The 111,842-nt window shown below is 66.6% G+C and carries 115 protein-coding genes, 5 tRNA genes and 1 pseudogene (2 of these 121 cut by a window edge); 40 read left to right on the top strand and 81 right to left on the bottom strand.

All coding sequences use genetic code 11. The features are described from left to right. On the top strand, positions 1-307 hold the end of the coding sequence (kbl, locus tag FHY09_RS02120) for a glycine C-acetyltransferase (protein WP_166923676.1). 899 nt of this gene lie to the left of the window's left edge; 307 of the gene's 1,206 nt are visible here — the last part of the coding sequence; its start codon lies beyond the left edge, outside the window; the stop codon is at positions 305-307. A 48-nt stretch (positions 308-355) separates the two neighbouring features. On the opposite strand, the gene FHY09_RS02115 is transcribed toward kbl, so the two are convergent. The 4 genes from FHY09_RS02115 to FHY09_RS02100 form a co-directional block, all read right to left on the bottom strand. Further along, positions 356-631: a hypothetical protein gene (locus FHY09_RS02115; RefSeq protein ID WP_456362679.1), complete on the bottom strand. Its 276-nt coding sequence runs from the start codon at positions 629-631 to the stop codon at positions 356-358. A gap of 80 nt (positions 632-711) precedes the next feature. Continuing rightward, positions 712-1,524 carry a pseudouridine synthase gene (locus FHY09_RS02110; protein WP_166923672.1) on the bottom strand — a complete coding sequence of 271 codons (813 nt, stop codon included), beginning with the start codon at positions 1,522-1,524 and terminating at the stop codon, positions 712-714. Between the two features lie 10 nt (positions 1,525-1,534). Then, positions 1,535-2,044, bottom strand: coding sequence for a hypothetical protein (locus tag FHY09_RS02105; protein WP_166923670.1), 510 nt, complete (start codon positions 2,042-2,044; stop codon positions 1,535-1,537). Between the two features lie 243 nt (positions 2,045-2,287). Continuing rightward, positions 2,288-3,379 carry an OmpA family protein gene (locus FHY09_RS02100; protein ID WP_166923667.1) on the bottom strand — a complete coding sequence of 364 codons (1,092 nt, stop codon included), beginning with the start codon at positions 3,377-3,379 and terminating at the stop codon, positions 2,288-2,290. Positions 3,380-3,874: 495 nt separating this feature from the next. On the opposite strand from FHY09_RS02100, the gene yczE reads away from it, so the two are divergent. The 4 genes from yczE to FHY09_RS02080 all read left to right on the top strand — a co-directional run bounded on the left by yczE (position 3,875) and on the right by FHY09_RS02080 (position 8,094). Next, entirely contained in the window at positions 3,875-4,498 is a 624-nt protein-coding gene (gene yczE / locus FHY09_RS02095) for a membrane protein YczE (protein WP_166923665.1), read from the top strand. A 119-nt stretch (positions 4,499-4,617) separates the two neighbouring features. Beyond that, positions 4,618-6,645 (top strand): NADPH-dependent 2,4-dienoyl-CoA reductase, encoded by a 2,028-nt coding sequence (locus FHY09_RS02090; protein WP_166923663.1) that lies wholly within the window; start codon positions 4,618-4,620, stop codon positions 6,643-6,645. A gap of 290 nt (positions 6,646-6,935) precedes the next feature. Continuing rightward, positions 6,936-7,394: a cell wall hydrolase gene (locus tag FHY09_RS02085; RefSeq protein WP_166923661.1), complete on the top strand. Its 459-nt coding sequence runs from the start codon at positions 6,936-6,938 to the stop codon at positions 7,392-7,394. Positions 7,395-7,482: 88 nt separating this feature from the next. Then, the gene (locus FHY09_RS02080; protein ID WP_166923659.1) at positions 7,483-8,094 is read left to right on the top strand and encodes a glutathione S-transferase N-terminal domain-containing protein; all 612 of its coding nucleotides are present in this window, start codon (positions 7,483-7,485) and stop codon (positions 8,092-8,094) included. Between the two features lie 79 nt (positions 8,095-8,173). Here the strand turns inward: FHY09_RS02080 and prpE are convergent, their stop codons facing one another. From prpE to FHY09_RS02065, 3 genes are all read right to left on the bottom strand, one after another. After that, positions 8,174-10,054 carry a propionate--CoA ligase gene (gene prpE / locus FHY09_RS02075; protein WP_166923657.1) on the bottom strand — a complete coding sequence of 627 codons (1,881 nt, stop codon included), beginning with the start codon at positions 10,052-10,054 and terminating at the stop codon, positions 8,174-8,176. Between the two features lie 138 nt (positions 10,055-10,192). Continuing rightward, the gene (locus tag FHY09_RS02070) at positions 10,193-11,179 is read right to left on the bottom strand and encodes a malate dehydrogenase (protein ID WP_166923655.1); all 987 of its coding nucleotides are present in this window, start codon (positions 11,177-11,179) and stop codon (positions 10,193-10,195) included. Between the two features lie 114 nt (positions 11,180-11,293). After that, positions 11,294-11,791: a peptidylprolyl isomerase gene (locus FHY09_RS02065; RefSeq protein ID WP_166923653.1), complete on the bottom strand. Its 498-nt coding sequence runs from the start codon at positions 11,789-11,791 to the stop codon at positions 11,294-11,296. Between the two features lie 246 nt (positions 11,792-12,037). Here FHY09_RS02065 and typA point away from each other — a divergent pair, with 246 nt between their 5' ends. The 3 genes from typA (at position 12,038) to FHY09_RS02050 (ending at position 16,027) form a co-directional block, all read left to right on the top strand. Beyond that, a complete protein-coding gene (gene typA / locus FHY09_RS02060; RefSeq protein ID WP_166923651.1) occupies positions 12,038-13,885 on the top strand; it encodes a translational GTPase TypA in 1,848 nt (615 codons plus the stop codon). 8 nt (positions 13,886-13,893) lie between these two features. Further along, positions 13,894-14,361: a DUF2127 domain-containing protein gene (locus FHY09_RS02055; protein ID WP_166923649.1), complete on the top strand. Its 468-nt coding sequence runs from the start codon at positions 13,894-13,896 to the stop codon at positions 14,359-14,361. Positions 14,362-14,434: 73 nt separating this feature from the next. Further along, on the top strand, positions 14,435-16,027 hold the full coding sequence (locus FHY09_RS02050) for an amidase (RefSeq protein WP_456362700.1): 1,593 nt from the start codon (positions 14,435-14,437) through the stop codon (positions 16,025-16,027). Between the two features lie 40 nt (positions 16,028-16,067). On the opposite strand, the gene FHY09_RS02045 is transcribed toward FHY09_RS02050, so the two are convergent. The 56 genes from FHY09_RS02045 to FHY09_RS01770 all read right to left on the bottom strand — a co-directional run bounded on the left by FHY09_RS02045 (position 16,068) and on the right by FHY09_RS01770 (position 61,578). Continuing rightward, a complete protein-coding gene (locus tag FHY09_RS02045) occupies positions 16,068-17,201 on the bottom strand; it encodes a mechanosensitive ion channel family protein (protein WP_166923647.1) in 1,134 nt (377 codons plus the stop codon). A 93-nt stretch (positions 17,202-17,294) separates the two neighbouring features. Continuing rightward, positions 17,295-18,674, bottom strand: a complete 1,380-nt coding sequence (locus FHY09_RS02040) for a class II 3-deoxy-7-phosphoheptulonate synthase (protein WP_166923645.1) — start codon at positions 18,672-18,674, stop codon at positions 17,295-17,297. Between the two features lie 63 nt (positions 18,675-18,737). Continuing rightward, the gene (locus tag FHY09_RS02035) at positions 18,738-19,241 is read right to left on the bottom strand and encodes a disulfide bond formation protein B (RefSeq protein WP_166923643.1); all 504 of its coding nucleotides are present in this window, start codon (positions 19,239-19,241) and stop codon (positions 18,738-18,740) included. 189 nt (positions 19,242-19,430) lie between these two features. Then, entirely contained in the window at positions 19,431-19,817 is a 387-nt protein-coding gene (gene rplQ, locus FHY09_RS02030) for a 50S ribosomal protein L17 (RefSeq protein ID WP_166923641.1), read from the bottom strand. A gap of 215 nt (positions 19,818-20,032) precedes the next feature. Then, the gene (locus FHY09_RS02025; RefSeq protein ID WP_166923639.1) at positions 20,033-21,031 is read right to left on the bottom strand and encodes a DNA-directed RNA polymerase subunit alpha; all 999 of its coding nucleotides are present in this window, start codon (positions 21,029-21,031) and stop codon (positions 20,033-20,035) included. Positions 21,032-21,086: 55 nt separating this feature from the next. Continuing rightward, a complete protein-coding gene (gene rpsD / locus FHY09_RS02020) occupies positions 21,087-21,716 on the bottom strand; it encodes a 30S ribosomal protein S4 (protein WP_166923636.1) in 630 nt (209 codons plus the stop codon). Positions 21,717-21,731: 15 nt separating this feature from the next. Beyond that, the gene (gene rpsK, locus FHY09_RS02015) at positions 21,732-22,121 is read right to left on the bottom strand and encodes a 30S ribosomal protein S11 (protein WP_042614211.1); all 390 of its coding nucleotides are present in this window, start codon (positions 22,119-22,121) and stop codon (positions 21,732-21,734) included. An 11-nt stretch (positions 22,122-22,132) separates the two neighbouring features. After that, entirely contained in the window at positions 22,133-22,489 is a 357-nt protein-coding gene (gene rpsM, locus FHY09_RS02010) for a 30S ribosomal protein S13 (protein WP_057649279.1), read from the bottom strand. Positions 22,490-22,831: 342 nt separating this feature from the next. Then, on the bottom strand, positions 22,832-24,199 hold the full coding sequence (gene secY / locus FHY09_RS02005) for a preprotein translocase subunit SecY (protein ID WP_166923634.1): 1,368 nt from the start codon (positions 24,197-24,199) through the stop codon (positions 22,832-22,834). A gap of 7 nt (positions 24,200-24,206) precedes the next feature. After that, positions 24,207-24,650, bottom strand: coding sequence for a 50S ribosomal protein L15 (gene rplO, locus FHY09_RS02000; RefSeq protein ID WP_166923632.1), 444 nt, complete (start codon positions 24,648-24,650; stop codon positions 24,207-24,209). A gap of 4 nt (positions 24,651-24,654) precedes the next feature. Further along, on the bottom strand, positions 24,655-24,846 hold the full coding sequence (gene rpmD / locus FHY09_RS01995; protein ID WP_166923630.1) for a 50S ribosomal protein L30: 192 nt from the start codon (positions 24,844-24,846) through the stop codon (positions 24,655-24,657). Next, on the bottom strand, positions 24,839-25,381 hold the full coding sequence (gene rpsE, locus FHY09_RS01990) for a 30S ribosomal protein S5 (protein WP_166923628.1): 543 nt from the start codon (positions 25,379-25,381) through the stop codon (positions 24,839-24,841). The genes rpmD and rpsE overlap by 8 nt, the downstream gene beginning before the upstream one ends. 161 nt (positions 25,382-25,542) lie before the next feature. After that, on the bottom strand, positions 25,543-25,902 hold the full coding sequence (rplR, locus tag FHY09_RS01985; RefSeq protein WP_456362699.1) for a 50S ribosomal protein L18: 360 nt from the start codon (positions 25,900-25,902) through the stop codon (positions 25,543-25,545). Positions 25,903-25,982: 80 nt separating this feature from the next. Further along, the gene (rplF, locus tag FHY09_RS01980) at positions 25,983-26,507 is read right to left on the bottom strand and encodes a 50S ribosomal protein L6 (protein WP_166923624.1); all 525 of its coding nucleotides are present in this window, start codon (positions 26,505-26,507) and stop codon (positions 25,983-25,985) included. Positions 26,508-26,524: 17 nt separating this feature from the next. Continuing rightward, positions 26,525-26,923 (bottom strand): 30S ribosomal protein S8, encoded by a 399-nt coding sequence (gene rpsH / locus FHY09_RS01975; RefSeq protein ID WP_004145387.1) that lies wholly within the window; start codon positions 26,921-26,923, stop codon positions 26,525-26,527. A 258-nt stretch (positions 26,924-27,181) separates the two neighbouring features. Continuing rightward, a complete protein-coding gene (gene rpsN / locus FHY09_RS01970) occupies positions 27,182-27,487 on the bottom strand; it encodes a 30S ribosomal protein S14 (protein WP_166923622.1) in 306 nt (101 codons plus the stop codon). 20 nt (positions 27,488-27,507) lie between these two features. Next, on the bottom strand, positions 27,508-28,050 hold the full coding sequence (gene rplE / locus FHY09_RS01965; protein ID WP_166923620.1) for a 50S ribosomal protein L5: 543 nt from the start codon (positions 28,048-28,050) through the stop codon (positions 27,508-27,510). Positions 28,051-28,060: 10 nt separating this feature from the next. Then, a complete protein-coding gene (gene rplX / locus FHY09_RS01960; RefSeq protein ID WP_166923618.1) occupies positions 28,061-28,378 on the bottom strand; it encodes a 50S ribosomal protein L24 in 318 nt (105 codons plus the stop codon). A 16-nt stretch (positions 28,379-28,394) separates the two neighbouring features. Further along, positions 28,395-28,763: a 50S ribosomal protein L14 gene (gene rplN, locus FHY09_RS01955; protein WP_042614221.1), complete on the bottom strand. Its 369-nt coding sequence runs from the start codon at positions 28,761-28,763 to the stop codon at positions 28,395-28,397. A gap of 13 nt (positions 28,764-28,776) precedes the next feature. After that, positions 28,777-29,046: a 30S ribosomal protein S17 gene (rpsQ, locus tag FHY09_RS01950; protein WP_166923616.1), complete on the bottom strand. Its 270-nt coding sequence runs from the start codon at positions 29,044-29,046 to the stop codon at positions 28,777-28,779. Between the two features lie 11 nt (positions 29,047-29,057). Further along, on the bottom strand, positions 29,058-29,243 hold the full coding sequence (gene rpmC / locus FHY09_RS01945; RefSeq protein WP_042614223.1) for a 50S ribosomal protein L29: 186 nt from the start codon (positions 29,241-29,243) through the stop codon (positions 29,058-29,060). Beyond that, positions 29,243-29,656, bottom strand: a complete 414-nt coding sequence (gene rplP / locus FHY09_RS01940; protein ID WP_042614224.1) for a 50S ribosomal protein L16 — start codon at positions 29,654-29,656, stop codon at positions 29,243-29,245. Before rplP ends, rpmC begins: the two co-directional genes overlap by 1 nt. A 5-nt stretch (positions 29,657-29,661) precedes the next feature. Next, entirely contained in the window at positions 29,662-30,393 is a 732-nt protein-coding gene (gene rpsC, locus FHY09_RS01935) for a 30S ribosomal protein S3 (protein ID WP_017355411.1), read from the bottom strand. 18 nt (positions 30,394-30,411) lie between these two features. Continuing rightward, entirely contained in the window at positions 30,412-30,747 is a 336-nt protein-coding gene (gene rplV, locus FHY09_RS01930) for a 50S ribosomal protein L22 (protein WP_080375339.1), read from the bottom strand. A 12-nt stretch (positions 30,748-30,759) separates the two neighbouring features. After that, positions 30,760-31,029 (bottom strand): 30S ribosomal protein S19, encoded by a 270-nt coding sequence (gene rpsS / locus FHY09_RS01925; protein WP_166923614.1) that lies wholly within the window; start codon positions 31,027-31,029, stop codon positions 30,760-30,762. Between the two features lie 6 nt (positions 31,030-31,035). Continuing rightward, complete coding sequence (gene rplB, locus FHY09_RS01920) at positions 31,036-31,863, bottom strand: 50S ribosomal protein L2 (protein ID WP_042614227.1); 828 nt, start codon at positions 31,861-31,863, stop codon at positions 31,036-31,038. A gap of 10 nt (positions 31,864-31,873) precedes the next feature. Further along, positions 31,874-32,173, bottom strand: coding sequence for a 50S ribosomal protein L23 (rplW, locus tag FHY09_RS01915; RefSeq protein WP_166923612.1), 300 nt, complete (start codon positions 32,171-32,173; stop codon positions 31,874-31,876). Continuing rightward, complete coding sequence (gene rplD / locus FHY09_RS01910) at positions 32,170-32,775, bottom strand: 50S ribosomal protein L4 (RefSeq protein WP_166923610.1); 606 nt, start codon at positions 32,773-32,775, stop codon at positions 32,170-32,172. The genes rplW and rplD overlap by 4 nt, the downstream gene beginning before the upstream one ends. A gap of 12 nt (positions 32,776-32,787) precedes the next feature. Beyond that, the gene (gene rplC / locus FHY09_RS01905) at positions 32,788-33,438 is read right to left on the bottom strand and encodes a 50S ribosomal protein L3 (RefSeq protein ID WP_166923607.1); all 651 of its coding nucleotides are present in this window, start codon (positions 33,436-33,438) and stop codon (positions 32,788-32,790) included. An 11-nt stretch (positions 33,439-33,449) separates the two neighbouring features. After that, a complete protein-coding gene (gene rpsJ / locus FHY09_RS01900) occupies positions 33,450-33,761 on the bottom strand; it encodes a 30S ribosomal protein S10 (RefSeq protein WP_166923605.1) in 312 nt (103 codons plus the stop codon). Positions 33,762-34,090: 329 nt separating this feature from the next. Next, on the bottom strand, positions 34,091-35,281 hold the full coding sequence (gene tuf, locus FHY09_RS01895) for an elongation factor Tu (RefSeq protein ID WP_166923580.1): 1,191 nt from the start codon (positions 35,279-35,281) through the stop codon (positions 34,091-34,093). 49 nt (positions 35,282-35,330) lie between these two features. Continuing rightward, entirely contained in the window at positions 35,331-37,472 is a 2,142-nt protein-coding gene (fusA, locus tag FHY09_RS01890; RefSeq protein WP_166923603.1) for an elongation factor G, read from the bottom strand. Between the two features lie 136 nt (positions 37,473-37,608). After that, a complete protein-coding gene (gene rpsG, locus FHY09_RS01885; protein ID WP_166923601.1) occupies positions 37,609-38,076 on the bottom strand; it encodes a 30S ribosomal protein S7 in 468 nt (155 codons plus the stop codon). Positions 38,077-38,087: 11 nt separating this feature from the next. Then, positions 38,088-38,462, bottom strand: a complete 375-nt coding sequence (gene rpsL / locus FHY09_RS01880; RefSeq protein WP_166923599.1) for a 30S ribosomal protein S12 — start codon at positions 38,460-38,462, stop codon at positions 38,088-38,090. A 262-nt stretch (positions 38,463-38,724) separates the two neighbouring features. Next, positions 38,725-42,969: a DNA-directed RNA polymerase subunit beta' gene (rpoC, locus tag FHY09_RS01875; protein ID WP_166923597.1), complete on the bottom strand. Its 4,245-nt coding sequence runs from the start codon at positions 42,967-42,969 to the stop codon at positions 38,725-38,727. A gap of 89 nt (positions 42,970-43,058) precedes the next feature. Continuing rightward, entirely contained in the window at positions 43,059-47,213 is a 4,155-nt protein-coding gene (gene rpoB / locus FHY09_RS01870; protein WP_166923595.1) for a DNA-directed RNA polymerase subunit beta, read from the bottom strand. 331 nt (positions 47,214-47,544) lie between these two features. Further along, positions 47,545-47,913 carry a 50S ribosomal protein L7/L12 gene (gene rplL / locus FHY09_RS01865; protein WP_166923592.1) on the bottom strand — a complete coding sequence of 123 codons (369 nt, stop codon included), beginning with the start codon at positions 47,911-47,913 and terminating at the stop codon, positions 47,545-47,547. A 63-nt stretch (positions 47,914-47,976) separates the two neighbouring features. Next, entirely contained in the window at positions 47,977-48,516 is a 540-nt protein-coding gene (gene rplJ / locus FHY09_RS01860) for a 50S ribosomal protein L10 (protein WP_166923590.1), read from the bottom strand. A 386-nt stretch (positions 48,517-48,902) separates the two neighbouring features. Next, the gene (gene rplA / locus FHY09_RS01855; RefSeq protein ID WP_166923588.1) at positions 48,903-49,601 is read right to left on the bottom strand and encodes a 50S ribosomal protein L1; all 699 of its coding nucleotides are present in this window, start codon (positions 49,599-49,601) and stop codon (positions 48,903-48,905) included. Between the two features lie 4 nt (positions 49,602-49,605). Beyond that, entirely contained in the window at positions 49,606-50,034 is a 429-nt protein-coding gene (rplK, locus tag FHY09_RS01850) for a 50S ribosomal protein L11 (RefSeq protein ID WP_166923586.1), read from the bottom strand. 218 nt (positions 50,035-50,252) lie between these two features. Further along, a complete protein-coding gene (gene nusG / locus FHY09_RS01845) occupies positions 50,253-50,816 on the bottom strand; it encodes a transcription termination/antitermination protein NusG (protein ID WP_166923584.1) in 564 nt (187 codons plus the stop codon). A 10-nt stretch (positions 50,817-50,826) separates the two neighbouring features. Beyond that, positions 50,827-51,240: a preprotein translocase subunit SecE gene (secE, locus tag FHY09_RS01840; RefSeq protein ID WP_166923582.1), complete on the bottom strand. Its 414-nt coding sequence runs from the start codon at positions 51,238-51,240 to the stop codon at positions 50,827-50,829. 48 nt (positions 51,241-51,288) lie between these two features. Then, positions 51,289-51,364: transfer RNA gene (locus FHY09_RS01835), tRNA-Trp, on the bottom strand. A 106-nt stretch (positions 51,365-51,470) separates the two neighbouring features. Beyond that, positions 51,471-52,661 (bottom strand): elongation factor Tu, encoded by a 1,191-nt coding sequence (gene tuf / locus FHY09_RS01830; protein WP_166923580.1) that lies wholly within the window; start codon positions 52,659-52,661, stop codon positions 51,471-51,473. 39 nt (positions 52,662-52,700) lie between these two features. Continuing rightward, positions 52,701-52,776, bottom strand: a tRNA-Thr gene (locus FHY09_RS01825). A 54-nt stretch (positions 52,777-52,830) separates the two neighbouring features. Then, positions 52,831-52,904: transfer RNA gene (locus FHY09_RS01820), tRNA-Gly, on the bottom strand. Between the two features lie 35 nt (positions 52,905-52,939). Next, positions 52,940-53,025 (bottom strand) — tRNA-Tyr (locus tag FHY09_RS01815). 136 nt (positions 53,026-53,161) lie between these two features. Beyond that, positions 53,162-54,202 carry an isoaspartyl peptidase/L-asparaginase gene (locus FHY09_RS01810; protein ID WP_166923578.1) on the bottom strand — a complete coding sequence of 347 codons (1,041 nt, stop codon included), beginning with the start codon at positions 54,200-54,202 and terminating at the stop codon, positions 53,162-53,164. Between the two features lie 370 nt (positions 54,203-54,572). Then, positions 54,573-55,664, bottom strand: coding sequence for a redox-regulated ATPase YchF (ychF, locus tag FHY09_RS01805; RefSeq protein ID WP_166923576.1), 1,092 nt, complete (start codon positions 55,662-55,664; stop codon positions 54,573-54,575). 106 nt (positions 55,665-55,770) lie between these two features. Then, complete coding sequence (gene pth, locus FHY09_RS01800; protein ID WP_166923574.1) at positions 55,771-56,349, bottom strand: aminoacyl-tRNA hydrolase; 579 nt, start codon at positions 56,347-56,349, stop codon at positions 55,771-55,773. 80 nt (positions 56,350-56,429) lie between these two features. After that, positions 56,430-57,053, bottom strand: a complete 624-nt coding sequence (locus FHY09_RS01795; RefSeq protein ID WP_166923571.1) for a 50S ribosomal protein L25/general stress protein Ctc — start codon at positions 57,051-57,053, stop codon at positions 56,430-56,432. 117 nt (positions 57,054-57,170) lie between these two features. After that, positions 57,171-58,130 (bottom strand): ribose-phosphate diphosphokinase, encoded by a 960-nt coding sequence (locus FHY09_RS01790; RefSeq protein ID WP_042614861.1) that lies wholly within the window; start codon positions 58,128-58,130, stop codon positions 57,171-57,173. 140 nt (positions 58,131-58,270) lie between these two features. Next, positions 58,271-58,347 (bottom strand) — tRNA-Gln (locus FHY09_RS01785). An 11-nt stretch (positions 58,348-58,358) separates the two neighbouring features. Continuing rightward, positions 58,359-59,228 carry a 4-(cytidine 5'-diphospho)-2-C-methyl-D-erythritol kinase gene (gene ispE / locus FHY09_RS01780; protein ID WP_166923569.1) on the bottom strand — a complete coding sequence of 290 codons (870 nt, stop codon included), beginning with the start codon at positions 59,226-59,228 and terminating at the stop codon, positions 58,359-58,361. Continuing rightward, positions 59,225-59,881, bottom strand: coding sequence for a lipoprotein insertase outer membrane protein LolB (gene lolB / locus FHY09_RS01775; protein ID WP_166924348.1), 657 nt, complete (start codon positions 59,879-59,881; stop codon positions 59,225-59,227). Before lolB ends, ispE begins: the two co-directional genes overlap by 4 nt. Then, positions 59,881-61,578, bottom strand: a complete 1,698-nt coding sequence (locus FHY09_RS01770; protein WP_208407449.1) for a tetratricopeptide repeat protein — start codon at positions 61,576-61,578, stop codon at positions 59,881-59,883. Before FHY09_RS01770 ends, lolB begins: the two co-directional genes overlap by 1 nt. A 63-nt stretch (positions 61,579-61,641) precedes the next feature. Between FHY09_RS01770 and hemA the strand changes: the two genes are divergently transcribed. The 4 genes from hemA to ppk2 are packed head-to-tail and all read left to right on the top strand — an operon-like array spanning position 61,642 to position 66,589. Further along, positions 61,642-62,994, top strand: coding sequence for a glutamyl-tRNA reductase (gene hemA, locus FHY09_RS01765; protein WP_166923563.1), 1,353 nt, complete (start codon positions 61,642-61,644; stop codon positions 62,992-62,994). Further along, entirely contained in the window at positions 62,966-64,051 is a 1,086-nt protein-coding gene (gene prfA / locus FHY09_RS01760) for a peptide chain release factor 1 (protein ID WP_166923561.1), read from the top strand. The genes hemA and prfA overlap by 29 nt, the downstream gene beginning before the upstream one ends. A gap of 3 nt (positions 64,052-64,054) precedes the next feature. Next, entirely contained in the window at positions 64,055-65,761 is a 1,707-nt protein-coding gene (locus FHY09_RS01755) for an O-linked N-acetylglucosamine transferase family protein (protein ID WP_166923558.1), read from the top strand. A gap of 48 nt (positions 65,762-65,809) precedes the next feature. Next, positions 65,810-66,589, top strand: a complete 780-nt coding sequence (gene ppk2 / locus FHY09_RS01750) for a polyphosphate kinase 2 (RefSeq protein WP_166923555.1) — start codon at positions 65,810-65,812, stop codon at positions 66,587-66,589. Positions 66,590-66,600: 11 nt separating this feature from the next. On the opposite strand, the gene FHY09_RS01745 is transcribed toward ppk2, so the two are convergent. Beyond that, entirely contained in the window at positions 66,601-67,182 is a 582-nt protein-coding gene (locus FHY09_RS01745; RefSeq protein ID WP_166923552.1) for a TlpA disulfide reductase family protein, read from the bottom strand. Further along, entirely contained in the window at positions 67,182-68,450 is a 1,269-nt protein-coding gene (locus tag FHY09_RS01740; protein ID WP_166923549.1) for a YihY family inner membrane protein, read from the bottom strand. Before FHY09_RS01740 ends, FHY09_RS01745 begins: the two co-directional genes overlap by 1 nt. Before the next feature lie 77 nt (positions 68,451-68,527). On the opposite strand from FHY09_RS01740, the gene wrbA reads away from it, so the two are divergent. From wrbA to FHY09_RS01725, 3 genes are all read left to right on the top strand, one after another. Continuing rightward, positions 68,528-69,121 (top strand): NAD(P)H:quinone oxidoreductase, encoded by a 594-nt coding sequence (gene wrbA / locus FHY09_RS01735; protein ID WP_166924346.1) that lies wholly within the window; start codon positions 68,528-68,530, stop codon positions 69,119-69,121. After that, positions 69,118-69,462, top strand: a complete 345-nt coding sequence (locus FHY09_RS01730) for a DUF2069 domain-containing protein (protein ID WP_456362678.1) — start codon at positions 69,118-69,120, stop codon at positions 69,460-69,462. The genes wrbA and FHY09_RS01730 overlap by 4 nt, the downstream gene beginning before the upstream one ends. 70 nt (positions 69,463-69,532) lie before the next feature. Further along, positions 69,533-70,018 carry an asparaginase domain-containing protein gene (locus tag FHY09_RS01725; protein ID WP_166924342.1) on the top strand — a complete coding sequence of 162 codons (486 nt, stop codon included), beginning with the start codon at positions 69,533-69,535 and terminating at the stop codon, positions 70,016-70,018. A 72-nt stretch (positions 70,019-70,090) separates the two neighbouring features. Here the strand turns inward: FHY09_RS01725 and FHY09_RS01720 are convergent, their stop codons facing one another. The 4 genes from FHY09_RS01720 to sufT form a co-directional block, all read right to left on the bottom strand. Further along, positions 70,091-71,791: a S8 family peptidase gene (locus FHY09_RS01720; RefSeq protein WP_166923545.1), complete on the bottom strand. Its 1,701-nt coding sequence runs from the start codon at positions 71,789-71,791 to the stop codon at positions 70,091-70,093. Between the two features lie 228 nt (positions 71,792-72,019). Continuing rightward, on the bottom strand, positions 72,020-73,771 hold the full coding sequence (locus FHY09_RS01715; protein ID WP_166923543.1) for a S8 family peptidase: 1,752 nt from the start codon (positions 73,769-73,771) through the stop codon (positions 72,020-72,022). 346 nt (positions 73,772-74,117) lie between these two features. Continuing rightward, a complete protein-coding gene (locus FHY09_RS01710) occupies positions 74,118-75,212 on the bottom strand; it encodes a branched-chain amino acid aminotransferase (RefSeq protein WP_166923541.1) in 1,095 nt (364 codons plus the stop codon). A 75-nt stretch (positions 75,213-75,287) separates the two neighbouring features. Continuing rightward, positions 75,288-75,839, bottom strand: coding sequence for a putative Fe-S cluster assembly protein SufT (gene sufT / locus FHY09_RS01705; protein ID WP_166923539.1), 552 nt, complete (start codon positions 75,837-75,839; stop codon positions 75,288-75,290). 120 nt (positions 75,840-75,959) lie between these two features. On the opposite strand from sufT, the gene FHY09_RS01700 reads away from it, so the two are divergent. After that, on the top strand, positions 75,960-76,391 hold the full coding sequence (locus tag FHY09_RS01700; RefSeq protein WP_166923538.1) for a hypothetical protein: 432 nt from the start codon (positions 75,960-75,962) through the stop codon (positions 76,389-76,391). Positions 76,392-76,442: 51 nt separating this feature from the next. On the opposite strand, the pseudogene FHY09_RS01695 reads toward FHY09_RS01700, so the two are convergent. Both FHY09_RS01695 and FHY09_RS01690 read right to left on the bottom strand, forming a co-directional pair. After that, positions 76,443-77,901, bottom strand: a pseudogene (locus FHY09_RS01695) (NAD(P)(+) transhydrogenase (Re/Si-specific) subunit beta). After that, a complete protein-coding gene (locus tag FHY09_RS01690; RefSeq protein WP_166923536.1) occupies positions 77,898-78,206 on the bottom strand; it encodes an NAD(P) transhydrogenase subunit alpha in 309 nt (102 codons plus the stop codon). Before FHY09_RS01690 ends, FHY09_RS01695 begins: the two are co-directional and overlap by 4 nt. Positions 78,207-78,331: 125 nt before the next feature. Between FHY09_RS01690 and FHY09_RS01685 the strand changes: the two genes are divergently transcribed. Genes FHY09_RS01685 through FHY09_RS01675 form a run of 3 tightly spaced genes read left to right on the top strand, consistent with a single transcriptional unit; the run spans position 78,332 to position 79,636 of the window. Further along, complete coding sequence (locus FHY09_RS01685) at positions 78,332-78,877, top strand: RNA polymerase sigma factor (RefSeq protein ID WP_166923534.1); 546 nt, start codon at positions 78,332-78,334, stop codon at positions 78,875-78,877. A gap of 5 nt (positions 78,878-78,882) precedes the next feature. After that, on the top strand, positions 78,883-79,203 hold the full coding sequence (locus FHY09_RS01680; protein ID WP_208407507.1) for a hypothetical protein: 321 nt from the start codon (positions 78,883-78,885) through the stop codon (positions 79,201-79,203). A 46-nt stretch (positions 79,204-79,249) separates the two neighbouring features. Further along, on the top strand, positions 79,250-79,636 hold the full coding sequence (locus FHY09_RS01675; RefSeq protein ID WP_456362698.1) for a DUF3106 domain-containing protein: 387 nt from the start codon (positions 79,250-79,252) through the stop codon (positions 79,634-79,636). Positions 79,637-79,669: 33 nt separating this feature from the next. On the opposite strand, the gene FHY09_RS01670 is transcribed toward FHY09_RS01675, so the two are convergent. Next, complete coding sequence (locus FHY09_RS01670; RefSeq protein WP_166923528.1) at positions 79,670-80,755, bottom strand: NAD(P) transhydrogenase subunit alpha; 1,086 nt, start codon at positions 80,753-80,755, stop codon at positions 79,670-79,672. Positions 80,756-80,836: 81 nt separating this feature from the next. After that, the gene (locus tag FHY09_RS01665; RefSeq protein ID WP_166923526.1) at positions 80,837-83,176 is read right to left on the bottom strand and encodes a DUF1631 domain-containing protein; all 2,340 of its coding nucleotides are present in this window, start codon (positions 83,174-83,176) and stop codon (positions 80,837-80,839) included. A 410-nt stretch (positions 83,177-83,586) separates the two neighbouring features. Here FHY09_RS01665 and FHY09_RS01660 point away from each other — a divergent pair, with 410 nt between their 5' ends. From FHY09_RS01660 to FHY09_RS01645, 4 genes are read left to right on the top strand one after another with little or no spacing between them, the layout of a single operon-like run. Further along, a complete protein-coding gene (locus tag FHY09_RS01660) occupies positions 83,587-84,165 on the top strand; it encodes a nitroreductase family protein (RefSeq protein ID WP_166923524.1) in 579 nt (192 codons plus the stop codon). 41 nt (positions 84,166-84,206) lie between these two features. Then, entirely contained in the window at positions 84,207-85,184 is a 978-nt protein-coding gene (locus tag FHY09_RS01655; protein ID WP_166924340.1) for a 5'-3' exonuclease H3TH domain-containing protein, read from the top strand. Continuing rightward, positions 85,181-85,735 (top strand): NUDIX hydrolase, encoded by a 555-nt coding sequence (locus FHY09_RS01650; RefSeq protein ID WP_166923522.1) that lies wholly within the window; start codon positions 85,181-85,183, stop codon positions 85,733-85,735. Before FHY09_RS01655 ends, FHY09_RS01650 begins: the two co-directional genes overlap by 4 nt. Further along, on the top strand, positions 85,728-86,528 hold the full coding sequence (locus tag FHY09_RS01645; protein WP_456362677.1) for an N-formylglutamate amidohydrolase: 801 nt from the start codon (positions 85,728-85,730) through the stop codon (positions 86,526-86,528). Before FHY09_RS01650 ends, FHY09_RS01645 begins: the two co-directional genes overlap by 8 nt. Positions 86,529-86,554: 26 nt before the next feature. Here FHY09_RS01645 and pip read toward each other — a convergent pair whose 3' ends face one another. Both pip and prmC read right to left on the bottom strand, forming a co-directional pair. Further along, entirely contained in the window at positions 86,555-87,496 is a 942-nt protein-coding gene (gene pip / locus FHY09_RS01640; RefSeq protein ID WP_166923520.1) for a prolyl aminopeptidase, read from the bottom strand. Positions 87,497-87,544: 48 nt separating this feature from the next. Beyond that, a complete protein-coding gene (gene prmC, locus FHY09_RS01635) occupies positions 87,545-88,402 on the bottom strand; it encodes a peptide chain release factor N(5)-glutamine methyltransferase (protein WP_166923518.1) in 858 nt (285 codons plus the stop codon). A 312-nt stretch (positions 88,403-88,714) separates the two neighbouring features. Between prmC and ahpC the strand changes: the two genes are divergently transcribed. The 5 genes from ahpC (at position 88,715) to FHY09_RS01610 (ending at position 93,660) form a co-directional block, all read left to right on the top strand. Next, the gene (gene ahpC / locus FHY09_RS01630; protein WP_166923516.1) at positions 88,715-89,275 is read left to right on the top strand and encodes an alkyl hydroperoxide reductase subunit C; all 561 of its coding nucleotides are present in this window, start codon (positions 88,715-88,717) and stop codon (positions 89,273-89,275) included. A gap of 192 nt (positions 89,276-89,467) precedes the next feature. Continuing rightward, complete coding sequence (ahpF, locus tag FHY09_RS01625; RefSeq protein WP_166923514.1) at positions 89,468-91,060, top strand: alkyl hydroperoxide reductase subunit F; 1,593 nt, start codon at positions 89,468-89,470, stop codon at positions 91,058-91,060. Between the two features lie 84 nt (positions 91,061-91,144). After that, on the top strand, positions 91,145-92,110 hold the full coding sequence (locus tag FHY09_RS01620; protein WP_166923512.1) for a LysR substrate-binding domain-containing protein: 966 nt from the start codon (positions 91,145-91,147) through the stop codon (positions 92,108-92,110). A gap of 129 nt (positions 92,111-92,239) precedes the next feature. Beyond that, positions 92,240-92,647 carry a nucleoside diphosphate kinase regulator gene (rnk, locus tag FHY09_RS01615; protein WP_166923510.1) on the top strand — a complete coding sequence of 136 codons (408 nt, stop codon included), beginning with the start codon at positions 92,240-92,242 and terminating at the stop codon, positions 92,645-92,647. Between the two features lie 53 nt (positions 92,648-92,700). After that, a complete protein-coding gene (locus FHY09_RS01610; protein ID WP_166923508.1) occupies positions 92,701-93,660 on the top strand; it encodes a transaldolase in 960 nt (319 codons plus the stop codon). 76 nt (positions 93,661-93,736) lie between these two features. Here FHY09_RS01610 and msrA read toward each other — a convergent pair whose 3' ends face one another. Next, entirely contained in the window at positions 93,737-94,411 is a 675-nt protein-coding gene (gene msrA / locus FHY09_RS01605; RefSeq protein ID WP_166923506.1) for a peptide-methionine (S)-S-oxide reductase MsrA, read from the bottom strand. Positions 94,412-94,420: 9 nt separating this feature from the next. Further along, on the bottom strand, positions 94,421-94,684 hold the full coding sequence (locus FHY09_RS01600) for a putative signal transducing protein (RefSeq protein WP_166923504.1): 264 nt from the start codon (positions 94,682-94,684) through the stop codon (positions 94,421-94,423). A 192-nt stretch (positions 94,685-94,876) separates the two neighbouring features. Between FHY09_RS01600 and FHY09_RS01595 the strand changes: the two genes are divergently transcribed. The 4 genes from FHY09_RS01595 to rlmM all read left to right on the top strand — a co-directional run bounded on the left by FHY09_RS01595 (position 94,877) and on the right by rlmM (position 99,084). Further along, positions 94,877-96,625, top strand: coding sequence for a glutamine--tRNA ligase/YqeY domain fusion protein (locus FHY09_RS01595; protein ID WP_166923502.1), 1,749 nt, complete (start codon positions 94,877-94,879; stop codon positions 96,623-96,625). 43 nt (positions 96,626-96,668) lie between these two features. After that, complete coding sequence (locus FHY09_RS01590) at positions 96,669-97,316, top strand: hypothetical protein (protein ID WP_166923500.1); 648 nt, start codon at positions 96,669-96,671, stop codon at positions 97,314-97,316. Positions 97,317-97,457: 141 nt separating this feature from the next. After that, positions 97,458-98,018, top strand: coding sequence for a nucleoside deaminase (locus FHY09_RS01585; protein WP_166923498.1), 561 nt, complete (start codon positions 97,458-97,460; stop codon positions 98,016-98,018). Continuing rightward, positions 98,002-99,084, top strand: coding sequence for a 23S rRNA (cytidine(2498)-2'-O)-methyltransferase RlmM (gene rlmM / locus FHY09_RS01580; RefSeq protein WP_166923496.1), 1,083 nt, complete (start codon positions 98,002-98,004; stop codon positions 99,082-99,084). The genes FHY09_RS01585 and rlmM overlap by 17 nt, the downstream gene beginning before the upstream one ends. 28 nt (positions 99,085-99,112) lie before the next feature. Here rlmM and FHY09_RS01575 read toward each other — a convergent pair whose 3' ends face one another. Both FHY09_RS01575 and FHY09_RS01570 read right to left on the bottom strand, forming a co-directional pair. Further along, a complete protein-coding gene (locus FHY09_RS01575; protein WP_166923494.1) occupies positions 99,113-99,646 on the bottom strand; it encodes a hypothetical protein in 534 nt (177 codons plus the stop codon). Between the two features lie 5 nt (positions 99,647-99,651). Continuing rightward, positions 99,652-101,154, bottom strand: coding sequence for a hypothetical protein (locus tag FHY09_RS01570; RefSeq protein ID WP_166923492.1), 1,503 nt, complete (start codon positions 101,152-101,154; stop codon positions 99,652-99,654). A 223-nt stretch (positions 101,155-101,377) separates the two neighbouring features. Here FHY09_RS01570 and FHY09_RS01565 point away from each other — a divergent pair, with 223 nt between their 5' ends. Beyond that, the gene (locus tag FHY09_RS01565; protein ID WP_456362676.1) at positions 101,378-101,776 is read left to right on the top strand and encodes an EF-hand domain-containing protein; all 399 of its coding nucleotides are present in this window, start codon (positions 101,378-101,380) and stop codon (positions 101,774-101,776) included. Between the two features lie 17 nt (positions 101,777-101,793). Here the strand turns inward: FHY09_RS01565 and FHY09_RS01560 are convergent, their stop codons facing one another. Further along, complete coding sequence (locus FHY09_RS01560) at positions 101,794-102,975, bottom strand: UbiH/UbiF family hydroxylase (RefSeq protein WP_166923490.1); 1,182 nt, start codon at positions 102,973-102,975, stop codon at positions 101,794-101,796. Further along, positions 102,972-104,177 carry a 2-octaprenyl-6-methoxyphenyl hydroxylase gene (gene ubiH / locus FHY09_RS01555; RefSeq protein ID WP_166923488.1) on the bottom strand — a complete coding sequence of 402 codons (1,206 nt, stop codon included), beginning with the start codon at positions 104,175-104,177 and terminating at the stop codon, positions 102,972-102,974. The genes FHY09_RS01560 and ubiH overlap by 4 nt, the downstream gene beginning before the upstream one ends. A gap of 115 nt (positions 104,178-104,292) precedes the next feature. On the opposite strand from ubiH, the gene FHY09_RS01550 reads away from it, so the two are divergent. From FHY09_RS01550 to rsmA, 7 genes are all read left to right on the top strand, one after another. Then, positions 104,293-104,877: a hypothetical protein gene (locus FHY09_RS01550; protein WP_166923486.1), complete on the top strand. Its 585-nt coding sequence runs from the start codon at positions 104,293-104,295 to the stop codon at positions 104,875-104,877. Between the two features lie 9 nt (positions 104,878-104,886). Continuing rightward, positions 104,887-105,441 carry a cob(I)yrinic acid a,c-diamide adenosyltransferase gene (locus FHY09_RS01545; RefSeq protein WP_166923484.1) on the top strand — a complete coding sequence of 185 codons (555 nt, stop codon included), beginning with the start codon at positions 104,887-104,889 and terminating at the stop codon, positions 105,439-105,441. A gap of 27 nt (positions 105,442-105,468) precedes the next feature. Further along, on the top strand, positions 105,469-106,404 hold the full coding sequence (locus FHY09_RS01540) for a histone deacetylase family protein (protein ID WP_166923482.1): 936 nt from the start codon (positions 105,469-105,471) through the stop codon (positions 106,402-106,404). A gap of 89 nt (positions 106,405-106,493) precedes the next feature. Next, the gene (lptD, locus tag FHY09_RS01535; RefSeq protein ID WP_166923480.1) at positions 106,494-108,938 is read left to right on the top strand and encodes an LPS-assembly protein LptD; all 2,445 of its coding nucleotides are present in this window, start codon (positions 106,494-106,496) and stop codon (positions 108,936-108,938) included. Then, complete coding sequence (locus FHY09_RS01530; RefSeq protein ID WP_166923478.1) at positions 108,935-110,281, top strand: peptidylprolyl isomerase; 1,347 nt, start codon at positions 108,935-108,937, stop codon at positions 110,279-110,281. The genes lptD and FHY09_RS01530 overlap by 4 nt, the downstream gene beginning before the upstream one ends. A gap of 3 nt (positions 110,282-110,284) precedes the next feature. After that, positions 110,285-111,304 (top strand): 4-hydroxythreonine-4-phosphate dehydrogenase PdxA, encoded by a 1,020-nt coding sequence (gene pdxA / locus FHY09_RS01525; RefSeq protein ID WP_166923476.1) that lies wholly within the window; start codon positions 110,285-110,287, stop codon positions 111,302-111,304. A gap of 9 nt (positions 111,305-111,313) precedes the next feature. Further along, positions 111,314-111,842 carry the 5' portion of a 16S rRNA (adenine(1518)-N(6)/adenine(1519)-N(6))-dimethyltransferase RsmA gene (gene rsmA, locus FHY09_RS01520; RefSeq protein WP_166923474.1) on the top strand. Its footprint extends 272 nt past the window's final position, so the window shows 529 of its 801 coding nt (coding positions 1-529); the start codon lies at positions 111,314-111,316; its stop codon lies beyond the right edge, outside the window.

Below are 111,842 nucleotides of genomic sequence, written 5' to 3'. Positions count from 1 at the left end.
CCTGCGCCAGACCCTGGTGGGCAACACCACCTACTTCCGCGAAAAAATGGTCGCGGCCGGTTTCGACGTGAAGCCGGGCGTGCATCCGATCAGCCCGGTGATGCTCTACGACGCCCCGCTGGCGCAGAGGTTCGCAGAGCGGCTGCTCGAAGAAGGCATCTACGCGATCGGCTTCTTCTTCCCCGTGGTGCCCAAGGGCCAGGCGCGGATCCGCACGCAGATCAGCGCCGCGCATACCCGCGAACACCTGGATAGGGCGATTGATGCCTTCACCCGCATCGGTCGCGAGCTCGGCGTGATCGCCTGATCCCCTCCGGGGACCAGGCACGGTCCTGGTCCCCGCTGCAGGCAGACCTCAGCGCCGGCCCATCTTGTCCTTGCCGGTGGAAATACGGATGCCGTTGGCCTTCATCCAGGCATCGAATTCGTCGGCCGTCAGGCGCCGGTCGCCGTCACTCATCTCGAAGCGGTAACTGCCGCGGGCATCCAGGTCCGGCACGATGATCTGCACGATCTCTTCCGGCGGCGGCGGCGCGGCCTTGGCGACGTCCTTGCGGCCGCCACAGGCAGCAAGCAGCGCCACGGTCAGCAGCAGGATCACGGTGCGCAGCGCGCGGTGGGTGGTGGTCATCATGGTTCCTCTTGCAGGGGTGCAAAGCCGGACGCCCCCCACGCCCGGAACGGGACCGGCGCACAGGCCGGCCACGGGACTCAGCCCGGGGTTGGGACGGCCTCCAGTTGCCGCCTGTCCTGGTCCTCGAGCAGCCGCCACTGACCCTTGCCCAGCTCGCCGAGCGCGAGCCCGCCGATGGCCACGCGGATCAGCCGCCGCACGTCGAGGTCGAACGCCGCCAGCAGGCGACGGATATGCCGGTTGCGTCCTTCATCCAGCACGATCTCCAGCCACGCGGTACGTTCGCCATGGCGCAGCACGCGCACGGCGTGCGCGGACAGGAACTCGCCTTCATCGGTGATGCCGGCGCGCACCGCGTCGAGCACGGCGGCTTCGGGGACCCGATCAACCTGCACGTGGTAGGTCTTGCGCGGACCGGTGCGTGGATCGGTCAGCCCGGCGGCCCACTGCGGATCGTTTGAAAACAGCAGCAGGCCTTCACTGGCCTTGTCCAGCCGCCCGACAGGCGCCAGCCAGGGCAGACCGCCCGCATCGAGGCAGCGATAGACCGTGTCGCGCCCGCGCTCGTCCTGCGCCGTCGTCACCAGGCCGCGCGGCTTGTTGAGCATGAGATAGACACGTGGTGCCGCATCGAGCGCGTGACCATCGACCTTGACGTGATGGCGCCCGGCGAGGATGGGAAACTCCGGATCGCGCACGGTGCGGCCATCGACCGTGACACGGCCGGCGTCGATCCAGCGCGCAGCCTCCGTACGCGAACACACGCCGGCCTTGGAGAGCACGCGCGCCAGGCCGTGGCGCACGCCTGCAGGTGCGGGACTGACGCTGCCCGCGCGGGGCGCGCGGACGGGCCGGGATGCCGACGGGCGAGGTGGCCGCATGCCGCGCATCCCGCCTTGATTACTTCTTGTCGGCCGGGACGGTCTCGGCGGACGCTTCCACCGGTGCCGCCGGCACGGCGGCCGGTGCCGGGCGCGCCTTGACCACGCGCACGCCGCGCGACTTCATCCACGCATCGAACTCTTCGGCGGTCATGCGCTTGCCGTTCTGGCTCATGTCGAAACGCCACGGCGTGTTGTCGAACGCGGTCTGCGGCTTGTAAGCGGCCGGATCATTGGGCTGCACGGCCGGTGCGCCGGGGATGACCTTGGCGATGTTCTGGCAGCCCTCGATGCGCAGGCGCTGCAGGACGCTGTCAACCGACTGGCCCTGCTCGATGTTGCTGGTCAGCACGCCCGCCGGCATGCCGAGCTGCACGCTGCGGATGGCCAGTTCGCTGGCCACGGGCGCGATGGCGGTGGCCGGCAGCGGCAACGGAGCCGAGACGGGGTTGGCCGAGCAGTCCACGGCAGCATGGGCGGCGGGGACCAGGGCGAGCGCCAGGACGGCGGCCGATGCAATGCGCAGCATGAGGGGGCTTCCAGAGTGAGGTGGTTTGGCGGGAGTTTAACAGCGACACAACGGCTTACAAGATCCTACTTTCAATGAATACGGCAACTTATTGGTTTTTTTGCGAATTTTCTGTTGCAACCGATCGTGCTGGCGCGGGCCGCCGCAAAGCAGGCGGCAGGCCGCAACCACTGGGATGACGCGCATAAAAAAGGACCCGGCGTGAGCCGGGTCCTTTTTGTCTTACCTGTGAAGCGTCAGAACTCAGTTCTGGACGTTCAGCTCGGTACGACGGTTCTTGGCGCGACCTTCCGGGTTGTCCGAACCATCCGAATTGGTGTTCGGAGCAATCGGACGGCTCTCGCCGTAGCCGATCGGACCCTGCAGACGCGAAGCAGCCACGCCGTTCTGGGTCAGGTAGTTGTACACCGCGGTGGCGCGACGCTCGGACAGCTTCTGGTTGTACGCGTCGGTACCCTTCGAGTCGGTGTGGCCAGCCACTTCGACGCGCAGGTCCGGGTAACGCTTCAGGATCTCGGCGGCTTCGCCCAGGATCGCAACCGCGTCAGGACGCAGGTTGGCCTTGTCGAAGTCGAAGTTAACACCCTTCAGGTCGATCGAGACCGGCACCGGGCAACCGTCCGGACCGATGGTCTGGCCAGGCTGCGAATCCGGGCACTTGTCGTCGCAGTTGTTGACGCCGTCACCGTCGTCATCCAGGTCGGCGCAGCTCGGGGCAACCGGAGCCGGAGCCGGAGCAGCCGCCATCGGGGCCGGTCCCAGCGGGATCACGACGCCGACCGAGGCCAGCACGTCGCCGAACCAGTCTTCCGACGGAGCAGCAACGCTCTTGTCGTCGAAGTCACCGCGGTAGGCCACTTCGGCACGCACGGCAACGCGCTTGTCGAAGGTGGTCTGCAGGCCGACGCCCAGCTTGGCGGCGAAGTTGCCGTCCTTGCGCTCACGCGGACCATTGGCATCAATGGCGGCGAACTCTTCTTCCGACTTCTGGTAGCCCAGACCCATCAGCACGTACGGGTTCCAGCCACGGCCTTCGGAGATGAAGTGGCGACGCAGGTCGATCGAGGCGCCGTACTGCGACCAGTTCAGATCCTGGTTCGCGTCGAAGTTCGGGTTCTGGTAGTTCAGCTCACCGTCCAGCGACCAGTTCGGGCTGATGAACTTGCCCAGGCCCAGGGTGACGAACGGAGCATCATTGGTGGTGCGGTCGCTGTCCTGGAAGTTGAAACCGGCCGAACCGGTCAGGTACCAGCGGTCATCGAACTCCTGCGCGGAAGCCGCCTGGGCAAAAGCCAGACCACCCAGCAGCGCGGCAGTAAGGATCTTCTTGTTCATTGAGTACAGCTCCTATTTCGGGGGTATGAAACCGGTAGAGGCATGGGCCAGCATGAGGTCGATGTTCCGATAGCCGATTCAGCACGCCACCGCCGCGAACATTATGCTCAGTAGGGTGAAGGCCATGTTAACGGTCACGTAACATGTGAAACCGGCCGCCGGACCTCTACCGTTCCGGCCGTTGCACCCTATACAGGATCATGAAAAACCGCAAGATGTCGCAATGGCAAGGGTTTCACCCGGCTTCATCGCGGGATGCCCCGAATCTGAAACGCGTCGCGCACACGTCTTCAGGTGCCCCACAGCGACATGAGGAACTTCATGATGACGCTGGAATTGAACGCAGATGACAGTTGCTGCCAACGATCCGTTCGCGTCAATCTGTCCTGGCATCGCTGCGCCGCAGGTCCCCTTGGCGTGTACTTCATGACGCCACGCTTCGGTCTCATCCCGAACAGCGCTAGGGTGTGCGCTCCCCTTCGTTGATAAGCCGCCATGCATCGCTCCTTCGCTGTCCGCGCCACACAGCTCGTCGTGGGGTTGTTCCTCTACGGCCTTGGCATCGCGCTGATGGTGCGGGCGTCGATCGGCGTGGCACCGTGGGATGTGCTGTCGCAGGGAATCGCCGCCCACAGCCCGCTCTCCTTCGGACTGGCCACCAATGTGGTCGGCGCGGTCGTGCTCCTGCTGTGGTGGCCGCTGCGGCAGAAGCCTGGTCTGGGCACGCTCATGAATGTCGCGCTGATCGGCCCTTCCGCGCAGTTCGGGCTGTGGCTGCTGCCTGCGGTGGAGCCGCTGGGCCTGCGCATCGCACTGTTCGCTGTCGGCCTGGTGCTGGTCGCGCTGGCCACCGGCTTCTACATCGGCGCGCGCCTCGGGCCCGGGCCCCGTGATGGGCTGATGACCGGCCTGCATGCCCGCACGGGCTGGCCGATCTGGCAGGTGCGCAGCCTGATCGAGGGCAGCGCGCTGCTGGTGGGGTGGTTGCTGGGCGGCGACGTGGGCATCGGCACGCTGGCCTTCGCACTGCTGATCGGGCCGCTGTGCGGGCTCACCCTGCCCTGGTTCGGCATCGCACCCCGGCGCGATGCGCCCCCCCTCCAGACACCGCCGGCCTGATCGAGCCCCTACGTTATCGGCGCCCTCGGCAGGAGGCCGCAGGATGCGGCGACGCATCTTGCTCCGGCGGCCGATTCGCGGCACCCTGCCCGCTTCCGTACGCAAGCGTATCGACCCTGATGCCCGCCAACGACACCGCTTATCCGCACCTGTTCACCCCGCTCGACCTGGGCTTCACGCAGCTGCGCAACCGCGTGCTGATGGGGTCCATGCATACGGGGCTGGAAGATCGCACGCGCGACTTCCCGCGCCTGGCCGCTTACTTCGCCGAGCGTGCCGAAGGCGGCGTTGGCCTGATCGTCACCGGCGGCTTCGCGCCGAACGTGGTCGGCTGGCTCAAGCCCTTCGGCGGCAAGCTGTCCTGGCCCTGGGAAGTCCGGCCGCACCGTCAGCTCACGGCCGCAGCACACCAGCATGGCGCGAAGATCTGCCTGCAGCTGCTGCACGCCGGCCGCTATGCCTACCATCCGCTGTCTGTTGCTCCGTCAAAACTGAAGGCACCGATCAATCCGTTCACCCCGCGCGCGCTCTCTGCCCGGGGCGTGGAACGGCATATCGATGATTACGCCCGCAGCGCGCGCCTGGCCCGGGACGCCGGCTATGACGGCGTGGAGGTGATGGGTTCGGAAGGCTATCTGATCAACGAATTCATCGCACCGCGCAGCAACCAGCGCACCGACCGCTGGGGCGGCGACGCCGCCCGGCGCATGCAGTTCGCCGTGGAGATCGTGCGCCGCATCCGGGCCGCCTGCGGTCCGGATTTCATCATCATCTACCGTTTGTCGCTGGTGGACCTGGTGGAGGACGGCAGCAACTGGGAAGAGATCCTCGCCCAGGCCAAGGCGATCGAAGCGGCCGGCGCCACGATCATCAACTCCGGGATCGGCTGGCACGAAGCCCGCATCCCGACCATCGCCACCTCGGTGCCGCGCGCCGCGTTCGCCGGGGTGACCGCCAAGCTCAAGCCGCACGTGCGCGTGCCGCTGGTGGCGACCAACCGCATCAACATGCCCGATGTGGCCGAACGCATCCTGGCCTCGGGGGGTGCGGACATGGTTTCGCTGGCGCGTCCGCTGCTGGCCGATCCGCAGTGGGCGAACAAGGCACGTGCAGGGCGCGCGGTGGCGATCAATACCTGCATCGCGTGCAACCAGGCGTGCCTGGACCACGTCTTCGAAAACAAACTCGCCAGCTGCCTGGTCAATCCGCGCGCCGCGCATGAGACCGAACTGGTCTATCGCCCCACGACCGCCCCCAGGCGCGTGGCCGTGGTCGGTGCCGGCCCGGCGGGGCTGGCCTGCGCGACCGTGGCTGCGCAGCGCGGTCACCGCGTGACGCTGTTCGAGGCGAGCGCCGAGATCGGCGGCCAGTTCAACGTGGCCAAGCGTATTCCGGGGAAGGAAGAGTTCCATGAAACCCTGCGCTACTTCGGCCATCAGCTGCGGGAACACGGCGTGGACGTGCGCCTGGGCACGCCTGCCGATGCAGCCACCTTGGCCGGCTTTGACGATGTCATCCTCGCCACCGGCATCCTGCCCCGTGCGGTGACCTTCGCCGGTGCCGAGCACCCGAAGGTGGTCAGCTATCTGGACGTGCTGCAGGGTCGAGTGCACGTCGGCGAGCGTGCGGCGATCATCGGCGCCGGGGGCATCGGCTTCGATGTCGGCGAATTCCTCAGCCATACAGGGCCATCACCCTCCCTGGACCCGCAGCAGTGGATGGCCGAGTGGGGTGTGGATCCCACCTTCGAAGGCCGCGGTGCCTTGGCGCGGCCAGCGGTCGTCCCCTCGCCACGGCAGCTGTGGCTGCTGCAGCGCAGCCCGGGCAAGCCCGGCGCCCGGCTGGGCAAGACCACCGGCTGGATCCACCGCGCCACGCTGAAGGCCAAAGGCGTGCGCATGCTTGGCGGGGTGGAGTACGTGCGCGTGGACGATGCGGGCCTGCACATCCGCGTGGAAGGTGCCGAGCAGGTGTTGCCGGTGGATCATGTGGTGGTCTGCGCCGGCCAGGAATCCAACCGCAGCCTGCTTGCCGGGCTGCAGGCGGCAGGCATCACGCCCCAGGTGATCGGCGGCGCCGATGTCGCCGCTGAACTCGATGCCAAGCGGGCCATTGACCAGGGCAGTCGCGTCGCGGCAGCGCTGTGATTCAAACTGAATGGGGCGTGCCGGCCCTATTCAGGCTGTTCCTCCCAAGCTGAATGTCAACCCTGAGGGTTCAGGGGGCATTGGGAAAGGCGGGCTTACCTTGCGCCAACTTTCCGCTCACCAGCCAGTCCCGGTGAGCAGGCGCGGCCCTTCCCCCTTCTTCACCGGGCCGCCCGCGGGGCGGCCCCGATGGCCGCCTCCCCATGACGCCAAGTCGTTTCCTGTGCCTCCGCCGGCCTTCCACGGCCGGTGGCAGCAGCAGGTACGGCCCATACGGAGCAAGGAGTTCTATGAAACTGGCCTGGATTCTCTGGCTGTCCCAGCTGTTGCCGCAACCGGCCGCAGATTCGTTGTGCCTGAGCACCACCGTGTACCTGGAAGCCCGCGACCAGACGGTGCGCGGCCAGCAGGCCGTCGCCGAGGTCGCCCTGCGCCGTCGCGACAGCGGGCTGTGGGGTGACTCGATGTGCCAGGTCGTCACCGCGCGCAAGCAGTTCGCCCCGACCATCGTCGCTCCCGGCACGCAGCTGGCCAACGACGCGGCCTGGCGCGATGCGATGAAGGTGGCCTTCGATGCCGAACGCAACTGGTCGCTGCCGGCCGGCGAGCGTCGCGAGATCGTTCCCGGCGCCAGCCACTTCGCCGCCATGGCCATCGCCAGCCCGAGCTGGCGCAATGCCTACCAGGTGGCGACGATCGGCGACCACACCTTCTATAAAGTCCAGAGCCTCAAGCCCCGGCAATCGTGACGGACTGTTGCCGGGGCGCCATTGCCGCGCCCGGTCGCGCTCTGGGATAGTGATGACTTCCCGTCACCGCTATCCGTTCGGAGTCCGCATGAAGCTGTACAGCAAGCCCGGAGCCTGCTCCACCGCCGACCATATCGCCCTGCGCTGGGCCGGCGAGCCGTTCGAAGTGGAACTGCTGACCCGCGAGACACTCAAGGCCCCGGCATTCCTGGCGATCAACCCCGCCGGCTCGGTCCCCGCACTGGTGGATGGCGATTTCGTGCTGACCCAGAACGCAGCCATTCTCGGTTACATCGCCGATACCTATCCGCAGGCCGGTCTGGCCGGTGACGGCAGCCCGCGCCAGCGCGCCGAAGCCGCCCGCTGGCTCGCCTTCGTCAACTCGGACCTGCACCCCGCGTTCAAGCCCCTGTTCGCACCCGGCCGCTACATCGCCGATGAGAGCCAGAAGGACGCACTGGCCGCTGCCGCGCACGCCAACCTGCGTGCGCTGTTCGAAACCGCGGACCGGCAGTTGGCCGACAAGCCCTGGCTGGCGGGCTTCCGCAGCTTCGCCGATCCTTACCTCTACATCACCCTGCGCTGGGCGGCGGGTCTGAAGGTCGACCTGTCCGGACTGGATAATCTGGCGGCCTTCAAGAAGCGCATGGAGGCCGACGACGGCGTGCGCGCCGCGCTGAGCGCCGAAGGCCTGGACTGACCGCAGGGGCGGTGCCGGCGCGCGGCTGGCACCGCCGAAGGCGCCTGGCCGGCGCCGGTCCCGACCGCGATCGCCGGGCCTAGTGATTGAGAACGCGACGGATCTCGTCCAGTGCCGCCGGGTCATCGAGGGTGGACAGGTCACCGGGATCACGCGACTCCGCAAGCGCCTGGAGCGAGCGGCGCAGCAGTTTGCCCGAACGCGTCTTGGGCAGGGCATTGACCACATGGATATGCGCGGGACGCGCAACGGCGCCGAGCGAGCTGGTGACCCGCTGCATCATGTCCGCCACGACCGGTGCGGGGTCCTCACCGTCCAGGCCCTGCTTCAGGGTGACGAAGACCAGCGGCACCTGGCCCTTGAGTTCGTCCTTCATGCCGACCACCGCCGCCTCCGCCACGCGGGGGTGTCCGGCGATCACCTCCTCGATCTCACGCGTGCCCAGCCGATGCCCGGCCACGTTGATCACATCGTCGGTGCGGCCGAGGATGAACGTGTACCCGTCCTCATCGCGGATGGCCCAGTCCAGGGAGCTGTACAGCAGCTCCTTGAAATGGCTGAAATAGCTCTGCAGGAAGCGCGCGTCATCGTTCCATACCGTGCTCATGCACCCCGGCGGCAGCGGCGGGGTCATCACCAGCACGCCCTTCTGCCCGGGTGCCACTTCGGCACCGGTGTTTTCGTCGATGATCTTCATCCGGTAGCCGAGGTTCGGAAGGCCGGGCGAGCCGAACCGCACCGGCTTCATCTCCAGCCCCGGCAGCAGGGTCAGCGCCGGCCAGCCGGTTTCGGTCTGCCAGTAGTTGTCGATGATCGGCTTGCCGAGGGCCTCGCTGGCCCAGTGCGCGGTCGGCTCATCAAGCGGCTCGCCGGCCAGGAAGACGTACTTCAGCGCGCGCAGGTCGTGGCGGCGGATGAAATCGACATCGTGCTTTTTCAGCACCCGGATCGCGGTCGGCGAAGAGAACAGTGTACGCACGTTGTACTGCTCGCACAGCGCCCACCAGATGCCGGGATCGGGGCGGGTCGGCAGCCCCTCGTACAGCAGCGACGTGCACCCGCCGATCAGCGGTCCGTAGACATTGTAGGAATGCCCCACCGCCCAACCGACATCGGAGGTGGAGAACATCACCTGGCCGGGCCTGCAGTCGAAGACTGTCTCCATTGACTGGGCCATGGCGACGGCGTAACCGCCGACATCGCGTTGCACGCCCTTGGGCTTGCCGGTGGTGCCGGAGGTATAGAGCAGGTAGCTGGGTTCGCTGGATTCCAGCCACTGCACCGGCACCTGCGCATCGCCCACCTCGGCGCGCAGGGTGGCGTAGTCCACGTCGCGCCCGGACACGCGTGGCTCGGCGGGATCGAGCCCGCGCGACACGATCAGCACGTGCGGCGGCGGGCTCGCCGCCTCGGCGCAGGCGGCATCGACCATGGCCTTGTACGGAATCAGCTTGCCACCGCGCATGCCGGCGTCGGCGGCGATCAGCAGCTTCGGTTGGGCGTCATCAATGCGCAGCGCCAGGTTGTGCGCGGCGAACCCCCCGAACACCACCGAGTGCACCGCGCCGATACGGGCACAGGCGAGCATGGCGAACACCGCCTCGGCCATGTTCGGCATGTAGATCACCACGCGGTCGCCGCGGCCGACGTCAAGGCGCTGCAGCACCGCAGCGAAGGCGTTCACTTCGCCGTACAGCTCGCGGTAGGTGATCTCGCGCGTCTGCTGGGTTTCCGTGGACACCACGACGAGTGCGAGCTGGTCGGGGCGTTCGGCGAGATGGCGGTCGACGGCGTTGTAGCAGAGGTTGGTCTGGCCGCCCACGTACCAGCGGCGGAACGGCGGATTGCTGTAGTCCAGCACCTGCTGCGGCTTCACGTGCCAGTGGATGCGGTCGGCCTGTTCGCCCCAGAACGCTTCGGGCTCGTCGATCGAGCGCCGGTAGGTTTCCTCGTAGTCCATGACGCTGCCCTCCCAGACGATGTCATGGGTCCGAGCATAGTGTGGCCACACCTGCGCCCGCCGCTCGACCTTGGTCGTAGAGCAAAAAAAACGCCGGGCGTCAGCCCGGCGTTCTTCTGTACTGCACCAGGCGCCGGATCAGCCCAGCAGGTGCGCCACGGCCGAGCGCTCGTCTTCCAGCTCGGCCAGGGTCTTGTCGATGTACTTCTGGCTGAAGTCGTCGATCGGCAGGTCCTTGACCAGCGTGTACTCGCCGTTCTCGGTGGTCACCGGGAAGCCGAAGATCACCCCTTCCGGAATACCGTAGGAGCCATCGGACGGCACGCCCATGGTCAGCCACTTGCCGTTGCTCCCCAGCACCCAGTCACGCATGTGGTCGATGGCGGCGTTGGCGGCCGAAGCGGCCGAGGACGAGCCACGGGCTTCGATGATGGCCGCGCCGCGCTTGCCCACGGTCGGGATGAAGGTACCGGCGTTCCAGTCCTGGTCGTTGATGGCCTCTGCGATGGAGGCGCCATCGGCGGTGGCGAAGCGGTAGTCCGGGTACATGGTCGGGCTGTGGTTGCCCCACACCACCAGCTTCTCCATGCCGCCGACCGGCTTGCCCAGCTTGGTCGACAGCTGGCTCAGCGCGCGGTTGTGGTCCAGGCGCAGCATGGCGGTGAAGTTGCGCGGATTCAGGTCCGGGGCCGACTTCATGGCGATGTAGGCGTTGGTGTTGGCCGGGTTGCCGACCACCAGCACCTTGACGTCACGCTTGGCAACCTTGTTCAGCGCGGCGCCCTGCGCGGTGAAGATCTCCGCGTTCGCCTGCAGCAGGTCGGCGCGCTCCATGCCCGGGCCGCGCGGACGGGCGCCGACCAGCAGGGCCACGTCCACGTCCTTGAAGGCCACTTCCGCATCGTCGGTGCCGACGATGCCGGCCAGCAGCGGGAACGCGCAGTCTTCCAGCTCCATGATCACGCCCTTCAGCGCGGCCTGGGCCTTCTCCACCGGCAGCTCGAGCAGCTGCAGGATGACCGGCTGGTCCTTGCCCAGCATTTCGCCGGACGCGATGCGGAACAGCAGGGCATAACCGATCTGGCCGGCGGCGCCGGTCACGGCAACACGAACAGGTGCTTTCATGGGGTTTCCTTTTGCTTGCAAGCGGGGAATTGAGCCGCACGCGTGGCCGGACGGCCTGGCAGGCGGCGGGGATCATGAGAACGGCCACCGCAGAGGTGGCCGTTGGACAGGGGATCAGGCGCGCGAGGGAATCGACTTGTTCCACTCGGCGACGCGATCGGCCTTGGCGGCCAGCACGGCGTCGGCGTCGCCTTCCAGGGTGATCGAATGGATCACGTCGCCCTGCTTGACCGAATCCACGATGGCCTGGCCGTCAACGACCTGGCCGAACACGGTGTGCTTGCCGTCCAGCCAGTCGGTCTTGATGTGGGTGATGAAGAACTGGCTGCCGTTGGTGTTCGGACCGGCATTGGCCATCGACAGCGAGCCGACCTGGTGCTTCACGCCATTCTTCTCGTCTTCGAACTTGTAGCCGGCGTCGCCGGTGCCCTGGCCGCGCGGGCAGCCGCCCTGGATCATGAAATCGGCGATGACGCGGTGGAACACCAGGCCATCGTAGAAGCCGTGCTTGACCAGGTTCACGAAGTTGGCCACGGTCAGCGGCGCCTTGTCGGCAAACAGCTCGACCTTGATCGGGCCCTGGGTGGTGTCGAAAGTGGCGAACAGGGACATGCGGATCCTTGGAATTCGGGTTGTGGAAATGCGAGTTCCCTAGTTTACACCCGTCCTGTTTGGGTCGCGGATACGACCAACGGTGCAGGGCCCGGGGCGGTTCGGCTGCGGGTCAGCAGGCTGCGCGCCTGCGACCTGAATGGGGATCGATCGACCCGGCATCACGGGATTTTCGCGAAACGGCAACTTCGCGGTATGATGATGGACTTCTTTTTCCAAATCCGGCGCCGACTGGCCCCCTTTCGCATGTCCATCGAAAATCTTCGCAACATCGCCATCGTCGCGCACGTCGACCATGGCAAGACCACCCTGGTCGATCAGCTGCTGAAGCAGTCCGGCACCCTGTCCGAGCGTACCGTCCTCGCCGAGCGCGTGATGGACAGCAACGACCAGGAAAAGGAACGCGGCATCACCATCCTGGCCAAGAACACGGCCATCACCTGGGAAGACAAGAAGACCGGTATCAAGAACCGGATCAACATCGTCGATACCCCCGGACACGCCGACTTCGGCGGCGAAGTGGAGCGCGTGCTGTCGATGGTCGACACCGTGCTGATCCTCGTCGATGCGATGGACGGCCCGATGCCGCAGACCCGCTTCGTGACCCAGAAGGCCTTTGCGATGGGCTTCAAGCCGATCGTGGTGGTCAACAAGGTGGACCGCCCGGGCTCGCGTCCGGAGTGGGTGATCGACCAGGTCTTCGACCTGTTCGACAAGCTCGGCGCCACCAATGAGCAGCTGGACTTCCCGATCGTCTACGCCTCGGCCCTCAACGGCTATGCCGGCCTGGAAGACACCGTCCGCGAAGGCGACATGACCCCGCTGTACGAAGCGATCATGCAGCACGCACCCAAGCCCGACGTCGATCCGGAAGGCCCGTTCCAGATGCGCATCAGCCAGCTGGACTACAACAACTTCGTCGGCGTGATCGGCATCGGCCGCGTCCAGCGCGGCACCCTGAAGAAGGGCATGCAGGTCGCCGTGATCGACCGCGAAGGCAAGAAGCGCAACGGCAAGATCGGCCAGGTGCTGGGCTTCCTGGGCCTGGAACGCATCGAGCAGGACAGCGCCGAAGCCGGTGACATCGTGGCCATCTCGGGCATCCCGGAGCTGACCATCTCCGATACCCTGTGCCATCCGGACACCCCCGAAGCCCTGCCGGCGCTGACCGTCGACGAACCGACGATCTCGATGACCTTCCAGGTCAACAATTCGCCCTTCGCCGGCAACAAGGACCTGTCCGGCGGCAAGTTCCTGACCAGCCGCCAGATCAAGGACCGCCTGGACCGCGAGCAGGTCCACAACGTGGCCCTGAAGGTGGAACAGCTGGAAGACGCCGACAAGTTCCTGGTTTCCGGCCGTGGCGAACTGCACCTGTCGGTGCTGATCGAGAACATGCGTCGCGAAGGCTACGAACTGGCCGTGTCGCGCCCGGAAGTGATCATCAAGCAGATCGACGGCCAGGCCATGGAGCCGATCGAGCAGCTGGTGGTGGACATCGAAGAGCAGCACCAGGGCGGCGTGATGGAAAAGCTGGGCACCCGCAAGGGCCAGCTGAAGAACATGGAGCCGGACGGCAAGGGCCGTGTGCGCCTGGAATACCAGATCCCGGCACGTGGCCTGATCGGTTTCCAGAACGAGTTCAAGACCCTCACCCAGGGCTCGGGCCTGCTGTTCCACGTCTTCGACCATTACGGCCCGAAGGAACAGGGCGCCATCGCCAAGCGCCAGAACGGTGTGATGATCGCCAATGCCGCCGGCGTCACTCCCGCCTACTCGCTGGGGCCGCTGCAGGAGCGTGGCAAGCTGTTCGCTGCCGAAGGCGACAACGTGTATGAAGGCCAGCTGGTCGGCATCCACTCCAAGGACAACGACCTCACCGTCAATGCCATCAAGACCAAGCCGCTGACCAACATGCGCGCCTCTGGCAAGGACGATGCGATCCAGCTGACCCCGGCGATCAAGTACTCGCTGGAGCAGGCCCTGGACTTCATCGAAGACGATGAGCTGGTCGAGATCACGCCGAAGGAGATCCGCCTGCGCAAGAAGGGTCTGACCGAAAGCGATCGCAAGAAGGCCTCGCGCGGCGGCTGAGCCGGCACGTGACCCTTACGGCCTACAACCCGGATCCGAAACGGCATCCGGGCCTGCATGTCATCGCCCTGCTCGAAGCGGGCAAGGCGATGCTTGCACTGGCGGCGGCGACCGGGCTGGAAGTGCTCGGTCCGCAACCGCTGCGCGATGGAATCACTGCCCTGATCCGGCGTTTCAGCCTGGACCCGGATCACGGCACCCTGCCCTCGCTGCTGAACATGATCAATCCCGATGTCGTGCACCTGGCCGCCGTGGCCATGCTGGCCTACGGCCTGCTGCACCTCGTCGAGGCGTGGGGCCTGTGGCGTGCCAAGGCCTGGGCCTCCTGGCTGGGCTGCCTTTCGGCCAGCCTGTACCTGCCCTTCGATATCTATGCCATCGTCCATCACCCCGGCTGGGCCTCGTGGGCCGTGCTGCTGGTGAACCTGTTGGTGGTCTACGTATTGGGCCGCGACCTCTTCAAACGCAAACGCTGACGCTGCGCGCTACACTGCCGCCGTGTCCGTCACGACGCCCGTACTGCCGTTCCAGTCTCCGCCTGCCCGCCGCATCTTCAACGCGCGGTTGCTGGGTGGCCTGCTGTGCGCCTGCGCCAGCGTACTGGCACCCGCCGCAAGTGCGCAGCCTGCAACGCATACCAAGCCATCCCGCGCACCGGCGCAGGCCACCGCGCCGTTCATGCTCGCCGAGGCGGATATTCCCGGCCTGCAGGCCCGCATCGCGGCCGGCGAGCTCGACAGCGTCGCGCTGACCCGGGCCTACCTGCAGCGCATCGCGGCGATCGACCGCAGCGGGCCGCAGCTGCGTTCGGTCATCGCCCTCAATCCGCAGGCCCTGAGGGAGGCCGCCGCGCGCGACGCCGAGCGCCGTGCGGGGCACCTGCGCGGTCCGCTGCACGGCATGCCGGTGCTTCTCAAGGACAACATCAACGCACGCCCCATGCCGACCACGGCAGGCTCGTTGGCGCTGCAGGACTTCCGCCCCGCCGACGCCTTCCTGGTGACCCGGCTGCGTGCGGCCGGCGCAGTGATCCTGGGCAAGACCAATCTCAGCGAGTGGGCCAACTACCGCGGCAAGGCCTCTGTGAGCGGCTGGAGCGCGCGCGGCGGGCAGACCCGCAACCCCTACCGCCCCACCCACAGTCCGTGCGGCTCCAGCAGCGGCAGCGCGGTCGCGGTGGCGGCCAACCTGGCGGTGGTGAGTGTTGGCACGGAAACCGACGGCAGCATCGCCTGCCCGGCCGCCATGAACGGCGTGGTCGGGCTGAAGCCCACGGTGGGGCTGGTGAGCCGCGACGGTATCGTGCCGATCTCCTCCAGCCAGGACAGCGCCGGCCCCCTCGCCCGCAGCGTCACCGACGCGGCGATCCTGCTCACCGCGATGGCCGGCCGTGACGAGGCCGACCCGGCCACGGCCACCCGGCCCGGCCGGGCCGTGTACGACTACGCAGCCCGGCTGCGGCCTGAAGGCCTGCAGGGTGCGCGGATCGGCGTGCTCGACAGCTCCCTGACGGACCAGCCGGGCCTGCGCGCCCTGATGGACGATGCCGAAGCCCGCCTGCGCGAGGCCGGGGCCACGGTGATCCGCGTGCCGGCGCTGGACGAGCGCGCCTGGCAGGCGGATGAACAGATCGTGCTGCAATACGAATTCAAGGCCGGGCTGGAGCGTTACCTGCGGCGCTGGGAAGCCCCGGTGCGGACGCTGCCAGCGATCCTGGCCTTCAATCGTCAGCACGCGGCGCAGGAACTGGCCCTGTTCGGACAGGAATTGATGGAGGACGCGGCCCGCTCCGGTTCCCTCGGCGACCTGCGTTATATCGACGCCCGCGCCCGCGCGCGCCGCGCCGCCGGCGAGCAGGGCATCGATGCACGGCTCAGAGAGCACGCGCTGGATGCGCTCGTAGCCCCCACCACCGGCGTCGCCTGGGCGATCGCGGCCGAAGGCGGCGACGCATTTCCCGGCGGCAGTTACGGGGCTGCCGCCGTGGCCGGCTACCCGAGCCTGAGCGTGCCGATGGGGCACGTGGATGGCCTGCCCGCCGGCCTGCTGTTCATGGGCACGGCGTGGAGCGAGCCGAGGCTCATCGAGCTGGCCTACGCCTTCGAGCAGCGCACCATGGCGCGCCGCGCACCGCCGCTGTAACCACGCAATGCCTGCGGCGGCACGCGGCCTGGGACAATGGCTACGACGCCTGCACGGCCGGCTCGCCATCCTCGGCACCGGGCGAGCGCACGTCCTCTGCCGGTGTCGGGCGTGCGATGCGGCGCGGTGAGCCTTCAGTCTCCGGACGCTCGACCTGCGCCCGCACCTTGGGCAGCGCAGCAGGGTGCTCGCGGGTCAGGAAATCGAGCATCCGCTCCCGCACCAGGCAGCGCAGGTCGAAGGCATCGCCGGAATTGCGTGCACTGACCAGGAGGCGGACCTGCAGGGTGTGCTCGGTGGTCTCGGTGACCTGGGTCACGCAGACACGGCCGTCCCACAGGGGTTGGTCCTTGCAGATACGCTCCAGCTCGGCGCGGATGGCGGGGATCGGCGCCCGGTAGTCCAGCCACAGGAAGGCGGTGCCGAGCAGGTCGGCATTGCGGCGGGTCCAGTTCTGGAACGGATTTTCGATGAACCAGGTCAGCGGTACGACCATGCGGCGCTCATCCCAGATGCGCACCACCACGTAGCTGCTGGTGATCTCCTCGATGCGGCCCCACTCCCCTTCGACGATCACCACATCGTCCAGGCGGATCGGCTGGGTCAGCGCGATCTGGAGGCCGGCGATCAGATTGCCGAACACCGGCTTGGCGGCGATACCGGCGACCAGGCCGATCAAACCGGCCGACGCCAGCAGGGCCGAGCCGATCTTCGCCACCATCTCGAACTGCAGCAGTATCAGCGAGACGCCCAGCAGGATGATGCCGCCCATCACCACGCGGCTCAGCACCCGCGTCTGCGTCTGGATGCGGCGCGCCTCCAGGTTGTCCGCGACCTCGATGGGATGGTTGCGCAGGATCATCGTCTCGATGGCGGCCACGCCCCGTACCAGCAGCCATACGAAGCATCCGGTCAGGCCGATGTGCAGCAGGCGCTGGATCTGATGCAGCCACGGCTCCTGCAGGGGCGTGGCTTCCAGTGCCGGCACCAGCAGGAACAGTGGCAGCGCCAGGGCCAGGGGTGGGCCGAGCACGCGCCCGATCCGTGCGCGGCGGCGATCACGCCCCTCGAGGCGGCGATACAGCGCGAGGATCGCCCACGCGCCCAGTGCACCTACCGCGAGCGCGATCGCCAGCGGCACCACGAATGCTTGAGCCTGTTGCCAATGGGGCACCGCGCCACCTCCTGCCGGGTCGTCAAAGGCCCGAGCCTGACGCAGGCCGCATGACCATCGCGTCAGGCGTTCGTAAGCATCCTGTCCATGGACTCAGCCAACCGCCTCGTGCTTGCGCACGATGGCCATGGCGATCTCCAGCGACTGCTCGTAGTTCAGGCGCGGATCCACCGAGGAGCGGTAGGCGCGCTCCAGGTCACGTTCGGTCAGCTCGCGCGCGCCGCCGGTGCACTCGGTGACGTCCTCACCCGTCAGTTCCAGGTGCACGCCCCCCAGCCGCGTGCCGGCCGCGGCGTGCAGTTCGAAGGACATCTCCACTTCACCGCGGACGTTGTCGAAGCGGCGCGTTTTGTACCCGTTGTCCGTACTCTCGGTGTTGCCGTGCATGGCATCGCATACCCAGAGCACGCGACGGCCATCGCGCCTGACCGCCTCCAGCAGCGGCGGCAACGTGTCGGCGATCTTCGCCGCCCCCATGCGATGGATGAAGGTCAGGCGACCGGGCTCGTCATCAGGATTGAGCACGTCCATCAGGCGCAGCAGCTGATCGGGCTGCACCGACGGGCCGACCTTGATCGCGATCGGATTGCGCACACCGCGCAGGTATTCCACATGCGCGCCGTCCAGCGCGGCGGTGCGCATGCCGATCCACGGATAATGCGTGGAAAGGTTCAGCCAGCCCTGCTGCCGCGGCACCTGGCGCGTCAGCGCCTGCTCGTATGGCAGCAGCAGCGCCTCGTGCGAGGTGTAGAAGTCCACGCGCTTGAGATTGTGGATGCGCGCACCGGAAATGGTTTCCATGAAGCGCACGGAATCTTCTATCGAGGTCACCATCTTCTGGTACTCGACGGCGAGCGGCGAGTGCCGCACCCAATCCAGGTTCCAGTACTCCGGGTGATGCAGGTCGGCGAAGCCTCCGTCGATCAGCGCCCGCACGAAATTCATGGTCATCGCCGAATGCGCGTGGGCCTGCAGCATCCGCCGCGGATCAGGCAGTCGCGCTGCTTCGGTGAAGGCCGGCGCGTTGATGACATCACCGCGGTAGCTTGGCAGGGTGACGCCGTCGCGCGTCTCCGTGTCGGCCGAGCGCGGCTTGGCATACTGTCCGGCGAAGCGGCCCACGCGGATCACCGGCTTGCGCAGGCCGTGCACGAGCACCAGGCTCATCTGCAGCAGCACCTTGAGCCGGTTGGAGATCATCGTCGATTCGCAATCGCTGAAATTCTCCGCACAGTCCCCGCCCTGCAGCAGGAACCGCTTGCCTTCCTGCGCCTCGGCCAGCTGCTGCTTGAGCGCCAGGATCTCCCACGACGTCACCAGGGGCGGCAGTCGCTTGAGCTCGTGCAGCGCCGCCTCCAGCGCGATCGGATCCGGGTAGGTGGGCATCTGCAGCGCCGGACGCGCACGCCAGCTGTCGGGCGTCCACCCGGAAGACGACGACAGCGGGAGCGAAGAAGGATCAACGGCGGACATGGCGATTCCAGGTGACTCGAAGGCAGCGCCGGAACCTGTCCAGCGCCACGGGAAACCGCGTGCTCAGCGCACGCGGCGCAATGAAACGATCAATGCCCAAGCGGCCAGCGCGATGAAGAACACCAGCGACCACATGGGCATGGTCAGGCCCAGGAACGTCCAATCGATGTTGCCGCAGTTGCCGGTGCCGGTCAGCACCGTACGGAACACCTCGAACGGCCCCATGGTCTCGCTCAGGAAGCTCAGCGGCGGACCACAGGTGGAGCCCATCTCCGGCGGCAGCAGCTGCACATAGACGTGCCGGCCCGCGATGCCCATGCCCACAGCGGCCGCAACGAAGGCAAGCACGCCGTAGGTCACCCGGCCAGGCCGGTTGCCCGGCCCATGCAGCGCGCCGATCAGGAACACGATCCCGAGCGCAGCGAACGCCAGGCGCTGGAAAATGCACAGCGGACACGGCTCCAGGCCCATCTTCAACTGCAGGAAAACCGCATAGGCCAGCAACCCGACGCAGATCAGGAAGCCGAGGAAGAACTGGGCACGGAACGGCCAACGCAACGGGTTCATCGGAAGATTCCAGAAGGCAGCTGCCAAGGGTACCCGAGCCAGCCCGGGACGTGCACGCCACCCGCGTACCGCTGCGGCTTCCCCAGCTTCGGCAGCAGCCACGACGGGCTCCGCCGTTCGCCGCGCTGTCCCGACAATGCAAAAGCCCGGCACGGGGCCGGGCTTCTGACAGACAACCGGAAAGACCGATTACTCGGCCACTTCCTCGGCAACAGCGGCCGGACGATCCACCAGCTCCACGTAGGCCATCGGCGCATTGTCGCCGGCGCGGAAACCGCACTTCAGCAGGCGCAGGTAGCCGCCCGGACGGTTCGCGTAGCGCGGGCCCAGGATGGTGAACAGGTTGCCCACGGCTTCGTTGTCACGCAGGCGCGCAAACGCCAGACGACGGTTCGCCACGGAATCGACCTTGGCCAGGGTGATCAGCGGCTCGGCAACGCGGCGCAGTTCCTTGGCCTTCGGCAGGGTGGTCTTGATCAGCTCGTGCTTGAACAGCGAGGCCGCCATGTTCTTGAACATCGCTTCGCGGTGGGCGCTGGTGCGGCTGAACTTGCGGCCGGATTTCTGGTGACGCATGGTGAGGATTCCTTTGGAATGATGTGACTTTGAGGATCGTTGTCGCCGTCCTGGCGTTCAATTCGGACTGCGGATGGTCCTGGCCGCCCCTCCTGGTCGGCCTGCCTGCGGACTGTGTGTCCGTCGAGGGTCGTACGCCGGCAGGTGCCGGTTGACGCAGACGGAGGCTCCACCGTTTCCAGTGAAGCCTCCGGGGGTCCTGCAGAAGGCTATGATCAGCCCAGCATGCCGTGGCTGGCGACGCCGGCCGGCGGCCAGTTCTCCAGCTTCATGCCGAGGGACAGGCCACGCTGGGCCAGCACTTCCTTGATCTCGGTGAGCGACTTCTTGCCCAGGTTCGGGGTCTTCAGCAGCTCCACTTCGGTCTTCTGGATCAGATCGCCGATGTAATAGATGCTTTCCGCCTTGAGGCAGTTGGCCGAACGCACGGTCAGTTCCAGGTCGTCGATCGGGCGCAGCAGCACCGGATCCACGCCGTTGTTGGCCGGCTTCGCCGCACCGCGATCGCGATGGGTGAAGTCACCGAACACCGACAGCTGGTCGCTGAGGATGTCGGCCGCGGTACGCACCGCTTCCTCGGCGTCGATGGTGCCGTTGGTCTCGATATCGATGACCAGCTTGTCCAGATCGGTACGCTGTTCGACACGCGCCGCTTCCACGGCATAGGCGACACGGCGGACCGGCGAGAACGAGGCATCCAGGACCAGACGGCCGATGGCACGGGTTTCTTCGTCCGGACGACGACGCGCGGCAGCCGGCTGATAGCCGAAACCACGCTCGATCTTCAGACGCATGTTGATCGCCGTATCCTTGGTCAGGTTGCAGATCACATGGTCGCCGTTGAGGACTTCCACGTTGTGATCGACCTTGATATCGGCTGCTGTGACAACGCCCGGACCCTGCTTGGACAGCGACAGGGTGGCGGTGTCACCGGAATGCATACGGATGGCCACGTCCTTGAGGTTCAGCAGGACTTCGAGCACGTCCTCCTGGAGCCCTTCGACCGTGGTGTACTCGTGCAACACGCCGTCGATCTCGACTTCCGTGATGGCGTAGCCCGGAATGGACGACAGCAGCACGCGACGCAGGGCGTTGCCCAGCGTATGCCCATAACCACGCTCCAAGGGCTCGATCACGACCTTGGCGCGGGTGTCGGTAAGGCGTTCGATCTGCGGACCGCGAGGACGCAGAACCTGGTTGGCGGTAACCGTCATGTTGCGGGTTCTCCTAGTGAACCCCCGGCCGTCGCCGGGGGCTCTCCAATGTGAATTACTTCGAATACAGCTCGACGATCAGCGCTTCGTTGATATCCGCAGGCAGGTCCGCACGATCCGGCACAGCCTTGAAGATGCCGGCGAACTTGCCGGAATCCACTTCAACCCACGACGGACGCAGGTCGTGCGTAGCAGAAACCGTCAAGGCTTCCTGCACGCGAAGCTGCTTGGCAGCCTTCTCGGACAGAGCCACGGCATCGCCCGCCTTGACCTGGTACGAAGCCAGGTTGACGGACTTGCCGTTGACGGTCACGCCACGGTGCGAAACCAGCTGACGGGCGGCCGGACGGGTGACGGCGAAGCCCATGCGGTAGACGACGTTGTCCAGGCGGGTTTCCAGCAGCTGCAGCAGGTTCTCGCCGGTGTTGCCCTTCTTGGTCGAGGCCTTCTTGTAGTAGTTGCGGAACTGACGCTCCAGCAGGCCGTAGATACGCTTGACCTTCTGCTTTTCACGCAGCTGGGTGGCGTAGTCGGACAGCTTGCCCTTGCGGGCGGTAGCGCCGTGCTGGCCGGGCTTCTGCTCCAGCTTGCACTTGGAGTCCAGCGAACGCGCCGGGCTCTTCAGGGACAGGTCGGCGCCTTCGCGACGGGCGAGCTTACAGGTAGGACCGATATAACGAGCCATTTCTTTATCGCTCCCTTAGACGCGACGCTTCTTCGGCGGACGGCACCCGTTGTGCGGGATAGGCGTCACGTCGATGATGTTGGTGATCTTGTAACCGACGTTGTTCAGCGAACGAACGGCGGACTCACGACCCGGACCCGGGCCCTTGATGCGGACTTCCAGCGACTTCACGCCGTAGTCGAGCGCAGCGCGGCCTGCCTTTTCGGCGGCAACCTGGGCAGCGAACGGGGTCGACTTGCGCGAACCGCGGAAGCCGGCGCCACCGGAGGTCGCCCAGGACAGGGCATTGCCCTGGCGGTCGGTGATGGTGACGATGGTGTTGTTGAAAGAAGCGTGGACGTGGGCAACGCCATCAGTGATGACGCGCTTGATCTTCTTCTTGGTCTTAGCAGCGGGCTTAGCCATTTATAGGTCCCTTACTTCCTGATCGCCTTGCGCGGACCCTTGCGGGTGCGGGCGTTGGTACGGGTACGCTGGCCACGCAGCGGAAGACCGCGACGGTGACGCAGACCGCGGTAGCAGCCCAGATCCATCAGGCGCTTGATCGCGATACCGATTTCACGGCGCAGATCGCCTTCCACGATGTACTTGCCGACTTCGGCGCGCAGGCGCTCGATTTCCGGCTCCGACAGATCGCGGATCTTGGTGGTCGAAGTGACGCCCGCGGAGTCGCAGACCTTCTTCGAACGGGTACGGCCGATGCCGTAAATGCTTTGCAACCCGACCCAGACATGCTTCTGGGCTGGCAGGTTGACGCCTGCAATACGCGCCATGACGCGGTTCTCCAGCTGAGTGATGGCCGACCGCGCACCCCGAAGGCGCGCAAATCCGGCAGGATAGATCAATGTGAGCAAACGAATCGAACACGGTTCCGGTGTACGTGAAGCCCTGAACCCGAAGGTTCGAAGGCCCGGCCTGGGGAGTGTGCCCAGGCTCCGGCGCCGGATGAGGTTGGAATCAGGAACAGGTTCCTTCGACCGCCCGCGCTACTCCTGCGCAGGACCACCCCATCTCACCCCCACCCGGAACCGCTGCGGGGGCCGCCCTTCTTTGGATGGCCGGGTCCGCGAAGCGGAGGACCATCACAGCAGGAAGACGATAGTGTAGCAGGCTGATCAGCCGCGAGCAAAACCGCCGCGATTGCCGCCCTTCAGGTTGGACTTCTTCAACAGGCTTTCATACTGGTGCGACATCAGGTGGGCCTGCACCTGGGCGATGAAGTCCATCACCACCACCACCACGATCAGCAGCGAGGTACCGCCGAAGTAGAACGACGCATTGAGCTGCGTGCGCATCAGTTCCGGCAGCAGGCAGACGATCACCAGGTACGCCGAACCGGCCGCGGTCAGTCGGGTCAGCACGCCGTCGATATAGTCGGCGGTTGCCTTGCCCGGACGGATGCCCGGAATCAGCGCGCCCGACTTCTTCAGGTTGTCGGCGGTTTCCTGCGAGTTGAACACCAGCGCGGTGTAGAAGAACGCGAAGCCGGTGATCAGCGCGGCGAACACGATCATGTGCAGCGGCTCGCCCGGGCCGAGCGCGTTGGCGACGCGCTGCAGCCACATGCCCACCGCGCTCTGGTTGGCCGCCTGGCCGGACCACAGCGACAGCGTCGCCGGGAAGGCCAGCAGGCTGGAGGCGAAGATCGCGGGGATCACGCCGGCCATGTTGAGCTTCAGCGGCAGGAACGAGGTCTGGTTCATGTACGCATTGCGTCCGCCCTGGCGACGCGCGTAGTTCACCGTGATGCGGCGCTGGCCGCGCTCGACGAACACCACGAAGAAGGTGAAGGCCAGCACCACCAGCGCGATCAGCAGCAGCTGGATGAACTGGATGTTGCCATCCTGGTAGGCGCTGAAGGTGTGGATGACCGCACCCGGCAGCCCGGCCACGATGCCGGCGAAGATGATCAGCGACACGCCGTTGCCGATGCCCCGCTCGGTCACCTGCTCACCGACCCACATCAGGAAGATGGTGCCGGCGGTCAGGGCGATCACGGCGGTCAACACGAAGCCCATGCCCGGGGCATAGACCACCGGCGCGCCACCCGGCGACACCTGGTTCTGCAGCGCCAGCGCGATCGAACTGCTCTGCACGATGGCCAGCAGCACCGCGCCGATGCGCGAATACTGGGTGATCTTGCGGCGGCCGGACTCGCCTTCCTTCTGCATCGCCTTGAGCGAGGGGAAGATGTGCACCGCCAGCTGCATCACGATGGAAGCCGAGATGTACGGCAGCACGTTCAGCGCGAAGATCGAGAAACGGTGCAGGGCGCCGCCCGAGAACATGTTGAACATGTCCACGATACCGCCGCCCTGCTGCTGCATCATGGCAAGCATGGCATCGGGATTCACGCCCGGCACCGGCACATAGCAGCCGATGCGGTAGACGATCAAAGCCCCGACGACAAACAGCAGACGCTGACGAAGTTCAGTGAACTTGGCCATCCCGCCCGCGAGGTTTCCGATGCCAGCTTGCGCCATGATTTTCTTACTCCGTCACGCTGCCGCCGGCAGCTTCAATCGCAGCCTTGGCACCCGCCGTGGCCGTGATGCCCTTCAGGGTGTACGCCTTGGTCAGCTCGCCCTTGAGGACGATCTTGGCCTTCTTGGCGACACTCGGGACCAGCTTGGCCGCACGCAGGGCAGCGAAATCGATTTCGCCGGCCGGCAGCTTGTCCAGCTGGTAAAGCAGCACTTCAGCGGTGTCCTTGGCGATCGGCGAGTTGAAGCCGATCTTCGGCAGACGACGCTGCATCGGGGTCTGGCCGCCTTCGAAACCGGCCTTGATCTTGCCGCCACCCTTGCGGGCGAACGAACCCTTGTGGCCGCGGCCGCAGGTCTTGCCCAGGCCGGAACCGATGCCACGGCCGACGCGCTTGCGTACGGTGCGGGCGCCCGGCGCCGGGCTCAGTTCATTCAGATTCATGGTCATTGGATTATTCCTCAACCTTGACGAGGTAGTGGACCTTGTTGATCAGGCCGCGAACCTGCGGGCTGTCCTTCAGTTCACGCACATCGTTGAGCTTGTTCAGGCCCAGCGCACGCACCGACAGACGGTGACGGGCCTGGGAACCACGCAGGCCACGCACCAGGCGCACCTTGACGGTCTTGTTGGTGTCATTAGCCATGGTTCAGATCCTCCACCTTCTTGCCACGCTTGGCCGCGATGCGGGCCGGCGACTGCACGGCAGCCAGACCCTTCACGGTCGCACGGACCAGGTTGATCGGGTTGCGCGAGCCGGTGGCCTTGGCCAGCACGTTCTTCACGCCGACCGCTTCCAGCACGGCGCGCATGGCGCCACCGGCGATGACACCAGTACCTTCCGAAGCGGGCTGCATGAACACGCGGGCGGCGCCGTGGCCGTCCTTGATGGTGTGCCACAGGGTACCGTTGTTCAGGTCAACGCTGACCTGGTTGCGGCGGGCCTGCTCCATCGACTTCTGGATGGCGACCGGCACTTCACGCGCCTTGCCGTAGCCGAAACCGACCTTGCCTTCGCCATCGCCGACCACGGTCAGGGCGGTGAAGGTGAACTGACGACCACCCTTGACGGTCTTGCTGACGCGGTTGACCGCGACCAGCTTCTCGATCATGCCATCGTCGACTTTCTCTTCGCGGTTACGGTCGCGGTCGCGACCCCGCTGCTGACGTTCTTCTGCCATGTTTATTCCTTGGTTGTTGGGTTATGTACGGCTCGAGGCCGCTTATGGTTGTGGAGTGGTGCGTTGTTGCGGTGGGCCGCTGCAGAAGAGCGGCGCCGCCCAGCCTCACTCAGGCTGGCGAGCAGGCGGACATGGGGGCCGAAGCCCCCTGCCCTGATCCCTTAGAACTGCAGGCCGGCTTCGCGGGCAGCGTCAGCCAGGGCCTTGATGCGGCCGTGGTAACGGTAACCGGAGCGGTCGAACGCAACCTTCTCGATGCCGGCGGCCTTGGCGCGCTCTGCAACGATACGGCCCACCTTGGCGGCGGCTTCGGCGTTCTTGCCGTTCTTCAGGCCTTCCATGACGTCGGCCTGGGTGGTGTTGGCGGCAGCCAGCACCTTGGAGCCGTCGGCGGTGAAGACCTGTGCGTACAGGTGCTGGCCAGTGCGCAGCACCGACAGGCGAGCAACACCGAGCACACGGATGTGGGCACGGGTCGACTTGGCGCGGCGCAGGCGGGCGATGTTCTTGTTCATGATTATTTGTCCTGGAAAGCTGAAGGTTGGGCTGCTCCCCCGGGAAACCGCACACGGGTGTGCGCGCTCCTGCAGGGGACTCGCACTTAGGCCTTCTTGGCTTCCTTGCGAATGATGACTTCGTCGGAGTACTTCACGCCCTTGCCCTTGTACGGCTCCGGCTTGCGGAACGCACGGATCTTGGCGGCGACTTCACCGACCACCTGCTTGTCAGCACCCTGCACCAGCACTTCGGTCTGGGTCGGGGTGGTGATGGTGATGCCTTCCGGCGCCACGAACAGGATCGGGTGCGAGTAACCGAGCGCCAGGCTCAGGTCCTTGCCCTGCATGGAAGCACGGTAACCCACGCCCACCAGCTCCAGCTTGCGCTCGAAACCTTCCGAAACGCCCTTGACCATGTTGGCCAGGATCGCGCGGACGGTGCCGGCCAGCGGAATCAGGCTCTCGTCTTCGGTGCTCAGGGTGGCAACGCCGTTGTCGACGTTGATGGAGATGCCAGCGGGCTTGGCCAGCGACAGCGAGCCCTTCGGGCCCTTGGCGATGACGTTGTCATTCTGGACGTTCAGTTCGACCTTGCCCAGGTCGATCGGCTTCTTGGCTACACGGGACATGTCTTACTCCTTTCGCCTTAGGCCACGAAGCACAGGACTTCGCCGCCGACGCCCAGCTGGCGCGCCTGCGCATCAGTCATGATGCCCTTGGAGGTGGAAATGATGGAGATACCGAGGCCGTTCATGACCTTCGGCAGTTCGCTCTTGCCACGGTACTGGCGCAGGCCCGACCGCGAGAAACGCTTCAGGGTCGCGATGACCGGCTTGCCTTCGAAATACTTCAGCACGATCTCGAGCTCGGACTTGTTGTTCTCGAGCGCGGTCACGCGCAGGTCGGTGATGTAACCCTCGTCCTTCAGGACCTGGGCGATCGCAACCTTGATCTTGGACGACGGGGCCTTCACCGTCTGCTTGCCAACCGCTGCCGCATTCTTGATGCGGACCAGCAGGTCGGCGATGGGATCAGTCATGCTCATGTGAGTACCTTTGAGTGCACCGATATCCGCTTTCGCGAATTCTGTTGTCTCCTGGAAACGGGCCAGGCCCCTTGGAACACGAATCGGCGGGTCTTCGACGCGCCGCACGCCCCACCCTTCGGCGGGCAAGACGCGGGAGTATACGGCAAAAGAGCCCGACCTGCGCCGGGCTCTTCGCTTTTTTTCACAGGAAGCTGAACGCCTCCCGCCAGGATCCGCCCTCCCCTTGCAGGGAGGGCGCTCGCCCGGCCCGCTGGATTACCAGCTGGCCTTGCGCAGGCCCGGGACGTCACCACGCATGGTGGCTTCGCGGAGCTTGTTGCGACCCAGGCCGAACTTGCTGTACACGCCACGCGGGCGGCCAGACAGTTCGCAACGGTTGCGGTGGCGGCTCGGCGACGAATCGCGCGGCAGCTTCGACAACTTGGTGGCGGCCTCGATCTTCTCTTCGTAAGACGCGGTCGGCGAGGACACGATCTTCTTCAGAGCAGCGCGCTTGTCAGCGAACTTCTCGGCCAGCTTCTTCCGCTTGATATCGCGGTTGACCATGGAGGTCTTTGCCATTTCGGATATTCCTCGACGTATCAGTTACGGAACGGGAACTTGAACGCTGCCAGCAGCGCACGGGCTTCCGCATCGGTCTTCGCCGTGGTGGTGATGGCGATATCCATGCCGCGGATCGCGTCGACAGCGTCGAAGTCGATTTCCGGGAAGATGATCTGTTCCTTCACACCCATGTTGAAGTTGCCGCGACCGTCGAAGGAACGACCGGAAACACCACGGAAGTCGCGCACGCGCGGCAGCGAGATGTTGATCAGGCGGTCCATGAACTCGTACATCTTTTCACGGCGCAGCGTGGTCTTGCAGCCGATCGGCCAACCGTCACGGATCTTGAACGACGCCACCGACACACGCGACTTGGTGACGACCGGCTTCTGGCCGGAAATCTTGGTCATGTCGTTGACGGCGTTTTCCAGGATCTTCTTGTTGGTCGCTGCTTCGCCGACACCCATGTTCAGGGTGACCTTGACCAGCTTCGGCACTTCCATCGGATTCTTGTAGCCGAACTGCTTCATCAGCGCCGGGACTACTTCTTCCTTGTAAAACTTTTCGAGACGGGTATTCATCAGCGCATCCTCAGGCGTCGAGCGCCTCACCGCTGGAGCGGAACACACGCAGTTTGCGTCCATCCTCCAGCACCTTGAAGCCAACGCGCTCACCCTTGCCCGTTGCCGGGTTGACGATCTGCACGTTGGAGATATGGATCGACGCTTCACGCTCGACCACGCCGCCGGCAACACCTGCCTGCGGGTTCGGCTTGGTGTGGCGCTTGACGATGTTCACGTTGGCGACGACCACGCGGTCGCCGTCGACGCGGACGATTTCGCCCTGCTTGCCCTTGTCCTTGCCAGCGGTGACGACAACCTGGTCGCCCTTCTTGATACGGTTAGCCATGATTATCTCCTGTCGCTCACAGCACTTCGGGAGCGAGCGAGACGATCTTCATGAACTTCTCCGAACGAAGTTCACGCGTCACCGGTCCGAAGATACGGGTACCGATCGGCTCCTGCTTGTTGTTCAGCAGCACGGCAGCGTTGCCGTCGAAGCGGATCAGCGAACCGTCCGGACGACGAACACCTTTGCGGGTCCGGACAACAACGGCGTCGTAGACTTCGCCCTTCTTGACCTTGCCACGCGGGATCGCGTCCTTGACGGTGACCTTGATGATGTCGCCGATGTGGGCATAACGGCGCTTGGAACCACCAAGCACCTTGATGCACATCAGTTCCTTGGCACCGGAGTTGTCCGCGGCGTCAAGGTAGCTCTGCATCTGGATCATGAGTCAGATCTCCTTATTCAGCCGCACGCGTGATGACTTCCACCACGCGCCAGTTCTTGGTCTTCGACATCGGAGCAATTTCGGTCACGCGCACGACATCGCCTTCGTTGCAGGCATTGTCGGCATCATGGGCGTGCAGCTTGGTCGAGCGCTTGATGTACTTGCCGTACAGCGGGTGCTTGACCTGGCGTTCGACCAGGATGGTGACCGTCTTGTCCATCTTGTTGCTGACGACACGGCCTTCGACCGTGCGCAGCGTCTTGTTTTCAGTATTGTCGCTCATAGCGGCCATCCTTACTTGATGCTGCCGAGCAGGGTCTTGGTGCGAGCAATCTCGCGACGGACCCGGCGGATATCGTGAGTCTTCGGCAGCTGGCCGGTGACCTGCTGCATGCGGACAGAGAACTGTTCCTTACGCAGATCGATCAGGTGGGCCTTGAGTTCGTCAGCCGACTTTTCACGGAGTTGTTTGAGGTCCATCAGCGCACCGTCCGGGTTACGAAAGTGGTGGTGACCGAGAGCTTGGCGGCGGCCAGGCGGAACGCCTCGCGTGCCACGTCTTCGGTAACACCCTCGATTTCATAGATCATGCGGCCGGGCTGGATCTGGGCCACCCAGTATTCCACGTTGCCCTTACCCGAACCCATTCGCACTTCGATGGGCTTCTTGGTGATGGGCTTGTCGGGGAACACGCGGATCCACATCTTGCCGCCGCGCTTGACGTAGCGGCTGATCGAGCGGCGGGCCGCTTCGATCTGGCGCGCGGTCAGCTGGCCGTGGGCGGTTGCCTTGAGGCCGTACTCGCCGAAGCTGACAGCGTTGGCGCTCCAGCTCAGGCCATCGTTACGGCCCTTGTGCACCTTGCGGTACTTGGTTCGCTTGGGTTGCAACATTGTCGTTACCTCGCTTCACGAGCCGGGCGCTGACGGTCACCGCGGTCGCCGCGATCGTTACGATCGTTGCGCGGGGAATCGTCCTGCTTTTCCTGGCCAACCTGGGAGAAATCAAACACTTCGCCCTTGTAGATCCAGACCTTGATGCCGATGATGCCGTAGGTCGTCTTGGCTTCAGCGAAGCCATAGTCGATGTCGGCACGCAGCGTGTGCAGCGGCACGCGGCCTTCGCGGTACCACTCCGAACGGGCGATTTCAGCACCGTTGAGGCGGCCACCGACGTTGACCTTGATGCCCAGGGCACCGAGGCGCATCGCGTTGCCGACCGAGCGCTTCATCGCACGGCGGAACATGATGCGACGCTCCAGCTGCTGCGCGATGGACTCGGCAACCAGCTGGGCGTCCAGCTCGGGCTTGCGCACTTCGGTGACGTTGATGTGCGCCGGGACGCCCATCATCTCGCTCACTTCCTTGCGCAGCTTCTCGATGTCCTCGCCACGCTTGCCGATCACCACGCCCGGACGGGCGGTGTGGATCGTCACGCGGGCGGTCTTCGCCGGACGCTCGATGAGGATCTTGCTGATGCCGGCCTGCGCGAGCTTCTTGCGCAGCATGTCCCGCACCTTCAGGTCGGCTGCCAGATAACCAGCGAACTCGGCCTTGTTGGCGTACCACTTGGAGTTCCAATCCTTGGAAATACCGAGGCGGATACCAATCGGATGAACTTTATGACCCATGGTGTTTTCCTTTCCGCCTTACTTGCCGGCGCCCACAACCACAGTGATGTGGCTGGTGCGCTTGAGGATGCGGGTACCGCGGCCTTTCGCCCGCGCCATGAAACGCTTCAGGGTCGGACCTTCATCAACCATGATGGTCTGGACCTTCAGCTCGTCGACGTCGGCGCCCTGGTTGTTCTCGGCATTGGCAATCGCCGACTCCACCACCTTCTTGATCAGGTGTGCAGCCTTCTTGTCCGAGAACTTCAGCAGGTTGACCGCACGCTCGGCCGGCAGACCGCGCACCTGGTCAGCGACCAGACGTGCCTTCTGCGGGGAGATGCGCGCAGTGCGCAGGATGGCTTTCGCTTCCATTGTCATCTCTCCTTACTTGCCCGACTTCTTGTCACCACCGTGACCCTTGAAGGTCCGGGTGATGGCAAATTCGCCGAGCTTGTGGCCGACCATGTTCTCGTTGATGAGAACCGGGATGTGGTTTTTGCCGTTATGAATGGCAATGGTGATGCCTACCATGTCAGGCAGGATCATCGAACGACGCGACCAGGTCTTCACCGGACGCTTGCTACCCGCAGCGGCTGCCACCTTTGCAACAAGGTGGTGATCGACAAACGGGCCTTTCTTGAGTGAACGTGCCATGGTCGATTAGCCCCTACGATCGCGGACGATGAACTGCTGAGTGCGCTTGTTATGGCGCGTCTTGTAACCCTTGGTCGGGACACCCCACGGGGTGACCGGATGCGGATTACCCTGGCCGGCCTTCGCCTCACCACCACCGTGCGGGTGGTCGACCGGGTTCATGGCAGCACCACGAACGGTCGGGCGGACACCGCGCCAGCGCTTGGCGCCAGCCTTGCCCAGCTTTTCCAGGTTGTGCTCGTCGTTGCCGACTTCACCGATGGTGGCGCGGCATTCGACCGGCACCTTGCGCATTTCACCCGAGCGCAGGCGCAGGGTGGCGTAGATGCCTTCACGGGCGACGAGCTGCACGGCGGCGCCGGCGGCACGCGCGATCTGTGCACCCTTGCCCGGCTTTAGTTCGATGCCGTGGATCGTGGTGCCGACCGGGATGTTGCGCAGCGGCAGCGTGTTGCCTGCCTTGATCGGCGCATCGGAGCCCGCGATCACCTGGTCACCGGCCTTCAGGCCCTTCGGTGCGATGATGTAGCGGCGCTCACCGTCGACGTAGCACAGCAGGGCGATATGGGCGGTGCGGTTCGGATCGTATTCGATGCGTTCCACGCGCGCCGGAATGCCTTCCTTGTTGCGCTTGAAGTCGATGACGCGGTAATGCTGCTTGTGACCACCACCCACGTGACGCGTGGTGATGCGACCGTGGTGGTTACGACCACCGGACTTGCTCTGCGGCTCCAGCAACGCTGCGTGCGGTGCGCCCTTGTGCAGATCGGGCGTAACCACGCGCACGGCCGAACGGCGGCCGGGGGAAGTGGGCTTGAATTTCATCAATGGCATGGGATGTACCTCAGGCCTTGGCCGTTACATCGATGGACTGGCCATCGGCCAGGCGCACGTACGCCTTGCGCCAATCGCCGCGGCTGCCAGCACGGTTACGGAAGGACTTGTTCTTGCCCTTCACGTTCAGCACGTTGACGGCCTCGACCTTGACATCGAACAGCTGCTCGACCGCGGCCTTCACATCGGCCTTGGTGGCTTCGTTCGAAATCTCGAAGACATACTGGTTGGAGAGTTCCTGCAGGCGCGCGGTCTTTTCGGAGACTCGCGGAGCACGCAGCACGCTGAAGACTTTTTCCTTGCTGTTCATGCCAGCCACTCCTCGACCTTCTTGACCGCGTCAGCGGTGATGACGACCGTGTCGGCACCGACCAGCGACACCGGGTCCAGGCCCTGGACGTCACGCACTTCCACGTAGGGAATGTTGCGCGCCGACAGGTACAGGTGCTCGGAGGCTTCCTCAGTGACGATCAGCGGGCGCTTGCCCACGTCCAGGCCGGCCAGCTTGGCGATCAACGACTTGGTGTTGGTCGCTTCGACATCGAAGGACTCCACGATCGTCAAACGGCCTTGGCGGTTCAGCTCGGACAGGATCGCGCACATGGCGGCACGGTACTGCTTGCGGTTGACCTTCTGTTCGAAGCTGCGCGGCTTGGCCGCGAAGGTCACACCACCGCCGATGAAGATCGGAGCCGTCAGCGCGCCATGACGCGCACCGCCGCCCTTCTGCTTCTTCGACTTCTTGGTGGTACCCGCCACTTCAGAACGCGTCTTCTGCGCCTTGGTGCCCGCGCGACCGGCATTGCGATAGGCGACGACGACCTGGTGAACCAGATCTTCGCTGAAATCGCGGCCGAACACGGCATCGGAGACCGAGACCTTGTTGTTGCTACCCGTGATAACGAGTTCCATCGTCATCTCTCCTTATGCCTTGCTCGCCGGACGGACGATCACGTCGCCACCCGCCGCGCCCGGAACGGCGCCGCGAACCGCGATCAGACCGCGCTCCACGTCGACCTTGACAACTTCCAGGTTCTGGGTGCTCTGCTGCACCGAGCCCATGTGACCGGACATCTTCTTGCCCGGGAACACGCGACCGGGCGTCTGGCGCTGACCCAGCGAACCCGGCGCGCGATGCGACAGCGAGTTGCCGTGGGTAGCGTCACCCATGCGGAAGTTGTAGCGCTTGATGGTGCCCTGGAAGCCCTTGCCCTTGGTGACACCCTGGACATCGACCATCTGGCCGACTTCGAAGATGTCCGCCTTGACTTCGCCGCCGACGGCGTAATCGCCGAGCTGCGTGTCTTCGACGCGGAATTCCCACAAACCACGGCCTGCGTCGACCTTCGCCTTGGCGAAGTGACCGGCTTCCGGCTTGTTGACCAGGGCAGCGCGACGCGCGCCGACAGTCACCTGCACGGCGCTGTAGCCGTCAGCTTCGACGGTCTTGATCTGCGCGATGCGGTTCGGGGTGGCTTCAATCAGGGTCACCGGGATGGCCTGGCCATCTTCAGTGAAAACGCGGCTCATGCCAGCCTTGCGGCCCACGAAGCCCAACGAATATTTCTTCGTCATGGTCGTAGTCCTCAGGTCAGTTTGATCTGCACGTCGACGCCGGCAGCCAGTTCGAGCTTCATCAGCGCGTCCACGGTCTTGTCGTTGGGGTCGACGATGTCAAGCACGCGCTTGTGCGTGCGGGTCTCGTACTGGTCACGCGCGTCCTTGTCGACGTGCGGGGAGACGAGGATGGTGACGCGTTCGATCTTGGTCGGCAGCGGGATCGGGCCACGCACTTGCGCGCCGGTCCGCTTTGCCGTTTCTACGATCTCGCTGGCCGAACGGTCGATCAGACGATGATCGAACGCCTTCAGCCGGATACGGATCTTCTGGTCCGCCATGACGGGGATTCCTTGGTTGAAAGAGCGACGGATGGGCCTCTGGGTTGCCCTATCCCATGAATATCCTGAATACAGACGGCCCGCACTCCTGCAGGCCGACAAGGTCAATCCATTAACCTCAAAAACGTAGGCAGGTCGGTTTCCCGGCCTGCCCAGACGTAGAAGCATAGCGCACATGCAAATAGCCCGTCAACACAGCGTGTTGACAAAGCCTGAATGGCGCGACCGATCCTGGTCCGGGGAACACGAGACACATCCTGTGTCTATTTTCCCTTGTAGAACACCCCGATGCCCTACCCAGGCAACATCGGGGTGCGCAGTCTAACAGATTACTTGATGATCTTCGACACCACGCCGGCGCCGACGGTACGGCCGCCTTCGCGGATCGCGAAGCGCAGGCCTTCGTCCATCGCGACCGGGTTGATCAGGGTGACAACCATCTTCACGTTGTCGCCCGGCATCACCATCTCGACGCCTTCCGGCAGCTTGGCAGCACCGGTGATGTCGGTGGTGCGGAAGTAGAACTGCGGACGGTAGCCGTTGAAGAACGGGGTGTGGCGGCCGCCTTCGTCCTTCGACAGCACGTACACTTCGCCTTCGAACTCGGTGTGCGGCTTGATGGAACCCGGCTTGCACAGCACCTGGCCGCGCTGCACGTCGTCACGCTTGGTGCCGCGCAGCAGCAGACCGGCGTTGTCGCCTGCCTGGCCCTGGTCCAGCAGCTTGCGGAACATTTCCACACCGGTGACGGTGGTCTTGACGGTGTCACGGATACCGACGATCTCGATTTCTTCGCCGACCTTGATCACGCCGCGCTCGATACGACCGGTCACCACGGTGCCGCGGCCGGAGATCGAGAACACGTCTTCCACCGGCATCAGGAACGGCTTGTCGACGTCACGCTCCGGCTCCGGAATCCAGGTGTCCAGCGCTTCGACCAGCTTGATCACGGCCGGCACGCCGATGTCGCTCTGGTCGCCTTCCAGCGCCAGACGGGCCGAGCCCGCGATGATCGGGGTGTCGTCGCCCGGGAAATCGTACTTGCTCAGCAGCTCGCGCACTTCCATTTCGACCAGCTCGAGCAGCTCGGCGTCGTCGACCATGTCGGCCTTGTTCAGGAACACGACGATGTACGGCACGCCGACCTGGCGCGACAGCAGGATGTGCTCGCGGGTCTGCGGCATCGGGCCGTCAGCGGCCGAGCACACCAGGATCGCGCCGTCCATCTGCGCCGCACCGGTGATCATGTTCTTGACGTAGTCAGCATGGCCCGGGCAATCCACGTGCGCGTAATGGCGGATGGTGGATTCGTATTCGACGTGTGCGGTCGAGATCGTGATGCCACGTGCCTTTTCTTCCGGCGCGGCGTCGATCGCGGAGTAATCCTTGAACTCGCCACCGAAGCGCTCGGCACCGATCTTGGTCAGTGCGGCGGTCAGCGTGGTCTTGCCGTGATCGACGTGACCGATGGTGCCGACGTTGACGTGCGGCTTGGTGCGTTCGAACTTACCCTTTGCCATTGTAGTTACCTTCTAGTTCGTAAGTGGTTGGAAAACCTGAGCGTTACGCTCAGGCCTTCTTCATGACTTCATCGGCGATGTTGCTCGGCGCCGGCTCGTAATGGTCGAATTCCATCGTGAACGTGGCGCGCCCCTGGGTCTGCGAACGCAGCGAGGTGGCGTAACCGAACATCTCACCCAGCGGGATCATCGCGTTGATGATTTCCGCCGAACCGTCACCGGTCATGCTCGAACCCTGCAGCATGCCGCGACGACGGCTGACGTCGCCCATCACGTCACCCTGGTAGTCGCTCGGGGTCACGATCTCGACCTTCATGATCGGCTCCAGCAGGACCGGCTTGGCCTTCGAGAAGCCCTGCTTGAAGGCCATCGAGGACGCGAGCTTGAACGCCATTTCCGAGGAGTCGACGTCGTGGTACGAGCCGAACACCAGCTTGACCTTGACATCCACGACCGGGAAGCCAGCCAGCGGACCGCTGGTGATCGTTTCGCGCAGGCCCTTCTCGATCGACGGGATGAACTCCTTCGGAATCACGCCGCCGGTGATGTCATTGATGAACAGGAAATCATCCTTGATCATCGGAGCGATCTTCGGATCGGCACGGTCTTCAGCGGTGATCGGGGACAGCTCGATCACGACGTGGCCGTACTGACCCTTACCACCGGACTGCTTGGCGTGCTTGTAGTCCGACTTGACGTCAGGCAGCTGGATGGTTTCGCGGTAAGCCACCTGCGGCTTGCCGACGTTGGCCTCCACGTTGAACTCGCGCTTCATGCGGTCAACGATGATGTCCAGGTGCAGCTCACCCATGCCCGAGATGATGGTCTGGCCGGATTCCTGATCGGTCTTGACGCGGAAGGACGGATCTTCCTGGGCCAGACGGCCGAGGGCGAGACCCATCTTTTCCTGGTCGGACTTGGTCTTCGGCTCGACGGCCATCGAGATCACCGGCTCCGGGAACACCATGCGCTCCAGGATGATCGGGTGCTCCTGCGAGCACAGCGTGTCACCGGTGGTCGTGTCCTTCAGGCCCACGGCCGCGGCGATGTCGCCCGCCAGCACTTCCTTGATCTCTTCGCGATCGTTGGAGTGCATCTGCAGGATGCGGCCGATGCGCTCCTTCTTGCCCTTGACCGAGTTCAGCAGCTGGTCGCCGGCGCTCAGCGTGCCCGAATAGACACGGAAGAAGGTCAGCGCGCCCACGAACGGGTCGGTGATGATCTTGAACGCCAGCGCCGAGAACGGGGCCTTGTCGTCGGACTTGCGGCTCAGGGCCACGGTCTCGTCGTCCACGTCGGTACCGGTCACGTCCGGCACGTCGATCGGCGACGGCAGCAGCTGCACCACGCCGTCCAGCATGGCCTGCACGCCCTTGTTCTTGAACGCCGAACCGCAGTACATCGGCACGATGTCGGTGGCCAGAGTGCGCACGCGCAGGGCCTCGACGATCTCGGCCTCGGTCAGCTCTTCGCCGCCCAGGTACTTTTCCATCAGCTCTTCGCTGGCTTCAGCCGCGGCTTCGATCATGTAGGTGCGGGCCTCTTCGGCCTCCGCCTGCATGTCGGCCGGGATGTCCAGGTAATCGAACTTCATGCCCTGCGAAGCGTCATCCCAATGGATGGCCTTCATCTTGATGAGGTCGACGACGCCCTTGAAATTTTCCTCGGCGCCGATCGGCAGCTGCATCGGCACGGCAACCGCGCCCAGCTTGGCCTTCAGCTGACCGACAACCTTCTTGAAGTTGGCGCCGGTGCGGTCCATCTTGTTGACGAAGGCGATGCGCGGCACCTTGTAGCGGTTGGCCTGGCGCCACACGGTTTCCGACTGCGGCTGCACGCCACCGACGGCGCACAGCACGAAGACGGCACCGTCGAGCACGCGCAGGGAGCGCTCGACTTCGATGGTGAAGTCAACGTGTCCGGGGGTGTCGATGATGTTGAAGCGGTGCTCCGGCAGGGACTTGTCCATGCCCTTCCAGAACGCGGTGGTGGCAGCGGACTGGATCGTGATGCCACGCTCCTGCTCCTGCTCCATCCAGTCCATGGTGGCAGCACCATCGTGCACTTCACCGATCTTGTGGCTCTTGCCGGTGTAGAACAGGATGCGCTCGGACGTGGTGGTCTTGCCGGCATCGATGTGAGCCATGATGCCGAAATTGCGGTAACGCTCGATGGGAGTGGTGCGGGCCACGGGAGCCTCTCGATTTCTTGGATTTCGGATGGCCGAACGCCGCCTTGCGGCGGCCTTCGGATTGGCGTGACCCTTCCGGGGCCACGGGGCAGCACTCAGATGGTGCTGCCCTGCCTGTTTTGCAAGGCCGTAAAACTTACCAGCGGTAGTGCGCGAACGCCTTGTTGGCTTCGGCCATACGGTGGGTTTCTTCGCGCTTCTTGATGGCGCCACCACGGTTTTCCGCGGCGTCGATCAGCTCGGCAGCGAGCTTCTTCGGCATGGTGTTCTCGCCACGCTTGCGCGCGGAGTCGATCAGCCAGCGCATGGCCAGCGCCATCTTGCGCGAGGAACGCACTTCGACCGGCACCTGGTAGGTGGCACCACCGACGCGGCGGGACTTCACCTCGACCGACGGAGCGACATTGTCCAGCGCCTTCTGCACCAGCTCGATCGAGTTGGGGTTCTTTTCGCTGATGACGTCCATCGCGCCGTAGACGATCTTCTCGGCCACGGACTTCTTGCCGCTCAGCATCACCATGTTGATGAAGCGGGCGATCGTTTCACTTCCGTGCTTCGGATCGGGCAGGACGGAACGCTGGGGAGTATTACCTTTACGCGACATGTGCTCTCTCCTTATGCCTTCGGACGCTTGGCGCCGTACTTCGAACGGGCCTGGCGACGCTTGGCGACACCGGAGGCATCGAGCGAACCGCGAACGGTGTGGTAACGCACACCCGGCAGATCCTTGACGCGACCGCCACGGATCAGGACCACGGAGTGCTCCTGCAGGTTGTGGCCTTCACCACCGATGTAGGAAATCACTTCTTCCTGGTTGGTCAGGCGGACCTTGGCAACCTTGCGAAGCGCCGAGTTCGGCTTCTTCGGAGTGGTGGTGTAAACGCGCGTGCAGACGCCACGGCGCTGCGGGCACTTGTCGAGCGCCGGCGAGGCACTCTTGTAGGTGGTCGCTTGCCGCGGCTTGCGGACCAGCTGGTTGATCGTCGCCATCAGTAGGTTCTTCTGATTGGGGCCAGAAATCTGGCCAGAGATGCGGAAATGTTAAAGCAGGCCAAAATTCTGGCCTGCTGAGACAGACGATTGTAGCAACCTGTCGGAAACGCAGTCAAACGCGCTCCTGTCAAGCCCCTCCCTGATCCTGGGAAGTTACCGGGGGGCCTCCATGTACCCCGTTCAGACCGGTCGGCGGGCGTTCCGGCCCACGTTCCGTTGTTGCCGGCGCGTCCGGCCCTGCGGCCGGACGCCCTGTTTCTTACTCGTCGGCGCCCTGCTCGGCTTCGACAGCCGGCGTGGCGGCCGGTGCCGCGGCAACCGGTTCAGCGGCAGCCACGACCGGGGAGCCGGCCAGCGTCTGCATTTCCGAATCGGTCAGACCGCTGGCGTTGCGGCGACGGTTGGCGTGATACGACAGACCGGTGCCGGCCGGGATCAGACGACCGACGATGACGTTTTCCTTCAGGCCGCGCAGGTTGTCCTTGGTGCCGCGAACGGCCGCCTCGGTCAACACGCGGGTGGTTTCCTGGAAGGACGCGGCCGAGATGAACGATTCGGTGGCCAGCGACGCCTTGGTGATGCCCAGCAGGACCGGATCGTACTGCGCCGGCAGCTCGCTGCGGGCACCGAGGCGGACATTCTCCTCGATAACGCGCTGACGTTCCACCTGTTCGCCATTCAGGAACTTGCTGTTGCCCTGGTCGGTGATCTCGACCTTGCGCAGCATCTGGCGGGTGATCACCTCGATGTGCTTGTCGTTGATCTTCACACCCTGCAGGCGGTACACGTCCTGGATTTCCTTCACCAGGTAGGCCGCAAGCGGCTCCACGCCCAGCAGGCGCAGGATGTCCTGCGGACTCGGCTCGCCGTCCACGATGGTCTCGCCCTTGGTGACGTGTTCGCCTTCGAACACGATGACCTGGCGGTACTTCGGGATCAGCTCTTCGTGCTCCGACCCGTCGGTGTCCTTGATGATCAGGCGCTGCTTGCCCTTGGTGTCCTTGCCGAAGCTGATGATGCCCGAACGCTCGGCCAGCACCGCCGGATCCTTCGGCTTGCGGGCTTCGAACAGATCGGCCACGCGCGGCAGACCACCGGTGATGTCGCGGGTCTTGGACGCTTCCTGCGGGATCTTGGCGACCACGTCACCCACGCCGACGGCCGCGCCGTCCTGCAGGTTGACGATGGAACGCGGCGGCAGCAGGTACTGGGCCGGCATGTCGGTGCCCGGGATCAGCAGGTCGTTGCCCTTGGCATCGACGATGCGGATCAGCGGACGCAGGTCCTTGCCCATCGAGCCGCGACGCTTCGGATCGGTGATCTCGCGCGAAGCGAGGCCGGTCAGCTCATCGGTCTTCTCGATGACGGTGACGCCATCGACGAAGTCGATGAAGCGCAGGAAACCTGCCACTTCCGAGACGATCGGGTGGTTGTGCGGATCCCAGTTGGCCACGGTCTGGCCAGCCTTCACCGAGTCGCCATCCTTGGACGCGATCATCGAGCCGTACGGCAGCTTGTAGCGCTCACGCTCGCGGCCGTGCGGATCCAGGACCGAGATCTCGCCCGAGCGCGACACCGCCACCAGCGAACCGTTGGCATGCTCGACCGACTTGAGGTTGTTGAACTTCACCGAACCGGTGGTCTTCACCGTGATGTTGTCCACCGCCGCCGCACGCGACGCCGCACCACCGATGTGGAACGTACGCATGGTCAGCTGGGTGCCCGGCTCACCGATCGACTGCGCCGCGATGACACCGACGGCCTCACCGATATTGACGATGTGGCCACGCGCCAGGTCACGACCGTAGCAGCGGCTGCAGACACCGAAGGCGGACTCGCAGGAGATCGTCGAACGGACCTTAATGGTCTGCACGCCGGCGTCTTCCAGCTTGGCCACCCAGGCTTCGTCGAGCAGGGTGTTGCGGGTGACGATCGGGTCTTCGTCGTTGCCCGGCAGGAACACGTCCTCGGCCACGACACGGCCCAGCACGCGGTCCTTCAAGGGCTCCACGACGTCGCCGCCTTCCACGATCGGGGTCATGGTCAGGCCTTCGGTGGTACCGCAGTCCACTTCGGTGATGACCACGTCCTGCGCCACGTCCACCAGACGACGGGTCAGGTAACCCGAGTTGGCGGTCTTCAGCGCGGTATCGGCCAGACCCTTACGGGCACCGTGGGTGGAGTTGAAGTACTCCTGCACGTTCAGGCCTTCACGGAAGTTCGCCTTGATGGGCGTTTCGATGATCGAGCCATCCGGTCGCGCCATCAGGCCACGCATGCCGGCCAGCTGGCGGATCTGCGCCTGCGAACCACGGGCACCGGAGTCGGCCATGATGTACAGCGAGTTCATCGACTTCTGGTCGATGGTCTCGCCCTTGGCATTGACCACCTTCTCGGTACCGATGGTGTCCATCATCGCCTTGGCGATGCGCTCATTGGTACGCGACCAGATGTCGACCACCTTGTTGTAGCGCTCGCCGGCGGTGACCAGGCCCGACTGGTACTGCTCCTGGATTTCCAGCACTTCGGCTTCGGCCTCGGTGAGGATGCCCTTCTTCTCGTCCGGGATCAGCATGTCGTCGATGCCGATGGAGACGCCGGCGCGGGTCGCGTAGGCGAAGCCGGTGTACATCAGCTTGTCGGCGAACACGACCGTGTCCTTCAGGCCCAGCTGGCGGTAGCTGGAGTTGATCAGGCGGCTGATGTTCTTCTTGGTCAGCTCGGTGTTGGCCAGCGCGAACGGCAGGCCTTCCGGCAGGATTTCAGCCAGCAGGGCGCGACCGATCGTGGTGTCCACGATCGAGTTCCTGTTCTGCTTGTTGCCGTCCTCGTCGGTCACCACTTCGGTGATGCGGACCTTGACGCGCGCGTGCAGTTCCACCACGCGGTTGTCGTAGGCGCGCTTGACTTCGGCGATGTTGGCGAAGGCCATGCCCTCGCCCTTCTTGTTTTCCAGCGAGCGGGTCATGTAGTACAGACCCAGCACCACGTCCTGCGACGGCACGATGATCGGCTCACCGTTGGCCGGCGACAGGATGTTGTTGGTGGACATCATCAGCGCACGCGCTTCCAGCTGGGCTTCCAGCGAGAGCGGCACGTGGACGGCCATCTGGTCACCGTCGAAGTCGGCGTTGAACGCGGTGCAGACCAGCGGGTGCAGCTGGATGGCCTTGCCTTCGATCAGGACCGGCTCGAAGGCCTGGATGCCCAGACGGTGCAGGGTCGGCGCACGGTTCAGCATCACCGGATGCTCGCGGATGACCTCTTCCAGGATGTCCCAGACTTCGGCTTCTTCGCGCTCGACCAGCTTCTTGGCGGCCTTGATGGTGGTGGCCAGGCCGCGACGCTGCAGCTTGGCGAACACGAACGGCTTGAACAGCTCCAGCGCCATCTTCTTCGGCAGGCCGCACTGGTGCAGGCGCAGGTACGGACCGACCACGATGACCGAACGGCCCGAGTAGTCCACGCGCTTGCCGAGCAGGTTCTGGCGGAAGCGACCCTGCTTGCCCTTGATCATGTCGGCCAGCGACTTCAGCGGGCGCTTGTTGGTGCCGGTGATGGCACGGCCGCGACGGCCGTTGTCAAGCAGCGCATCGACCGATTCCTGCAGCATGCGCTTTTCATTGCGCACGATGATGTCCGGCGCGCTCAGTTCGAGCAGGCGGCGCAGGCGGTTGTTGCGGTTGATGACGCGACGGTACAGGTCGTTCAGGTCGGAGGTCGCGAAGCGGCCACCGTCCAGCGGCACCAGCGGACGCAGGTCCGGCGGCAGCACCGGCAGCACGGTCATGACCATCCACTCCGGGCGGTTGCCCGATTCCAGGAAGGCTTCGATCAGCTTGATGCGCTTGGTGAGGCGCTTGAGCTTGGTCTCCGAACCGGTGGCGGCGATCTCCTCGCGCAGGCGGGTCATCTCCGACTGCAGGTCGATGGTGCGCAGCAGCTCGTAGACGGCCTCGGCGCCCATGGCGGCGTCGAAGTCATCGCCGTGCTCCTGGCGGGCCTGCAGGAACTGCTCTTCGGTCAGCAGCTGGCGGCGCTCCAGGGCGGTCAGGCCCGGCTCGGTCACCACGTAGGCTTCGAAGTACAGCACGCGCTCGATGTCGCGCAGGGTCATGTCCAGCATCAGGCCGATGCGCGACGGCAGCGACTTGAGGAACCAGATGTGCGCGACCGGCGAGGCCAGGTCGATGTGGCCCATGCGCTCGCGGCGCACCTTGGCCAGGGTCACTTCGGTGCCGCACTTCTCGCAGACCACGCCGCGGTGCTTCATGCGCTTGTACTTGCCGCACAGGCACTCGTAGTCCTTGACCGGTCCGAAGATCGCGGCGCAGAACAGGCCGTCACGCTCCGGCTTGAAGGTGCGGTAGTTGATGGTTTCCGGCTTCTTCACTTCGCCGAAGGACCACGAACGGATCAGGTCCGGCGAGGCCAGCGCGATCTTGATCGCGTCGAAGTCCAGCGTCTGGCGCTGCTGGTTGAAGAGGTTGAGCAGGTCTTTCATGGTGTTCTCCGAAAGGAGGAATGCTGTGTCGATGGGCTGTCAGGGCACTGCCGGTGGCGCTGCTGCACAGGGCAGCAGCGCCTGCGCGATCAGTTGTCTTCCAGTTCCATGTTGATGGCCAGCGAGCGGATTTCCTTCACCAGCACGTTGAAGGATTCCGGCATGCCGGCAACCATCTCGTGTTCGCCATCGACGATGTTCTTGTACATCTGGTTGCGGCCCTGCACGTCATCGGACTTCACCGTCAGCATTTCCTGCAGGGTGTAGGCCGCGCCGTAGGCTTCCAGCGCCCAGACTTCCATTTCGCCGAAGCGCTGGCCGCCGAACTGCGCCTTGCCGCCCAGCGGCTGCTGGGTGACGAGCGAGTACGGACCGGTCGAACGGGCATGCATCTTGTCGTCGACCAGGTGGTTCAGCTTCAGGTAGTGCATGTAACCGACCGTGGTGTGGCGGTCGAAGGCTTCACCGGTGCGGCCGTCGTACAGCTGGGTCTGGCCACTGCTCGGCAGGTCGGCCAGTTCCAGCATGCGCTTGATTTCCGCTTCGGTGGCACCGTCGAACACCGGCGTTGCCATCGGCACGCCGTCGGTCAGGTTGCCGGCCAGGCGCAGCAGCTCCTCGTCGCTGAACTGGGTCAGGTCGACGTGGGTGGCCACATTGGCGCTGTCGTGGTTGTACACCTCGTCCAGGAACGAACGCAGTTCGGCAAGCGCGGTCTGCGCCTCGAGCATGCGCTGGATCTTGCGACCCAGGCCCTTGGCGGCCCAGCCCAGGTGGACTTCCAGGATCTGGCCGATGTTCATGCGCGACGGCACGCCCAGCGGATTCAGCACGATGTCCACGGTTTCGCCCGAGGCCATGTACGGCATGTCCTCGACCGGCACCACGTTGGAGACCACACCCTTGTTGCCGTGGCGGCCTGCCATCTTGTCGCCCGGCTGGATGCGGCGCTTGACCGCCATGAACACCTTCACCATCTTCAGCACGCCCGGGGCGAGGTCATCGCCGGCGGTGATCTTGCCGCGCTTGTCGGCGAAGCGGCGCTCGAACTCCTTCTCGTGCACCTGGATCTGCTTCTGCGCACGCTCGATGGCTTCGGCAGCGTCCTCGTCCTTCATCCGCAGCATGAACCAGTCGGACTTCTTCAGGCCGTCCAGATAGGCGTCGGTGACGGTGTCGCCCTTCTTCAGGTTGGCGCCGCCATTGACGACCTTGCCGACGATCTGCGTCCGCAGACGGGCGTAGATCGCACCTTCCAGGATGCGGTACTGGTCGTCGAAGTCCTTCTTGACGCGCTTGATCTCCGATTCCTCGATCTGGCGCGCACGCTTGTCCTTCTCGATGCCGTCGCGGGTGAAGACCTGCACGTCGATGACGGTGCCGTCCATGCCCGGCGGCACGCGCAGCGAGCTGTCCTTCACGTCCGACGCCTTCTCGCCGAAGATCGCGCGCAGCAGCTTCTCTTCCGGGGTCAGCTGGCTTTCGCCCTTCGGCGTCACCTTGCCGACCAGGATGTCACCGGCACGCACCTCGGCGCCGATGTACACCACGCCGCTCTCGTCCAGGCGGTTCAGGGCCTGCTCGGAGACGTTCGGGATGTCGGCGGAGATTTCCTCCGGCCCCAGCTTGGTGTCACGCGCCACGCAGGTCAGCTCTTCGATGTGGATCGTGGTGTAACGATCCTCTTCCACCACGCGCTCGGAGAGCAGGATGGAGTCTTCGAAGTTGTAGCCGTTCCACGGCATGAACGCGATCAGCATGTTCTGGCCCAGGGCCAGCTCGCCGATGTCGGTGGACGGGCCGTCGGCCAGCACGTCGCCACGCGCCACCACGTCACCCACGTTCACCAGCGGGCGCTGGTTGATGCAAGTGTTCTGGTTGGAGCGGGTGTACTTGACCAGGTTGTAGATGTCCACGCCGGCGTCGGTGGCGCCGATGATTTCCTCCTCGACGATCTTGACCACGATGCGCGCGGCGTCGACCTGCACCACCTCACCGCCACGACGGGCGTTGACGGTGACGCCGGAGTCGCGGGCCACGGCGCGTTCGATGCCGGTACCCACCAGCGGCTTCTGCGCACGCAGGGTCGGCACGGCCTGGCGCTGCATGTTGGCGCCCATCAGTGCACGGTTGGCGTCATCGTGCTCCAGGAACGGCACCAGCGCCGCAGCGACCGACACGGTCTGCATCGGCGAGACGTCCATGAAGTGCACTTCCGCCGGCGGCTTCAGCAGCGACTCGCCCTGGAAGCGGCACGGCACGAACTGCTCGGTCAGCACGCTGTCGGCATTGGTCAGGGCGTTGGCCTGCGCAATGACGTACTCGTTTTCCTCGATGGCCGACAGGAACTCGACCTCGTCATAGACCTTGCCGTCCACGACCTTCCGGTACGGGGTCTCGAGGAACCCGTATTCGTTGGTGCGGGCGTACACGGCCAGCGAGTTGATCAGGCCGATGTTCGGGCCTTCCGGCGTTTCGATGGTGCAGACGCGGCCGTAATGGGTCGGGTGCACGTCGCGGACTTCGAAGCCGGCGCGCTCACGGGTCAGGCCGCCCGGGCCCAGCGCGGAGACACGACGCTTGTGCGTGACTTCCGACAGTGGATTGTTCTGATCCATGAACTGGGACAGCTGCGAGGAGCCGAAGAACTCCTTGATCGCGGCAGCGACCGGCTTAGCGTTGATCAGCTCCTGCGGGGTCAGGCCTTCGGACTCGGCCATCGACAGGCGCTCCTTGACCGCGCGCTCGACGCGGACCAGGCCCACGCGGAACACGTTCTCGGCCATTTCACCGACCGAACGCACGCGACGGTTGCCCAGGTGGTCGATGTCGTCGACGACGCCGCGGCCGTTGCGGATCTCGGTCAGGACCTTGATCACATCCAGGATGTCCGACGATTCGCCATGGGTGGCGACCAGGCGCTTGGATTCCTCGTCGTTGCGCTCGCCGTAGTACTTGCGGTCGTAGAGCACGGCTTCGCCGGTGGTTTCCTTGCGGCCCACGCGGCGGTTGAACTTCATCCGGCCGACCGTGGACAGGTCATAGCGCTCGAAGGTGAAGAACAGGTTGTGGAACAGGTTCTGCGCGGCGTCCTTGGTCGGCGGCTCGCCCGGGCGCATCATGCGGTAGATCTCGACCAGCGCTTCGAGCTGCGTCTTGGTCGGATCGATGCGCAGGGTGTTGCTCAGGTACGGGCCACGATCCAGATCGTTCACCCACAGGGTGCCCACGGCATCCACGCCGGCCTTGCGGAAGGCCTGCAGCTGCTCGTCGGTGATCTCGTCGTTGGCCTGGGCCAGCAGTTCGCCGGTGGAACCGTCGACCACGTCGTGCGACAGGATGCGGCCGACGATGTACTCGTCCGGCACGGCCAGGGCGGCGATGCCCGAGGCTTCCAGCTGCTTGACGTGGCGCGCGGTGATGCGCTTGCCGGCTTCCACGATGACCTTGTCACCATCAGCCAGGTCGAAGCCCAGGGTTTCACCGCGCAGGCGCTCAGGCACCAGCTCCAGCTGCACGCCTTCGTCCGGATTGATGTGGAACGTGTTGATCTCGAAGAACTCGGCCAGCATTTCTTCGTTGGTGTAGCCGAGCGCGCGCAGCAGGATCGAGACCGGCAGCTTGCGGCGGCGATCGATACGGGTGAACAGCGCGTCCTTCGGGTCGAACTCGAAGTCCAGCCAGGAACCGCGGTAGGGAATGATGCGGGCGCTGTACAGCAGCTTGCCCGAGCTGTGCGTCTTGCCACGGTCGTGGTCGAAGAACACGCCCGGCGAGCGGTGCAGCTGGGACACGATGACGCGCTCGGTGCCGTTGACGATGAAGGTGCCGTTCTCGGTCATCAGCGGGATCTCGCCGAGATAGACCTCCTGCTCCTTCACGTACTTGATGGCCTTGGTCGACGACTCGCGGTCGTAGATCACCAGGCGGACGGTCACGCGCAGCGGTGCGCCGTAGCTCATGCCACGCTGGCGGCACTCGCGCTCGTCGAACACGGGCTCGCCGAGCTTGTAGCCGACGTATTCCAGCGCGGCGTTGCCGCTGTAGCTGGCGATCGGGAAGACGGACTTGAGGGCAGCGTGCAGGCCGTGGTCCGTGCGCTTGGCCGGATCAACGTTTTCCTGCAGGAACTCGCGGTACGAATCGACCTGGATGGCGAGCAGGAACGGCACTTCCAGGATGGCGCGCGACTTGCCGAAATCCTTGCGGATGCGCTTCTTTTCGGTGAACGAATAGGACGTCATGAGGTCTTCCACCTTGTTGTGCGGGCGCGCGCGTGGGCGGCTCCCGAAGGAAACTCGAAATTGTCAGTTGGAAGTCGCTGGTATTGCCGGCACCAGCACGCCTTCTCCCGCTACTTCCAACTGCCAACTTGACTGCATATCGACTTGCTGCCGCCGCGCGAAGCGCGTGCCGGCGAAGGACTGACCGCAGCCCGTGTTGGGCTTTTTCTTCTCACCGCCACCGGGCAGGGCCCGGTACCGCAGCGGTCGTGCAACAACGACCAAAGGCCGGGAGCTTACGCTCCCAGCCTTGGCTGCACCGCCGTGACTCGATGGCGATGCAAGGATCTGCTTACTTGACTTCGACAGTCGCGCCAGCAGCTTCCAGGTCCTTCTTCATCTTCTCGGCTTCTTCCTTGGTCGCGCTTTCCTTCACGACGCCACCGGCTTCGGTCAGGTCCTTCGCTTCCTTCAGGCCCAGGCCGGTGATGGCGCGGACAGCCTTGATGACTTCAACCTTCTTGTCGCCGGCGCTCTTCAGCGTGACGGTGAATTCGGTCTGCTCTTCAACGGCAGCAGCCGGGCCAGCAGCGGCAGCCGCGGCAACCGGAGCAGCGGCGGAGACGCCGAACTTCTCTTCGATGGCCTTGACCAGCTCCATCACTTCCATCAGGGACTTCTCGGCGATTGCTTCGACGATCTGGTCGTTGGTAAGGGACATGATTGATACCTTTGAATTGTTTTCTGGAATTAGGTTCCGTCAGGAACCACGGTAGGTCGAAACTCAGGCGGTCTCGGCGGCCGGCTCGGCAGCGTCGGCGGCGGCTTCGCCACCGTCGTTCTGCTTGTCGCCGATGGCCTTGATGGCACGGGCGAACATCGTGACCGGCTCGGCCAGGACGCGGGCCAGCATGGCCAGGGCCTGGTCGCGGGTCGGCAGCGAAGCCAACACGTCGACGTGGCTCGCCGGGAACACTTCACCACCAATGGCGACGACCTTGGGCTGCAGCTTGTCGTTGCCCTTGGCGAATTCCTTGATCAGGCGACCGGCTGCGCCGGGCTCCTCGAGCGAGAACGCATACAGCAGCGGACCAACCAGCTTGTCCTGCGCGCATGCAAACTCGGTGCCTTCAACAGCACGCGAGGCCAGGGTGTTCTTGACAACTTTCAAGAACACGCCGGTTTCGCGCGCCTGCTTGCGCATCGCGGTCATCTGGGAGACCGTGGTGCCAGCGTATTCGGCTGCGATCAAGGAGTGGGCCTTGGCGGCGACGTCTGCCAGCTCCGCGACTACTTCTTGCTTCTGGGACAGATTGAGAGCCATTGCACTCCTCCAATTGAACTCCGCTTACGGCTCCTGCCGTTTGCGGTCCTGGGCGGCATCCGTCCTGGACACCGGGAACATCGGATTGATGTTCCGGGGGGTGGGCCATTCCAGACCTGGATCCAACCTGGGAAACCCCAGACTTGCATGACCAGAAAAAACTCCAGAAGGGCACCATCTACGCAGGGTGATCGGTGAGGATCGATTAAGCCTTCGTGGACTGCTTCGGCGGCGACTCCCTGCCAATTCGAGCGTCCCTGCCCGTCGCCGACATGCCACGACCGCACCTGCGGTCTTTGACGGCTGCCTCCGGCGGTGGGTTGCCGGGGGTTGCCTTCAAATGAGACGGACACGGGACCCGAGGGTACCGTGCCCGTTTGAAACAATTACTTCAGCGACAGCGACGACTGGTCGACGGTGACGCCCGGGCCCATCGTCGAGCTGACCGACACCTTCTGCAGGTACAGGCCCTTCGAGGTGGCCGGCTTGGCCTTGACCAGATCCATCAGCAGCGCCTGCAGGTTCGACTTCAGCGCTTCGTTGTCGAAGCTGGCCTTGCCGATGGTGCAGTGGATGATGCCGGCCTTGTCGGTGCGGTAGCGCACCTGGCCCGACTTGGCGTTCTTGACCGCTTCACCCGGGTTGGCCGAGACGGTGCCGACCTTCGGGTTCGGCATCAGGCCACGCGGGCCCAGCACGGTGCCCAGCTTACCCACGACGCGCATGGCGTCCGGGGTGGCGATGACGACGTCGTAGTTCAGATCGCCGGCCTGCATCTTCTCGGCCAGATCGTCCATGCCCACGGCTTCGGCGCCAGCAGCCAGCGCTTCATCGGCCTTGGCACCGGCCGGAGCGAACACGGCCACGCGCACGGACTTGCCGGTGCCGGCGGGCAGCACGGTGGAACCGCGCACCTGCTGGTCGGACTTCTTCGCGTCCACGCCCAGACGGACGGCGACATCGATCGACTCGACGAACTTGGCCTTGGCCGTGTTCTTCAGGATCGAGATCGCTTCGTCGAAGCCGTAGGACTTGCCCGGAACGACTGCGGCCTTCAGGGCCTTCTCACGCTTGTTCAGTGCCATCTTCTTAACCCTCCACCACAAGGCCCATGGAACGGGCAGAGCCAGCGATCGTACGCACGGCGGCGTCCAGATCGGCGGCAGTCAGATCCGGTTCCTTCGCCTTGGCGATCTCTTCCAGCTGCTGACGGGTGACCTTGCCCACCTTGTCGGTGTTCGGGCGCTTGGAGCCCGAGGAGATGCCCGCCGCCTTCTTCAGCAGCGTGGTCGCCGGGGTGCTCTTGGTGATGAAGGTGAACGTACGGTCCGAGTAGGCCGTGATGATCACCGGAACCGGCAGACCCGGCTCGAGCTTCTGCGTGGCGGCGTTGAAGGCCTTGCAGAATTCCATGATGTTCAGGCCGCGCTGACCCAGCGCAGGACCGACCGGCGGCGAGGGGTTGGCCTGACCGGCCTTCACCTGCAGCTTGATGTAACCGACAACTTTCTTTGCCATGAGTATGCTCTCCGGGTGCTAGCGCCTTACGACAACAGGCTCCCCATCGGACCGGGAATCACGCGTCCCGGCATCGCGTTTTTGATTACATGCCGAAGGCCACCTTTCGGCGGCCTTCTCTCTGCCAGCTTCCTGACAGGAAGCCGCGCACTATAACAGGGGTTTCCAGCACAGTCCAGCGGGCGACGACGGGCGCCACCCTCCGCGACCACTGCGGATCAGGTCGTCGCCTTCTCGACCTGGCCGAACTCGAGCTCGACCGGCGTGGCGCGACCGAAGATCAGCACCGAAACGCGCAGGCGGCTCTTTTCGTAATTGACTTCTTCGACGACGCCATTGAAGTCGTTGAAGGGGCCATCGGTGACGCGGACCATCTGGCCCGGCTCGAACAGCACCTTCGGACGCGGCTTCTCGATACCATCCTGGACGCGGTTAAGGATCGCCTCGGCCTCGGAATCAGCGATCGGCAGCGGACGGTCCGCAGTGCCGCCGATGAAGCCCAGCACGCGCGAGGTGTCCTTCACCAGATGCCAGCTCTCGCTTTCGATGCGCGGAATGCCGCCCTCGTCATGCGTCTCGATCTGCACCAGCACATAGCCGGGGAAGAACTTGCGCTCGGAGCGGCGCTTCTGTCCGGCGCGCATCTCGACCACTTCTTCAGTGGGAACCAGCACATCGCCGAAAAGGTCCTGCTTTTCCTCGCGGGCAATACGGTCGCGCAGCGCTTGCGCCACGGATTTTTCGAAGCCCGAATAGGCGTGAACAACGTACCAACGCTTCATGGGTTTCTCCTTAGCGGGTCAGGAACCACTCGGTGAGTTTCTGGATGACGAAGTCGAAACCACCCAGCAGCAGGCTGAGGATGATCACAACAACGATCACGACCCAGGTCATCCGGATGGCTTCCTGGCGCGTCGGCCAGACCACCTTGCGCAGCTCGAAGCGCGATTCCGAGAGGAACTCGCGACCCTCACGACCCTTTGCGGTCGTCATGAACACAGCAACGCCACCCGCGAGACCGAGGATGACGGCAAGTGCCCGAATCTGTCCGCCCCACGCGCCCAACTGGGCGGCACGGCCGGAATCGGCGGAGAACCAGAACCAGACGAACAATCCCGCCAGCACCAGCAGGGATGCGATGACGTACTTGAAGATATCCCCACCTGCGGTGGAGGTGTCCTTGGATTGCTCGATCTTGCTGTTCATCCGGCTCGATTTGCTTGTAGCGGCGTCACCGCTGGTGAGGAAGGCAGATGGCACGCCAGGAGGGACTCGAACCCCCAACCTGCGGTTTTGGAGACCGCTGCTCTGCCAATTGAGCTACTGGCGTACGTTGACAAACCTTGCCTTGCCTTAGACGGCGAAGGCGGACCGAGGTTCCCGGCCCGCCATTCGCGCGGCCGGCAGTCCCTGTTGGAGCTGCCGGAAGTGCAGGATTACTTGATGATCTTCGACACCACGCCGGCGCCGACGGTACGGCCACCTTCGCGGATCGCGAAGCGCAGACCTTCGTCCATCGCGACCGGGTTGATCAGGGTGACAACCATCTTCACGTTGTCGCCCGGCATCACCATCTCGACGCCTTCCGGCAGCTTGGCAGCACCGGTGATGTCGGTCGTGCGGAAGTAGAACTGCGGACGGTAGCCGTTGAAGAACGGGGTGTGGCGGCCGCCTTCGTCCTTGGACAGCACGTACACTTCGCCTTCGAACTCGGTGTGCGGCTTGATGGAACCCGGCTTGCACAGCACCTGGCCGCGCTGCACGTCGTCACGCTTGGTGCCGCGCAGCAGCAGACCGGCGTTGTCGCCTGCCTGGCCCTGGTCCAGCAGCTTGCGGAACATTTCCACACCGGTAACGGTGGTCTTGACGGTGTCACGGATACCGACGATCTCGATTTCTTCGCCGACCTTGATCACGCCGCGCTCGATACGACCGGTCACCACGGTGCCGCGGCCGGAGATCGAGAACACGTCTTCCACCGGCATCAGGAACGGCTTGTCGACGTCACGCTCCGGCTCCGGAATCCAGGTGTCCAGCGCTTCGACCAGCTTGATCACGGCCGGCACGCCGATGTCGCTCTGGTCGCCTTCCAGCGCCAGACGGGCCGAGCCCGCGATGATCGGGGTGTCGTCGCCCGGGAAATCGTACTTGCTCAGCAGCTCGCGCACTTCCATCTCGACCAGCTCGAGCAGCTCGGCGTCGTCGACCATGTCGGCCTTGTTCAGGAACACGACGATGTACGGCACGCCGACCTGGCGCGACAGCAGGATGTGCTCGCGGGTCTGCGGCATCGGGCCATCAGCGGCCGAGCACACCAGGATCGCGCCGTCCATCTGCGCCGCACCGGTGATCATGTTCTTGACGTAGTCAGCATGGCCCGGGCAATCCACGTGCGCGTAATGGCGGATGGTGGATTCGTATTCGACGTGTGCGGTCGAGATCGTGATGCCACGTGCCTTTTCTTCCGGCGCGGCGTCGATCGCGGAGTAATCCTTGAACTCGCCACCGAAGCGCTCGGCACCGATCTTGGTCAGTGCGGCGGTCAGCGTGGTCTTGCCGTGGTCGACGTGACCGATGGTGCCGACGTTGACGTGCGGCTTGGTGCGCTCGAACTTACCCTTGGCCATGGCTACTTATCTCGAATTCGTCTGGGGTGGTGCTGGAGATGGTGCTCACGAAAGGAATCGAACCTTCGACCTCTTCCTTACCAAGGAAGTGCTCTACCGACTGAGCTACGTGAGCGAGTTCTGCATTATGGCATGAACTGTCCGACCTTCACAGTTCTACGACGTTCAATGGAGCGGGAGACGGGAATCGAACCCGCACAGTCAGCTTGGAAGGCTGAAGTTCTACCATTGAACTACTCCCGCAACGGGAATTGCCATAACGTCAAACTACGTGAAACTGGTGGAGGGAGGTGGATTCGAACCACCGAAGGCGTAAGCCAGCAGATTTACAGTCTGCCCCCGTTGGCCGCTTGGGTATCCCTCCTTACCGCCCCATCCCGTGCCGCCGAAGCGGTGCGGTGTGTGGTGGTGAGCCCGCAATTCTGCTGATCAGGCGGGGGGCTGTCAACACGTTTTTTCTTTTTTTTCACGCACTGTCGCAAACCCGTTGATACGCAAGGCTATTGCCCCGGCGGTGCAAACGTCTCGTCGTCGAAGATCGCGACATGCGGCACGCCGTCCGCGCCGATCCAGCCCCGGTACATGCCCTGGGTGTTGAACGGGGCCGCCATCGCGCCGTCGGCCGACAGCACGATGGCCCCACCGTCGCCCCCCATTTTGGGAATGAGATCGTTGATCACCGCGCGCCCGGCCTGCTCCGGGCTTTGCCGCTCGAAACGGATCCGCGCGCAGATTTCGTGGGCGGCCGCCGTGCGGATGTAGTACTCGCCCCAACCGGTGCCGGAAACCGCGCACCCGGCATCGGCCCATGTGCCGGCGCCGATGATCGGCGCATCGCCGACGCGCCCATAGCGCTTGTTGGTCATGCCGCCTGTCGAGGTGCCGGCGGCGAGGCGGCCCTGAGCATCCAGCGCCACCGCTCCGACGGTGCCGAAATGCCGCGCGGTTTCCAGATCGGCGTGCGGCCGCCCGGCGACCTCCTCGCGCAAGGCGCGTTGCAGCTGCTGCCAGCGGCGCTCGGTACGGAAATAGGCGGGCTCGACCAGCGTGATGCCCTGCTCGGCGGCGAAGCGTTCCGCGCCCTGCCCGACCATCATCACGTGCCTGGAGTGTTGCATGACGGCTTGGGCGAGCAGGATCGGGTTGCGTACGCGCTGCACGCCGGCCACCGCACCGGCGGCCTGCGTGTGGCCGTCCATCAGCGCCGCGTCCAGTTCGTTGCGTCCGTCATGGGTGAACACCGCGCCCTTGCCCGCATTGAAGGTGGGATCGTCCTCGAGCACGGTGATGGCGGCGGTCACCGCCTGCAGTGCCGGGCGGCCGGCCTGCAGCACCTCATGACCGCGCCGCAGTGCGTCCTCCAGCGCGCGGCGGGCGGCCTGCTCCTCCACGGCGGACAGGTCGCCACGCTGCACGCCGGCACCGCCATGGATGACCAGCAGCGGCGAGGCGGCGTCCGTTGCCGCGGACGATGCGGGCGCTGCCAGCAGCGGCCCGCTCAGAAGGGACAGGACGACAGCCAGGCAGTGGCGCGGGACCATGGCGGGGCACTCCAGCAAAGGGGCCTCCACGCTGCGCGAGACAGCCCGATGACGCAAGTCCCGTCCGGCACGTCACGCTTGCCCACACGCGCCGTGGGCAGGCGCGCGTACAACGTGTGGATAACCCGCCCGCAGCGGTACGGCGCAAGGGTCACCCTGTCGTGGTCATTTTTTCACCACGCCGGACGCGCATGGAGCATGGCGAAAATTTCGCCACCCCACGCCCCCCGTTGCTGCGCGATGCTCACGCCGGCTTATCCACACCTGTTCCGCGCAGTGCTCCACACCGGGTGTGGGTAGCGCCGGAAACGAAAACGCCCCGCACGGGGCGGGGCGTTGGGCCTGCACCGGCAAGCGCCGGTGGCGGCGGTCAGACGTTGAAGCGGAAATGCAGGATGTCGCCTTCCTGCACGCGGTATTCCTTGCCTTCCAGGCGCAGGCGCCCGGCTTCCTTGGCCCCCGCCTCACCCTTGTACTTGATGAAGTCGTCATAGGCGATGGTTTCGGCGCGGATGAAACCCTTCTCGAAATCGGTGTGGATCACCGCAGCGGCCTGCGGTGCGGTAGCGCCCTTGCGTACCGTCCATGCGCGCACCTCTTTCACGCCTGCGGTGAAATAGGTCTGCAGGCCCAGCAGCTGGTACGCCGCATTGATCACGCGGTTCAGGCCGGGCTCGCTCAGGCCGAGGTCGGCCAGGAACGTGTCGCGGTCCTCATCGTCCATCTGCGACAGCTCTTCCTCGATCGCCGCCGACACCGGCACCACGGTGGCGCCTTCCTGCGCCGCACGCGCACGCACGGCGTCCAGGTGCGGGTTGTTCTCGAAGCCATCCTCGAGCACGTTGGCGATGTACATCACCGGCTTGAGGGTCAGCAGGAACAGGTCGCGCACCAGCGCCTTTTCTTCCTCGTCCAGGCCCGCCGTGCGCCCTGCCCGCCCATCGGACAGCGCTGCCTGCAGCTTGGCCAGCACCGGCTTGCGCGCGGCAGCCTCCTTGTCGCCGCCCTTGGCCGAACGCTCGGCGCGGTTGAGCGCCTTCTCCACGCTGTCCAGGTCGGCCAGCGCCAGCTCGGTGTCGATGGTGTCGATGTCCGAGAGCGGATCGACCTTGTTGTTCACGTGGATGACGTCGTCATTCTCGAAGCAGCGCACCACGTGGGTAATCGCATCGACCTCGCGGATGTGCGCCAGGAACTTGTTGCCCAGGCCTTCGCCGCTGGCCGCACCGGCGACCAGGCCGGCGATGTCCACGAACTCCACTGCGGTCGGGATGACCTTCTGCGGATTGATGATCGCCGCAAGCTCGTTGAGGCGCGGATCAGGCACCGGAACGATGCCCACGTTCGGCTCGATGGTGCAGAAGGGGAAGTTGGCCGCCGCGATACCCGCCTTGGTCAGTGCATTGAACAGCGTCGACTTGCCCACGTTGGGCAGGCCGACGATTCCGCATTTGATACCCATGATTGACAACCTTTGGGGTGAAAGTGATTGGCGAAACAGCGCGCACGCCGTTTGGCAAATCAATCTCGACGCTCACCGGACAGACCCGGCGCGACGTCCCCGCGCTTCATTTCGGGGTGTGCAGCCGCTTCATGGCCTCGCTGAAATCGCCCTGCACTGCCAGCGGCAGCACGTCGATCGCATCATCGATGGCGCGCGCCATGAGCACCTCGTCATCCTTCGAGGCACGCCCCAGCACCCACGGCACCACCCGGTCCTTGTGCCCCGGGTGCCCGATGCCCACACGCAGGCGATGGAACTTCCCATGCCCCAGCAGACGGATGGTGTCGCGCAGGCCATTCTGGCCGCCGTGGCCGCCATCGAACTTCAACCGCGCGGTTCCCGGGGGGAGATCCAGCTCGTCGTGCGCCAACAGCGACTCTTCCGGCTCGATCTTCCAGAAACGCTGTGCCGCGGTGACCGACTTGCCACTGAGATTCATGAACGTGGCCGGCTTGAGCAGCCAGACCGGCTGGCCCGCGATATCCACGCGGGCGGTTTCGCCGAACAGCTTGCTGTCCACACTCCAGCGCGCGCCGGCTTTTTCCGCCAGGGCCTCGACAAAATGAAACCCAGCATTGTGCCGGGTCCGGAAATGTTCCGATCCGGGGTTGCCCAGACCGACAATCAGTCGCAGTCCTGCCATTGCCTGTTCCATAGCGCGGTCCGCACGGACCGCCAAACGCAGAACGGCGCCCACCCCGGAGGGCGGGCGCCGCAGAGGCCTTACTCGGCCGCCGGTGCTTCTTCGGCGTCGTCGGCAGCATCTTCCTTGCCGTGCTTGGCGGTGACCACGGCGTCGTCGTGGTCCTTGCCCTGCGCCAGCGCCGGAATTTCCACGCCCTTCGGCAGCTTGATGTCCGACAGGTGGATGATGTGGCCGGCTTCCAGGTTGGCCAGGTCGACTTCGATCGACTCCGGCAGGTCCTTCGGCAGGCAGCTGATGGTCACTTCCTTCACTTCGTGGGTGATCACGATGTCCGACGCCTTGCCAGCCGGCGAGGTGTCTTCGTTGATGAAGTGCAGCGGCACCGAAGCCGTCAGCGTCTCATTCTCGTTCACACGCAGGAAGTCCAGGTGCATGATCAGCTGCTTGAAGGGGTGGCGCTGCATGTCACGCAGCAGCACGCGCTCCACCTTGCCGTCGAGGTTCAGGTCCAGGATGGACGCGTAGAACCACTCGTTCTGCTGCGCCAGCCAGATCTCGTTGTGGTCGAGGCTGATCGCGACCGGCTCGGCGTTGCCGCCGTAGACGATCGCCGGGATCACACCGGCGTGACGCAGGCGGCGGCTCGCACCCTTGCGCTGCAGTTCACGCTTGGTGACCTTGATTTCATGGGTCTTGGACATTTTCTACTACCTGTTGGATGCCGCACCCGGTGGGGTTTGGCGAATGAAGGCACTTCCGCGACCAGAAGTGCCCTTGGGCGTTCCCTGCGATGATGCCGGGAACGAATGCGAAAGCGATCAGTCGACGTAAAGGGAGCTGACCGACTCGCCGAAGGCGATGCGGCGCATCGTTTCGGCCAGCATCTCCGCCACGCTGAGCTGGCGGATCTTGCTGCAGACCCGGGCGGCGTCCTTGAGCGGGATGGTGTCGGTCACCACCAGTTCGTCGAGCTGGGAATTGGTGATGTTGTCCACCGCCGGACCGGACAGCACCGCGTGGGTGCAGTACGCGGCGACCTTGAGCGCGCCGCGCGCCTTCAGGGCAGCGGCAGCGGCGCACAGGGTGCCGGCAGTATCCACGATGTCATCGACCATCACGCAGGTCTTGCCTTCCACGTCACCGATGATGTTCATCACGGTGGACACGTTGGCACGCGGACGGCGCTTGTCGATGATCGCCAGATCAGCATCGTCCAGGCGCTTGGCCACGGCCCGGGCGCGCACCACACCACCGACGTCCGGGGACACCACGATCAGGTTCTCGGTGCCGTAGGCACGCCAGATGTCCGCGAGCAGCAGCGGCGAGGCATACACGTTGTCGACCGGAATATCGAAGAAGCCCTGGATCTGGTCGGCATGCAGGTCCACGGTCAGCACGCGGTCGGCACCGGCGGTGCTGAACATCTTGGCGGCCAGCTTGGCGGTGATCGGCACGCGCGAGGAGCGCATGCGACGGTCCTGGCGCGAGTAGCCGAAATACGGCACCACCGCGGTCACGCTGGCCACCGAAGCGCGCTTGAGCGCGTCGATCAGGACCAGCAGCTCCATCAGGTTCTCGGCGCTCGGCGCGCTGGTCGGCTGGATCACGAAGACGTCCTGCTTGCGGACATTCTCCTCGATCTCGACCTGCACCTCACCATCGGAGAAGTGGGAGACCAGCGCCTTGCCCGGGCGCACGCCCAGTTCCTTGCAGATGTTCTGCGCCAGACGTTTGTTGGCGTTGCCGGAAAAAACCAGCAGGTTGGGCGAGTCTTGCATCATGGGTGTCTCGGGCGGGATCGAGTGGCAGAGAACGGGTGACCGCAGGCGCCCCGGGGGCCCCTGCAGCTGATTTCACCGCGGCGATTTCCACGTCCCGCGCAGACAGCTGCGCTGGTTGGCGCGGACCAAGCCGCAAGTGGCAGGGGCGGGAGGATTCGAACCTCCGAATGCCAGGATCAAAACCTGGTGCCTTGGGCCTCTTGGCGACGCCCCTGCATCGTTGAATCAGTTACGCTCGAGTGCATCCAGCAGCGGCGAACGGGCAACACCCGCAACCACCCACGCCCGCAACTCCTTCGGCAGTTCCGCCAGCCCGTGCATTGCGGCAGCGTGCGTGGCGAACTCGACGAAGCAACCGCTCCCCGACCCTGTCAGTCGCGCCCGACCGATCGCGCTCAGGGCCGCGAGCGCTGCCTCGACGGCAGGTTCGCGGTGGCGCAGCACCGGTTCGAACGCATTACCGAGCAGCGACCCGGAAGCGAAGTCCTCTATTTTCGCCACTGGACTGTCGCGCGTCAAATCGGGGCTGGCGAACAAGGCTGGCGTGGGTACGTGCACGCCCGGATCGGCCAGCACATACCAGGCAGGGGGCAGCGCGATCGGCTGCAGCTCTTCGCCGACCCCTTCAGCCCAGGCATTGTGGCCCCGGACGAACACCGGGACGTCCGCACCCAGACGCAGGCCAAGTGCAGCAAGGGCCTCGGTATCCAGCCCGGCGCCCCAGAGATGATTCAACGCCACCAGCACGGTCGCGGCGTCGGAAGAACCGCCACCGAAGCCACCGCCTGCAGGAATCTTCTTTTCAACGAGGATGTCGACACCTTGCCGGACGTTGGCAGCCTCCTGAAGCATCAGGGCTGCGCGCACCGTGAGATCGGCAGACTCGGCCACCCCGGCAAGGCCGCGGGCGCGGCAGATGCGTCCATCCTCCCGCGTGCGCAGGGAGATGACGTCACCCCAGTCCAGGAGGCGGAATACGGTCTGCAGCGCGTGATAACCGTCCGGACGGCGCCCGGTGATGTGCAGGAACAGGTTCAGCTTGGCCGGTGCCGGCCAATGGGACCAGCCGGCGGCGCTCCCGACGACCGCGCTCATGGCGCCGTCGTGCCCCACTGGTCAACCACCAGCCGCACCTTGGCATCGCCGCGTCCGGCCTCGATGCGTCGCGGCAGGGCCGGACGGCCGTCTTCGGCGGGCCACCAGTCCAGGTACTGCACGTCCCAGCCGGCCTGTTGCAGGCGCCGCGGGCGGCCTTCGGCATCGCGCTGCACGCCCCGCTCGCCTTCACGTGCCAGCACCAGGCCACGGGTCCAGTCCGGCAACTCGTTGACCGGGATGTCCCAGCCGGTGGCGTCGCGCAGCAGCAGGCCGGCATCGGCCCCCTCGCGCGTGCCGCCCTGCAGTCCTTCCAGACGCACGGTTCCACCGGCGGTATCGCCGACCAGGCGCCAGCTCTGGCGGGTCACCGGGGCGCTCAGCTGCACCTGGTAGCGGCTGCCCTGCTGTGCCCAGTCGATGCGTCCACTCCCGCCGTCGCGCCCCCGGCTTACCGCCACGCGCCCCTGGAAACTCCACTCAGGCTGGGCCCGCAGGGCCTGTACGCGGGCCGCTTCGGCGCGCTCGGCGGCCGGCGACACGGTGTAGGCCACATCAGGCGCCGGCGTCTTCTGAGGGCCCACCGAGGTGCAAGCCGACACCGACAGGAGGATGCCCACTGCCAGCAGCAGGGGACGCAGGGACAGGTGCATCATGGCGTGAACTGCTCGCGGGCGCGCTTCAGCGCGCGGTTGTCAGGGTCCAGCTTTTCCGATTCAGCGAAGAACTGCCGGGCTTCGTCCTTTCGCCCCATCACCCACAGCACTTCGCCCAGGTGGGCACCGATCTCCGCATCGCGGGTCAGCGCCCAGGCCCGGCGCAGTTCGGCCAGCGCCTCGTCGTTGCGACCCAGGCGGTAGAGCACCCAGCCATGGCTGTCGATGATGGCCGGGTTGTCCGGCTGCGCCACGCGGGCGCGCTCGATAAGTTCGAGGGCCTCCTGGTGCCGTGGCGTGCGGTCGGCCAGCGTGAAGCCCAGCGCATTGAGCGCGGCAACGTTCTCCGGTTCGGTGACCAGGATCTTGCGCAGGTCGGCTTCGGCACGTGCGATGTCGTCACGACGCTCCCACGCCAGTGCGCGTGCGTACAGCAGCGGGTTCTCGTCCGGGTACGCGGCCAGGCCACGTGCGAGCGCATCCAGTTCGCCGGCGTCGTCGCCCGCGCGCTGGCGCAGCTCGGCCTCGAGCAGCCAGGCGTCACGCCGGGTTTCGTCGTCCACGCTGGCATTGGCCTGCAGTGCCCGCACTTCGTCCAGTGCCTTGTCCTGCTGGCCCAGCAGCGCCTGCGCATTGGCGGCACGCAGGCGTGCTTCACCCAGTTCGTTGCCGCCGGGCACGCTGTGGTACCAGTTCACGGCCTCCTGGTAACGCTTGAGGTATTCGGCGATCTTGCCCAGCAGCAACCGCTGCGCCGGGTCGGGCTTGCTCGCTGCGCGGGAAAGCTCGTCATACAGAGCGGTCAGTGCCGTGGCATCGGACTGTTTGGCCAGCAGCGAAGCGCGCATGCCCCACGTCTGCACGTCCTGCGGGCCGACGGCGAGCATGCGTTCGGCGGCCACCGGTTCATTCATCGCGTCATAGGCGATGGCCACCGCGTTGCGCAGGTCCGGGCTCTGGCGCGCCTTCGGCTCCAGCGACCGCAGCTGCGCCAGGGCCTCATCACGCTTGCCCGACTGCTGCAGCTGGCTGGCCTGCAGCAGGGCCACGCGCGGATCGTCCGGGAAGCGGCGCACTACTTCGCCGACCATCCGTTGGGCGAGGTCCGGGCGGTCCATGCGCATTGCCAGGCGACCGAACTCCTGCCACGCATCCAGGCTGTCAGGCAGCGCGCCGGCGCTGACCAGCGCATCCAGCACGGCGGCCGGGACGGCCGGGTCGCGCCCCCCGCCCACCAGCGCGGCGAGCGCGAACTTCCAGGCCTCCGGATCGGACTCGCCCAGCAGTGATTTCAGCTCGCGCACGGCCTCGTCCTGCCGCCCCTGGCGCATGGCCAGCGCGCTGGAAGCGCCGCGCATGGCCAGCGAGCGGGGCGCGCGCGCCTGCCACAGGGCAAGCGCCTGTGCCGCGCGGACGTCGTCGTTGGCCAGCATGGCGATGCGCGTGGCCCGCTCGGCCAGCGTGGCGTCGCCTTCTTCGGCCTGCGCCGCCAGCAGGTACTGCCGCGCCGCCTCCGGCAGCTTGCCGGCCTGCAGGGCGAATTCCCCGGCCAGCGCAGGCTGCAGCGCGACCTGCTGCTGCGCCTGTGCCTGCGCCAACGCCCGAGCAGGGCTCTGCGCGGGGGCTGCGGAAAGCGCCGGTACGGCACTGAGCCCCAGCAGCAGAACACTGGAGATACGAATCAATACGGGCATGGAAGCCATCGGGGCCTTAAAATACGTACCAATGGCCAGCAGCTTATCGCAAGCAACTGAACAATGACCCTGTGGGTGCTCGGTTTGAACCACCAGACCGCCCCGGTAGAGCTGCGCGAGCGCGCGGCTTTCGCCGGGGAGGCGCTGCCGCGCGCGCTCGCTTCGCTGCGCGATACGCCGCAGATCGCCGAGGCGGTGCTGCTGTCCACCTGCAACCGCACCGAACTGTATGCCGTGGCCGACTCCGCCGCGGCCCTGGACCAGTGGCTGCAGCGCCACGCCGGTGATCTGAGCGGCTATCTGTACCAGCATGCCGACGGCGAAGCGGTCCGCCACCTGTTCCGCGTGGCCACCGGCCTGGATTCGATGGTGCTGGGCGAGCCGCAGATCCTGGGACAGGTCAAGGACGCCTGGTCCACCTCGCGCGCCCACGGCCTGCTCGGCCAGCGCCTTGACCGGCTGTTCCAGCAGACCTTCTCGGTGGCCAAACGGGCCCGCACCGATACCCAGGTGGGGGCCAATCCGGTCTCGGTCGCTTCGGCCGCCGTACGCCTGGCACAGAATGCCTTCGCGCGGCTGGACGATTCCACCGTGCTGCTGGTCGGTGCGGGGGAAACCATCGAACTGGCCGCGCGCCACCTCAGCGAAGGCAAGGTGCGCCGCCTGCTGATCGCCAACCGCACCCTGGCCCATGCGCAGGAACTGGCCACCCGGCACGGCGGCGTGGCCCTGCCCCTGGAGGGCATGGAACGGCACCTCGCCGAGGCGGACGTCGTGTTCTCCGCCACCGCCGCGCGCGAGCCGGTGATCCATCGCCAGGCCGTGGCCGCGGCGCTGCGCGCGCGCCGGCACAAGCCGATGCTGCTGTTCGATCTGGCGGTCCCGCGGGATATCGAGGCGTCCGTCGCCGACCTCGACGATGCCTTCCTCTACACCGTTGACGATCTGGAACGGGCGGTGGAAGACAACCGCCGCGGGCGCCGCGAAGCAGCCGCCGAGGCCGAAGCGATCATCGACCTGCAGGTGGCACGTTTTCTTGAAACGCTGCAGGCCGATGCGTACCGGGCGCCGTTGAAGCAGCTGCGCGCCTTCGGCGAAGCCACCCGGCTGGAGCTGCTGGCGCGTGCCCGGCAGCAGCTGGCCCACGGCAAGCCGGCCGACGAGGTCCTGGAGCTGCTCGCGCACGGCCTGACCAACCGCCTGCTGCATCCTCCGACGGCCGCACTGCGCGCTGCGGCGCTGAGCGGCGACGCCGAGCTGACCCGCGCCGCCGGGCGCCTGTTCCCGGCGACACCCGGCTATGCGCACCGCGCCGGGGACGGACCGGATGCGGCCACCGTGCTGCGACCGGATCCCGCCTCTTCCTCCCCTGCCCCTGTGAGCCCCGATGACGCCGACCCTGCGCCGCAAGCTTGAAGCGCTGGCCGAGCGCCGCGAAGAACTGGAACGCCTGCTGTCCGAACCCTCCGTGGTGGCCGACAACACCCGTTTCCGCGATCTCTCCAGGGAGTTCTCCCAGCTCGAGCCGGTGGCCCGTGCACTGGCCGACGAAAGGCGTGCCAAGGCCGACCTGGCCGCCGCCGAAGCGCTGCGCGGCGATCCCGAGCTGCGCGACCTGGCCGAGGAGGAAATCGCGGCCGCGCAGGCCCGGCTGGCCGAGCTCGAGCAGCAGCTTTCGCTGCTGCTGGTTCCCCGTGATCCGCGCGATGAAGGCAACCTGTTCCTTGAGGTGCGTGCGGGCACCGGCGGCGACGAGGCCGCGATCTTCGCCGGTGACCTGTTCCGCATGTACGCCCGTTACGCCGAACGCCAGGGCTGGAAGGTGGAGATCGAATCGGACAGTCCCGGCGAGCACGGCGGCTACAAGGAAGTGGTGGCCCGCGTGGTCGGGCGCGGCGCCTATTCGCGGCTCAAGTTCGAATCCGGCACGCACCGCGTGCAGCGGGTACCGGCCACCGAATCGCAGGGGCGCATCCATACCTCCGCCGCGACGGTGGCGATCATTCCCGAAGCCGACGAGATCGATGACGTAGCGATCAATCCGGCCGACCTGCGCGTGGATACCTTCCGTTCCTCCGGTGCCGGCGGCCAGCACGTCAACAAGACCGAGTCGGCGATCCGCATCACCCACGTGCCTACCGGCGTGGTGGTGGAATGCCAGACCGAGCGCAGCCAGCACGCGAACCGGGACAAAGCGATGAAGCGGCTGAAGGCGCAGCTGCTCGATGCCGAGCGCTCGCGCCAGGACGCTGCGCAGGCCGAAACGCGCCGGCTGCAGGTCGGCAGCGGTGATCGCAGCCAGCGCATCCGCACGTACAACTTTCCGCAGGGCCGCATCACCGACCATCGGGTCGAGGGCCTGACCCTGTACGACCTGCCCCACGTGCTCGAGGGCGGCATGGATGCGCTCGTGCAGCGGCTGGTGCACGAGCACCAGGCCGACGTGCTGGCACAGCTCGCCGAAGGCGGCTGAGCGATGGACGCCTGGCAGCAACGGCAGCAGCTGCAGCAGGCGGTCCACCGCCAACCGGCGGATTTCATCGCCTGGGTGATGCTGGCCGACTGCGAACTGGAAGCCGGCGATCTGCGTGCCGGCGAGGCAGCGGCGCGACGTGCGCTGCAGCTGCGCCCCGGCCATCCCGAAGCCCTGGCGCGCCTGGGCCGCGTGGCCTGGATGGCCGGCGCGCATGCAGACGCCGCGCACCTGCTGGGCCAGGCCGCCGCGCAGGTGCCGGACCACCCCGGCATCACGCTGTGGCTGGGTCACGCGCTGGAAGACAGCGGCGATGCGGAAGGGGCGGCGGCGGCCTACCAGCGGGCCCACACCCTGCTTCCCGATGAGCCCTACATCGCCGCGCAGCGGCTGGCGTGGCAGCGCCGCCTGTGTGACTGGCGCGGCCTGGACGCGCTCGCCGGCCAGGTGCGCGCGGCGGTCGCGGCCGGCCACGGAGCGATCGAACCGTTCGCTTTCCTCAGCGAGGACGCCGGTCCGGAGGAGCAGCTGGCCTGCGCCAGAGTGCGCGCGGCTCAGATCAGCGCGCAGGTCCGGCCCATGCCTGCGGTCACCGTGCGCCGCCGGGGCGTGCTGCAGATCGGGTTCCTGTCCAATGGCTTCGGCGCCCATCCCACCGGGCTGCTGACCGTCGCACTGCTGGAGCAGCTGCGCGCCGAGCCCGCCGTGCAGGCCCACCTGTTCGCACTGACGCCGGACGATGGCAGCACGATCCGCCAGCGGCTCGATGCGGCCACGCGGCTGCATGCGGTCGCGGGCCTGCGCCATGCCGAGATCGCCGCGCGCATCCGCGCAGCGGGCATCGACGTGCTGTTCGACCTGCGCGGCTGGGGCGGTGGTGGCGTGCCCCAGGTGCTGGCCATGCGCCCTGCACCGTTGCAGATAAACTGGCTGGCGTATCCCGGCACCTCGGGTGCGCCATGGATCGATGCGGTCCTCGGCGATGCGTTCGCCTTGCCCCCCGCGCTGGAGCCGTACTACAGCGAGCGCGTACTGCGCCTGCCACGTGCGTTCCAGCCTTCGGACACCACCCGCGTGCTGCAGGAGATACCGACCCGTGCGGCCTGCGGACTGCCCGATGACGGCGTTGTGTTCTGCTGCTTCAACAACAGTTACAAGCTCAATCCGCGCAGCATGCAGCGCGCCTTCGCGGTGCTGCGCGAGGTACCCGGCAGCGTGCTGTGGCTGCTTGCGGGCCCCGGCCGGGCCGATGCCCGCCTGCGGGCCGCCGCACAGGCCGCCGGCGTGGATCCGGCGCGGCTGGTGTTCATGGGCAAGCTGCCGCATCCGCAGTACCTGGCCCGATACGCACTGGCCGATCTGTTCCTGGACACCCATCCCTACAACGCGCACACCACGGCGTCTGATGCGCTGTGGGCGGGCTGTCCGGTGCTGACCTGCCCGGGCGGGACCTTCGCCGCACGCGTGGCCGGCAGCCTCAACCACCACCTGGGCCTGCACACGCTGAACGTGGCCGACGATGCGGCGTTCATCGCCACAGCCGTCGCGCTGGGCAATGACGCGCAGCGCCGCGCCGCCGTGCGCGCGCAGCTGGCCGAGGCCCGCCAACGCGCCAGCCTGTTCGACATGCGTGGCTTCGCAGCCGACCTGTCCACCCTGTTGCAGGAGGTCTGCCGCGCGCACGGTTGGCAGGGCAGCGACACGGCCTGAACTTCGTGGCGGGCAGACTGCGCTCCTGTCTCCTGCACGGAACCTGCGATGCCCAAGTTGAAACGCAAGGCCTACGAGGCGCTGCTGGATCCCATGCAACTGGAACTGGCCGCCATGGCGCGCTGGGTGCAGCTCACCGGCCAGCGCGTGCTGGTGCTGTTCGAGGGGCGCGATACGGCCGGCAAGGGCGGTGCCATCCAGGCCATCAGCCAGCACCTCAACCCGCGCCAGTGCCGCGTGGTCGCCCTTCCCCGCCCCACCGACCGCGAAGCCACGCAGTGGTATTTCCAGCGCTATGTCACCCACCTGCCCGCGGCCGGCGAGATCGTGCTGATGGACCGCAGCTGGTACAACCGCGCTGGCGTGGAACGGGTGATGGGCTACTGCACGCAAGAGGAGTACCAGCGCTTCCTGCAGCAGGCGCCGGTGTTCGAGCAGCTGCTGGTCGATGACGGCATCGTGCTGTTCAAGTACTGGCTCACCGTGGACCAGCAGGAGCAGGAAGCGCGCTTCGCCGAGCGCCACCAGAATCCACTGAAAGGCTGGAAACTCTCGCCGGTGGACCTCAAGTCACGTGACCGTTACGAGGACTACACCGCCGCCCGCGAGGCCATGCTGGAGGCCACGCACCGCCCGCATGCACCGTGGACGCTGGTGGATTTCAACAACCAGCGCCGTGGCCGTCTGACGCTGGTGCGTGACCTGCTGGACCGGCTGCCCGATACCCACGTAGACGAGGCGCTCCCGCCGCTGCCGCCGCTGGAAGGCCCGCTGCACCAGGAGCACTTCGGGGTACTGAAGCCGATCAAGCGCTACCGGCTGGAGTAGCGCGAGCGGCCTCAGAGCGCGATCTTCTGCTCGATCTCAGCGGCGGTGACCGGCCCCAGGAAGGTGTGTGCGAGCTTGCCCTGGGGATCGATCAGGTACGTCAGCGGCAGTCCGCGTGGCGTAGCGAAATCGGCGGGCGGGTCGAATGGGTCCACGATCGCGATGGGATAGGTCACCGGCCGCTCCTTGAGGAAGGCCTGCATGGCCTGGGACTCGATTTCCTCATAGGCCAGTCCGACCACCTCGATCTGGCTGCGCATGGCATGCAGCGCGGACAGCTCCGGCATCTCCTTGCGGCACGGGGCGCACCACGTGGCCCAGAAGTTCACCACCACCCACTTGCCACGATGCGCAGCCAGGTCGTAGGCCTGCCCGTCCACCGTGGTGACCTTCAGGCTGGGCTGGGCGACGGTGACACGCTCACCGGGTACGGCGTCGTCGGCCGGGGCGGCGGTGTCGTCCACCGGTGCAGGCGGATGGCCGGGCACCGTGGCCGGGGTGGTGGCCGGCGCCGCCGGGCTGGGCGCTTGCGCGGGCTTGCAGCCGGCGGCCAGCAGGATCGCCAGGGCCGGAACGAGCAGCTTGCAGGTCATCAAGAATCTCCGGGAGGATAGATGTCGCTGACGCGGCGCTTGAGTTTCTCACGCATCGGCAGGCGCAGTTCGTCGAGTGCGGCCAGCGCCGCCTTGCCCAGGCTGTCATCACGGTAGGGGAGCAGGCGCTCGGCGACCGGGATGCGAAGCTGGGTGGACTCGTACAGATCGTTCAGGCTTACCTGCTGCAGATCGCGCGCCAGCATCCAGTCACCGATGTCGGTGCGGCGCACCAGGTTGATGCGCTCCAGATCGCACAGCAGGCTCTGCAGCAGCGAATCGGTAAGCATCGGCTCCTGGTGCAGGATGTCATCCTCGGCCAGGCTCCTGCCCTTCGTGCGCGCCTGCTGGAAGCGCCCGAGCAGGCGCAGCAGGCCGTAGAACTCGTAGCCCTGCGGCAACCGCAGTTCCACCGGCTGGTAGCGGAACGCGGCCATCGACGAGGAGAGCGAGGCGCCCAGCAGGACCGCCACCCAGCACAGGTAGATCCACAGCAGCAGGATCGGCACGAAGGCCACCGTGCCGTAGAGCTTCTGGTAGGACTGGAAGCTGCCCAGATAGGCACCGATGCCCCACTTCACCAGCTCCAGCAGCACCGCGGCCAGGATCGCCCCCGGGATGGCGTGCCGCCACTTCACCGAATGGTGCGGAACGACGCGGTAGACCAGCGTGATGCAGACGAACTCGATCAGCACGGGCGCCAGGCCCAGCGACAGGTCCGCCAGCCAGCGCCCTTCCTGGGTACCGAACAGGGGCAGCGCGAACACCCGCGCCGACACCGCCAACGAGGCCGCCGCCAGCATCGCGCCCAGCGTCAGCACGGTCCAGTACACGAGGAAGCGGGTGAACTTGGGGCGGCTGGAGCCCACCCGCCAGATCTGGTTGAAGGTCTCTTCCACGCTGTTGAGGGTGATCAGCAGCGAGATCACCAGCGCGATGAAGCCGGCGGCGGTGAGCTGGCCGGCGCTGGCGGAAAACTGCCGCAGGTAGCCTTCGGCCGCGCGCGCCGCGCTGGGCACGAAGTTGGAGAACACGTAGTCGCTGAGCTGGTCGCTCCAGCGGTCGAAGACCGGAAACGCGGAGAGCACGCCGAACACCACGATCGCCAGCGGCACCAGTGCGAACACCGTGGTGTAGGCCAGTGCGGCGGCGGCCTGGAACAACCGGTCATCCAGGAAGCGCCGCCACAGGAAACGGCCGAAGCTGGCGGCGCGCGGCCGGTCACGGACGCGCTCCATCCAGAGGTTGATGGTATTCAAAGGTTCCATCGGCCAAAGGGTACCCGATGCATGACGCGCGCAGGATAGCCATACTGGTGTCTTCCCGACGAGAGAACGTGGCCACGATGGGCGAGATTCTGGTGCTGTACTACAGCCGCGGTGGGTCCGTGGCACGGCTGGCGCGCCAGATCGCACGCGGCATCGGCGAGGTGCCGGGCATGGCGGCGCGGCTGCGCACCGTGCCGCCGGTGGCGGCGGTCACCCAGACGGCACAGCCGCCCGTGCCCGAAGAAGGCGCGCCCTATGTCAGCCTGGACGACCTTGCGGCCTGTGACGGCCTCCTGCTGGGCAGCCCCACCCGCTTCGGCAACATGGCCGCGCCGATGAAGCACTTCCTGGACGGCCTCGGTGGCGAATGGGTGAACGGCACCCTCGCCGGCAAGCCCGCCGGTGTGTTCACCTCCACCGCCTCCATGCACGGTGGCCAGGAAGCCACGCTGCTGTCCATGCAGTTGCCCCTGTTGCACCACGGCTGCCTGATCGTGGGCATTCCCTTCACCGAAACCGCCCTCAGCCACACCACTACCGGCGGCACGCCTTACGGCGCCAGCCACGTGGCCGGCAGCAGCGATGATCCGCAGCCCAGCGACGACGAGACCGTGCTGGCACGCGCGCTCGGCCGTCGCGTGGCCGACATCGCACAACGGCTGCGCCGGTGACACCGCGCGGTCCGGCCGGTATCACCCTGCTGCTGGCACTGGTGGCGCTGGCTGCCCTGTTCGCGGTCTGGTTCATCGATGACCGGCATTGGCTGGCCACGCAAGTGGTGTTCACCCTGCCGCCGATGCTGCTCGCCACCGCACTGCTGCTGGGCTGGCGCAAGGCCGCTTACTGGTCTTCGGTGCTCGCGCTGGCCTGGTTCAGCCACGGCGTGATGAGTGCCTGGAGCCATCCCGGAACGCGGCTGCTCGCGCTGCTGGAAGTGGTCCTGGCCCTGGGTGTCATCGGTGCCGCCAGCCTGCCCGGGATCCGTGCCCGCTTCCAGCGCGCCGACCGCTGACGGCCCTGCCGCGCGCACGTATCATCTGGGGCTGTCCTGCACCGCTTCGCCAGGTTTGAGAATGCACATGATGGAAGAGCTCCTGATCGTCACCACCGGTGGCACGATCGACAAGATCTACTTCGACGACAAGTCGGATTACCAGATCGGCGACCCGCAGATCGGCATGATCCTGCGCGAACTCGGAGTGACCTTCCGCTTCAACGTGATTCCGATCCTGCGCAAGGATTCGCTGCATATCAACGATGACGACCGTGAACTGATCCGCGCCACCATCGCCGCGCAGCCGACCCGCCATGTGCTGGTGACCCACGGCACGGACTCGATGGTCCAAACCGGAAAGGTGCTGGCGACCATCCCGGACAAGACGATCGTGATGACCGGTGCGCTGAGCCCGGCACGCTTCCGCGGGTCCGATGCCGAGTTCAACATCGGCTGCGCCATCGGTGCCGTGCAGTCGCTGCCCGGCGGCGTCTACATCGCCATGAACGGCCGTATCTGGAATCCGGAGAGCGTACGCAAGAACGTGGCCGCCAACCGCTTCGAAGCGCTCTGAACGGACGGACCGGGGTCGGCCGTCGCCGGCCCCGGCCGCAGCTCGCCGCTCGCGGCTCGCGTCACATCCCGCTCAGCGGGAACGCGCGGTCAGCATCACACCGCTGTAGTCGGACGTGGCCTTCACCCTGATATGCCATGGGCCGGCATCCGGAAACAGCCGCAGACACGTCTCGCTGTTGCTGGAGGACGCCGGCCTGCAGTTGAACAGCTCATCGGTGGGCGCCACGCCGTAGCGCGTGTAGAGGTCGGCATTGCCACTGCCGCCATTGATCGACACGGTCAGATTCTGCCGACCTTCCGGTACCTGGAACGTGTACAACCGATCCTCTCCGACCTTGGCGCTGATCTGCACGGGCACCCCATCGGCCAGCTTGATCGGGGCCGGATCCGGGCCGCCCGGGCTGCCGTCGCGCACATGCTTCACGGCTGCCAGCGCGTCGGCAAGACCCGCGCCACACCCTTGCGGACAGGCACCCGGCAGCGGTCGCGCCGTGCGGGTCAGGATTTTCGTCACTTCGTCCGGCGACAGGGGCTTGGCGGCAGCCGACTGCATCAGTGCCACGAGCCCGGCCACATGCGGGGCGGCCATCGACGTGCCGTCGTACCGTGCGTAGCTCGGCGTGCCGGGTCCCGTCTGCCCGGTGTTGAGCGTGGAGAGGATGCCCTGGCCGGGCGCTGCCAGGGTGATGCCGGCGCCATAGTTGGAAAACCACGCGCGGCCGCCCTGTTCGTTGATGGCCGCGACGGCCACGACGCCCGGACAGTTGGCGGGTGAGGACGTGCTGACGTCACGGCCATCGTTGCCGGCCGCAACCACGACCGTGGCACCGAGCTGGCGAGCCTTGACGATGGCCCGCAGACTGGCCGGGTTGCAACTGCCCCCACCGCCCAGTGACAGGTTGAGCACCTTCGCTGGCGTCGGATTCGCCGGCACGCCACTGACTGCTCCACCCGCCGCCCAGACCATGCCATCGGCGATGTCGGAGGTGTAGCCACCTCCTTTCCCGAGCACCCGCACAGGCTGCACCTTGGCCGCGAACGCCGTGCCGGCGACCCCCAGCGCGTTGTCGGTCACGGCGGCCACCGTGCCGGCCACATGCGTGCCGTGCCAGCTGGAGGCACGGCCGCCCTCGGCATCGCCGGGATCGGATGCATCCGCGTCGCGTCCGTCACCGTCGCCCGCGATGAAAGAATCGCTGATGAAGTCGTAGCCGGGAATCACATTCGCAGCCAGGTCGGGGTGCGCGGTGATGCCGGTATCGAGGACAGCGACGATCTGCCCCTTGCCGGTGGCGATGTCCCAGGCCGGACGTACGTTGAGCGACGCGGCGGAGGTGCCGAAGCCCCATTGTTCGACCAGCCTCGGATCGTTGGGGGTGCGCGTGGGCTGCATCAGTTCGTCGACCTGCACGTAGTCCACGTCAGGGTCGCTGGCCAGCGCATGCAGGAACTGCGCCGCTTCGGCGCTGTCCAGCGCGCGGTCGGTGCGCACGACGGTCGAGCCGATGGCCAGCGTGCGCAGCGCGGTGGCACGCGTGGGCCGCGACAGCGAACCTGCCGCCAGCAGGAGCCCGCTGGCCCGGGCGGCAGCGCCTGCCTGCGCCACGCGTCCCTCGCGATAGCCGACGATGAACTGTTGATGGCTGGGCGCCGAGGCAATGCCGTCAAGATGGACGGTGGCGGCTGACGCGGCAGGCAGGCCCGAGGCCAGTACAAGGGCGATGCCCAGCGCCAGCCCGGGGCGCCGACACATGCGTGTGGAAGGTTTCATGGAAGACTCTCATCAAGGTAAGTGGGAGCCGTACGTCCACGGAGGACGCAACCGGCAAGTCATCCTCGATGCTGGCCGGTTCCAGGAGCATCGGGCGTCCACCTTCGGTGAGAGAGACGCAGGTGCAAGGCAACGTCGGGAAATGCCAGGGCAATTCGGCATTGGCCTGCGAAAACGCCCCGACCGAGGCCGGGGCGTTGGGAACAACGATGCATCAGGCCTGCAGGATCAGTACTGCGCGCGCAGCGTCAGCCCGGAGAAGGTGCTGTACGCCTTCACCCGTACGTGCCAGGTCCCGGCGGCCGGATTGTTGAGGGTGCAGGTTTCCGCATTGCCACTGAGATAGGGACGGCAGGTGTAGACGGTGTCTGTCGGCGCGCTGCCCGAGCGCACGTACAGATCGGCATCGCCACTGCCACCACTGATCGCAACGCGCAGCTGCGAAACGCCCGCGGGCACGCTGAGGGTGTAGTTCAACGCAGTGCCCGAGGCCGCACCCAGGTTCGTCACCGCCACGTTGTTCTGCAGCACGGTACCCGACCCCGGCGGCGGCGTCCCGCCCCCCCCGTTGAGCGCCGCACTCACCGCTGCATCCGCGTTGACGATGCCCGCCCCGCACCCGCCCGAGCAGGCGCCCGGCAGGGCCCGCGCGGTGTTCTTGATGATCGTTTCGACCTGCGCAGGGGACAGGGGGGACGGGGCCACCGCCTGCATCAGCGCCACCACGCCGGCCACGTGGGGGGCTGCCATCGAGGTGCCGTTGTAGGACGCATAACTTGCGCTGGCGGGCACCGTGGTGCCGCTGTTGAGCGTGGACAGGATGGCCTGGCCCGGAGCGGAGATATCGATACCGGCACCGTAGTTGGAGAAGCTGGCGCGGGCGCCGGTGCTGGTGGTGGCCGCCACCGCGATCACGTTCGCGCAGTTGGCCGGGACCGACGAGGACACATTGGTGTTGCTGTTGCCGGCGGCCACGACCACGGTGGTGCCCCGCCCGACCGCGCCGTTGATCGCGTTCTGGTAGGTCGTCGAGCAGCTGCCACCGCCGCCGAGTGACATGTTGATGACCTCGGCCGGGTTGGCATTGGCCGGTACGCCTGAGACGGTGCCGCCGGAGGCCCAGACGATAGCGTCGGCGATATCGGAGGTATAGCCACCGCACTTGCCCAGCACGCGCACCGGGACCACCTTTGCATTGAACGCGGTGCCGGCCACGCCGGTGCTGTTGTTGGTCACGGCCGCCACGGTGCCTGCGACATGCGTGCCATGCCAGCTCGAGCTGGAAGCAGGAATGCCGCTGCCGCATTCGTTGGCGGCATACCAGTCGCCTTCATCGTTGGCGTTGTTGTCGCGGCCACCGCCATCGCGCGCCATCGCCGCGTCACTGATGAAATCGTAGCCGGGCAGGATGTTGGCGTTCAGATCAGGATGGTTGGTGATGCCGGTATCGATCACGGCCACCACCACGCCGGCACCGGTGGACTTGTCCCAGGCCGGGCGCACGTTGATGGAGGCATTGGAGGTACCAAAGCCCCACTGCTCGCCGAGGCGGGCATCGTTGGGCACCAGGGTCGGACGCATGATCTGGTCGACCTCGACGTATTCCACGTTCGGATCAGCGGCGAGCTTGCGCATCAACAGCTCGGCCTGTGCGACGTCCAGCGGCTGGTCGGTGCGGACCACGGTCGGGCCGATCGCCAGGCGCCGCACTTCCTGCAGCCCGATCGCCTGCCCCCGGCCAAGAGTGAGCCCCGCTGCGGCGGTTTTCAGGGACGTGGCCAGGGCGGTGGGCGCCGCCAGCGGCGCACTGCCGTCGCGGTACTTGACGATGAAGCGCTGATGGCTCGGTGCGGAGGCCAGGCCGCTGAGCTGTACATCGCCTGCGAAGGCGGGACCGGCGATGAGCAGGGAGGTGAGCAGTGAAGCCCCCACCACGACCAGAGCACGCTGACGTAGACGCGGTTGCGTATCCTTCGACATCGGAAATCCTCTGAAATGCGGCTGACGTTGCCGTTACCGGAAAACGGGAGGCCGGCCAGGATCCGCAGGCTGAGTGCGGTGGCGGGGATCGCAGGCCGGAGTGGACGGTCCGCATGCAGGTCCGCCCTGGCTCTGAAGCTAGTCGCTTCTGGCCTGTCCAGACAACGCTTCAGGACAAAGTCAGGGACATGAAATGTCAGATTTGTGACTTGCGGTGTGTAGGATTTGTAAAGGTGAAGAGAATTTCACCTCTTCATCACGCCTGATCCAGGGTCTGCAGCGGCTGCGACAAAGAAAAAGCCCGTCGCAGGGACGGGCTTCTCCGGCATCCTGGCGACCTTGGCGGTCAGTCCAGGCGCACCAGCCAGCCATGACGATCCGGCAGGCGGCCGTACTGGATATCCGTCAGTTCCTTGCGCAGCGACAGTGTGACTTCGCCTGCCGGTGCCGACAGGTCGCCCACTTCGAAGCCGTCGCCTTTCAGCTGGCCGATCGGGGTCACCACGGCGGCGGTACCGCAGGCGAACACCTCGGTGATCTCGCCGGAGGCCACGCCCTGCTTCCATTCGTCGATGCCGACCTTGCGCTCCACCACGTTCATGCCACGGTCGCGGGCCAGCTGCAGGATGCTCTCGCGGGTGATGCCCTCCAGGATGCTGCCGGACAGTTCCGGCGTGACCAGCGTGCCGTCCTTGTAGACCAGGAACACGTTCATGCCGCCCAGCTCTTCAAGGTACTTGCCCTCGACCGGGTCGAGGAACAGCACCTGCGAGCAGCCCTGCGCCTGCGCCTTCTGCTGCGGCAGCAGCGAGGCGGCGTAGTTGCCGCCACACTTGGCCGCACCGGTACCGCCCTTGGCCGCACGCGCGTACTCGGTGGAGAGCCAGATCGCCACCGGCGCGACGCCCTTGGCGAAGTAGGGACCGGCCGGGCTGGCAATCACGTAGTAACCGGCCTTCTGCGCGCCGCGCACGCCGAGGAAGGCTTCGTCGCCGATCATGAAGGGGCGGAAATACAGGCTCGATTCGTCCGCAGACGGCACCCAGTCCTTGTCCAGCGCGATCAGCTGCCTGAGCGACTCCACGAAGATCTCCACCGGCAGTTCCGGCAGTGCCAGGCGCTGCGCGGAGCGCTGCAGGCGACGACCGTTGGCCTCGGGACGGAAGGTCCAGATCGAGCCGTCCGCATGGCGGTAGGCCTTGATGCCCTCGAAGATCTCCTGGCCGTAATGCAGGACGGCGGCGGCCGGGTCCAGCTGCAGCGGGCCGTAAGGACGCACGTTGGCGTTGTGCCACCCGGTGTCCTTGTCCCAGCGCACCTCCACCATGTGATCGGTGAAGTGCAGGCCGAAGCCCGGTTTTTCCAGGATGGCGGCGCGCGCCTGCGCGCTGCGCGGAGTATCCGAACGGGTAACGGCAAAGCTGGGGATGGACTGGGACACCGGAGATTCCTGTTCTGGTTGCGGTTGGGGCCGGAAACCCACCCGCATGGGCAGTCTCCGGTCGAGGGCGGTCCCTCAGAGCATGCCGGTCTCGAGACGGGCGGACTCGGACATCATGTGGCGTCCCCACGGCGGGTCGAACACCAGTTCCACGTCGGCCTGGGCCACGGTGGGAATGATCTCCAGCTTGCTGCGCACGTCATCGACGAGGATGTCGCCCATGCCGCAGCCGGGCGCGGTCAGGGTCATGCGCACGTCCACCTCGCGGCGGCCGTCGTCGAGGTGGCGCAGGTCGACCTCATAGACCAGGCCGAGATCGACGATGTTGAACGGGATCTCGGGATCGAAACAGGTGCGCAGCTGCTGCCACACCAGCTGTTCGACCTGCTCGTCGGTGGCACCCTCGGGCAGTTCCAGCGGCGCGGGGGCCTCCTTGCCGATGGCATCGCCATCCCTGCCGGCGATGCGGAAGAGGTTGCCTTCGACGAAGACCGTGTAGCTGCCGCCGAGCGCCTGGGTGATGTAGCCATAGCTGCCGGCAGGCAGGGTGACCGTATCGCCCTGCGGGACCATGACGGCCTCGCAGTCGCGTTCGAAATGGACGGGTTCACTGCTGCGGGAATACATGGGCTCTATCTGGGGGCTGCGGACGCGCCGCGCAAGCCGGCATTTTAGCCCACCTGCCCGACGCCCGCCCGTGCACCGCGGCAAACCCAGTATCCTGTCGCCGACCAAAGGAAAAACCGCATGCCTCCCACTGCTGTACCGGGCCGGACCCATCCCTGGCTCTGGCTTCTGATGTTGCTGCTGGCCTCGGCCACCGCGCTGCTGGCGTGGGTGGTGCTGTCGTTGAAGACTGGCACCCAGCTCGGCTGGATGGCCGTTGCGGTCGCGCTGGAGCTGGTGTTCATGCTGCGGCTGGGCACGTTGCGCGGCGGCCTGCTGAGGATGGGCCTGGTCGTCGGCGGCACCCTGCTGATCACCGCGCTGTCGTGGTGGACCGTGGCCAGCGCCTGGATGGGCGGACCGATGGGCCTGCTGCCGTGGGAATCGGCGCTGCGCATGGGCCCCCGCCTGGCCTGGACCCTGATCGAGCTGGCCACCACCCTGCGCGACTGGCTGTGGGTCGGTGCCGCCGTGGTGCTGGGCGCCTGGCTGGGCGGACAGAAGCCGCGCTGACGCGCCGCAGTCGCATGCCCCGCGCAGCCGCGGCTCCGGCCAACGCGGGTGTCAGTGCCCGCCGTCGAGCCCCTTCAGTTCACTGACCAGGGCCCCGGCGGCCTGCGCACCGTCGCCATAGAGCATGCGTGCGTTGTCGGCGTAGAACAGCGCGTTCTCGATGCCCGCGAACCCGGTGCCCTTGCCGCGCTTGATCACCACCACGTTGCGCGCGTTGACCACGTCCAGGATCGGCATGCCGAAGATCGGGCTGGCCGGATCAGTGCGCGCGACTGGATTGACCACATCGTTGGCGCCGATCACCAGCACCACATCGACATTCGGGAACTCCGGGTTGATGTCATCCATGTCCACGATCAGGTCATAGGGCACGCCGGCCTCGGCCAGCAGCACGTTCATGTGCCCCGGCATTCGCCCGGCCACCGGGTGGATGGCGAAGCTGACCTTCACCCCGCGCGATCAACCGCTGCGCCAGCTCCCAGATCTTGTGCTGCGCCTGGGCCACCGCCATGCCGTAGCCGGGTACCACCACCACGCGTTCGGCGAAGGCCATCATCGCCGCCACGTCCGAGGCGTCGATCGGCTTCTGCGCGCCGCTGATCGCCTGCGCCGCGCCGCCGCCGGGGCCGCCGAAGTTGGAGAACAGCACGTTGCTGACCGGACGGTTCATCGCCCGGGCCATCAGCCGGGTCAGCAGGATGCCGGCTGCGCCGACCATCATGCCGGCGATGATCAGGGCCTCGTTCCCCAGCACGTAGCCTTCAAAGGACACCGCCAGGCCGGTGAACGCGTTGTACAGCGAAATCACCACCGGCATGTCCGCACCGCCGATGGGCAGGGTCATCAGCACGCCCAGGGCCAGCGCCAGCGCGAAGAAGAGCACGATCGCCCATGGCGAGAGCGTGCTGGCGGCCATGATGCCCACGATCACCACCGCAGCAGCGACGGCCAGGTTCAACGCCTGCTGCCCGGGCCACGTCACACGACGGTCGAGCCGACCGTCCAGCTTGGCCCAGGCCACGACCGAACCGGACAGGGAGACCGCACCGATCGCCGCGCCGGTCACGGCCAGCGCGAGCACCATCGCCGAAGGCTGGCGAGCCGCCAGATCGGCCAGCGCCTGCGCACTCCAGTGCCGCGTATCGCGGTCGGCCAGTGCGGACCAGCGCAGCAGTTCCACCGCACCAATCGCCGCGGCCGAACCACCTCCCATGCCGTTGTAGAGTGCGACCATCTGCGGCATGTCCGTGACTGCGACCTTGCCCGCCGACCACCACGCCACGCCCGCCCCCAGCACCAGCGCGGCGAGGATCAGCGGCACGTTGTGCAGCTCGGGCAGGAAGAAGGTCGCCAGCGTCGCCAGCAGCATGCCCACGCCCGCCCAGCGGATGCCACTGCGTGCGGTGAGCGGCGAAGCCATGCGCTGCAGGCCAAGCAGGAACAGCGTGGCGGCGGCGAGGTAGCTGGAACTCACCAGCCAATGGAGCAGATCCGGGGTGCTGATCGTCACGGTTTCGGCTCCTGTGGCGGATCCCTGCGGCTCGGCCGGAACATCTCCAGCATGCGCTCGGTGACCACATAACCGCCGGCGGCATTGGCCGCACCCAAGGCCACTGCGATGAATCCGAGCACCTTCTCCAGCGGTGTCTGCGCATGGCCCAGCACCACCATCGCGCCGATCAGCACCACCCCGTGGATGAAGTTGGAGCCGGACATCAGCGGGGTGTGCAGGATCACCGGCACCCGCGAGATGATCACGTGCCCGGCGATGGCCGCCAGCATGAAGATGTACAGCGCTACGAATCCGTCGCTCATCGGCCGTGCCTCCCTCCGTATCGTGGCTTCATCATAACCACGGGCTGAACCGTGCGCGCGTGCCGGTCAACGCCGTTGCTCCCCGCGCGTTATCGACGGTGTACCGATCAAGGAAACCGTACCCTGTGCTGGTGAGCAGCCCCCTGCCTGTTGCCCAAGCCTCCCCTGCCTCGCTGGATGCGTTCCTGGCCGGCCTTGGCACGCGTGCGTTCCGCTTCGCCGAAGCCGGGCTGCGCCATCGCGAGGACGCGCTCGACGCCGTGCAGGACAGCCTGCTGCGGATGCTGGACTACCGCGACAAGCCCGCTGCCGAGTGGCCGCCCCTGTTCTGGAGCATCCTGCGTCGGCGGGTGATCGACATGCAGCGGCGACGCCGGTTCCGGTTGCCGTTCTGGCGCGACGCAGCCGATGCCGACGGCCAGGCCGTGGACTGGGCGGACCAGGGCCCGGGGCCGGCCGCACTGCACGAGCAGCAGCAGCAGTACCAGGCGCTGGTGGAGGCGCTGCGCTGCCTGCCGGCCCGGCAGCGTGAAGCCTTCACCCTGCGCGTACTGCAGGACCTCGATGGCGCCACCACCGCGCAGGCCATGGGCTGCAGCGAGGGCGCCGTCAAAACCCACCTGGCGCGTGCACGACAGGCGCTGCAGAGTCTGATGGAGAACCCGACGTGAGCCCGATGCTTCCCCCCGACGAGCGCCTGCGCGCGCTGCAGCTGCAGGCCGAGCAGTCAGTCAGCCCGGTCACGTTGGCACGCCTGCGCAGCGCGCGGCAGGGTCCGGCCCCCTCGCGCCGCATGACCGGGCCGTCGCGCTGGCTGCCGATGGCGGTCGCCGCCGGCCTGGCGCTGCTGGCCGTCGGCGTGCATCTGCAGGCGCCGTCCCCGGCGCCGTCCACGCTCGCCCCAGGGGTCGCGGCGATGCAGAACGACGATGGGGTATTGGACGAGAGTCCCGACCTGTACCTGTGGCTGGGCGCGACCGACCTGGCAATGGAGTGAACCGATGATCCCTGACCGTTACCGTTTCCTGTTGATCACCCTGCTCATGGGCGCGGCGACCTCCGGCGCTTCGGCGCAGGCAGCGCCACCGGCCTGGGAGCAGCTCAGTCCCGCACAGCGCGAGGTGCTCATCGCCCCCCTGCGCGACCGCTACAACAGCGCGCCGGCGCCGCAGCGGCAGAAGATGCTGCGGCATGCAGAACGCTGGCAGGCCATGAGCCCGGAGCAGCGCGATCAGGCACGCAAGGGCATGCGCCGCTTCGAGCACATGAGCCCGGAACAGCGCGAGCAGGCGCGGGCCCTGTTTGGCGCGATGCGTGGCCTGCCACCGGCGCAGCGCGATGCACTGCGCGAACGCTGGCGCGCGATGACCCCCGAACAGCGCCGGCAATGGGTGCGCGAGAACCCGCCCTTGCCGGGCGGCCGCGATTGAGCGACCTGGCGCGCACGCGCCGCGAACGCGCGGTCAGCCCGCTGCCGGCCAGCGCGTTTTCGCCAGCAGTTCGTCGTCCCAATCGAAGACGAGCTGGCCATCGCGTGCGAACAGCGCGACGAAATTGAACAGGTTGCGCGCGTACATCTCGCTGGCCTGCGTTGCGCCGAGGCTGGCCAGGTCCACCGGCCCGTCGATCACCACGCCGCCGTGCTCGATGCAGTCACCCGGCACCGTCAGCGCGCAGTTGCCGCCGCTTTCCGCCGCGAGATCGACGATGACGCTGCCGGGCAGCATGCCGTCCACCATCGCCCCGGTCAGGATCACCGGCGCACGGCGTCCAGGCACCGCGGCGGTGCAGATCACCACGTCCACGCCGCGCAGGTGATCGCCCAGCCGCTGCTGCTGCAGCGCACGCTCGTCCTCATCCAGCACGCGGGCGTAGCCGCCCTCCCCTGCCGCCGAGACGCCCAGGTCAAGGAAGCGCGCACCCAGCGACTGGATCTGCTCGCGGGTTTCCGGGCGCACGTCGAAGCCTTCCACCTGCGCACCCAGTCGCCGCGCGGTGGCGATGGCCTGCAGCCCCGCCACGCCCGCGCCGACCACCAGCACCTTGGCCGGCCGTACGGTCCCGGCGGCCGTGGTCAGCATGGGAAAGAAGCGCGGTGCCCGCAACGCGGCGATCAGCGTGGCCTTGTAGCCAGCCATGCCGGCCTGTGAACTGAGCACGTCCATGGACTGCGCACGCGTGGTCCGTGGAAGCTGCTGCAACGGGAACAGCTGCAGCCCGGGCGTGCTGGCCAGCGCCGCCAGCGCCGCATCCGTGGCAGGCTGCAGCAGCCCTATCACGCTGGCGCCGGCCGGCAGCCGGGCCAGCCGGGCGGCCGCAGGCGCCTGCACGCAGAGCAGCACATCGACCTCAGCCCAGCGGCTGTCCTGCATGGGCGTGGCCCCGGCCGCCGCGTAGGCCGCATCGGCAAACCCGGCAGCCGCGCCTGCGCCGGCTTCAAACCACACCGTGACACCGTGCGCGGCCAGCTTCCTGGCCGTTTCCGGCGTGAGCGCGACGCGGCGCTCGCCCGGCGCGGTTTCCTTGACCCCCAGCAGCACTACGGACATGCCCATCCCCGCCGACCCGTGATGGCCGATGGTAACCCAGCCCCGGCCTCCCGGCCGTGCCGGCAGCCGCGCCGCAGGGGCTCAATGCACCGTCGTGTTGCCCTGCGGGTCCAGCCGGTCGATCACGCCCTGCATGGCGCTGTCGAAGGCACCGTCGTCGACGTGGGCACGCAGCCGGCCGAGCCGCACCATCACCGCCAGTTCTTCCGGCGAAGCCACGCAGAACCGCACGCCGCGCCGGTTGACGAACAGCAGACGCGAGGAGATCGGGCTGATCCAGGATAGCTTGCCGGCCTGTACCTTGCCGTCCTTGTCCACGAAATCCAGCCAGGTGCCGACCGTCATGCGGCGGAAGCGGTCGGCGTCGGCATTGTCGAAATCGTCGTCGTCCGTCGCCGCGGCGACCTCCATCGTCGGCGCATCGGACGCAGGCGGCGCGGGCAGCACGACGTGCGGCAGGTCGGGCAGCGCGCGCTCCAGGTCCGGGCGCGATTCGGCGATGGCCTGCAGCGTGTCGTGCAGGGCGTCGATGGCGCGGGTGGTGCCGTCACCGTGTACGCCCACGCTGGCGAACACGCGCGTGAGCGCGCCCTGCCACGCCTGCAGCCACGGCTTGCCGACGATCTTGCGGCGGGCCTCGGCCACTTCGTCCAGCAGCCCATCGCCCACGGCCAGCGCTTCGGCCACCAGCGGACCGTCCTCGCCTTCGCGCAGCAGCGCCAGGGTGAGGTGGTGCTGCCACGGCTGCCGCAGGAAACCGGCGATGGCCTGCGGTAGGGTCGCATCAGCGATACGGCGGTCCAGTTCGGCGCTGGCACGGGTGCGGGCCATTTCAAGCTTTTCCTGGCCGCGCTGCGTCTCGGCCGCGCGGCGCTCGGCGATCTCGATCCGGCGGCGGTGCTGGACCAGGAACTCGCGGAACTCCTCTTCCAGGGTGAGGAAGATCGCCAGGTTCTCGTTGAACTCGGCCACCAGCCGGTCCACGATCTCCTCCACCTTGCCCATCAGCACGCGCTCGGCCTGGCTTTCGCCCGTGTTGCCCTCGCACGCTTCGGCCAGCGAATTGAGCAGGCGCCGTGCGGGATGGGTCTTCTGCACGAACATGCGGCGGTCGAGCATGGCGACCTTGACGAAGGGCACCACCAGCCGACCGATGAGCTCGCGCGAACGGCCTTCCAGATCACGCTCGTCCAGCATGACATCGAAGAGCATGCCGACAAGGTCGATCGCGTCCTCGTCCTGCGGGTCGAGCCGGGCCTGGCTGGGGTCCACGCCCAGCTGGGTGGCGTTGGACAGCACTTCGCTCTTCAGGCGCTGGGCCAGCGACTCGCCATCTTCGCCGATCGCCGCGCGCAGGGTCGCGCTGGGCGTGGCCTGCAGCAACGACAGCACCGACATCATCTCGCGCTGGCTGAGGGGCCGCTGCTGGCCCACTGCGACCTGCGCGGCGGAGGTTGCATCTTCGCGGACGTGGCGGGTCTGCCGCAGCAGTTCATGCAGCGCGTCCAGCAGCATGCCCTGCTCGCCGCCGGGTGTGCCTGGCGCCGCCTGTCCGGCGTCGGCGTCGGCACTGCCGGCAGCGGCCGCGGGTCGGCCCTGCAGGTGGTCGCGGCGCTGTGCCCAGCGGTCGGTGAAGCGTTGTGCCCACACCGGGGGCGCCTGTTCGTCGCTCTCCGGCCCGGCGCCGGCCGCGTCGCGGGCCTGGACCTCCTCGTCCAGACCGCCCGGTGCGTGGGCCGGGCGCTGCGGCGAGGCGCGCCGGGGTGCGGCGATGTTGGGGAGGATGCCGGCACGCGCCAGGTGATCGTCCAGGGCGTCGTAGATCCGGCCGATCGGGTTGTGCAGGTCGCGCTCGCACAGCTTGACCAGCACCAGCCGCACTTCGGGGGCGAGCTCGCAGCTGGCGAACGCTTCGCGCACGGCCACGCCCACGTGCTCGGGACTGATCGGCGAGGTGTCCGCATCCAGCGCCAGGCCGCCGGCGATCCAGCCAAGGCGGCGGTCCAGGCGCGAGAGAACGGGCTTGAAATCGCGCAGCAGCACGGACGCGAACTGGCGCACGGCCAGACGCGATTCCAGCTCATGCTCGCTGACCAGGCTCAGGCCTTCGTCGACCTGCCCGGCCAGCGTGGTTTCCGCCGAGAGCGGGGAACCGGCCGCCATGGCCGCCCAGGCCTCCTGCAGGTGACTGGCGAAGCCTGCTCCGATCTCCTCGCGGCGCCGGCGCAGTTCACGCATGCCATCGAGGAACAGCAGCTGTGAGGACCCGGCCGTCGCCGCACGATCGAACAGCACATCATCGAAGCGCGCCAGGACGGCGCTGAACGCCTGTCCCAGCGCGGGCAGCACCACGTCACGGGCAAGCTGCAGCTGGGTCGCGTTGCGGCCCGGCGTTCCCATTGGAGTGGGCGCGGTCATCATGCGTGAAGGCTCCCCACCTTCGCCGATACTCGATACAACATGGATGCCACGACACATGAAGCCTCCCCAGCCTCATGCCGTCGATCGTAAGCCGTTCCGCACACCACGGACGATGGACCAGTCCTCACTTCCAAACCTCGGGACCGGGCACCCGGCAACCCACGTATCGTAAGCCGTGGCGGGGCTCCTGTGCGAGGGGCGACGACCGTCCTGGGCCTGGCAGCGACTCGATGGTCATCACAATTCTAGAAGGACACGATAACGGTCGTCGGTGACGGTGAGAGGTACGCGCGACTATAACGAATGTCGGGTGACAGCGGGCTTTCCCACGGCAACCGGCCTGCCTGCACTCAGCTGGGGGTACCCGGTCGCGCTTTATACTGGCCCTCCGATCCCCGCGAGCGCTGCCCATGCCCGATTCCGCCGCCCTCCTGGCCCTCGACGCCCGCCGCTCCGTGCCCTCCCGGCAGCTTGGCGCGCCGGGACCGGACCGCGCCACGCTGCTGCGCATGCTGGCCTCCGCCGTCCGCGTGCCCGACCACGGCAAGCTGGTGCCGTTTCGTTTCATCGAGATCAGCGGGCAGGCGCGGGGACGTCTGGGCGATTTCGTGGCCGAACGCGCGCTGCAGCGCACACCGGACCTGGCCTCCGCCCAGCTGGACAAGGACCGGCAACGGTTCAGCCACGCGCCGGTGGTGATCGTGGTGGTGGCCTGCGTGCGCGAGACCCCGAAGGTGCCGGCGCCGGAGCAGCTGATGACCGCCGGCAGCGTGTGCTTCGCGCTGCTCCAGGCCGCCCAGGCGCTGGGGTTCGGCGCACAGTGGCTGACCGCGTGGATGGCGTTCGATCCCGGCGTGCAGGCCCACCTGGGGCTGGTCGAGGGCGAGCAGATCGCCGGTTTCATCCACATCGGCACGCCGAAGATCGAGGTCCCCGAACGCGAGCGTCCTGATCCGGAGGCGCTGCTGCAGGTCTGGAGCGGCGCGTGAACGCCCACGCCGCTGCGCCGGTTGAGCCGGCCCGTTCGCGGGTGATCGCCCTGCCCACCGGTCCGGCGGGAACGCCCGGCCCGGTGCCGCCGCCGCTGTACCTGGTCGACGCCAGCGTCTACGTGTTCCGCGCCTGGCACTCCGTGCCGGACCAGTTCCAGGATGCGCAGGGCTGGCCCACCAATGCCGTGCATGGCTTCGCGCGTTTCCTGCTGGAGGTGCTTGAACGCGAGCGCCCCCGCCATATCGCGATCGCCTTCGACGAAGCCCTGGGCAGCTGCCATCGGCACCGCCTGTACCCGGCCTACAAGGCCAACCGCGAACCGGCGCCGGACGCGCTGCGGCGCCAGTTCGTTCATTGCAAGGCGCTGTGCGCCGCGCTGGGCCTGGCCGTGCTGGCCCATGCGGAGTACGAGGCCGACGACCTGATCGGCAGCGCGCTGCATGCACACCGCCACAGCCACCGGGGCGTGATCATCTCCGCCGACAAGGACCTGTCGCAGTTGCTGCTGGCCCATGACGAGCAATGGGATTTCGCGCGCAACCAGCGCTGGGGCATGAGCGGCGTCAAGGCGCGGCACGGCGTGCACGCGCACCAGATCGCCGACTACCTGGCGCTGTGCGGCGATGCCGTGGACAACATTCCCGGCGTGACCGGCGTGGGCGCCAAGTCCGCAGCGGTCCTGCTGGCGCATTTCGGCAGCCTGGACACGCTCTACGAACGGCTGGACGAAGTGCCGTTCCTGCGCCTGCGTGGCGCAGCGCAGATGGCCGTGCGCCTGCGCGAACAGCGCGACCACGCGCTGCTGTGGCGCCAGCTCACCACCCTGAGCCTTGACGCGCCGCTGGACGGCACCGAAACCGGCTTGCTGCGCGGCGAAGGCGATGGCGAACTGCTCGACGGTCTCTGCACGGCCCTGCGCCTGGGCCCCATGACCCGCCGCCGGCTGTTCGCCGCTGCCGGCCTGCCGGTACCGGGCGGCGAAATTTCTACTCTTCCTTCAAGCGAGTTTCCATGAACCAGCGAAAGACCGAAGCCCCGCGTGTCGTCTTCGAGGGCAAGTACCAGCGCATGGTCGTGCGCGGCACCTGGGAGTACAGCGAGCGCACCCATGCCGGTGGGCTGGCGGCGATCATCATCGCCGTCACTCCGGAGGACAACGTGCTGTTCGTCGAGCAGTTCCGGGTGCCGCTGCAGGCACGCACCATCGAGATGCCCGCGGGCCTGGTCGGCGACATCGACGCAGGCGAGTCGATCGAACTGTCTGCCGTACGCGAGCTGGAGGAAGAAACCGGCTGGACGGCCGAACATGCCGAAGTGCTGATGGTCGGCCCGACCTCCTCCGGCGCCAGCAGCGAGAAGATCGCCTTCGTGCGGGCCACCGGCCTGCGCCGTGTCGGGCAGGGCGGCGGTGATGACAGTGAAGACATCCTTGTCCACGAGGTGCCGCGTACGCGTGCCGCCGCATGGCTGGTGCAGAAGATCAGCGAGGGCTACGAGCTCGATGCCAAGCTGTGGGCCGGGCTGTGGATGATCGACCACCATCTGGACGGCACTGCGCGTGGCTGACGTGGCCCTGCCTGCCCTGCTTTCAGTCGATGATCCGGCGGTCTACCGGATCCATCGCCCGCAGGGCCGCTCACCCTTCGTGCTGCTGGCCGACCATGCCGGCCAGCAGGTTCCCCGCGCACTGGAAGCGCTTGGCCTGCCGCAGGCCGAGCTGGACCGCCACATCGGCTGGGACATCGGCATCGCCGGCACCACCCGCGCGCTGGCCGAGCGGCTGGATGCGTGGGCGATCGAACAGACGTACTCACGCCTGCTGATCGACTGCAACCGTCCGCTGCAGTCACCCACGCTGATTCCCGAGCGCAGCGACGGCACCTGCATTCCCGGCAACCAGTCCCTGGACCAGGCGCGGCGACAGCAGCGCATCGATACCATCCACGCGCCGTACCACGCCCGGATCGGCGCCGAACTTGATCAACGCCAGGCGCAGGGGCGGCCCACCCTGCTGGTGATGATGCACAGCTTCACCCCGGCCATGGCCGGCCACGCCCGGCCGTGGCATGCGGGCGTGCTGTACCACCAGGACACGCGGTTTGCCCATCGCCTGCTGCGCGCGCTGCGTGCCGAAGGGAATCTGGTGGTCGGCGACAACGAACCCTATTCGGTGAACCGCAACAGCGACTATGCCGTCCCCGTGCACGGCGAAGACCGGGGCCTGCTGCACGTGGAGCTGGAAATCCGCCAGGATCTGATCGCCGATGCCGCCGGGCAGCAGGCCTGGGCCGGGCGGCTTGAGCGGCTCCTGCGCGCGCTGGAGCCGCAGCTGCTGCATGCGCAGGCTACCGGCGGCTGAAGACCGCCGGTGCTGGCCCGGCCGATTCAGGCAAAGGCGTCGGTGGCGCGCACCAGCGCGTCGATGTTCTCCGCTTCGAACGCGGAATGGCCCGAGGCCGCGGTGATCTCCAGCGAGGCTTTGGGCCAGGCCTTGCTCAGGTCCCAGGCATTGACCAGCGGGCACACCACATCGTAACGGCCATGCACGATCACGCCGGGGATGTCGGCGATGCGGTGGGCATCGCGCAGCAGCTGGTCGTCCACCTCGAAGAAGCCACCGTTGACGAAGTAGTGGTTCTCGATGCGCGCGAAGGCCAACGCGAACTGCGGGTCTTCATGGCTGTTGATGAAGTCATCGTCCACGTGCAGGAAACTGGTGGCCCCTTCCCAGACACTCCAGGCACGGGCCGCTTCCAGCCGCGTGGCTTCGTCATCGCTGGTCAGCCGGCGGTGGAACGCGGAAATCAGGTCGTGGCGTTCGACGGCCGGGATCGGCTTGAGGTAGTGCTCCCAGGCATCCGGGAACAGGCGGTTGGCGCCTTCCTGGTAGAACCATTCCAGCTCGAAGCGGCGCAGCATGAAGATGCCGCGCAGCACCAGTTCGGTGACGCGCTGCGGGTGGCGCTGCGCGTAGGCCAGTGCAAGCGTGGAGCCCCAGCTGCCGCCGAACACCTGCCAGCGCTCCACCCCCAGGTGCGTGCGCAGCGCCTCGATATCGGCCACGAGGTCCCACGTGGTGTTGTCCACCAGATCGGCATGCGGCGTGGAGCGTCCGGCGCCGCGCTGGTCGAACAGGATGATCCGGTACCTGGCCGGATCATGGAACTGGCGCATCTTCGCGCTGCAGCCACCACCGGGGCCGCCGTGCAGCAGCACCACCGGCTTGCCCTCCGGGTTGCCGCACTGTTCGAAATACAGTGTGTGGCGGTCGTCGACCTTCAGCGTGCCCTGGTCATATGGGGCAATCTCGGGGTACAGCGTACGCATGTTGCAACTCCATGGTGGTGCCCTGCGCATGGCAGGAGAACCGCCATTCTAGGCGCCCCGGCAGCCGAGGGTGACCCGGTCGCGCTGCTCGAGATCCTGCACCGTGTGCACCTGCTCCAGGCCGGCCGCTTCGAGCAGCAGGCGGATCGCTTCGCCCTGCGCCCACCCGTGCTCCAGCAGCAGCCAACCGCCGGGGAGCAGGTGCGCCGGCGCCCCGGCCGCGAGCTGGCGGATGTCGTCCAGGCCATCGCGGCCGGAAGCGAGCGCAGTGGAGGGCTCGAAACGGAGATCACCCCGTGACAGATGCGGATCGTCGCTGGCGATGTAGGGCGGATTGCTGGCGATGAGATCGAACGCCTGCCCTTGCAGCGGTGCATACCAGTCTCCGGCGCCTGCCACGACGTGCACGTTGTCGAGGCCATGCTGCTCGGCGTTGCGCGCTGCCACGGCCAGCGCCCCTGCACTGGCATCGGTTGCGATGACCTGGGCGAGCGGGCGTTCACTGGCCAGCGCCAGCGCGATGGCACCGCTGCCGGTGCCCAGGTCCGCGATCCGCACCGCGTGCCCGGCCGGCAGGCGGGCCAGTGCAAGCTCGACCAGCAGCTCGGTTTCCGGGCGCGGGATCAGCGTGGAGGCATCCACCGCCAACTGCAGCGTCCAGAAGCTGCGGCATCCGGTGAGATATGCAATGGGTTCGCCTGCGATCCGCCGCTCCAGCAGGGCCTCGAATGCCGCTGCGTCTTGGGCGGAAACCGGGTCGGTGGCATGTGCGAACAACCAGCTGCGGGGCCGCTGGAGGACATGCAGGAGCAGCGCCTCCGCCTCGTGGCGGGCTTCATCGCCCGGCAGGCGCGCGGTGGCTGTCGTGACGACCTCGCGCAGGAGGCTGGGAGAGTGGGCGATCATGGTCAACGGTCAGTCACAGCAGCGGAGGGCGCAGCTTAGCTCACCGCAGATGGCGGTCCCGGTCGCCGTATTCATTCAGCTTGACGGCTATCCGAAATAAAACAGGTCTATTGATAGCTTTCAGCGATTAATATCAAATCGTTGATTTTATTGATACTTTTTTAAAGTAGACGAACTCCAACCCGCCTAAATGCTGATTTCAATAGACATTGCCTATTGAATAGATGCAATCAATGGATTGTCTTTATTGTCTAGAGCTCAGTAACCTAGGCTCATCGCTTCACCCTGTCCCCTTCACCAAGAGGAATATCGATGTCCGTCATCAACACTGAAATCCTGCCGTTCGAGGCCGATGCCTACCAGAATGGCGAGTTCATCAAGGTTTCCGACGCCAACCTGAAGGGCAAGTGGTCCGTGGTGGTGTTCTACCCGGCCGACTTCACCTTCGTCTGCCCGACGGAGCTGGAAGACCTGGCCGACAACTACGCCGAGTTCCAGAAGATGGGCGTGGAGGTGTTCTCGGTTTCCACCGACACGCACTTCTCGCACAAGGCGTGGCATGACACCTCCGATGCGATCGGCAAGATCAAGTACGCCATGATCGGTGACCCGACCCACCAGATCTCGCGCAACTTCGATGTGCTGCGCCCGGCGGGCCTGGCTGACCGCGGTACCTTCATCATCGATCCGTCCGGCGTGATCCAGTCCGTGGAAATCACGGCCGAAGGCATCGGTCGTGATGCCAAGGAACTGCTGCGCAAGGTCAAGGCCGCCCAGTACGTGGCCGCCCACCCGGGCGAAGTCTGCCCGGCCAAGTGGAAGGAAGGCGAGAAGACGCTCGCCCCGTCGCTCGACCTGGTCGGCAAGATCTAAGCGCCGCACCGTCATCCCCATGCCTGCCACGTGCAGGCGTGGGGGTGAACCCAAGGCGGCAGTGCCCGCCAGCGTCCGCGAGCCAGCCCCTTCCACAGGTCTGCCGCCTTGGGTTCACCCCTACCCCCACCCGGAGGCCCGCCTGTCCATGGCGCGGCACGGGGCCCGTTTGCCTGAAGCCAGGAGATGATCATGTTGGATGCCAACCTGCAGTCGCAGCTCAAGACCTACCTGGAGCGCGTGACCCGCCCGATCCAGATCACCGCCCATGCTGACGACAGTGCCAAGGCGCAGGAGATGCTCGAACTGCTGACCACGCTGGACAGCCTCTCCGAGCAGATCAGCCTGACCGTGCTGCGCGACGGCACCGGCCGCGTGCCCTCGTTCGACCTCGGCACGCCGGGCCAGGACATCCACCTCACCTTCGCCGGGCTGCCGATGGGCCACGAGTTCACCTCGCTGGTGCTGGCGCTGCTGCAGGTCGGCGGACACCCGTCCAAGGCGACCGCCGAACTGATCGAGCAGGTGCAGACCCTGGAGGGTGAGTTCCGCTTCGAGACGTACTTCTCGCTGTCGTGCCAGAACTGCCCGGATGTGGTGCAGGCCCTGAACCTGGCCGCCGTGCTGAACCCGCGCATCCAGCACGTGGCCATCGACGGGGCCCTGTTCCAGGACGAAGTGGAGCAGCGCCAGATCATGTCGGTGCCCACCGTGTACCTCAATGGCGAACTGTTCGATCAGGGTCGCATGACCCTGGAGCAGATCGTGGCGCGGCTCGACAGCGGCGCGGCCAAGCGCGAAGCGGCGAAGATCGCCGCCAAGGAGGCCTTCGATGTGCTGGTGGTCGGTGGCGGCCCTGCCGGTGCGGCAGCGGCCATCTATGCAGCCCGCAAGGGCATCCGCACGGGTGTGGCGGCCGAGCGTTTCGGTGGACAGGTGCTGGACACCATGGCGATCGAGAACTTCATTTCGGTCAAGGAGACCGAAGGTCCCAAGCTGGCCACCGCCCTTGAGCAGCACGTCCGCGAATACGACGTGGACATCATGGATCTGCAGCGTGCGACGGGCCTGCTGCCGGCCGGTGAAGATGGCCTGGTGCAGGTGCAGCTGGAGAATGGCGCCGTGCTCCGGTCGCGTTCGGTGATCCTGTCCACCGGCGCGCGCTGGCGCCAGATGAATGTTCCCGGCGAGGACCAGTACAAGAACAAAGGCGTGGCCTACTGCCCGCATTGCGATGGTCCGCTGTTCAAGGGCAAGCGCGTTGCCGTGGTCGGCGGCGGCAACTCCGGGGTCGAAGCGGCGATCGATCTGGCCGGTCTGGTGGCCCACGTGACCCTGCTCGAGTTCGATGCGACGCTGCGTGCCGACGAGGTGCTGCAGCGCAAGCTTCGCAGCCTGCCCAACGTGACGGTGCTGACCAGCGCACAGACCACTGAAGTGCTGGGCGATGGGCAGAAGGTGACAGGTCTGGTCTATAAAGACCGGATCGGCGGCGATGCGCACCGTGTGGATCTGGAAGGCGTGTTCGTGCAAATAGGACTGCTCCCAAATACGGAGTGGTTGGCTGACGCCATCGCCCTTTCACCGCGTGGGGAAATCGTCGTCGATGATCGCGGCCAGACCAATCTGCCCGGAGTATTTGCCGCCGGCGATTGCACGACCGTACCGTACAAGCAGATCATCATCGCCATGGGCGCTGGTTCGACGGCCGCACTGAGCGCTTTCGACCATCTGATCCGTTCGTCGGTGACCAAGAGCAGCGGCGCTGTCGCCGAAGCTGCCTGACGCCGTTCCCGATCACCGGGAACACCATGTGTCCACTGGGTAAACCACGCCGCCACCCGGTCCATTACCCAATGAGGTCTCAGGATGAACCTACGTGATCTGAAGTACCTGGTGGCCTTGGCCGAACACCGTCATTTCGGCAAGGCCGCCGCTGCCTGCTTCGTCAGCCAGCCCACGCTGTCCACGCAGATCCGCAAACTCGAGGAAGAACTCGGCTTGCCCCTGGTGGAGCGCGCCCCGCGCAAGGTCATGCTGACGCCCGCGGGCCAGGATGCCGCCGCCCGTGCCCGGGTCATCGTGGCGGAGGTGGAACAGATGAAGGAAGCGGCCCGCCGCAGCCGCGATCCGGAAGCCGGCACCGTGCGCCTGGGCATCTTCCCGACACTCGGGCCGTACTTGCTGCCTCACGTCATTCCGCGCATCCGCGAGCGCTTCCCGCAGCTGGAGCTGCTGCTGGTGGAAGAGAAGAGCGACGTCCTGCTGGGACGGCTGCGCGAGGGCAAGCTCGACGCCGCGCTGCTGGCGCTGCCGGTGGTGGATGACCAGCTGCATGCCGAATTCCTGTTCGAGGAACCGTTCCTGCTGGCGGTGTCCGGCCGGCATCCACTGGCGGCACGCACCCATCTGGACGTGCAGGAGCTGTCTGCCCAGCGCCTGCTGCTGCTGGAAGACGGCCATTGCCTGCGCGACCAGGCGCTGGAGGTCTGCCGCCTGTTTGGCGCGAACGAGAAATCCGAATTCCGCGCCACCAGCCTGGAAACGCTGCGCCAGATGGTGGCCGCCGATGTAGGCATCACCCTGCTGCCGACGCTGTCGGTGCAGCCCCCGGTGCCGCGCTCGGACAACATCCGCCTTCTCGATTTCACCGGCGAAGGCCGTCCCAGCCGCCGCGTCGCGATGGCCTGGCGCCGCAGCTCGGCGATGAGCACGTTCCTGCTGCAGCTGGCCGAACAGTTCAAGCACCTGCCGGACGCCCTGTTCACGGTGGACACCGCGCTGCGATCGGCTCCTCCCACGCCCGACCGGACCGCGCCTCGCCGCCTGGACTGAGTCGCAGCCCAACGCCGTGCCACCCTTGCCGTGTGCAGGTCGATTCTCCTGGGGGTTATCCCCCACAATAGACGAGGGCGGTGCCATCAGGTGCCGCCTTTTGCTTGTCCCAGACCCAGGAGTTCTGCCATGACCACCGCCAGCGGCCTGCCGCCGTCGATCACCGTTTCCTCCCTCGACCTCGCGCGCCTGGAGGCGCTGCTGGATACCCCCGCCGTCAGCGCGTTGCCCGGTGCGGCGGCGCTGTCGGACGAGCTCACGCGCGCGACCGTGCTTGCCCCTGAGCAGATGCCCGACGGCATCGTCATGATGCATTCGCGGGTTGAATGCGAAGATGCCAGCAAGGGCGAAAAGCACGTACTTACGCTGGTCTTCCCACGCGAAGCGAACGTCGACGAAGGCAAGGTTTCCGTGCTGGCGCCGGTAGGCAGCGCGCTGCTGGGCCTGTCAGTCGGCCAGAGCATCGACTGGGATGCCCCGGGCGGTCGCCGCCTTGAACTGCGTGTCACTGCGGTACACCCGGCCACCCACGCCTGATCGATTCCCTGCAATGGGCTGCGCCCCGCGCGCCCGCACCCTGAGGAGCTGCAATGAGTACGACGCCTTCCCTTCTGTCCCAGCTGCGCGAACTCTCCGTTGTCGTCGCCGACACGGGTGACTACGACGCGATCAAACGCCTGCAGCCTGTGGACTGCACCACCAATCCCACACTGGTGAAGAAGGCGCTCGACCTGCCCGTGTACGCCGACCTGATCGAGCGTGAGCTGGCCTGGGGCCGGCAGCAGGGCGGCGACCGCGAACAGGTGGTCAACGCGGTGGCCGACCGCCTGACCGTCGGTGTGGGCGCGCTGTTGAGCACGCTGGTACCCGGCCGCGTGTCTACCGAAGTGGACGCCGATAAATCGCATGACACGGCCGCCACGATCGCCAAGGCGCGCACCTTCGTGCAGATGTACGCCGACGCTGGCGTGCCACGCGAGAAGATCCTGATCAAGATCGCCGCGACGTGGGAAGGCATCGAGGCGGCGCGCGTCCTGCAGGCCGAGGGCATCGACTGCAACCTGACCCTGATCTTCAACCCGACCCAGGCGCTGGCGTGCAGCGAGGCCGGCGCGTTCCTCATCTCACCGTTCGTCGGCCGCATCCTGGACTGGTACGTGGCCAACGGCCAGGCGCCGGCAACCATCGACGAAGACCCCGGCGTGGTGTTCGTGCGCGGCGTCTATGCGGACTTCAAGCGCCGCGGCTCGCCGACGGTGGTCATGGGCGCCTCGTTCCGCTCCACCGCGCAGATCGAAGCGCTGGCCGGCTGTGACCGCCTGACCGTCTCGCCGGATCTGCTGGAGGCCCTGGACGCGCAGCACGGCGTGCTGGAGCGCAAGCTGGTGGCCGAGCAGGCCGGCTCAGTGTCCTCCGCACCGATCGACGCGGCGAAGTTCGCCACCGACCTGGCGGCCGACCCGATGGCCACCGAGAAGCTGGCGACGGGGATCGATGCGTTCGCCAAGGATCTGGAAAGCCTGCGGGCGCGTATCCGCTCGGAACTGTAAGGCTAGTAGCGGGCACGCTGGTGGCGGCCCGCCGGGCAGGTGGAAGCGCGGGGGGCCAGCCCCCGGCGCAGCCCCCTCAGCCTTCCAGGCCGATCGGGCAGCTCACGCCGGTACCGCCGATGCCGCAGTAGCCGTTGGGATTCTTCGCCAGATACTGCTGGTGTGCGTCCTCGGCGTAGTAGAACGCAGGCGCCGGGAACACGATTTCGGTGGTGATCTCACCGAAGCCGGCATCGCGCAGATGCACCTGGTAGCGCTCCCTGCTTGCCAGCGCGGCCAGATAACTGGCTTCGTCCAGGCAATGCACGGCCGAACGGTACTGTGTCCCGGTGTCATTGCCCTGGCGCATGCCCTGCGTCGGATCGTGGCCCTCCCAGAACACCTGCAGCAGCTGGTCCACGCTGACCAGCGCAGGGTCGTACACCACCTGCACCACTTCCGTGTGGCCGGTCAGCCCCGAACACACTTCCTCATAGGTGGGGTTGGGCGTCACGCCCCCGGCATACCCGACCGCCGTGCTGTACACGCCCGGCAGCGTCCAGAACGTGCGTTCGGCCCCCCAGAAACACCCCATCGCCACCCGGATCTGCGCAAATCCGGTGAACCGGTCCTTCAACGGATGGCTGTTGACGAAGTGCTGGTTGCTGCGCAGCGTGAGCGGCTGCTCGCGCCCCGGCAACGCCTCGTCCGCCCTCGGCAGGCGCTGCTTGAAGGCACCAATGCCCAGAGGGCCCGTTCCAAGTCCCAACATGCTGTGCTCCTAGGCCGGCTGTCCGGCAAGATCGTCGTCATCGAAGATGGGGTCGCCAGGTGCCGCGCCCAAGTCCAGGGTGGACACGATGTCCTCGGCCTGCGTCACCGCAGCGTCCGGCACGCTCACCCGCAGCACCCCGAACAGCGGCAGCTCCCCCATGCCCCCCAGCAGCGATTCGCCGAACACGAAGGCGGGGATCCCCGCGTCCTCCAGCGCATGCTTGACCAGGTGGGCATCGAACAGGTTGTCGGCCTTGTACACGGTCTGCATCGGGCGGCTCCTTGGCGACAGGACCCCAGAATACGCGCCGGCCCTGAATGGAACGGGTGAGGGGACCGCGCGGCGTGCGTACGGGGTCGGCCCGGGGACCGCAGGCGAAAGCTCCCGGCGCGCGCCCGCGCGGGCAGTGCAGGGCCGTACGCGCTAGACTGGCGGTCTTTCTGCCTTCCCCTCTGCCGACTCATGTCCGAGCCCATCCCCGCCAGCCCCGAGACCCCCGCCGACACCCCCGAGAAGCGCGATTTCATCCGCCAGATCGTGCGCGAGGACCTGGCCACCGGCAAGCACCAGGCCATCAAGACCCGCTTTCCGCCCGAACCCAACGGCTACCTGCACATCGGCCATGCCAAGTCGATCTGCCTGAACTTCGGCATCGCCGGCGAGTTCGGCGGTGTCTGCAACCTGCGCCTGGACGACACCAATCCGGCCAAGGAAGATCCCGAGTACGTGGTGGCGATCCAGGACGACGTGCGTTGGCTGGGCTTTGCGTGGAACGAGCTGCGCCATGCTTCGGATTACTTCGAGGCGTATTACCAGGCGGCGCGCAAGCTCATCGGCGAAGGCAAGGCCTATGTCTGCGACCTGTCCGCCGAGCAGGTGCGTGCCTACCGCGGCACCCTCACCGAGCCGGGCCGTCCGTCGCCGTGGCGCGACCGCAGTGTCGAGGAGAACCTGGACCTGTTCGGGCGCATGCGCGCCGGCGAGTTCCCCGACGGTGCACGCACGCTGCGCGCGAAGATCGACATGGCCAGCGGCAACATCAACCTGCGCGATCCGGCCCTGTACCGCATCAAGCACGTTGAACACCAGAACACCGGCAGCGCCTGGCCAATCTACCCGATGTACGATTTCGCGCACGCGCTGGGCGACTCGCTGGAAGGCATCACCCACTCGCTGTGCACACTGGAGTTCGAAGACCACCGTCCGCTGTACGACTGGTGCGTGGACCACGTGGATTTCGCCCATGACGCGGCACTGACGCAGTCGCTGGTCGACGCCGGGCTGCCGCGCGAAGCGGCCAAGCCGCGCCAGATCGAGTTCTCGCGCCTGAACATCAACTACACGGTGATGAGCAAGCGCAAGTTGATGGCGCTGGTGGTTGAACAGCTGGTTGATGGCTGGGACGACCCGCGCATGCCCACCCTGCAGGGCCTGCGTCGCCGCGGCTACACGCCGGCCGCCATGCGCCTGTTCGCCGAGCGCGTGGGGATCAGCAAGCAGAACTCGCTGATTGATTTCAGCGTGCTCGAGGGCGCGCTGCGCGAAGACCTGGACAGCGCCGCCGCGCGCCGCATGGCGGTGATCGATCCGGTGAAGCTGGTGCTGACCAACCTGGAAGAGGGCCACGGAGAGCAGCTGACCTTCAGCAACCATCCCAAGGATGAGACGTTCGGGACCCGCCAGGTGCCGTTCGCACGCGAGGTGTGGATCGACCGCGAGGATTTCGCCGAAGTGCCGCCGAAGGGCTGGAAACGCCTGGTTCCGGGAGGCGAAGTGCGCCTGCGCGGGGCCGGCATCATCCGCTGCGACGAGGTGGTCAAGGATGCCGATGGCACCATCACCGAGCTGCGCGGCTGGCTGGATCCGGAATCGCGCCCGGGCATGGACGGCGCAAACCGCAAGGTCAAGGGCACCATCCACTGGGTCAGCGCGGTGCACGGCGTGCCGGCCGAGATTCGGCTGTACGACCGCCTGTTCTCGGTGCCGAACCCGGACGATGAATCGGAAGGCAAGACCTACCGCGACTACCTCAATCCGGAATCGCGCCGCACCGTCACCGGCTATGTCGAGCCGGCTGCTGCCAGCGCTGCGCCGGAACAGTCGTTCCAGTTCGAGCGCACCGGGTACTTCGTGGCCGACCGCCGCGACCATACCGAAGCCAGGCCGGTGTTCAACCGCAGCGTGACCCTGCGCGACACCTGGTCGGCCTGAGGGCCGGCGCGGGCGCCGCAATGGCGCCCGCGCACCTGCAACCATGACCGTTGTCCCCTCCGCACTGCTCTGGTTCCTCTCCAACCACCCGCTGCTGAGCCTGCCGCTGCTGATGCTGCTGGCCGGGCTGCTGTGGTGGTGGCGGCGCAATCCGCTGTACCTGTTGCTCGGCCTGCCGCTGGCTCTGGCCAACGTCTTCCTCGGCCAGTTCGCCAACGCCGCATGGTTGAACGGGATCGGCGAGCGCGGCGAGGCGGTCATCGTCAAGGCCGAGCAGACCAGCTCGACGCTCAATGAACGCTACATCTGGCGCTACGAGGCGGTGGTGCATACCGCCGATGGCCGCGATGTGGAGGTGGTGTTCCATACCAACACCGCCGCGCTGTGGCCGCTGGAGAACGCGATCCGCATTCCCGCGCAGGACCAGCCCTTCGTGGTGAAGTATGCGCCCGGCTTTCCGCGCAGCTTCGTCATCCTCACCAACGAATCGCCGCATGGCATCGCCCAGAGCCGCGCACGTGCGCGCGAACGGGTGGACGTGGCCGCGCGCAAGTTCCGTTTCAGCCCGGACAACGCCGGCTTCCGGGCCGGCTATCGACGCGAACTTGAAGCCTGGCTCGGCGCGCATGGCGATGATCCGGCGCAGCATACCGACGCGCAACGCTACCGGGCCGAACTCGACGCCCTGTGACGCCTGCACGCCTGGAGCGCAGCGCCTCCCTGTCGCCAGCACGCCGATGCCACGCCGACACCCCCGGTGCACCCCGGTGCCGCTACACTGCGCGCCGGTTGCCACCACAACCCCATTCCTTCATCCATGAGGCACCCCGCGATGCTGTATGCGCAAGTCCACCTGACCCTTCCTGCCTGGATCCACGACCAGATCGACCTGGATCGTCGCTATCCGGGCGATGAGGCCAAGGTCGCGCTGGCCATCGAGCTGTCGCGGCTGAACGTGGATCACGCCAGTGGCGGTCCGTTCGGTGCGGTGGTGTTCGGTCCGGAAGACAAGGTGATCGCCGCCGCCGTCAACCGCGTGGTACCGCACAACACCTCCTTGGCGCACGCCGAGAACATGGCCTACATGCTGGCCCAGCAACGCCTGCAGACCCCGCGCCTGAACGCTGTGCTGGCGCCGATCACCCTGGCCACCTCATCGCAGCCGTGCTGCCAGTGCTACGGCGCCACGGTGTGGGCCGGCATTGATCGCCTGCTGATCGGCGCCAGCGCCGCCGACGTGGAAGAACTCACCCCGTTCGACGAAGGCCCGCTGCCGGCCGATTGGATCGGTGAACTCAACAAGCGCGGCATCGAGGTCGTGCAGGGCCTCGCCCGCGACGCCGCGCGCGCCGTCCTGCGTGCGTACGGAGAGCTCGATGGCCCACGCTACTGAGTCATCCGCCGGCGGTCCCGGCATCGGCCTGCTGTGCCTGTGCCGGCAGGGTTTCGAACCCGAGCTGGCCGCCGAGCTGACCGCCCGCGCCGGCGAATTCGGTTTCGCCGGCTACGCCCGTACGCAGCGCAACGATGGCTTCGTGCTGTTCATGTGCGATGAGGCGGCCGCGCTCTCGCGCATGCTCTCCTGGCGCGAACTGATCTTCGCGCGGCAGAAGCTGGTCGTGCTGGCCGAGCTGCCGCAGCTGGATCCGGCCGATCGCATCACCCCGATGCTGGAGGCCCTGGCGGGCGCGCCGCGCTTTGGTGACCTCTGGGTGGAACATCCGGATTCGGACGTGGGCAAGCCGCTTTCCGGGCTCGCGCGGGCCTTCGGCAATGCCCTGCGTCCCGCGCTGCGCAAAGCCGGTCGGATGACCGACAAACCGAACGGGAAACTGCCGCGCCTGCATGTGGTGTTCGTCGATGGCACGCATGCCTTCGTCTGTACAGCGGCACCGGCCGACAGCGCCCCGTGGGCACTGGGCATTCCGCGCCTGAAGCTGCTGCCGGACGCGCCTTCGCGTTCGGCATTGAAGCTGGAAGAAGCCCTGCTGACCCTGCTCACCAGCGAAGAACGCGAGGCCCTGATGAAGCCCGGCATGCGCGCGGCCGACCTGGGCGCGGCACCGGGCGGCTGGACCTGGGTGCTTACCCGCCAGCATCTGAACGTGCTGAGCATCGACAACGGCCCGCTGCGCCAGCATGTGCTGGACACCGGCCTGGTCGAACACCTGCGCGCCGACGGCTTCCACTGGCAGCCGGAGCAGTCGCTGGACTGGATGGTGTGCGACATGGTGGAGCAGCCCCGGCGCGTGGCCGAACGCATGGCCACCTGGTTCCGCGAGGGCTGGTGCAGGCACGCGATCTTCAACCTGAAACTGCCGATGAAAAAGCGCTGGGACGAAACCCGGCTCTGCCTGGACCTGTTCGAGCAGCAGGCTGGGAAATCCCTCACGGTGCGCGCCAAGCAGCTGTACCACGACCGTGAAGAGATCACGGTGCTGGCCTCCCCGCTGCGCTGAGCCACGGCGGGTCCCACGCTGCGCCGTGTCAGCGCAGCGTGGGGTCGGCGCGCTGCAGTTCGGTCAGCGCGCTCCGGGCGGCCACGGCGGCCCTGACCACCTCGCAGGCTGCGGCGCGGCGAAGGTCGGGATGCATCTGGTCGCCCGGGGCCCAGTTCTCCACGCCCCGCAGCCACGCGCCGCCGAGCGACCGCGCGCAGGCAGCGTACCCCTCCTCGATCGTGGAAAGATGCGTGGCGAGCCGGTCCACGCTCAGGGCTGACGCCAGCGGTGCGTCGGCCCAGTCGATCAGTACATCGCAGGCAGGACGCTCGAGTCCGGCGGGACGGACGCCGTGATGGACCAGCGCGATGTCCATCTGCCGTTGCAGGTGGCGGACACATCCCTGCAGCACGGGGGCGCAGGCGACGGGCCGTGGCGTGCGGCGGTGCCCCATGACGGCCGCATTGAGCACCTTGCGCAGCACGCGACCGAGGGACATCGACGGCCGGGCGTTCAGGTGCTTGCGCAGCACGGCACAGGCTGGGGTCTGCAGGGCGGCGCTGTGGGAGACGGCTTGCATCGATCTCAGAACTTCAGTTCGACCGCACCGCGGTGGTCAGGCCCGACGGGCTGTTCCACGAGGCTTACCCTCCATTGGCCGTCCTTGCGCTGCACGGACTGCACCTTGAAGTGGCTGCAGGGCCCATAGAGTCGTTCCTGATTCTCGCCCTGGACGTGCCACCTGCTGTGAGTCGCCATGCTGCTGAAGCCTTTGATTTCAAAGTTCACCACGTCGCCGGAGGACGGTCTCTTCACCGGAAACGCGGCGGTACCTGCTTCGGTGGCTGCCGTGGACAGAAACCGCATGGGCCTGAGCAGTTTCTCCCCGCCCGCCATTTCCTGCAGCCGCTGGACCATGGCGCCGCTGTGAATCGCGCGGCGGTATGTCACCGCCTGGACGGAACCTGAAGCGTACCGCGCAAGACCCAGCGTATAGCGGCTCTGATCGATGGCGCGCAGGTCCGACTGACTCAGGCTTTTTGCAGCGAGCTGCAATGCACGCTTGTCGGCACGTGCGCCTCGGGTGAAGGTGTCATCGCCATGAGCCTTCTCGATTTCTGCGATGACTTTTCCGTGGGGCACGCTGCCGCCGGACTGGAACATCCGCTGTATCGCCTCGCACCCGGCGTTGGTGTGATAGATGTCATTGAACTTGGTCTGATCGTAAAGACGTGAGAGTTTCTGCTGCAACGCCTCGACGTTCTCCTCAGGAAGAACGACGCCGTTGCGCGCCAACAATGCGCGCCGAGCTTCCACAATTTTACTGTGCTGGGCCTTGGCCTGCTCTGCCTGCAGGCGCTCGATCTGCGCCTGGAGATTGTCGATCTCGGTCTTCAAGGCACGCACGGCAGGCTGGTAGTGCTTGTCGACCTTTTCCGCATAGGCCTTCATCAGCCGCACGCTCACATCATTGAAGGCATCTTGGAGAACCAGGCGATCGGTCGTCGCACCGATGAAAATGTTCGCGGCGGATGTTCCTTCGATACCGGCCTTTTCCGCTGCGGATGCGAACGCCGCGGTGATCTCCGGCAATGCCTGCCGCACTCCGGCTTCCACCGCTCGCGTCACCGCCTGCTCGGCCCGGGTCACGGCCGCCTTCATCTGCGTGCGCGTGATGGCCTGCCCGGGAAGACCCAGGGTGTTTGCAAGGTCGGCCGCCTGCTTCTCACGCTTGGCCTGGCCTATGCCGAGCAGATGCTTGAGAAGGGTGCGACTCTCCATCTTCACGATGCGACCCCCGCCCTCGCCCGACTTCATCCGCAAGCGCTGGTCTTCTGGAAATGCCCGTGCTTTATCGAGGAGCGTTCTGCGCTCAGCCAGGACATTCAGGGCCGCCTGGCTCTCGCAGGACGATGCATTGCGGACGTCGACGTCCCTGCACCGGTTGGCGATGCCTCGAAGTGCACTGGAAAGACTCGATATCTTCGAGTTCTTTTCTTCGTTGAGCTGCGCACGCGATGCCTTGAGACTTGATTGGCGGCACTGGAGTGCCTGCAGCTGCGACTGGGTGGACTGGATTGTGCTCACGGGAAAGTGCTCGTCAACAGGTGTTCCACCGACGCAGGCAAGCGCGCGGGCGGACCGGGGAAAGGTGGCGCATCATCCGTACAGTCCCGCACAGGTGCTTTCATGACGCGCTCATGCCAGCCAGGCACTCAGCCACGATTCGGAAAAGCCGCCAGCAGAGCCGCGATACTGACGTTTCCGGACCCCACCGGACCGTCCCCGTTACGCTTTCCAGGTTCATCAGATGCCACGCAGACGCCGCTTGCTCCTCCTTCTTCCGTGCGCCTTCGCGATGGCCGCCGCCACCGCCCAGCCCCGTCAGCCCAGGCCGGCCCAGAGCGAAGCGCTGCGCGATGACAGTGGCGTCATCCGCGAGCAGCCGCTGTCGTCCGGACGGGTGACCGGTCGGGTGGAGGTCCCCGTGCGCCCGGGTGAGACGCCGGTAACAATCCGCTCCATCGCACCCACCGGCGGTGGCCAGTACCGCATCGTGTTCACGGCCCTGGACCTCGATGGTGACGGGTTCATCAGCCGCAGCGAGGCAGCGGCCAATCCATCACTGGCGGACGAATTCGACGCCCTCGACGTCCGCCGGCGAGGCCAGCTGGACCGGGCTGACCTGGCCGGATGGCTGGTGGATTGACCACCCAGCGCCGCCGGCTACAGCCCCGCGGCGCGCTTCCAGAACGCCTGCAGCAGCAGCGGCCATTTGCCGGTACACCCCAGCGCCCGTCCACGGGCCAGCGTGAGATGCATCTCGTCGTTGGAAAACAGGCGGTTGATGCCCTCGAAGCCGTAGGCGGCCACGGTGTTCTCGCTGCGCCGCTCGCGTGCCCAGCGCTGCAGGCGCTGTGTCGAGAGCCGCGGCTCGGCGCGTCGCGTGCCCGACGGCGCCACCCAGCGGGCCAGCGCGGCGACATCGCGCAGCCCGAGGTTGACGCCCTGCCCCGCCAGGGGATGCACAACGTGCGCCGCATCGCCGAGCAGCACCACGCGGCCGGCGACGTAGCCGCGCGCCAGCTGCCGACGCAGCGGGAACGCCGCGCGCGCCGACGCCAGCTGCAAGCCCCCCAGGCGTCCGCCGGAGGCACGCGTCAGTTCACGCTCGAAGGCGCTGTCGTCCAGCGCCAGCACGCGCGTGGCCTCTTCGTCGGGCAGCGTCCAGACGATCGAGCTGCGCCGCTCGGCCACCGGCAGCAGCGCCAGCGGGCCGGTCGGCAGGAAGCGCTGCCACGCTGTGGCCTGGTTCGGCTGTTCGCTGTCCACGTAGGCCACCACGCCCCGCTGGTGGTAATCGTGCGCGTCCACGGCCACGCCGGCGAGCCTGCGCAGCGTGGAGTCCGCCCCGTCGGCAGCGACCGCCAGCGAGGCCTCGATACGACGGCCATCATCCAGCCGCAGGCGCACGCCATCAGCGTCCTGTTCGAGTGCATCCACGCGGGCCGGACAATGCACCTGCACGCCGGCACGGGCCAGCGCCGCCCACAGGCGGTCCTGCAGCAGGCTGTTCTCCACGATGAAGCCCAGTTCGCTGCGCCCGAAACGGTCTGCGTCGAACACCAGGTCATCGCCCCCGGCCGCATCCCACACCTGCATGCGCCGGTAAGCCCAGGCACGCGCGCGCAGCACCTCCGGCCAGACCCCGAGGGACTGCAGCAGCTGCACGTTGTCGGCCGCGAAGGCGAACACCCGCAGGTCCGGCTGCGCAGCGCTCCACGGGGCGGGCTCGCGGCCCTCCACCAGCGCCACCGAAAGGCCGGCCTCGGCCAACGCCAGCGCGCAGGCCGCCCCGACCACGCCGCCGCCGACGATCACGGCGTCACCTCGTGCGCGCCGGTTCATGCCGCTTCTCCGCGGCACAGGCGCGGCACCTCGCCACGGAACCCCATTGCCCCACCCACCAGCATGGACTGCAGCGCAGGTCCCTGCGCGGCGACCAGCCCCAGGCTGCGCAGCGGGCGCAGCAGCGGCGCCTCGTTGCTGGTCAATCGCGCCAGCCCGCCGGAGAACGCCACGGTCTGGCGGCGGTCCTCCGTGCGGCGGCGCACGTGTTCCTGCAGCAGCGCATCGCTGCCCGGGTCTTCCCCATTCTCCAGCAGCTCGGCCAGCGTCAGCGCATCGCGCAGGCCCAGGTTGAAGCCCTGCGCACCGAGCGGATGGATGGTCTGTGCCGCGTTGCCGAGCAGCACCGTCCGTTCGCCGGCCAGGCGCTCGGCGAGCACCTGCCGCAGCGGGTAGGCGCTGCGCGGGCCGGATTCGAGCAGGCGTCCTGCGCGCCAGCCGAACACCGCCTGCAGCCGCTGCAGCCACGCGGCATCGTCCAGCGCGGCTACCGCATCGGCGTGATCCGACCTGACGCCGTGCACCACGCCGTAATGCCGATCGCCGCGTGGCAGCAGGGCGGTCGGCCCGCTGTCGGTGAAGCGCTCCCAGGCGGTGCCGTCAGGGGCCTTCTGCGCCCGCACGCGCGCGACAAACAAGGTCTGCTCGAAGTCGTGCGTGGCCACTTCGATACCCAGCGCATCGCGGACCGCACTCGTGGTGCCATCGGCACCCACCACCAGCCGCGCGGCCACCGTACGTTCGCCCTGCGCATCGCGCACGCGGACCTGGCGGTAACCGTCCACCACCTCGCCCAGGCCGACAAAGCGCGCCGGACGCAGCCGGTGCAGCGTGGGCAGTTCCTCAAGCCGGGCGGCGAGCGCTTCGCCGAACTCCCGCGCAATCACCACCTTGCCGAACCAGGGGCGTCCGTAATCGGCAGCGACCAGTCGCACCCGGCCGAAATCCCCGGCGCGGCTGACATGGATGCGGGTGATCGGGCCGGGCGTGCCCGCCAGCTTCTGCATCACCCCCAGCGCCGTCAGCGCGTTGACCGTGGCGGCGGCGAAGCTGAGATTGCGCTGGTCGAATACCGGCGGCAATGCGCTGGCCGCTGTCGCTTCCAGCAACGCGACGTCGCGGCCGTGGCGCTGCAGGGCAATGGCGAGGCTGGCACCGACGAGCCCCCCACCGACGATCAGGACATCATGACGTTCACTCATGGGCGCCATGATACGCCCAGGTCCGTCACCGACGCGGCCATGGCCTCATGCCCGGCGCCTGCGCGGCGGCGGCGGGCGGTCTAGAATGCAGCTTCGCTCCCCCCTGCCGACGGCCATGACCTCCACTTCCCGCCGCCTGATCGTGCTCGCCCTGCTCATGCTCACGCTGGCAGCCACGCGCCTGCATCATTTCGCCGCCATCCCCGATGCGTCGTGGGCGGTGTTCTTCGTCGCCGGCTTCCACCTGCGCGCCTGGAGCCGCTGGGCGTTTCCCCTGCTGATGGCGCTGGCGGTGCTGGTGGATGCCTGGGTGATCAACGCGATGGGCCTGGATTTCTGGCAGCACTACTGCGTGTCGCTCGGGTACTGGATGCTGCTGCCGGCGTATTTCACCCTGTGGGCCGGCGGCATGCTGCTGCGCCAAGGCTATGCCGGCGCACGGTGGCCGCTGCTGCCGCGCGCGGCGGTGCTGCTGGTGGCCTCGGTGGCGGTGTGCCACCTGTTCGCACAGGGCGGCTTCTACTGGACCTCCACCAACGTGGCCGGGCCCACCCTGGCCGGCTGGTGGAAGAACTACACCGACTGGCTGGGTCCCTACCTGGCCACCACCGCGCTGTACGTGGCAGTGGCCGCTGCCCTGCAGGTGGCCCTGGAACAGGTTGGCAAGCTGGCGCAGGCGCGCCGGCAAGCCCACCGCTGAGGCCGCGCCGTGGGCAACCGCCTTTCCCGCATCTACACCCGCACCGGCGATGACGGCAGCACCGGCCTCGGCGATGGCCGCCGCGTCGGCAAGGACGATGCCCGCGTGGCCGCATTCGGCACGGTCGACGAGGCCAACGCGGCCCTCGGGCTGCTGCTCGCCGCGCCCCTGCCAGACGACGTGCGCACGCTGCTGACCGGCGTGCAGCACGTGCTGTTCGACCTCGGCGGCGAGCTGTGCATCCCCGGCCACGCGGCCATCCAGGACGACCACGCCAGCGCGCTGGAACGCCACCTGGACCACTACAACGCGAGCCTGCCGGTGCTGCAGGAATTCATCCTGCCCGGCGGCGGCGAAGCGGCGGCGCGGTGTCACGTGGTGCGCACCGTGGTGCGGCGCGCCGAGCGCGAGACCGTGGCGCTCTCGCGGCAGGAGCCGGTGCGTCCCCAGGCCCTGCGCTATCTCAACCGGCTCTCGGACCTGCTGTTCGTCCTGGCCCGCGTGCTGGCCCGGGCCGACGGCCAGGGCGAGGTGCTCTGGCGCCACGATCGTCGACCGGCCTGACCGGCCGCTTCCAGGAACCACCGTCCGATGCTGCTGTTCACCCATCCCGCCTGCCTGCAGCACGTCCCCGGCGCCGATCACCCGGAAAGCCCGCAGCGGCTGCAGGGCGTGCTCGATGCCCTGCGCGGCGCCTTCCCCGGACAACTGGACTGGCGCGAGGCGCCCTCGGCCAAGCTGGGCGAGCTGGCGCGCGTGCACGATACGGCGATGATCGATCTGGTCCTGCAGGCGCAGGACGCCTCCCTGCGGCAGATCGACCTGGACACCCGCACCTCGCCGGGCTCGGCCCGGGCCGCACTGCACGCGGCCGGCGCCGGCGTGGCCGCCGTCGACGCGGTGGTGCTGGGCGAAGACCCGGTGGCCTTCTGCGCGGTCCGTCCGCCGGGCCACCATGCCACCGCCAGCCATGCGATGGGCTTCTGCCTGCTCAACAACGTGGCCGTCGCGGCGGCATATGCGCGCGACCGCCATGGCCTGGAGCGCATCGCCATCGTGGATTTCGACGTGCACCACGGCAACGGCACCCAGGACATCTTCCAGCACGATCCGCGCGTGGCGTACTTCAGCACCCACCAGGCCGGGCTGTTCCCGAACTCCGGGCTGCGCCGCGACCGCGGCGCCGGCAACCTGCTCAACATCCTGCTGCCCCCTGGCAGTGGCAGCCTGCGCTTCCGCAATGTCTGGGCCGACGAGATGCTCCCGGCCATCGACGACTTCCGTCCGCAGCTGGTGCTGGTCTCGGCCGGCTTCGACGCGCACCGTCGTGATCCGCAGGCCGATCTGATGCTGGAGTCGGAGGATTTCGCCTGGCTGACCACCGAGCTGCTTGCGCTGGCGCGGCGCCACGCCGCCGGCCGGCTGGTGTCCACGCTCGAGGGGGGCTACGACCTGGACGCCCTCGCCGAGTGCAGCGTGGCCCACGTCCAGGCCTTGCTGGAAGGCGGCGCCGCCCGTTCCGGATGAACCCCGGCAGCGGTCGGCGGAGCGCCTTCATTGCCCCCATGCAGAGGATGGGGCAATCTACGGTCCGTTTTCGCCTGAATTCATCACGCGTGCGCCAAGCCCTTCGCCTGCTGCCTCTCCCTCTGGGTATCGCCCTGTGCCTGCCGGCGCTGGCCGACGACAAACCTCTCAACTGGGGTCTGTGCCCGGCTACCGACGTCCTGCCCGCCTTTACCGACGCGCCACCTGCGGACAAGGCCGCTGCCGCCACGCGCGGCGAGCAGCCCACCGATATCGAGGGTGACCAGCTGATGGGCACCTCGGCGGTGCCGCAATACGACGGCAACGTCGCGCTCAAGCGCGGCGACCAGTTCCTCGGCACCGACCACCTGAGCTTCGACACCGAAAGCGGAAATTACGTCGCTGACGGAAATGTGCGCTACCAGGATTCCTCTATCCGGATGGTCGCCAAGCGCGCCGAAGGCAACCAGGAGGCCGATACCCACAAGATCTCCGACATCCGGTACCAGCTGGTGTCGCGCCGGGGCAACGGGGGTGCCGAGTCCATCGACCTGCAGGGATCGGTGGGCCAGATGCACCGCTCCACCTACACCACCTGCGATCCCTCGCAGCCGGTGTGGACGCTGGCCGCGCCGCAGATCGAAGTCGACAATGACGAAGGCTTCGGCACCGCGCGCAATGCCGTGCTGCGCATCGGCAAGGTGCCGGTGCTGTGGGCGCCCTACTTCAAGTTCCCGATCGATGATCGGCGCCAGACCGGCCTGCTGTATCCGCAGATCGGGCTGTCCGGGCGCAACGGTTTCGACTACGCCCAACCGATCTATTTCAACCTGGCGCCGAACTACGATGACACGCTGACCCCGCGCTACATGAGCAAGCGCGGGCTGATGCTGGACAACGAGTTCCGCTACCTCTACGGCGGCGGCCGCGGCATCCTCGACACGGCCTACATGCCGAGCGACAAGCTGCGCGACAAGGACCGCGGCCGCGTGGAATTCAGCGGCTACCACAACATCAACGCCAACTGGCAGGCGCGTGCCGCGCTGGCGTGGGTGAGCGACGAGCGCTACCAGGAGGACTTCTCCAACAAGCTGCTCGGGGTGACCGTGTCCAGCCTGCAGAGCCAGATCGGGGTCTACGGTACCGGTGAGAACTGGACCGGCGGGGTGATGGCCGATTACTGGCAGAACACCGATTACACCCTGACCGAGGCCTCGCTGCCCTACAACCGCCAGCCGCGGCTGTTCCTCAACTGGGACAAGCCGGTACTGCGTTACCTGGATGTGGGCGTCTATGCCGAAGCGGTGCGCTTCGAGCACGACGAGATCAATTTCAAGACGGTCGATGCCGAGGGCGAATACATCCGTAATGGTGTGCGCAAGACCTCCGGTATCGGCGTGGATGGCGGCTCGCGGCTGGACATCAAGCCCTACGTGTCCATGCCGTTCTCCGGCGCGGCCTGGTATGTCACCCCGACCCTGGCCTACCGCTACACCGGTTATGACCTGGAGCGCGGCCTGGCCGACGAGATCCGCGTCAACAACCTGCGCAACGCCGGCATCGACCCGGCCACCGCTACGCCGGAGCAGCTGCGCGGCAATACATCGCCCTCGCGCAGCCTGCCGATCGCCAGCCTGGATGCCGGCCTGTTCTTCGACCGCGAAACCACGATCGGCGACACGCCCTACCTGCATACGCTGGAACCGCGCCTGTTCTACCTGCGCACGCCCTACCGCGACCAGAGCGAGCTGCCGATCTTCGATACCCGTGATTTCACCTTCAGCTGGGGTCAGCTGTTCCGCGATTCGCGCTACACCGGCGCGGATCGCCAGAACGACGCCAACCAGCTGACGATGGCCCTGAGCACGCGCTTCATCGACCAGAGCACCGGCCGTGAACGGTTCTCGGCGAGCATCGGGCAGATCCAGTATTTCGAGGATTCGCGCGTCAACATCGCCGGCGTGGAAGTGCCGGTCGAACAGGGCAAATCGGCGTGGATCGCCGACGGCAACTGGCAGATCAACGACCGTTGGAACCTGGGCGCCACCTACCAGTGGGATCCCAAGTACAAGCGCGAAGACCTGGCCAGCGTGCGCGCACGCTATGTCATGCCCAACGACGGCATCGTCAACATCGGCTACCGCAACCGCCTCAACCCCAACGGCACCACGCTGCTGGAGCAGGCCGACCTGTCGTTCCTGTACCCCATCAATCCGCGCTGGAGCGTGGTCGGCCGCTACTACTACTCCATCGAGGAGAAGAAGCCGCTGGAGATCATCGGCGGCGTGCAGTGGGACAGCTGCTGCCTGGCCGTGCGTGCGCTGGCCCGCCGCTACGTGCGCAACCGCGAAGGTGACCTGGACAATTCGCTGCAGATCGAGTTCGTGCTCAAGGGCCTGAGCTCCATCGGCCAGAATACGGGCCGTACCCTGCGCCGTGCTATCCTCGGCTACAACCGCGACGACCTCTATCTCGTACCGCCCAGCAGTACCGGGACGGACCGCGACGACTACGATCCGAACCTGATCCCATGATGAAAACCCTCCCTGTTGTACTTGCCTCGCTGCTGGCGGTTTCCACCGTTGCCGCTCCGCTGCCGCTGCTGGCGCAGCAGACCCAGGCGCTGGACCGCATCGCGGCCGTCGTGGACGAGGACGTGATCCTGCAGAGCGAGCTCGACCGCGCGCTGGCCAACATCCGTTCGCAGTACGCCGGGCGCGAAGAGCAGCTGCCGCCGGCCGACGTGCTCGCACGGCAGGTGCTGGAGCGCCTGGTGCTGGTGAAACTGCAGGTGACCCGCGCCGAAGGCAGCGGCATCCGCGTATCCGACCAGGAGCTGGCCGGTGCGATCAACAGCATCGCCCAGCAGAATGGCGGCACCGTTGACCAGCTGCGCGGCCGGCTGGCCCAGGACGGGATCGATTTCGAGGAATTCCGCCGCTCGGTCCGCGATGAAATCGTCGTCCAGCGCCTGCGCCAGAATTTCGCCCAGAGCCGCATCAGCGTCAGCGAGGGCGAAGTCGACGCCGCGCTGAAGCAGCAGGCCGTGACCGGCACCCAGTATCACCTGGCGCACATCCTGATCGCCACGCCGGACGGCGCGACGGCCGAGCAGATCGCGACCGGCCAGCAGAAGGCCGATGGCGTGAAGGCTCTGCTGGACAAGGGAGAGCTGGACTTCAATGCCGCGGCGGTGCGTTATTCCGACAGCCCGAACGCGCTGGAAGGCGGCGACCTCGGCTGGCGCAGCATGGACGAGATTCCGCAGGCGTTCGTGCAGCTGATGCAGGGCATGAAGGCAGGCGACGTGGTCGGCCCGCTGCGGGGTCCGAGCGGCTTCCAGCTGCTCAAGCTGGTGGAGGTCCGCGATGCCGCCGGTGGCGCTGCCACGGGCCAGACCGTCACCGAGTACGAAGCCCGCCATATCCTGGTGCGCGTGACCGACCAGCAGAACGACGCGGCCGCCAAGGCCAAGATCGATACGCTGCGCGCGCGCATCGCCGGCGGTGCCGATTTCCAGACGGTGGCCCGCGAGTCGTCGGAAGACAACAACAGCCGCGGCCAGGGCGGTGACCTGGGCTGGTTCCCGGTCGATGCCTTCGGCCCGGACTTCGGCCGCCAGGTCGCTGGCATCACCGACGGCAGCGTGAGCCAGCCGTTCCGCACCGACGCGGGCTGGCACATCGTGCAGCGCGTGGCGACCCGCCAGACCGACGTCGGCGTGGACAACCAGCGTGCCCAGGTGCGTGAGACGATCGGCCGCCGCAAGCTGGAGGAAGAGTACAACCGCTTCCTGGCCGAGCTGCGTGGCGAAGCCTACGTCAGCTTCCGCAGCGGCGACCGGGCGGAGAATACCGCCACGCCGCCGCAGTCCTGAGCCATGCTCCCGCAGCTCGCGCTGGTCCCGGGCGAGCCGGCGGGGATCGGCCCCGAGCTCTGTGTCCGTCTCGTCCAGCAGCCGCGCCGTGACTGCCGGCTACTTGCGTTTGCCGATCCCGATGTCCTGCAGGCCGCCGCCACCGCGCTGAACCTGCCGCTGCGCCTGCTTCCCGAGCAGGCGCACGCCCATGCGCCCGGCGACCTGCGGTTGCGCCCGGTGCGCAATGCCGCTCCCTCCACCTTTGGCATCACCTGCCCGGCCAACGCCCGCGCAGTGATCGATGCGCTGCTCGGCGCAGGGCAGGCCTGCCTGTCCGGTGCGCTCGACGGTGTGGTCACCGGGCCGGTGCATAAGGCAGTGATCAACGATGGCGGCATCGCCTACAGCGGCACCACCGAACTGCTGGCTGACCAGGCGGGCGTGCGCGTGGTGATGATGCTGGCCAATGACATCGTCCGGGTCGCGCTGGCCACCACGCACCTGCCGCTGCGCGAAGTGCCCGACGCCATCACCGACGCCAGCCTCGAACACGCCCTGCGCACCGTGCACACGGCGATGCGCGGCGCCTTCGGCCTGCCGGCCCCCCGCATCGCTGTGCTCGGGCTCAATCCCCACGCCGGCGAAGACGGGCACCTGGGCCGCGAAGAGCTGGATGTGATCATTCCGCTGCTGGACCGGCTGCGGGGCGAAGGCATGACCCTGATCGGCCCGCTGCCGGCCGACACCGCGTTCCTGCCGGGACAGCTGGCCGGGTTCGATGCCGTGCTGGCGATGTACCACGACCAGGGCCTGCCGGTACTGAAATACTCCGGTTTCGAACAGGCGGTCAACCTCACGTTGGGACTGCCCTACCCGCGCGTGGCCGTCGACCACGGCACCGCGCTGGCGCTGGCCGGGCGCGGCATCGCCGATCCGTCCAGCCTGCTGGCGGCCACCTCGCTGTGTGCACGACTGGCCGCCGCGCGATCAAGGGCGGGCGCTGCGCCGATACCAGACCTTGCCGCGCCCTCTACGCGCTAAACTGGCCGCATGAATCCGCATTCCCCTGCCGGCCCGGCGTTCACTGCCCCGGCCAAGAAACAGCTGGGCCAGCACTTCCTGGCCGATCGCCATTACATCGACAGCATCGTGCGCGCGGTGAATCCGAAGGACGATGACCGTCTGGTCGAGATCGGCCCGGGCCAGGGCGCCATCACCCTGCCGCTGCTGCGCCAGCATCCGAGGCTGACCGTCATCGAGTTCGACCGCGATCTGATTGCGCCGCTGACCGCTGCTGCCGCGCCGCTGGGCGAGCTGACCCTCATCCAGAGCGACGTGCTGCGGGTGGACTTCACCGCGCTCGCCGGCGGCGGACAGATCCGCCTGGTCGGCAACCTGCCCTACAACATTTCCTCGCCGATCCTATTCCACGCCCTGGACCATGCCGACGTGGTGCGGGACATGCACTTCATGCTGCAGAAGGAAGTGGTCGACCGCATGGCCGCCGGCCCCGGCAGCAAGGTCTTCGGCCGCCTGAGCGTGATGCTGCAGGCCTACTGCGAAGTGACTTCGCTGTTCG

It is taken from the genome of Xanthomonas sp. 60, from assembly GCF_011761925.1.
The sequence above is the reverse complement of the archived record's forward strand: the minus strand, read 5'-3'. Positions and strand labels throughout refer to the sequence as shown.

Bases quoted from the DNA above. Each gene is read 5' to 3' on its own strand.
- rpmD (WP_166923630.1), bottom strand. From the start codon at position 24,846: ATGGCTAATGACACCAACAAGACCGTCAAGGTGCGCCTGGTGCGTGGC.
- rplV (WP_080375339.1), bottom strand. From the start codon at position 30,747: ATGGAAGCGAAAGCCATCCTGCGCACTGCGCGCATCTCCCCGCAGAAG.
- tuf (WP_166923580.1), bottom strand. From the start codon at position 35,281: ATGGCAAAGGGTAAGTTCGAACGCACCAAGCCGCACGTCAACGTCGGC.
- rplF (WP_166923624.1), bottom strand. From the start codon at position 26,507: ATGTCCCGTGTAGCCAAGAAGCCGATCGACCTGGGCAAGGTCGAACTG.
- FHY09_RS01665 (WP_166923526.1), bottom strand. From the start codon at position 83,176: ATGATGACCGCGCCCACTCCAATGGGAACGCCGGGCCGCAACGCGACC.
- FHY09_RS02100 (WP_166923667.1), bottom strand. From the start codon at position 3,379: ATGAACAAGAAGATCCTTACTGCCGCGCTGCTGGGTGGTCTGGCTTTT.
- rplO (WP_166923632.1), bottom strand. From the start codon at position 24,650: ATGACCATGAATCTGAATGAACTGAGCCCGGCGCCGGGCGCCCGCACC.
- prmC (WP_166923518.1), bottom strand. From the start codon at position 88,402: ATGATCGCCCACTCTCCCAGCCTCCTGCGCGAGGTCGTCACGACAGCC.
- FHY09_RS01755 (WP_166923558.1), top strand. From the start codon at position 64,055: ATGGACGCCTGGCAGCAACGGCAGCAGCTGCAGCAGGCGGTCCACCGC.
- rpsE (WP_166923628.1), bottom strand. From the start codon at position 25,381: ATGGCAGAAGAACGTCAGCAGCGGGGTCGCGACCGCGACCGTAACCGC.
- rpsL (WP_166923599.1), bottom strand. From the start codon at position 38,462: ATGGCGACGATCAACCAGCTGGTCCGCAAGCCGCGGCAAGCGACCACC.
- rpsS (WP_166923614.1), bottom strand. From the start codon at position 31,029: ATGGCACGTTCACTCAAGAAAGGCCCGTTTGTCGATCACCACCTTGTT.
- FHY09_RS01715 (WP_166923543.1), bottom strand. From the start codon at position 73,771: ATGTCGAAGGATACGCAACCGCGTCTACGTCAGCGTGCTCTGGTCGTG.
- FHY09_RS01530 (WP_166923478.1), top strand. From the start codon at position 108,935: ATGATGAAAACCCTCCCTGTTGTACTTGCCTCGCTGCTGGCGGTTTCC.
- rplQ (WP_166923641.1), bottom strand. From the start codon at position 19,817: ATGCGTCACCAGAAATCCGGCCGCAAGTTCAGCCGCACCAGCGCCCAC.
- prpE (WP_166923657.1), bottom strand. From the start codon at position 10,054: ATGGACTACGAGGAAACCTACCGGCGCTCGATCGACGAGCCCGAAGCG.
- FHY09_RS01680 (WP_208407507.1), top strand. From the start codon at position 78,883: ATGCTTCCCCCCGACGAGCGCCTGCGCGCGCTGCAGCTGCAGGCCGAG.
- rplL (WP_166923592.1), bottom strand. From the start codon at position 47,913: ATGTCCCTTACCAACGACCAGATCGTCGAAGCAATCGCCGAGAAGTCC.
- ahpF (WP_166923514.1), top strand. From the start codon at position 89,468: ATGTTGGATGCCAACCTGCAGTCGCAGCTCAAGACCTACCTGGAGCGC.
- yczE (WP_166923665.1), top strand. From the start codon at position 3,875: ATGCATCGCTCCTTCGCTGTCCGCGCCACACAGCTCGTCGTGGGGTTG.
- FHY09_RS01670 (WP_166923528.1), bottom strand. From the start codon at position 80,755: ATGTCCGTAGTGCTGCTGGGGGTCAAGGAAACCGCGCCGGGCGAGCGC.
- rplA (WP_166923588.1), bottom strand. From the start codon at position 49,601: ATGGCACTGAACAAGCGTGAGAAGGCCCTGAAGGCCGCAGTCGTTCCG.
- FHY09_RS01610 (WP_166923508.1), top strand. From the start codon at position 92,701: ATGAGTACGACGCCTTCCCTTCTGTCCCAGCTGCGCGAACTCTCCGTT.
- rpsK (WP_042614211.1), bottom strand. From the start codon at position 22,121: ATGGCTAAGCCCGCTGCTAAGACCAAGAAGAAGATCAAGCGCGTCATC.
- FHY09_RS01810 (WP_166923578.1), bottom strand. From the start codon at position 54,202: ATGGTCCCGCGCCACTGCCTGGCTGTCGTCCTGTCCCTTCTGAGCGGG.
- rpsQ (WP_166923616.1), bottom strand. From the start codon at position 29,046: ATGAGCGACAATACTGAAAACAAGACGCTGCGCACGGTCGAAGGCCGT.
- FHY09_RS01620 (WP_166923512.1), top strand. From the start codon at position 91,145: ATGAACCTACGTGATCTGAAGTACCTGGTGGCCTTGGCCGAACACCGT.
- FHY09_RS02115 (WP_456362679.1), bottom strand. From the start codon at position 631: ATGACCACCACCCACCGCGCGCTGCGCACCGTGATCCTGCTGCTGACC.
- rpsN (WP_166923622.1), bottom strand. From the start codon at position 27,487: ATGGCAAAGACCTCCATGGTCAACCGCGATATCAAGCGGAAGAAGCTG.
- ppk2 (WP_166923555.1), top strand. From the start codon at position 65,810: ATGCCCAAGTTGAAACGCAAGGCCTACGAGGCGCTGCTGGATCCCATG.
- FHY09_RS01675 (WP_456362698.1), top strand. From the start codon at position 79,250: ATGGGCGCGGCGACCTCCGGCGCTTCGGCGCAGGCAGCGCCACCGGCC.
- rlmM (WP_166923496.1), top strand. From the start codon at position 98,002: ATGGCCCACGCTACTGAGTCATCCGCCGGCGGTCCCGGCATCGGCCTG.
- secY (WP_166923634.1), bottom strand. From the start codon at position 24,199: ATGGCGCAAGCTGGCATCGGAAACCTCGCGGGCGGGATGGCCAAGTTC.
- rplW (WP_166923612.1), bottom strand. From the start codon at position 32,173: ATGAACAGCAAGGAAAAAGTCTTCAGCGTGCTGCGTGCTCCGCGAGTC.
- rpsH (WP_004145387.1), bottom strand. From the start codon at position 26,923: ATGAGCATGACTGATCCCATCGCCGACCTGCTGGTCCGCATCAAGAAT.
- secE (WP_166923582.1), bottom strand. From the start codon at position 51,240: ATGAACAGCAAGATCGAGCAATCCAAGGACACCTCCACCGCAGGTGGG.
- FHY09_RS01660 (WP_166923524.1), top strand. From the start codon at position 83,587: ATGCCCGATTCCGCCGCCCTCCTGGCCCTCGACGCCCGCCGCTCCGTG.
- FHY09_RS01740 (WP_166923549.1), bottom strand. From the start codon at position 68,450: ATGGAACCTTTGAATACCATCAACCTCTGGATGGAGCGCGTCCGTGAC.
- typA (WP_166923651.1), top strand. From the start codon at position 12,038: ATGTCCATCGAAAATCTTCGCAACATCGCCATCGTCGCGCACGTCGAC.
- rpsC (WP_017355411.1), bottom strand. From the start codon at position 30,393: ATGGGTCATAAAGTTCATCCGATTGGTATCCGCCTCGGTATTTCCAAG.
- rpsD (WP_166923636.1), bottom strand. From the start codon at position 21,716: ATGGCTCGTTATATCGGTCCTACCTGTAAGCTCGCCCGTCGCGAAGGC.
- FHY09_RS02035 (WP_166923643.1), bottom strand. From the start codon at position 19,241: ATGAACCCGTTGCGTTGGCCGTTCCGTGCCCAGTTCTTCCTCGGCTTC.
- pdxA (WP_166923476.1), top strand. From the start codon at position 110,285: ATGCTCCCGCAGCTCGCGCTGGTCCCGGGCGAGCCGGCGGGGATCGGC.
- ahpC (WP_166923516.1), top strand. From the start codon at position 88,715: ATGTCCGTCATCAACACTGAAATCCTGCCGTTCGAGGCCGATGCCTAC.
- rpsM (WP_057649279.1), bottom strand. From the start codon at position 22,489: ATGGCGCGTATTGCAGGCGTCAACCTGCCAGCCCAGAAGCATGTCTGG.
- FHY09_RS01720 (WP_166923545.1), bottom strand. From the start codon at position 71,791: ATGAAACCTTCCACACGCATGTGTCGGCGCCCCGGGCTGGCGCTGGGC.
- FHY09_RS01550 (WP_166923486.1), top strand. From the start codon at position 104,293: ATGACCTCCACTTCCCGCCGCCTGATCGTGCTCGCCCTGCTCATGCTC.
- FHY09_RS01690 (WP_166923536.1), bottom strand. From the start codon at position 78,206: ATGAGCGACGGATTCGTAGCGCTGTACATCTTCATGCTGGCGGCCATC.
- FHY09_RS01540 (WP_166923482.1), top strand. From the start codon at position 105,469: ATGCTGCTGTTCACCCATCCCGCCTGCCTGCAGCACGTCCCCGGCGCC.
- FHY09_RS01650 (WP_166923522.1), top strand. From the start codon at position 85,181: ATGAACCAGCGAAAGACCGAAGCCCCGCGTGTCGTCTTCGAGGGCAAG.
- rpsG (WP_166923601.1), bottom strand. From the start codon at position 38,076: ATGTCGCGTAAAGGTAATACTCCCCAGCGTTCCGTCCTGCCCGATCCG.
- FHY09_RS01745 (WP_166923552.1), bottom strand. From the start codon at position 67,182: ATGACCTGCAAGCTGCTCGTTCCGGCCCTGGCGATCCTGCTGGCCGCC.
- FHY09_RS01790 (WP_042614861.1), bottom strand. From the start codon at position 58,130: ATGCAAGACTCGCCCAACCTGCTGGTTTTTTCCGGCAACGCCAACAAA.
- rplK (WP_166923586.1), bottom strand. From the start codon at position 50,034: ATGGCAAAGAAAGTTGTCGGTTACATCAAGCTGCAGGTGAAGGCCGGT.
- tuf (WP_166923580.1), bottom strand. From the start codon at position 52,661: ATGGCCAAGGGTAAGTTCGAGCGCACCAAGCCGCACGTCAACGTCGGC.
- rplD (WP_166923610.1), bottom strand. From the start codon at position 32,775: ATGGAACTCGTTATCACGGGTAGCAACAACAAGGTCTCGGTCTCCGAT.
- wrbA (WP_166924346.1), top strand. From the start codon at position 68,528: ATGGGCGAGATTCTGGTGCTGTACTACAGCCGCGGTGGGTCCGTGGCA.
- ispE (WP_166923569.1), bottom strand. From the start codon at position 59,228: ATGAGCGCGGTCGTCGGGAGCGCCGCCGGCTGGTCCCATTGGCCGGCA.
- rpoC (WP_166923597.1), bottom strand. From the start codon at position 42,969: ATGAAAGACCTGCTCAACCTCTTCAACCAGCAGCGCCAGACGCTGGAC.
- FHY09_RS01795 (WP_166923571.1), bottom strand. From the start codon at position 57,053: ATGTCCAAGACCCATGAAATCAAGGTCACCAAGCGTGAACTGCAGCGC.
- nusG (WP_166923584.1), bottom strand. From the start codon at position 50,816: ATGAAGCGTTGGTACGTTGTTCACGCCTATTCGGGCTTCGAAAAATCC.
- FHY09_RS01560 (WP_166923490.1), bottom strand. From the start codon at position 102,975: ATGAACCGGCGCGCACGAGGTGACGCCGTGATCGTCGGCGGCGGCGTG.
- FHY09_RS01585 (WP_166923498.1), top strand. From the start codon at position 97,458: ATGCTGTATGCGCAAGTCCACCTGACCCTTCCTGCCTGGATCCACGAC.
- FHY09_RS01770 (WP_208407449.1), bottom strand. From the start codon at position 61,578: ATGCCCGTATTGATTCGTATCTCCAGTGTTCTGCTGCTGGGGCTCAGT.
- rpoB (WP_166923595.1), bottom strand. From the start codon at position 47,213: ATGACGTCCTATTCGTTCACCGAAAAGAAGCGCATCCGCAAGGATTTC.
- FHY09_RS01600 (WP_166923504.1), bottom strand. From the start codon at position 94,684: ATGCAGACCGTGTACAAGGCCGACAACCTGTTCGATGCCCACCTGGTC.
- rplP (WP_042614224.1), bottom strand. From the start codon at position 29,656: ATGTTGCAACCCAAGCGAACCAAGTACCGCAAGGTGCACAAGGGCCGT.
- FHY09_RS02085 (WP_166923661.1), top strand. From the start codon at position 6,936: ATGAAACTGGCCTGGATTCTCTGGCTGTCCCAGCTGTTGCCGCAACCG.
- rplJ (WP_166923590.1), bottom strand. From the start codon at position 48,516: ATGGCTCTCAATCTGTCCCAGAAGCAAGAAGTAGTCGCGGAGCTGGCA.
- FHY09_RS02025 (WP_166923639.1), bottom strand. From the start codon at position 21,031: ATGACGGTTACCGCCAACCAGGTTCTGCGTCCTCGCGGTCCGCAGATC.
- prfA (WP_166923561.1), top strand. From the start codon at position 62,966: ATGACGCCGACCCTGCGCCGCAAGCTTGAAGCGCTGGCCGAGCGCCGC.
- FHY09_RS02110 (WP_166923672.1), bottom strand. From the start codon at position 1,524: ATGCGCGGCATGCGGCCACCTCGCCCGTCGGCATCCCGGCCCGTCCGC.
- pth (WP_166923574.1), bottom strand. From the start codon at position 56,349: ATGGCAGGACTGCGACTGATTGTCGGTCTGGGCAACCCCGGATCGGAA.
- rplN (WP_042614221.1), bottom strand. From the start codon at position 28,763: ATGATCCAGATGCAGAGCTACCTTGACGCCGCGGACAACTCCGGTGCC.
- rplE (WP_166923620.1), bottom strand. From the start codon at position 28,050: ATGAATACCCGTCTCGAAAAGTTTTACAAGGAAGAAGTAGTCCCGGCG.
- FHY09_RS01725 (WP_166924342.1), top strand. From the start codon at position 69,533: ATGGAAGAGCTCCTGATCGTCACCACCGGTGGCACGATCGACAAGATC.
- pip (WP_166923520.1), bottom strand. From the start codon at position 87,496: ATGCGTACGCTGTACCCCGAGATTGCCCCATATGACCAGGGCACGCTG.
- msrA (WP_166923506.1), bottom strand. From the start codon at position 94,411: ATGTTGGGACTTGGAACGGGCCCTCTGGGCATTGGTGCCTTCAAGCAG.
- FHY09_RS01595 (WP_166923502.1), top strand. From the start codon at position 94,877: ATGTCCGAGCCCATCCCCGCCAGCCCCGAGACCCCCGCCGACACCCCC.
- rpmC (WP_042614223.1), bottom strand. From the start codon at position 29,243: ATGGACCTCAAACAACTCCGTGAAAAGTCGGCTGACGAACTCAAGGCC.
- hemA (WP_166923563.1), top strand. From the start codon at position 61,642: ATGACCCTGTGGGTGCTCGGTTTGAACCACCAGACCGCCCCGGTAGAG.
- FHY09_RS02105 (WP_166923670.1), bottom strand. From the start codon at position 2,044: ATGCTGCGCATTGCATCGGCCGCCGTCCTGGCGCTCGCCCTGGTCCCC.
- FHY09_RS01565 (WP_456362676.1), top strand. From the start codon at position 101,378: ATGCCACGCAGACGCCGCTTGCTCCTCCTTCTTCCGTGCGCCTTCGCG.
- FHY09_RS01590 (WP_166923500.1), top strand. From the start codon at position 96,669: ATGACCGTTGTCCCCTCCGCACTGCTCTGGTTCCTCTCCAACCACCCG.
- ychF (WP_166923576.1), bottom strand. From the start codon at position 55,664: ATGGGTATCAAATGCGGAATCGTCGGCCTGCCCAACGTGGGCAAGTCG.
- FHY09_RS02090 (WP_166923663.1), top strand. From the start codon at position 4,618: ATGCCCGCCAACGACACCGCTTATCCGCACCTGTTCACCCCGCTCGAC.
- rnk (WP_166923510.1), top strand. From the start codon at position 92,240: ATGACCACCGCCAGCGGCCTGCCGCCGTCGATCACCGTTTCCTCCCTC.
- FHY09_RS01700 (WP_166923538.1), top strand. From the start codon at position 75,960: ATGCCTCCCACTGCTGTACCGGGCCGGACCCATCCCTGGCTCTGGCTT.
- FHY09_RS02070 (WP_166923655.1), bottom strand. From the start codon at position 11,179: ATGAAAGCACCTGTTCGTGTTGCCGTGACCGGCGCCGCCGGCCAGATC.
- rplC (WP_166923607.1), bottom strand. From the start codon at position 33,438: ATGACGAAGAAATATTCGTTGGGCTTCGTGGGCCGCAAGGCTGGCATG.
- sufT (WP_166923539.1), bottom strand. From the start codon at position 75,839: ATGTATTCCCGCAGCAGTGAACCCGTCCATTTCGAACGCGACTGCGAG.
- rplX (WP_166923618.1), bottom strand. From the start codon at position 28,378: ATGGCTAACCGTATCAAGAAGGGCGACCAGGTTGTCGTCACCGCTGGC.
- FHY09_RS02080 (WP_166923659.1), top strand. From the start codon at position 7,483: ATGAAGCTGTACAGCAAGCCCGGAGCCTGCTCCACCGCCGACCATATC.
- rpsJ (WP_166923605.1), bottom strand. From the start codon at position 33,761: ATGGCGGACCAGAAGATCCGTATCCGGCTGAAGGCGTTCGATCATCGT.
- FHY09_RS01575 (WP_166923494.1), bottom strand. From the start codon at position 99,646: ATGCAAGCCGTCTCCCACAGCGCCGCCCTGCAGACCCCAGCCTGTGCC.
- ubiH (WP_166923488.1), bottom strand. From the start codon at position 104,177: ATGAGTGAACGTCATGATGTCCTGATCGTCGGTGGGGGGCTCGTCGGT.
- lolB (WP_166924348.1), bottom strand. From the start codon at position 59,881: ATGCACCTGTCCCTGCGTCCCCTGCTGCTGGCAGTGGGCATCCTCCTG.
- rplB (WP_042614227.1), bottom strand. From the start codon at position 31,863: ATGCCATTGATGAAATTCAAGCCCACTTCCCCCGGCCGCCGTTCGGCC.
- FHY09_RS02040 (WP_166923645.1), bottom strand. From the start codon at position 18,674: ATGTCCGCCGTTGATCCTTCTTCGCTCCCGCTGTCGTCGTCTTCCGGG.
- FHY09_RS02065 (WP_166923653.1), bottom strand. From the start codon at position 11,791: ATGTCCCTGTTCGCCACTTTCGACACCACCCAGGGCCCGATCAAGGTC.